Here is a 109,278-nt window from a genome sequence, read left to right as displayed (position 1 = left end):
ACCTGATGCCCAGTGCGGCGCGCGTCGCCGACGAGGCCGGCGTGGGGCTGCGCACCGTCTTTCGCCATTTCGACGACATGGATTCGCTGTATGCCGAGATTTCGGCGACCATCGCCGAGCGGGTCATGCCGATCGTCGCCGCGCCCTATGCAAGCCCCGACTGGCGCGAGAACCTGCGCGACCTGACGCGGCGCCGGGTGCGCGTGTTCGAAACGATGCTGCCCTTTCGGCTCGCCGCAAACATAAAGCGGTATCAATCGGTCTTCCTGACCGCCGAATATGCGCGGGTCGTGCGGCTGGAACGCGAGTTGATCCTGCGCCTGCTGCCCGATGCGGTGCGGACCGACCGAACGCGGGTCGAGGCGCTGATCGTCGCGCTGTCCTTTCAGACGTGGCGGACGTTGCGCCACGACCAGGAGTTGACCGCCGAGGATGCCGGAGCGGTAACCGCGCACATCGTCGCGGCGCTGGTCGCGGCAATGCCCGAGGGGCAGCCCTAGCCCGCCGTGCGGCGCGCCTTGCGGCGACGGCGCCACGTCCAGGCGAGCGCGACGAGCAGCATCAGCACCCCGCCCGCCGCCGCGCCGAGCCGGATTGCGCGCTTCTTGCCCTGATGTTCCCACGCATAGGCGTTGATCTGTTTGTCCGCAGTATAGCCGGGCGGCATGTCGAGCACGCCGTTCGCCTTTGCATAGGCGCGGTAATCGGCCTGCATCGCGGCGAACCGGTCGGGCATGTCGCGTGACAGGTCGCGCGTTTCGCCGGGGTCGGACGCGATGTCGAACAGGCGCCAGCGGCCATCGCCGGTCGGCGGCAGGTTGCGCACCAGCTTGTAACGCCCGCGAAACAGGGCGGCGTTGCCCGAAAGTTCATAGCCGAGCGGCGTGTCGCCGTGGACACTCCCCGGCCGGCCCTCGAGCATCGGGACGAGGCTGCGCCCCGTCACCGGTTCGACGGCCCGACCGTTCCAGCGCCCATCGGGCAGCGGCAGGCCCGCGAGTTCGGCGAGCGTCGGGACGATGTCGGTGACGTGTGCGAAGCCGTTGTTGATCACCCCGGCGCGGATGCGGGCATTGCCCGGCCAGGCGACGATCAGGGGGACGCGCAGGCCCCCTTCGGCCGCACTGAACTTGTAACCGGAGAGCGGCGCCGCCGCCGCGCTCGCCCAGCCAGGCCCGATCGCGCTCAGGCTGTTACGGCGGCCGATATTGGCGGTCGAGGTGTCATATTCCATCCCGAGAAAGATGCGGTTGCGCAGGCTGCTGTACGGATTGGTCGGTTCGGGCCCGTTGTCGGACAGGAAGACGAAGACCGTGTCGTTATATTGCCCCGCCGCCTTGAGGTGCGCGACGAGGCGGCCGATCTCGCGGTCCATCGCGGTCGCCATGCCGGCATAGGCTTGCATGACGCGCACCGCCGCCTTGCGCTCGTCGGCGTCGAGCTTCGCCCAGTCGGGGGTCGTCGCCATCGTCACCATCGGCAGCTTGTCCGGCACGATACCCAGCGCGGCGGCGCGCTTGGCCCGCGCGATGCGCAGCGCGGTCCAGCCGTCGCGATAATCGGCGGCGTAGCGCGCGATATCGCTGTCGGGCGCCTGTACCGGGATGTGGTTGGCGAGGAAATTGACCGAGGCGAGGAACGGCTTGCCGCTCGCCGCGCCGCTGTCGATATAGTCGATCATCTTCTGCACGACGAAGCGCGACGAATAATAGTCCTTGGGCAGGTTCGCGGGCTTGCCGTCCTCGAACCAGTTCGCCTTGTCGTACATGCCCTCGATCGGGCGCTGGTCGAAATTGTCGGCGCCGGCATCGGCGAGGCTGAAGGCGCGATCGTAGCCGCGCGCGCCGGGAAGCCGCGCCCGATCCTTTCCAAGATGCCACTTGCCGGTGAGGTAGGTGCGATAGCCCGCGGCGCGCGCCATGTCGCCGATCGTCACGACGCGGTGGTTGAGGACGGTGTCATACCCCGGCTTGCCGACATGTTCGGGCGGGATCGTCTCGGGCATGTTGCCGAGTCCGTTGCGGTGGTTCATCACCCCGGTCTGGAGCATCGCGCGCGTCGGCGAGCACGATCCCGACACGTGGAAGTTGGAAAAGCGCACGCCGACCTTCGCCAGCGCATCGATGTTCGGCGTCGCATAGCGCGCACCAAAGGCCCCGACGTCGGTAAAGCCCCAGTCGTCGGCGAGTAGGATCACGATGTTCGGATGATGCGCCGCGCCGGGTTTCGCGACGGACGAAAAGGCGGGGGCCGCCGCCGGAGCCGCAAAAAGCGGCGTCACGGCAAGCGAAGCGCATGTTGCGATGACGACCGTTCGCTTCAAAATGCCGCCTGGCGGCATCGACCCCCCAGTCGAAAAGCGTGCGGCCATCGCCCCCTCCCCTGCTATCTAATATATTGGCAGCAATTATGCCAATATATTTCGCAAAGGCAATCGGGCGGACAATTTTCTATCGTTCGCGGTACTCGGGCGGGCGTTTGGCGAGGAAGGCCGCGAGGGCTTCCTTATGATCCTCGGTCGCCGAGAGGATCACCTGCTGGCGGTCCTCGATCGCCATCGCCGCGTCGAGGCTCTGCGCGTCGATGTTGAGGTTGAGCGCCTGTTTCGACAGGCGCAGGCCCCACGGGCTGGTCGACAGCATCTCGTCGGCGAGCGCGAGGCCGCGGTCGAGCAGCGCGTCGGCATCGACGATCTCGCTGACCAGACCCGCCGACAGCGCCCGCTGCGCGTCGATGAAGCGGCCGGTCAGGATCATTTCGGACGCGAGGCTGGCGCCGACGAGGCGCGGCAGGAAATAGCTCGACGCCATGTCGCAGCCGCCGAGCCCGATGCGGATATAAGCGGCGTTGCAGCGGAAATCGGGCGCGGCATAGCGCACGTCGGAGGCGAGCAGCAGCGACAACCCGCCGCCCGCCGCGGCGCCGTGGCCGAGCGCGATGATCGGCTGGGGACAGGCGCGCATCTTGCGATAGATGTTGCCGATGCGCGTCTGGGTCCGGAGCGTCCGCAGTACCGGCGTTTCGTCGGTCGCACGATCCTCCTGAATATCGAGCCCGGCGCAGAAACCGCGCCCGGCGCCGCGCAGGACGACGACGCGCACCGCCTTGCGGTCGGCGAGGCCGCCGAAATAGGCATTGAGTTCGTCGACCAGGCTTTGGCTGAGCGCGTTCAGTCGCTCGGGCCGGTTGAGCGTCGCGATCTCGACCGCGCCGCGCGCCTCGACCAGCAGTTCGCCGCTCACAGCGTCTGCCCGTCGTCGACGGTGATCACGCTGCCGGTGACGCCGAGCGAGGCGTCCGAGCACAGGAAGAGCAACGGCGCGTGGAGGTCGCTCGGCGGGCGAAGGCGCTGGCGCGGGAAGGTCGCGACGAATTTCCTGCCCGCCTCGCTGTTGAACAGGTCGGCGGTCATTTCGGATTCGAAATAGCCCGGCTGGATGACGTTCACATTGATCCCGCGCCGCGCCCATTCGCGCGCGAGCGCCTTGCCCATGTGGCGCACCGCCGCCTTCGTCGCGCCGTAGACCGAGGTCGCGGGAAAAATCTTTTCGGCGGTGATCGATCCGATGATCACGATGCGGCCCTGCTGGCGCTCGCGGCTGCCGGCGGCTTCGAGACGGCGCGCGCCTTCGGTCACGGTCAGGAACACGCCGCGGACATTGGCGGCGAGCAGGCCGTCGACGTCGTCGACGCTGAGCCCCAGCGCGACCTTTTCGGTCGCGACGCCGGCATTCGCGACGATCGTATCGACGATGCCGAAGGCGGCCTCGGCGGCGTCATAGGCGGCCTTGGTCGAGGCTTCGTCAGTGACGTCGAGCGACACCGCGACGGCCTGCCCGCCCGCCGCCTCGATTCCGGCCACCTGCTCGGCGAGCTTGTCGGCGCGGCGCGCGGCGAGCACGACCTTTGCTCCCGCGGCCGCAAGCGCCTTCGCAAAGCCGGCGCCCAACCCCGACGAGGCACCGGTCACCAGCGCGACGCGCCCGGTCAGATCGAAAACAGGGTCGTTGCTCATGTCTCTCTCCCATCGTCACGCCCGTCGACGCCGAACAGGCGCCGGGATAATCGGCTTTCCCTTTACGTCAACCGCGCGCGGCAATAAACTTTTAATACTAAGCATTGCGCAGCTGCGCGGAAATGCGTTGACATGGCGCTTTTGTTCTCTTATTGTTCCTCTTGTGCACAGACAACCTATTCCCCCGTCGCGGCTGCGGAAGCGCGGCGGGCGGGGGATGAGGTTCAAGCGTTGCACCGCCCCCTCCCGACCGATCGCCCGACGTCCTGCGAGCCTTGCCGCACCGCATCCTGTATGCTCGCTGTTGACATAGGCCATCACCCGCACTAGCGGCTGCGAATAATTCGCAATAGCGAATCGCCGTCATGCTTGAAGGGGGTATTTCTTGTCGTTTCTCCATCCCGCTCGTCCAGCCCTGTCCGCGCTTGCTCTTGCAGCCGGTTTCGGTGCGGCGCTCGCGCCCGCCGCCGCCCAGTCGACCCGCGACGACGCCAACGACGATATCGTCGTCACCGGATCGTACACGACCAACGACAAGCTCGATTCGGCGACCGGCCTCGGCCTTTCGATCCAGGAGACCCCGCAGTCGGTCACGGTGATGACCGCACAGCGGCTCGAGGACCAGGGGCTGCGGTCGCTGAGCGACGTCGTCAACAATGCCGCCGGCGTCTCGTCGAAAGCCTTCGACACGACGCGCAACGGCTTTTCGGCGCGCGGGTTCGAAATCGACAGCTATCAGATCGACGGCATCCCGCTGAACTGGGACGCGGGCTATAGCGCGGGCGAGTCCGAGATCGATGTCGCGCTGTACGAGCGCGTCGAAATCGTCCGCGGGGCGACGGGGCTGTTGTCGGGCGCCGGCAATCCGTCGGCGTCGATCAACCTGGTACGCAAGCACGCCGACAGCGACCGGTTCGCCGCAACGGTCACCGCGGCCGGGGCGCGCTGGGATACCATATTCGGCATGATCGACATCCAGTCGCCGCTCAGCGCCAACGGCGCCGTGCGCGCCCGCGCCGTGGCCAAATATGAGGAAGGCGACAGCTTTACCGACCTGCTCCACAACAAGCGACTGGTGCTGTATGGCGTCGTCGATGCCGACCTGAACCCCGATACGCGGCTGAGCGCCGGGATCAGCTACCAGGACAACAGCCCGCGCGGCACGCAATGGGGCGGCCTGCCCGTCTGGTTCACCGACGGGACGCGCACCGACTGGGCGCGATCGAAGACGATCGGCGCCGACTGGACGCGCTGGGCCTCGACCAACCGCACCGTGTTCGCGAACCTCGAACAGGATTTCGGCGCCGACTGGACGCTGCGGCTCTATGGCAATTATTCGCGCAACAAGAGCGACATGCAGCTCCTTTATCTTTCGGGGCAAGTCGACAAGGCCACCGGGTTCGGCCTGGGGACCTTTCCCGCCAACTATCGCGGCGACCTGAGGCAGTTCGACGTCGGCGCGCGATTGAACGGCAAATATCGCCTATTCGGCCGCGAGCATGACCTGATCCTTGGCGCGAGCTATGCGCGCCAGACGCTCGATTTCTTCAGCTATGCCGCCGATTTCGCGACCGTCGCGACGCCGGGCGACTTCTTCGATTGGGACGGCAGCTACCCCGAGCCGGTATGGAGCGGAACCGCGTCGCACGACCTCGATCAGACGACGCGGCAATGGGGCTATTTCGGCGCGACACGCCTGTCGCTGACCGACGGGCTCAAGCTGATCGCCGGCGGGCGCCTCAGCAGTTGGGACCGCAGCGGCGTATCCTATGGCACGGCGGCCGACTTCGGCGACCGCAACCGCTTCCTGCCCTATGCCGGCCTGCTCTTCGACATCGTGCCGGGGCAGACGCTCTATGCGAGCTATACCAAGATTTTCCAGCCGCAGAACAATCAGGACCGCAACGGCGATTTCCTGCCGCCGGTCGACGGCGTCAACTATGAGGCTGGCCTGAAAAGCAGCTTTTTCGGCGGACGGCTGAACACCGCGCTGTCGGTCTTTCGCATCGAGCAGGACAATCTGGCGCAGGCCGACCCCGGCCAGCTCGTCCCCGGCACGATCAACCAGGCCTATTATGCCGCGCCCGGCGCGCGCAGCACCGGGTTCGAAGTCGAAGCCAATGGCGAAGTCATGCCCGGCTGGTCGGTTGCGGCCAATTATACGCAGTTCAAGGCGAAGGACGCCGACGGGAACCGCATCAATACGCTGTTCGCGCAAAAGCTGCTGCGCCTGTTCACCACCTATCGCTTCGCGGGCGGCCTCGACGGGCTGACGATCGGCGGCGGGGTGAACTGGGAAGGATTGAGCTATACCGACACGGTCAACCCGGTCACGGGGCTCGACGAACGGCTCGAGGTGCGCCCCTATGCGCTCGTCAACCTGATGGCGCGCTATCAATTGCCGGGTGGCCTGTCGTTGCAGGTCAACGCCGAGAATCTGTTCGACAAGACCTATTATTCGCAGATCGGCTTTTACAACCAGCTTGCCTATGGCGAACCGCGCAACGTGACGCTGACGCTGCGCTATCAATATTGACGCACCGCGCACGCGGTTTCTGCTTGGGGGATCGGGTGCGATCATGGCACATTGGCGGTCATGGCGGACCCCGAGATCCTGATCTGCCCGACATGCGAAGCGGCCAACCGCGTCCCGCGGTCGCGCCTGGCCGATGCGCCGCGCTGCGGCAAATGCCACGCCGCCTTGTTCGCCGGCGGGCCGCAGGCGGTCGACATGCGCCGGTTCGACCGGCTCACGCGGACCGGCACCCTGCCCGTCTTGGTCGATTTCTGGGCGGAATGGTGCGGGCCATGCAAGGCGATGGCTCCCGTTTTCGCGGGCGCCGCGCGGGACCTGGAGCCGCATATGACGCTCGTCAAGGTCGATACCGAGGCCGAGCCAGCCCTCGCCGCACGGTTCGCGATCCGCTCGATCCCGACGCTCGCCATCGTCGCCGGGGGTCGCGAGGTGGCGCGCCAGTCGGGACTGATGGATCGCGCCGGCCTGCTCCGCTGGGCCAGGGCGGCGATCGGCCAGCAGGCCGGCACATCGCCTCCCGATCGATAGACGGCGGGCGCGACGCGCAGCCGGAGGTGCGCCCTAATCCGCCTTCGCCGTCAAACGCCGGACGGCATCGACGAGCGCATGTTCGCGCAGCGGCTTGTCGAACATCATCGTGAAACCCGCTGTGTCGGCGCGTGTCGACAATCCGGGCGAGGCGAACGCCGATATCAGGATCGCCGGCCCGCCCCACCCGCTGCGGCGCAGCGTATCGAGCAGGTCGATCCCGTCCTCGTCGTTCAGCCGGTAGTCGGTCACGAGGCAGTCGGGCGGATGGAGCGCGGCATCGGCGAGTGCCTGTGCCATCGTCGAATGCGCGGCGACGTCGAAACCGCGCCCCTTCAACAAGAGGAGCAGAGAGCGGCGAGCGCCCGGATCGTCCTCGACGATCAGGATGCGGGGCCGCGCGACCGCGCCCCTGGAACTGTTCGACATCGCCGGACATCCCGATTGGCGACCCATTCGCCGTGCGAAGAAATCTTCGTCTTCGGTCGTGTCGGGGCGGGCCGGGGGCGACGCGGCGAAGGCGCGCGCCATCCTGTCCGGGCGGAGAGCATCCATCGGCGCGAACGATTCCCCGTCAGTGCGCCAGGAGCAGCGGCAGTGCGCTGTCCTGGAGCATGCGCCGGGTGACGCCGCCAAAGGTTTCGCGCAGGCGTCCGCGGCCATAGGCCCCCATCACGACATAATCGGCTCGCCACGATTCGCCTTCGCGTCCGATCAGGACGTCGGGCAGATGGCCGACGCGATCGACGATGCGGACATCGGCATGAATGTCGTGACGCGACAAATAGGTGGCGGCCTGCTCGGGATCGATCGCGTCGTCGCTCTCGCGGACCATGAACAGCTCGACCTCGCTTGCCATCGCGAGCAGCGGGACCGACGCTCGCAGCGCCGCCGCGGCCGAGCGTCCGCCGTCCCAGGCGACGAGCGCGCGATCGAAGGCAAAGCGTTCGAGCGTTTCGGGCACGGCAAGCACCGCCGCGCTGCTGCGCGCGACAATGCGGCTTGCGATACTGCGCATGTCGGGAAGCGGATAGCCGTCGAGGGCGCGATTGAGGATGATGAGGTCGGCAAGATCGGCGGCGTCGAGCACCGATTCGGCCATGTCCCCCATGACGTCGGCCCAGCTCCAGCTGACATCCTCGCGCAGCAGCCGGTCGGTCAACGCCGCCTTGTTCCGCGCCTCGCTCTCGCGCTCGTCGAGCACGACCGCTGCGTCGGCATAGCCGAGGAAGGCGTCGCTGGCGATCACCGGATAAGGCGTGACGTCGATACACGCGAGATGACCGTCGATGGCCCGGACGATATCGAGCGCCGCCTGCAGGCGCGCTTCCTGGCCGCGGTCGCCGTGGACCAGCAAAAGGACATTCTTCATCGCCGCCTCCTCGGATGGGGATTGGAGGAAAGGCCTAGGGAGCGGCGGCGGCGGCCGATATGCGCAATGATACGGATGAGCGCGGGCCGCGGCCCGGCGCGTCGATGTCGACGCCGGCATCCCGCGTCCTACTTGCCCGGCGCGGGCGCGTCCGATTCGAGCAGCGGCTGTTCGGCGGCGCTTCGAGAGAACGAATCGGCGGTGACCACGACCGTTGCACCGGGCTGGAGTACCGACAGGACCGCGGCGCGAAATTCGGGCACGGTCGCGATCCGGCCGCGCAGATCCTGCACCGCGCCACCGATCGCGGCGGGCAGGCGCACCTCGACCCAGGATTCGGGATCGGCCGCGTCGCCGCGAAGCAGAAAGACGGACGTCCCCGTCAGCGGACCCGCGATCGTCACCGGCGCTTCGCCGATCAGCGTTCCGTTGCGCAGCACCGCCATTCGCCGGTCGGCCCCGCTGATGACGACCGAAACCGGTCCTTCCGGTGCGCGTTCGGGATGCCACTCGCCGCGCGCGTCAACGCCGGCTTCGCTCCACGCGATCGGATCCGACGGGGCGAGATGCGGCACCGCCGCGGCGTCGGTCACGATTACCGTCATCCCGAGGTGCGTCACGCCGTAGAGCAGCCGCGCGAACTCGTGCGGCAGGCGAATGCACCCGTGCGAGACGGGATAGCCCGGCAGGTTGCCGCCATGCAGCGCGACCCCGCCCCATGTCAGCCGCTGCATATATGGCATCGGGGCGTCGTCGTAGAGGCTCGAATAATGCTCGACCGCGCGCTGGAGGATGGTGAAAACACCGGTCGGGGTGCGATGGCCCGGGCGCCCCGTCGACACGGTCGAGATGGCGATCGGAATGCCGTTGCGATAGAGCGTCGCGCGCTGGGTGGCGAGGCTGACGATCAGGAGCAGCGGCCCGTGCGGCGCCACCTCCGGCGCCCACAGATAGTCGCCCGGCTTCAGCGATTGCGCCGCGCCAGCAATGGTCGGCGGCGTTGGCGCCGGCTGCGCGGATGCGAGCGCCGGTGCCGGCATGACCGCCAGCACGATTGCCGCCACGCCATGCCGCACGGGTGCGCCTACCCAGCCATGCGTTCCATCGCCCGGCGATCGTGGATCACGACGGTGCGGCGCGACGGCAGATCGAGCAATCCGTCGGACCGCATCCGCGTCAGCTGGCGACAGGTCGTTTCGATGGTAAGGCCCAGAATATCGGCGATCTGCTGGCGGCCGAACGGCAGCTCGAACGCTTCGGCATCCGCCTCTCCGCCCTGGGCCGAGAGACGGTCCGAAATGTCGAGCAGGAACGACGCGACGCGTTCGGACGCGGATTTGCGGCCGAGGAGCATCATCCAGTAGCGGGCGCGGTCGAGCTCGTCGAGCGTCCGGTGGAGCAGCTTTTGCTGCAGGTGCGGATGCGTGCTGGCAAAGGCGTCGAAGCTGTTGCGGTTGTAGATGCACACTTCGGCGTCGGTGATCGCGGTCACGCTGTAGGGACTCTCCTCGCCGAACGGCCGGCCGATGAAGTCGGAGGGAAAGACGACTCCGACGATCTGCTCGCGGCCGGCCGACGATGCGACGACCAGCTTGAGCACGCCGCGCAGGACATTGGCCACGAGCGGAACGTCGTCCCCTTCCCAAAGCAGGGTATGGCCAGCCTTTATCTGTTGGCGACGGCCCATCTGGCCCAGCTCGGCCAACTCGTCGGGGTCGAGTCCCGAACAGATGGCTCGGTTGCGCACGGCGCAGGATGCGCAGTCGCTCATCGCATCCTCCCAAGGGTCGGTACGGGCGCGGCGCAGCGGCCGCCGGAAGGGATCGAGTGGGTCATGCGCCGCCTTCTAGAGAAGCGCGCCGCGGCTGTGAGTAAGGAAGAGTACGTATGAGCCGTTGGGATGCGTGCGGCATAAGGGGAATTGCGTAGCGACGCCGACGCCCATCCGCCGCATCAGCGGCGCAAATCCAGCGGGGATCCGTCCCCCAGACACAGATGGGAACCACGATGAGCGAAGTCGGCCACGACCTTCACGCCCTTTTCCCCGACGACGGGGATATCCTGCACGACATGAAAGTCGACGATGCGCAGTTCCGCGAATTGTCGGAATGCTATCACCGGATCGAGCGCGAGATCGACCGGATCGAAAGCGGACTCGATGCCGCATCGGACGATCGGCTCGAAGCGTTGAAACGGCAGCGGCTCGACCTGCTCGACTCAGTCGCCGCGCGGGTCGCGGCGCGCCGACGCAGCCGCTGACCGCCGCCACTCGCGATACGGCCTGGCGAAAGGGAGGCGGCATGTTCACACCGGCCACCCCGCTGCTGGCACCCATTCTCGACCTCGGCCTGGCGCTCGGGCTGGGTCTGCTGATCGGGGTCCAGCGCGGCTGGACGCTTCGCCACCTGGCCGACGGAAGCCGCTTCGCGGGCATCCGCACCTATGGCCTGATTTCGCTGACAGGCGGGCTGGCCGGCGCGATGGAGCGGGTCGACCGGACCGTCTCGACCCTGCTGCTCGGCGCGGCGCTGACCCTGCTCATTCTCGGCTATCTCCGCGCCACCCGGCGCAATGGCACGGTCAGCGGAACCGCGAGCCTGGCGGCGCTGGTCGCGCTGGCGTGCGGCTTTCTTGCGACCGCCGGCGAACCCCAGCTCGCGGCTATAGTCGCTGTCGCCACAACGCTGTTGCTGACGCTGCGGCCGCAGCTTCACCATTGGGTCGACGGCCTGAGCGAAACCGAGGTCGACGCGATTGCCCGCTTTGCGCTGATCGCGCTCGTCATCCTGCCGCTGCTGCCCGATGCGCGGCTCGGCCCCTATGACGCGTGGAACCCCCGGCAATTGTGGCTGGTGGTCGTCCTCGTTTCCGGCTTTTCCTTTGCCGGCTACATCGCGGCGAGACGGTTCGGCGCGACGCGCGGCACGCTGGTCATGGCGGCGGCCGGCGCAATGGTGTCGTCGACGGCGGTCACCACCGCGCTCGCGACACGGTTGCGCGACGAGCCGGCGGGCACCGCCACCTGGGTGGCCGGGATCGCCGCTGCGTCGGCGGTGATGCTCGTCCGGGTCGTCATCCTCGTCACGCTGCTCGCGCCGGTCGCGCTCGGGACGCTGACCGCCCTGGTCGCGCCTGCGGCTCTCGTCAGCGTGGCCGCCGCCGTCGCGGCGATGATCGTTGCCCGCCGCGCCCCCGCGGGTCCCAGTCCGGCGCCCGTCCTGCGCAACCCGCTCAACTTCGCCGCGGCGCTCGGACTGACCGCGCTGGTGATGGCCATGGCGCTGCTCGTCCGCTGGTTGATGGGCCGGCTTGGCGAGGATGCGATAGCGGTGTTGCTCGCGCTGTCCGGCATCGCCGACGTCGATGCCGCGATCATTACCATCGGCGGCCTGCCGAGCGGCGTGCTGGACCCGCGCACCGCCGGATTCGTCGTCGCGGCGCCGGTCATGGCCAACACGCTGTTCAAGGCCGCAATCCCGATCGCGGTCGCACGGTCACGTGGCGGCTGGCTGGGCGCAATGCCCTTGTTGGGCAGCGTGGCGGCGGGCCTGGCCATGCTGCCCTTCCTGCTTGCATGACGCAGGCCAGACGCGGTGGTCAGTCGCGCAAGGGCAGTTTGGCGCGTTGCGGCAGGACCGTCGTCAAAAGCGCAGCGAGGGTCGGCGTCCCCAATTTGCGCATCGCGCGGCCGCGATGAATTTCGACGGTGCGGTGGCTGATCCCCAGTTCCTGGCCGATCTGTTTGTTCGTCAGGCCGCGAACGAGACCGGCGACGACATCGCGTTCCCGTTCGGTCAGGCAGTCGACCGAAGGGCGCGGGGCGAGCCGGCGGCTCATGCGGGAAAGGGCCGTTGTGACATGCGCCTTTCCTTAACGGCAGGCGTTCGCACGGGTCGCTACGTATTGGTCCCTATATCGTCGCCCCCCAAGCCCGCGGCGAAGGCGAGACGAAGCGCATCCGAAAGGCTGCGCACGTCGAGCTTCGCCATCAGGTTCGCGCGGTGGACCTCAACCGTACGGGGCGAAATGCCAAGGTCATAGGCGATCGTCTTGTTCGGCAGGCCCTGCGCCAGCCCTTCGAGCACTTCGCGCTCGCGCGGGGTGAGGACGCCCAGCACGACATTGGCTTCGGCGGCGCGCGCGGCGGCGCTGTCCGACGCCGCCATCCGGTCGAAGGCCGCTTCGATCGCCCCGATCAGCGCGGTCTTTTCAAAAGGCTTTTCCAGGAAATCGACCGCCCCCGCCTTCATCGCACGCACCGCGATCGACACGTCGGCGTGGCCGGTCAGGATGATCACGGGCATCGTTACCCCACGGTCCAGCAGGGCCTGCTGCACGTCCAGCCCGTCCATTTCGGGCATACGGACATCGAGCAGGATGCAGCCTTCGGGAACGTGCCGCACCTCCTTCAGAAAGGCTGCACCGTGCGGCCAGGTCTGGACCGCATAGCCCGATGTCTTGAGCATGAAGCTCGCCGAGCGGCGAATCGCCTCCTCGTCGTCGACGATATGAACCAGTTTCCTATCCGTCATCGCGTTCCCCCGCTGTGGCGCTGACCAATGTAAAATGAAATTCGGACCCGCCGTGGGCGCCGGGCCGCATCCATATGCGTCCGCCGTTGGCCTCGACGATCGTCCGACAGATCGACAGCCCCAACCCCATGCCATCGGTTTTCGTGCTGACAAAGGCCGTAAAAAGCTGCTCGGCGACCGCGGGCGTTACGCCGGCGCCGGTATCGGCGACGACGACCCGCACGAATCCCGGCTGGTCGGGGCGGCTCGAAACCGTCAGCCGCCGTACCGGACTTTCGGCCATCGCTTCCACCGCGTTGCGGATCAGGTTGATCAGCACCTGCTGGATCTGGACCCTGTCGACGAGCACCGGCGAGGCATAGGGGTCCAGGTCGAAAACCGGTTCGACCCCGCGTTCGCGCGCGCCCATCAATCCGAGCACCGCGGCTTCGTTGATAAGCGCGGGCAGTTTCTCGATCGTCTTCTCGACCTCGCCGCGCGCGACGAAATCGCGCAGTCGCCGGACGATATGCCCCGCGCGCAACGCCTCTTTGGCGGTGTCGTCGAGCGCCTCCCGGATCATCGGCATGTCGTCGGGATCGGGCGCCGCGAGCATATCGCGAATCGCCTCGACATAATTGGCGACCGCGGTCAGCGGCTGATTGAGTTCGTGCGCCAATGTCGACGCCATCGTCCCCATCGCGCTGAGCCGCGACACATGGATGAGTTCGGATTGCAGCGATTCCAGCCGCGCCTCGGTCTTCTGTCGTTCGGTCAGGTCGCGAATGAAGCCGGTGAACAACGGATGCGCCTCGCCCACCGCTTCGCCGATCGACAGCTCCATCGGAAAGGTCGATCCGTCCTTGCGCTGACCGAAAACCACGCGCCCGATCCCGATGATCCGCTTTTCGCCGGTTTCGAGATAGCGCCGGATATAGCCGTCGTGACGTTCGCGGTCGGGCGACGGCATCAGGACGCTGATATTGGCGCCCAGCAGCTGGTCCTCGCTATAACCGAACAGTCGCTCGGCGGCCGCGCTGAACGAAAGGATCTGGCCGCGATCGTCGATGACGACCATCGCATCGGGGACCGTCGACAGGATCGAGCGCAAATGGCTTTCCTGCGAACGCAGCGCATCCTCGGTCGCCCGGCGATCGGTGATGTCCGACACGACCGTCGCGAAGCCGCGCAGATTGCCGTCCTGATGATACAGGGCCGTAATCGAGACGTCGGCCAGAAATTCGGACCCGTCCTTGCGAACCCGCCAGTCCTCGGCCTCGAACTTGCCGTGCAGCGCGGCTTGCGCCAGGTCCCGGGCGGACCGGCCGGCCTGGACCGCGTCGGCGGGATAAAAGACCGACGCGTCGCGTCCCAGGATCTCGCCCTCCTCCCAGCCGACGAGGCGAAGCGCGCCATTGTTCCAGATCGCGACCCGGCCTTCGGCATCGAGCAGATAGATCGCATGCCCCTGTGCGCCGTCGATCAGCAGGTTGAGTTCCTCCGCCAGCCCGCCAGCCCGCGCCGCTTCCCGCGCGCGCCGCTTTTCGCTGTCGGTGACGCGGCGCCGGATCGACTGGCGGCTCCGCGCAAGCAGGATGATCCCCGCCGCGGTCGCCAGAAACAGGACGGCGACCAGGATTTCGAGCGCGTCACGCTCGCGGGGGGCCGCGAAATGGAGACCGAAAGCAAGCGCGGGAAAGGTCGCCACAGCGGCTGCCCGCGATCCCGCGACCACGGCCGCGGCGAGGATCGCCAGCGTGAAGAGGAGAAACGGTGCATGGCCGCCCAGCCAGGGCCCGAGTGCCAGGCGAACGAGCGCCGCCGAACAAACAATCGCTGTCGCGGCCACAACGCGCACGAAAAAGGATTGATCGATTATCGCCATGAAATAACCGCCCCGTTCCGCACCGCCCCACGGCACGAATTCGCCATATCATAGCATGACGACTTGAGGACGGGGACAGAAATACGGAGGGCGGCAGGCACCGTAGCGCGCGGCGACCCGCGTCGAACACCCTAAGGATTTCGGTCCAGGCGGCAAAGGGCCGGAACGATGGAGAGGCGCGATGGACAATCGGCCTTGCGAATAGGCGCGTGGCCGCGCGCCCGGCATCCGTAGATTTTCGGACAGCCGGCACGCCACCGGCCGTCTATCCTCGCCCTCCAGCCGGTTGAAGCAAAGGATGGCCGATGACCCCGCTCGCAGCAAACGACAGCGAACCGCAAGACGGGGATGGCTATCTCGTCTGGGCGCTGGCGGTCAGTCTCGGCGCACTGGTGCTGATCCTCTATCTCCAGTTCGCCGCGCGGCCCTTCATGCTCACGATCGCGGCGGTGCTCTGGATCATTTCGATGATCGGGGTGGCGGGGATAGTCCAGCTTCACGAAGCGGCACGAATGCGGCGTCGGACGGTGCGTGTCGGATGGGCCGCGGGCGGTGCCGGATACCTGGCCGCAGCGGCGATGCTGATTGCGAACCCGCTGCTTGGCAATGCCGCGATCGCGCTTGCGTTGTCGGCGGCCCTGGTCTTTGCGGCTTTCGCCCGCGGGGTCGTCGCCGCAACCACCAGGCGGGGGCGTCCCTGGCTCGCCCTGTCGAGCGCAGCGACGGTCGTCGTCGCGCTGGCCATCGGTTTCGGCTGGCCATTCCCCCTGACGACGAGGGCGGTCCAGCTGCTCGCGCTCGATCTGCTGGTTTTGGGGACCGCGATGATCCTTTCACGCGCGAGGCGGGTCGACCCGGCCTCGTAACATTACGCAATGCGCCGCGGGCCCGACCCCCTAATATCGGCGCGAAAGGAGTTTCGCGATGACCGTCCCCTCCGAATCGTCGCCCCGCCGCCGCCCTCCGTCGCGGGCGCCGAAGGCCGCATCGTCATCGCATCTGCGAATCCGCGGGACATTGTCGCTGCGCCGCCCGCCGCGTTTCCACCAACCCGAGCCAGGACATACGCCATGACCGAACAGCTGCTGGATATCTCGCTCTCCGAAGCCGGCGAGACGCACCTCGTCACGCGCGATGGCGTGGAGTTGTCGTTGCGGCCGGTTTCGGACGGCGATGCCGACCGGATCGCGCGCTTCTACGACGGCCTGTCGCCCGAGGACATGCGATTCCGCTTCCTGAGCGCCCAGTCGCACCTGTCGCCCGCCCAGCTTGCCGCCATGACGAACGTCGACCACCGTCATCGCGAACATCTGCTCGCCTTCGACCGGAGCGACGGAGCCCTCGTCGCGAGCCTGCTGATCGCTGCCGACGACGCCTTTGAACTGGCCGAGGTGGCGATTGCTGTCGCGCCTTCTCACAAGGGCCGCGGGATCGGCTGGAGCCTGCTCCGCCACGCGGTCGACCTGGCCCGCGAACGCGGCGTGTCGCGCCTCTGCGCGATAGAAAGCCGCGCGAACCGAGGGGCGATCGAGGTCGAGCGGACGCTGGGCTTCACCTCGCGCGACTATCCGGGCGACGCGACGCTGGCGATGCTCGAAATCGACCTGCGCTGATCTCCGCCCGCCGCCGGCGCGTCATCGGCACCCCATGTCGCGATCCAAGCGACCGCCGGCTCCGAACCGGCGAGCGCCCGCACGCTATGGCTGGCAGGGTCAGAAGCGGAACCGCACCCCGACGCGATAGACGCTTTCCAGGAAGCGCGTCTGCCACGGATAGCTCTGGCCGTCGGCATTGAACTGGCGCGAATTGCGCAGCGCCGCGCCGAGCAGGTTGGTCGCGTTGAAGGTGAAGGTGATGCCCGGGGTCGGCGAAAGCGTGCCCGCGAAATCGAGCGTCCCGCGTCCCTTGGCCGTAACCGGCAAGGTCGGACCGAGGACGCCCGCACCGAGCGCGGGGTCGACCACGCGGCCATAGCCGTCGACATAGCCCGACCGATAATTGTACGACAGGCGCGCCGATCCCCATTTGGCGTCATAGAAGCCCGACAGGTTCAACAGATGGTCGGACACGCCCGCGATCGGTTGCTGCCCCGGCAGCGTCTCGGCAAGCGAGGGCGCGAGCTGCGTCGAATGGTCGAGATAGGTGTAGTTCACCATCGCGCCGAAATTCGCCATCCAGTCGGGAAGCCACGACGCCCGGAAGAAGGTGCGCGCCGAAAATTCGATCCCGTTGATCTTGCCGTCGCCGCCATTTTCGGGGCGGGTGATGCGCAGACGGTCGAATTCGGCATCTTCGATGTCGGTCGTGAAGCTGTTGATGAAGCCTTTGAGGTCCTTGCGGAATACGCCGAGCGTGATCGACCCGCTGCGGCTGAAATAATATTCCAGCGACGCATCATAGTTCGTCGACTCGATCGGCTTCAGATCGGGGTTGCCGCCCGAGGCCGGACGGATGCAATCGGGATTGTCCGGGCCGGCATCGGGGTTGCTCGGATCGGGCGTACAGATCGTCGGCAGCGCGCCGATCGTGACCGAGGGGTTGAGGTCGCCAAAGCCCGGCCGCGTCCGCGTCTTGGTAAAGGCGAGGCGCAGCTGGAGCTTCGGCGTGAAGCGGATACGCGCACTGACGTTCGGCAGGAAGTCGGTATAGCTGTTGTTGCGGATCACCGCTTCCGATGCACCCGCGCCCTGCGTCGCGCGCACGCCTTCGATCGAATCTTCCGTGCGCGACGCGCGGAACCCGATCAGGCCGTCCACCGGCGTCGAGCCGATATCGAAATCGTACCGCGCCTGGACATAGCCGGTGTAGGTCTTTTCATTGCTGGTATAGACGCGCGTCCATTCCGGGCGTCCCGTCGCCTGCCCGGCCAGCGTGCGCAGCGTGTCGAGATTGTCCTCCAGACTGTCGCGGGTCGGGGTCAGCCAGGTAAGGAGCGAGGTCGCGTCGTCGTTGCGGAAGCCCGCGGGCGCGCTGACGTAATCGAGCGGCAACACCGACAGGAACTGCCCGGCGGGGGCGACATCGGTCTGGGTATAATTATAATTGGCGGCATCGCGGGTCGAATAGCGAACCCCGGCCTGGATGTTCGAAATCCCGAAGCGATCGACCTTGTAATCGAGGTCGAGGCGCGCCTGGATGCCGCTGCCGGTCCCGCGACTGCCGTTCTCGACCATGTTGGTCCAGCGATATTGCGAAGGATCGAAAAGGTCGAAGTTCGACAGCGTCACCGTTCCCCCGCCGACGCCCTGCGCCGTGTCGAACTCGAAGTGACGCGTCGGCTGACGGATCGTCGTGTAGTTCATGTTCGCGGTGGTGTTGGTGAAGGTCGAATCGGTGTAGGCGATATCGCCCGAAACACGCAGCCCGTCCCGTTTCCAGATGAAACCGCCGCCCGCCTGATAGGTGTCGGTCTTTTGGTCGTTCACCTGTTGCTGCGCGGTCGACTGGCCCCCGGCGGAGGCGTCGACGCTGGCGATCTGGTTGGTGTCGGGGATCAGGACGACATTGCTCAGGATCGCCGCGGCCCCCGAATTGACCAGGAAGTTCCGCGCCGAATTTTCGGCACGATAGCCCTGGAACAGGCCATCGAGGTAGAATTCGAGGTCCGAACTCGGACGCCACTGGAACGACGCCGCGACATTGGGGCGCCAGCGCTTGCCGTTGCCATAGGCGGTATTGACGAACGACGGCAGACGGATCGATTCGCCCTCGTAGCCGGGGACATTGGTACGATTGAGGATCGTCTGGCTGACCGCGCGCGTCGAATCCATGAACTTCGTGTCGGCATACGAGCCTTCGATCAGCAGGCCCATGTCGCCGATGCCGGTTTCCCAGCGCGTGCTCGCCAGCAGATTGGCCTCCACACCCAGCCGCTGCGACTGGTACCAGTGCAGGCCGGTGATGGCGCCCGCGACCCGCGTTCCCTTGAAATCGAGCGGGCGGCGCGAGCGGACGTCGATCAGGCCGGCAAGGCCGGGCTCAAGAAGGTTGGCGCTCGCCGCCTTGTAGACGTCGAGGCGGGCGATGCCGTTCGACGGAAAATCCTGAAGCGCGACCGAGCGCCCCTCGGCCGTGAAGACTTCGCGGCCGTTGTAGGTGGTGGTGAGATCGGGCAGGCCCCGGACGCGGACGCCCTGCGCCGCCCCGGCATTGCGATCGACCTGTACGCCGGTGATGCGCGCGAGCGATTCCGCCGCGGTCACGTCGGGCAGCTTGCCGATATCCTCTGCGACGATCGATTCGACGATATCGTCCGAATCGCGCTTGATGGCCTGCGCCGATTCGATGCTCTGGCGAATCGCGGTAACGACGATCGCATCCGCATTATCGTCGCCCGCCACCGTGGCGGTCGCGTCCTGCGCCAGCGCGGCACCCGGAACGACGGCCAGCGCCATCAGCGAGCTACCCACCAGCAGCGCACACCGATTGAAACTCATATCTCTCCCCCCTGTTGCAATTCGGGCCTGTTCTGAAGGCGGATTAGCGACGCGCCTTCGGACTGGCAATATAAATCATACATATGTGATTATGGGCATCGGCGAAGCCTGTCATCCCAAGCGGTTAGGCATCCCTTCGCATCGGACTTCGGGCCGAAATCTCGCCGGCTCAGTCGGCCGCGCCACCGATTCGCGGGACGCCGATCGAGGCCGGATCGCCGATGTCGATCGGCACCAGCCCGAAGTGCATCCGCCACGGCGCCGTCGGGTCGTTCCCGAACATCGTGTACCAGTACCGCCCCTCCCTGTCGCGGAAGGCGGTGCCGTGCCCGCCGTGCGGCGCCCCCATGCGGCGCTGCGAATAGGGTCCGAACAGACTGGTCGAGGTCCCGTACATCATGTCGTAGGTTCCATGTGTGCGCAGCGGTCCGTGCCATTCGGCACCGGTCAGGAAGTAGACCCCGTTCACCATGATCAGGCCATTGCCTTCATAGCCGACATGGTCGCCATCGACATCGACGAGCTGGCGCACCGGCCCCTCGAACCCGTCGCGCGCCGCGTTCAGCTTGCCGATGCTGCCGCCACCCCACAGGAAATAGAGGCCGTCGTCGTCCTCGAAGGGAAATCCGTCGATGCCCTTGACGAAATAGCTGTCGGTCACATTCTCGTAGGGGCCGTCCGCCTTGCCGCTCTTCGATCGATAGAGCCAGGTCTTGCCGCCGACGCCGCGCTCCATCACGGAAAAGGCGAGATAATAGGTCTTGTCGCGCGCAACCCACTTGATCTCGGGCGCCCAGAGTTCGGCGATATTGTCGCCGAAATCATAGCCCATGTCCTCCCAGCGCCAGACGAAGCCGACCTCGTCCCACCGCTTGAGGTCGGCCGAGCGCCACAGCTTCACCCCGCCATCGGGGCGGTGATAGCCGTAGCCATCGAGCGTACCGACAAGATAATAATAGCCGTCGCCGCCGAGCGTGACCGACGGATCGCGCATCGTTTCGCTGGTGATGAGCGGCTGTCGTGCCGCGACTGCGCTGTCCTCGGTAATCACCGACGCCGCCTGTCGCAGCCGGCCGTCGGGCGCGCGCTCGAGCGGGACGAGTCCGACCTGTTCGCAGAACATCGCGAACGCATCTTCGCATTTCGGATTATAGGTCGCGGCGAGGCGGCCATCGTCAAGCCGCACCAGCGATCCGCCGCCCGCATGCGGCACGGCAAGCATCCGCATCGTGAAGGGGCCATAGGGCGTCGGCGCCTCGGCAACGAACAGGTCGTCGGTCGCGGTCCGCATCCGCCCGGTCACTTCGCTTGCCGCGAGCAAATATGTGTCGCCGTCGCGAACCATCGTTGCGCCGGCGCGGCCGACGCGGACGCGGACCGGCCAATCCTTGCCCACCGGCGGATGCTTCGCGAACAGCGCCTGGTCGGGCTTCAGGAATCGCGGCGCTTCGGCGAGCGCCGAAAAGCCGGGACGAAGGCGGGCGATATAACCGCCGCCCCACAACAGATAGCCCGCGCCATCCCGATCGACGAATAGCGACGGATCGGGCGCATCCTCGACGAGGCATGGCGAGGCGGCAAATCCTCCGTCGGGTCTGGCCGCCGATCCGGTGGCGATGCGCGCGCACCCGGTCTCGTCCGCGAAGGCGAGATAGAGCGCGTCGCCCGCGACGGTCACCGACGGCGCGAGATAGCGTTCGGACACGTCGCCCGGAACGACGCCCTCGCCCGAAATCCGGGCCGGGCCCAGGTTTTTCCAGCGCTTGCCATCGGGGGACGTCCACAGCTCGACACCGTGGCGGGCGCCGCTGCGCAATTGCGTTCCGGTCAGGATCCATCCGCCGCCGGGCAGCCGCGCCATCGAGGCGTCGCCGATCGGGCGCTCGGCGAAGACCGGCGCCACCGGCTTCGCATCGGCGGCGGGCAAGACGGTCGCGTTCCGGTCCATCGAGGGATGGTCGGCGAAAATATCGTCGGCAACCGCCTTCTTGGGCGCCGGCTGCGCCGCCGCCGCGCTCGCCATCGCGAGCGACAGGAGCGCGAGTCCCTGGAATCCCTTCCGAATCAACACGGCATCAATCCTTCTGAAGCGCCTTGAAATCGTCGATCCAGGCATAATTGGCCGCCGCACTTCCGTCGGGGTTGGCCTTGACGGTCCGCGGGGCAAAGACACTGTTGAGCAGCCACGGCGACTTGTCGGGACCGAAATGCGCGGACATGGAGCTGCCCTGCTTGAACCCGTAGGTCGCGACCGCCAGGCGGCCCGTATCGCGGAATATCTTCATCTGGTTGCGCAGATAATGTTTCCGGCTTTCGAACCACGGGCTTTTCGCCAGATACTCGTCCCAGATCGGCTTTGCGAAAGGCTCTTCGAGCGCGGCCTTGACCACCTGCCAGTTCTGGGCGGTCTTGGGGAGGCCGTATTTCTCTGCAAAAGCCGGCGCGACCGGCTTCGTCATATTGGTCTTCCACCACCAGACCAGCGAAAATTCGGTCACGAGAAACGTCTGGTCGGGACGCATCCGCGGCAGGATGTAATCGAGGAACGGCTTCGAATCCTCGATCCGGTTGATATGCGGATGGATGTCGACCCCGGCGAGTTCGGGCGTCGCCTTGACGAAAGCGAGCCAGCGATCGGTCGACGGGGTAATCCGCTTCCGAAGGTCGAGACGGTTCAGCGCCCCCATATAGAGACGCGTCTTGCAGCCGGCACCGCAATGCGCCGTGCGATAGGCAATCACGCGCGCCGCCATCGCTTCGTAAAAGGCATTGAGGTCGAGGTCGCGGTCCTCCTCGCGGCTCTCGATATAGGGCTCGTTGCCGATGACGATGATGTCGGCCTTGCCCATGACGAGCGGCAGGACCGCGTCGAGGCGCGCCAGTTCCCTGTCCATCGCGTCGCTGCCCGCCTTGGGAAAGTCGCGGTTCAGATAGGGCCATTTCAGCGACAGGATCGTTCGATACCCATGCTCGTGGAGGTCGAGCGTGGTGCGGACCGCGCCATGTTCGGCCGCGCCCTTGTCGAGCTGGGGCATCGGCAGGAACAGGCGCACCCATGTCGCATCGGCCTTCGCGAAGTCGCGATAGTCCACATCTTCATAATGTTCGTTGAAATTGGCGCCGAGTGCCTGTTGCGCGATGGCGGCACCGGGCAGGCCGGCGATCGCCGCGCCGGCGGCCAGAATTGCTGTCTTCATGTCTCTCCCCTCGATCGATTGTCCGCGCCTGCGGTCAATGGCTGGCTCGCGCGTCGTGCTCAGCCTTCAGATTGACGCTCGCCGGTGCCGGCTGCGCATCGAGATAGGCCTCGAGCCGCGCCTGCACCTCGGGACGCGTCCCGGCGAGGTTGCGCGTCTCGCCCGGATCGCCCTGAAGGTCGTACAATTCATAGACGCGCTGGCCCGTCGCTTCCTGCGTCCAGCGCACCAGCCGGTAGCGATGGGTGCGGATCGCCTGCCCGATACGCCCCGGCCGGTTGAACGAATGATAGGCATAGGGCCGCGTTTCCGCCGTCGCATCGTTCAACGCCGGAACAAGGCTCATCCCGTCGAGCGACTGCATGCCCGCCGGCAGCTTCAGCCCCGCAAGTGCGACGAGGGTCGGATAGATGTCGACCGTCTCGGCGATCTGCTTCGGCGCGCTGTCGCGGGCGCCCGTCCCCGGACCGGCAAAGATGATCGGCTGGCGCACCGCCTGTTCGAAATTGGTGTGCTTGGTCCACAACCCGTGGTCGCCGAGGTGCCAGCCGTGGTCGCCCCACAGGATGACGATCGTATTGTCGGCCAGCCCCTCGCGGTCGAGCGCGTCGAGCACCTTGCCGATCTGGGTGTCGACATAGCTGACGCCGGCATAATAGCCGTGGATCAGCTTGCGCTTCAGCGCCTCGGGATAGTCGGCGCCCAGAGCCTTTGGCGGGACCGGGCGATAGGCCGCGATCTCGCCGCCGACCTTGCCCGCGAAGGTCGGCGCCCCGTCGGGAAGCCGCTCGAAACCGGGCATCGGCAGCTTCGCCGGATCGTAAAGATTCCAATAGCGTTTCGGCACCGAGAAGGGCAGATGCGGCCGCGCGAACCCCACGGCCAGGAAGAAGGGCTGCCCCGCCGCCTTGAGTTCGCCTAGCCGTTTCGAGGCGCGCTCGGCCGTGCGGCCGTCGGCATAGGCGTCGTCGGGAACATCGGGATCTTCCCACGCCTTGCCGCGGGCGAGGGTCGAGGCATATTTGAAGATGTTCACATCGCCCGGCACCGGTATTTCGTTGAACAGCGCCTCTTCGCGGGTCGGCTTGCCCTCGGTGCTGGCAGGTTCGAGATATTCGACAACCTTGTCGCGGCGCGACGGCACCGACCAGCTCGCCGGATCGTCGTGCGAGCCGTGCCCGACGTGAAACACCTTGCCGATGCTTTCGGCTTCATACCCCGCGCGCTTGAAGAGCTGCGGCAACGTGACCGCGTTCGGGATATAGTCGCGCAGGTCCATGCCGAAATTATAGATGCCCGTCGATGTCGAACGCCGGCCGGTCATCAGGTTGATGCGGCTCGGCGCGCAGACCGCCTGGTCGGCATAGGCCTGTTCGAACCGCGCTCCGCGCGCCGCGAGCCGGTCGATGTTCGGGCTGATCGCCACCGGGTCGCCGAACGAACCGAGCGTCGGCTTGAGGTCGTCGACCATGATCAGAAGGATGTTCGGCCGCGCGGCCGACGCTGGAACCGCGGGCGGCGTCGCGGCGGCCTGCGACGCCGACGCCGGGGGCGTATGACTGCAAGCGGCGAGCGCGGTGGCGGCAACGATGCCCGCGATCCTTGCCGCGGCACCCAGAAACTGTTTCATAAATCCTCCCGATGCGATCCCGGTTTGTCCGTGCGATGATTGGCGTGGGTCAGGGCCGACTGCGGCCCGCGCGTTCGACGCGGTCGAGCCAGCCGGCGAGCCTGTGCGCGACCTCCGGCCTTTCGGTCGCCAGATCGTGCCGTTCGCCCGGGTCGTTCGCCACGTTGTAGAGCTGGTCCCGGGGCGACGTGCCGATCGCGTTGCCGTGAAACTGCTGCGGCTCGACGCTCGCCCGGATCAGCTTCCAGTCGCCGGTGCGCAGCGCGAGGATGCGCGCGCCGCTGCTCGCCACCTTGCTGCCCGTGGTGACCATCAGCTTGGTATCCTCGATCACATAGTCGCGGCCCTGTTCGCTGCGCCCGAGCAACGGCGCCAGCATGTCGAGGCTGTCCACCGCCGCATCGTGCGGCAGCCCCTGCTCGACGAGCGCCGCGAGCGAGGCGACGAGGTCGACCTGGTCGACCAGCGCCGTCGAGACCCTTCCCTCGGGAACGTGGCCCGGCCAGCTGACAATCAACGGAACACGGGTGCCGCCTTCGAATATGCTGTATTTGCCGCTGCGGAACGGCCCGGCGGGCCGGTGGTCGCCCGCGCGCTCGACCGCTTGGTCGTCATAGCCATCGAACAGGATCGGGCCGTTATCGCTGCTGAAGACGATCAGCGTATCGTCGGCGATTCCCAGGCTTTCGAGCCGGTCCATCAACGCGCCGACGGTCCAGTCGAGCTGGACGATCGCATCGCCGCGCGGCCCCATTCCCGATTTGCCGACGAAGCGCGGATGCGGTGCGCGCGGCACGTGCGGTTCGTTCATCGCGAAATAAAGGAAGAAGGGCGTATCCTTGTGCTCGGTGACGAAAGCGGTCGCCTTGCCGAGCAATTCGTCGGTCAGATCCTCGTCCTTCCAGCGCGCCGCGTGGCCGCCCGTCATATAGCCGATGCGGCTGATCCCGTTGACGATCGTGTTCGAATGTTCGGGGTCGCCGCGAAACTTGAGCAGCTCTGGATTGTCCTCGCCGGTCGGCTCGTCGCCGATCTTGTGCTTGTAATCGACGCGGATCGGGTCGGCGGGGTCGAGGTTCACGACGCGCCGGTTTTCGATCAGAACCGTCGGGACGCGATCGAGCGTCGCCGGCATGAAAAAGCCATAGTCGAAACCGATGTCGAGGGGCCCCGGGGCGATTTCACCGTTCCAGTCGACATGCCCGCTGCCCAGACCGAGGTGCCATTTGCCGACGACGCCGGTGGCATAGCCCGCCTTGCGCAGCATCGACGGCAGAGTGAAGGTGCCGGGACGAATCAGCGCGGGCGCGTCGCCGGGCAGGATCTGAGTTCCCGACGCGCGCCAGGCATAATTGCCGGTGAGCAGCGCATAGCGCGACGGCGTACAGGTCGCCGACGGCGCGTGGCCGTTGACGAAGCGCGTCCCGCGCGCCGCAATCCGGTCGATGTTGGGGGTATGGATCGTCTTCGACCCATAACAGCCGAGGTCGCCATAGCCGAGGTCGTCGGCATAGATTACGACAATATTGGGCCGGGTTCGGGAGCGCGCGATCGCCGCCGCCGGCAGGACGGCCGCTCCAGCGCCCGCCAGCAACAACGCGCGTCGCGACAATGCGAAAGCCACCAGCCTCTCCTATATCCTCTTCCTCGACCGAATCCGTCCACTATAGTATTTATCATACAATGCAAGCGCGCTGCGACCGGACCCAGCGATCGAACGCAATCAGCCGCCGCGCCCCCCGGCACGGCGGCTGACCCGTGACCAACCTAGGCTGGCTGCGGGGGCTCGCGATCAGAAAGCGACGCTGAGCGACACGCGCGCCGAGTAATCGACGCTGCTGTTCGGGCTCTTTTCGGCGCCTGCCGCGAGTTTCCATGTATAGTCCCAGCCACCGGCAAGCAGCCGCAGTTCGCCGGTCCACGCATCGTCGAGCGGATCGGGCGTGATCGAAAAGGGATCGCCGTCCGCGAAATTCGCCTGCGTAACGCCCAGCTTGCCCGACAGGACCGTGCGCCGGCCCGCCTCGACTTCCAGCGTCAGCGGGCGATAATCGCGATGCCGCGGCGCAAAGGCATAGGAGACGGCGAGCGATGTGGTCCCCGACAGCGACGAACTGTTGCGTGCGTCGACGGTCAGGTCGACCGCATCGCCGCCGCCGCTTTCGGTATAGCCGCCCTCTTTCAGCCGATACCATTCGAGCCGCGCCTTGGGCTGGATCATCAACTGGCGCGACGCCGCAATATCATAGGACACGCCGCCCATCCCCGAAAAGAGCCACCCCTTCCAGTCCCCGGCGCTCGCATAGCTATAGTCGGTGTCGTTCGCGGTAACCGTCAGCGCACGCGTGCTCGAAAAGCTCATTCTTGCCGCGCCGGCGCGGGCAAAGGCATAGAGCGGCCCGTCGCCGCCGGTACGCCAGAATGCCGCCAGATCGTGCTGCGTGGTGTCGATCGAGGCGGTGCCCCCATTGTCGTCGACCGTGCCGCTCAGCCACGCATAGGACCCCCCGACGAACCCGATCCCGGTGCGCCATTCCATGCCGCCCGACAGCCCCCAACCGCTCGTCTTGTACCCGCTGGTGCCCGTGGCGTCGCGGTTGCTGCGCCAGACGACCGGCTCGAGCCAGGCGGCGGTATCGCCTTCTTCGGTCACGTCGAAAATCGAATCGCGATCCATCACATGCTGCGCGACGAGGCGCGAGGCACGCGTCGCGCTGTCGAACAGGCCCCCGGCATGATCGGGCAACATCTGCGCCACCTGCGTCTGCAACGTGTCGCCGTCCATGATGTCGAGAAAGCTCTGTGCGATCACATCGTCCTCGACTGCGGCGGTCAGGATCGCGTCATAGGCGCTGCTGCCGGCGCCGTTCAGCCCGACCTCGTCGGCCGTCTTGCGCCGGATGTCGAGGGTCAGCGCATTATCCTTGACGCTGACCGACCCCGCGGAGCCGGTGGCCCCGCGCGCGCGCCGCTGGCTGCCCTACGCCGCCGCCGCATCGGTCGCCGCCGCCGGCCTGATCTCGGCAGCGCTGCTTGCGGGCCGCACCGTCGTAGAGCGCCGCACGCCGGAGATCGCCGAACAGGCCCCCACCACCCCCGCGCCGCAAGCGCCCGCCGCTGCGACGCCGGTTGCGGCCGAACGGCCTGCGCCGCAAGGCCCGGTGCTGGCGGACGCCCGGCCCGAGCCGGACACCACCCCCGTGGCCGCGCCGAAAACGGCGCCGCCGAAGTCCTCGACCGCGGCGCCCGCCGCCCCTGTCGAACTGGCGAGCGACGATCCCGATCGGGCACCGCCCTCGCCGCCGCAGCCCGACAAGGCTGCGGGGGAAACGAAGATGGCGGAGGCCGGGCCACAGCTTCCCGAAGATACGAACACTGTCACCGGTGCGGTCTATGGACCTCCGGCGCCATCGGGGCTGGGCATTGCCGGATCGGGGGGACGGGGCGTCTTGCCGCCGGGCACGGCATCGCCGGGCGGCCATCCCGGCGGGCCGCCGGGCGGCGGACCGCGCTGAAGCCGCCGGCTTGCGGTCCTGCACGCCGCAAGACCGAGGGGCCGACCGCAAACAAAATGGGGCGGTCCTTGCAAGGATACCGCCCCAGTTGTGGTGTCTGCCGTGGAGAGGGAGAGAGCGGCAGACCGGAGATTTGGTGTCGAGACTTAGCGAGCAGCCATCTTGCTGTCGGTTTCGACTTCGGCGACGCCGGCGATCTTGAGCGCGGCGCGATACTGCTTGGCGGCGGCGCGTTCGTTGCCCGCTTCGCACAGCTTGTTGCCCGTCGAGACGAAGCGCTGCGCGCTCGACTGCTTGCCGCCGGCCATGTCGTCGGCGGCGGTACGCGCCTGGTCGGCGAGCGCGGTGCAGCGGTAATCCTGGCTGTCACGCGCATAAGCCGGCGAGGTCGAGGCGATCAGGCCGGTAAAGGCAAGCGCCGAAGCGGCGACGATCGCGAAGGCGGAAGGGAAGCGGCGGAAAGAGGAGAGCTGATAGGTCATGGGAGAGGTCCTTTCGTTTCGTTGTGCAACCTTTTTAGATGCGATTGCGCACATAGATAATCCTCTATAATCTGCAAGTGCCTTGAAGCAGGATTTAACAATTCCCCACGGGGCGCTCGACGGGATCGAAGCCTTCCTGCGTGTCGCGGAAAGGCGGAGCTTTTCCGCCGCCGCGGCCGATCTGGGCGTCTCCCCTTCGGCGATCAGCCAGACGGTGAAGGCGCTGGAAGCGCGCGTCGGCGCGCCGCTGTTCATGCGCACGACGCGCAGCGTCGGCCTGACCCAGGCGGGCGAGATGTTCCTCGAACGCGCCGCGCCGGCCTATGCCGGGCTTGCCGATGCCTATGAAGCCGCCCGCAATCTCGGCAACCGGCCGGCGGGGCGGCTGCGCATCAACCTGATGCGCGGAGCGGTCCAGCCGCTGTTCGAGCCGATCATCGCGGGCTTTTGCGAAGCCTATCCAGAGATCGAGCTCGAAATCTTCGCCGACGATGCGCTCGCCGACCTCAGCGCCGACGGCTTCGACGCAGGCGTGCGGATGGGCGAATCGCTCGAGGCCGATGCGATCGCGGTTCGGCTGACCGGCCCGTTTCGCTTCGTCGCCGCCGCCTCGCCCGCCTATTTCGAACGCCACGGCCGGCCCGAAACCCCCGAGGACCTGCGCGACCATCGCTGCGTCCGGCTGCGCATGTCGACGGGCGCGATGATGCCGTGGACCTTCGAGCAGGGAAATCGCGAGTTCGAGGTCAATGTGACCGGGCCGGTGATCGTCAACGATTTCAGCGCGATGATGGTCGCCATGCGCGCCGGCGTCGCGATCGGGATGATCGCCGAGCCGACCGCGAAGCTGCAAGTCCAGACCGGCCTTCTGGAACTCGTGCTCACCGACTATGCCGCGTCGACCTCTGGCCTGTTCCTCTATTATCCCAGCCGCAAGCAGGTGATGCCGAAGCTGCGCGCCTTCATCGATTATGTTCGCGAACACCTGCCCGACGACGTGACCGGCTGACCGCACGCCCCGGCGCGCAAACCCCTCCCTTCGGCGACCGCAGAAAAATTGCTCTGGCCGACGGCATGAAACCACGGCATCTATATCTCAACTAAAACAGTTGGAATAATATCATGTTCGATCTATCGGCGCTCGATGTCTCGGCGCTCCTGCCCTTCATCCTGATCGGCTTCGCAGCGCAACTCGTCGACGGAGCGCTCGGCATGGCGTTCGGGGTCATCTGCAACACGCTGCTGGTGGCGGTGATGGGCGTACGGCCCGCCGCCGCATCGGCGCGCATCCATATCGTGGAGGTCTTCACGACGGGCGTGTCGGGAATCAGCCATCTGCTCCACCGCAATATCGAATGGCCGCTCTTCTTTCGCCTGCTCGTGCCCGGACTGGTCGGCGGGGTGGCGGGCGCCTATCTGCTCAGTTCGATCAGCGGCGATCTGGTGAAGCCCTTCGTCCTCGCCTATCTGGTCTGCGTCGGCGCGTGGCTGCTCGTCCGCGGGCTGCTCTATCCGCCGAAAATCAGGACGCCGACGGTGATCGCGCCGCTCGGGCTGGTCGGCGGCTTCCTCGACGCGGCGGGCGGGGGCGGCTGGGGGCCCGTCGTGACCTCGAACCTGCTCGTCCAGGGCGCCGAGCCGCGCAAGGTCGTCGGCACGGTGAACAGCGTCGAATTCTTTCTGACCCTTGCCGTTTCGGCGACCTTCGTCTGGCACCTCGGCTTCGCGGATATCGCCGGGGCGACGCTCGGCCTGCTAATCGGCGGAGTGATCGCGGCGCCGATGGGCGCATTCATGGCGAAACGCTTTCCGCCGAAACTGATGTTGATCCTCGTCGGAACCGTGCTGACCGCGACCAGCGCGTTCAGCCTGTGGCGGGTCTTCGCGGGCTGACCCGTTGCGGGCCCGTCCCACAGGAAAAGGGCGGCCCGTCGCCGGACCGCCCTTCCTCTTTCCACCCGTCGGCGGAAAAAGCGATTAGCGCTTCGAGAACTGGAAGCTGCGGCGGGCTTTCGCCTTGCCGTACTTCTTACGCTCGACGGCGCGGCTGTCGCGGGTCAGGAAGCCCGCGGCCTTGACCGTGCTGCGCAGCGCGGGCTCGTAACGGGTCAGCGCCTGCGAGATGCCGTGCAGCACCGCACCCGCCTGGCCCGACAGGCCGCCGCCCTTGACGGTCGCGACGACGTCATATTGGCCAACGCGATCGGTCAGACCGAAGGGCTGATTGATGACGAGGCGCAGCGTCGGACGCGCGAAATAGACTTCCTGGTCGCGGCCGTTGACGGTGATCTTGCCCGAACCGGGCTTGACCCACACGCGGGCGACGGCGTCCTTGCGGCGGCCGGTCGCATAGGCGCGGCCCTGCTTGTCGAGCTGCTGCTCGCGCAGCGGCGCCGACGGCGTTTCCGGGGTCTCGACGCCTTCGACGGCGCCGGCGAGATCCTTGAGATCGGTCATGGTCTGTTCGTCAGCCATTATGCACCCACCTTGTTCTTGCGGTTCATCGACGCGACGTCGATCACTTCGGGGTTCTGCGCGGCGTGCGGATGATCGGTGCCCGCGAAGATGCGCAGGTTGCGCATCTGCTGGCGGCCGAGCGGACCGCGCGGGATCATGCGCTCGACAGCCTTTTCGAGCACGCGCTCGGGGAAGCGGCCTTCGAGAATCTTCTCGGGGCTGGTTTCCTTGATGCCGCCGGCATAGCCGGTGTGCTTGTAATAGCGCTTGTCGGCCATCTTCTTGCCGGTGAACTGCACCTTCTCGGCATTGATGACGATGACGTTGTCGCCGCAGTCGACGTGCGGGGTAAAGCTCGGCTTGTGCTTGCCGCGCAGGATGTTGGCGATGATCGTCGCGACGCGGCCCACGACCAGGCCGTCGGCGTCGATCAGCACCCATTTCTTTTCGACCGTGGCGGCATTGGCCGAAGCGGTCGTCTTGGTCAGCGCCTTCATGGCACGCTCCTTGACAGAGATGGAGTGGGCATGGGGTCGTTACGGCCCGCCGCCCGGAAACAAACCGCGCCGCCTGATCCGAAAGGACGCGGCGGCGCTTCGATGCGGCCCAATGACGATTGGGGCACCGAAAGTCAAGCATGGCGCGCGATTGCTGACGGGTAATATGATACCCTTAACGAGAAGTCAGCGCCCGCACCCGCTCCTCGACCAGCGTTTGCGGGCGCTTGTCCGGCCCGATCGTCCAGCTTTGGCGCTGTTCGCGCAGCACAAGGCCGGAGGCGGCGTCGATTTGCCAGCGCGTCCGGGTTTCGACGGGCGTTCCCCCGATGTCGGCCGTCTCAACCGTGGTCACCGTGCCGACGGGATCGTTCGGCCCCGCGGGCGCGGCCAGCGCGCCATTCGCCGGCGCGACCAGCGCACGGATATCGGCGCTGGCAAGGACGGCACGCTCATCCGGCGACATCGCGCCCAGCATGGCGGCGATCGCCTTTGCCTCGGGCCGGCCGGATTCGGCGGCGAAGGCCTCGGTGCGGTCGATGACCCGGTCCGACAGCGCCTTTGGATCGGCGAGGTCGACCGTGCGCCCGTCGGGCGAAACCAGATAGGCGACGCGTTCCCCGACCAGCGGCTGAAGCACGGCGGTCAGGGCGCGCACGAGTTCGGGCGGAGCATCGGATTCGATCCGTTGCAACGTGGCGTCGAGCCGGTAGCCGCGGCCGAGACGAGTCCATTCGAGCGCATAGACCGACGAAAAGGCGATCATCGCACCCTTGCGCCCCAGCCGCCGCGTCGTCACGCTCCAGGTCAGCGGGGCGCCGAGCGGCGGGGCGAAGCGAACCGACTCTGCCGCTGGGTCCGACGTCGTCGTTGACTCGGCGGCGACGGGAAACGGCAGCCCGAGCAACAGCGCCGCAGCCGCCGGGCGCCACCCCGGCTTCATCCGATGCGCCCGAGCCGGTGCAACGCCGCCGCCGTGGTCGCGACGAGCAGCGCCCCCGTCACCTGATGCAACACCGCAATCCACATCGACACGCCGGTCACCACCGTCGCGATGCCGAGCGTCATTTGCGCCGCGACGACGAGCAGCAGCAGGCGCGCCTCTGTGCGCCCGCCGCGTCGCCACAGCGCGCGCGCGACGAGCAGCATCGCCAGGGCCGCGACCCACGACCACCAGCGATGAAGGAAATGGATGAGGAACGGATCGTTGGTGATCGCTATCCATGCGCCCGACGACCAGTCGATGCCTTCGGGGAAGAGATGGTCGTTCATCAGCGGCCACGTGCTCGCCACATAGCCCGCGTTAAGCCCGGCGGTCCACGCGCCGAGCAACAGCTGGACGACGAGCACCGCGATCACCGCGACCGCGCCGACGGTCAGCCGGGCCGGACGCGCGGCGGGGTCGCGTACGAGCTGCGCCAGGTCGCGCGCGGTCCACACCAGCCCCGCCAGCAGGAACAGCGCGGTGAGCAAATGGGTCGCCAGCCGAAAATGGCTGACGTCGGTCCGCTGGACGAGCCCGGAGGCGACCATCCACCAGCCGATCGCGCCCTGCAGCCCGACGAGCGCGGCGAGCGCGAACAGCCGCCAGCCATAGCCGGCGGGGACGGCGCGGCGAAACGCATACCAGGCCAGCGGCACGAGCAGCGCCAACCCGACCAGCCGACCGAGGATGCGGTGCAGCCACTCCCAAAAGAAGATGCCCTTGAACGCTGCCAGCGACATGCCGACGTTGATTTCCTTATATTCGGGGATCTGCTTGTATTTCTCGAATTCTTCCTGCCACGCCGCGTCGCTCAGCGGGGGCAGGATACCCGACACCGGCTTCCATTCGGTAATCGAAAGTCCCGATTCGGTCAGGCGGGTAATCCCTCCCACCGCGACGATCGCGATCACGAGCAGGGCGACGGCCCACAGCCAGCGCGACAGCGCGGCGGGGCGGGGTTTGGCGGGCGGAGCCTGGGTCATTGCCGCCCTATCGTCGCTTGCCCCGCGATAGGCAAGAGGGCGGTGCGTCCGCCGCGGGTCGACGGACCTGATCCGGGGTTGCGATGGCGTTGGTCGGGCGGCGTGACCGGCGACGGCTGGCTCTGGACGTCACCCCCAAGGAACAGGCCGCGTCCCGCCGCAACCTGGTCGCCTTTCGTGCCCGAAATTCATGGCCGCGACAGGCGGGGCTTGATAAGCCGGCGCCGATGTCGCCGCTCGCCCGCTCCCTGCTCGCCTTCCTGCCGCTCGCCTTCGCCGCGCCCGCCGCCGCCGAGCCGGCCGAAGCCGCGCGGATCGACGCCACCCCGCCGGTCTCGCCCTATCGGACGCTTGCGACCCTCGAAGCCCGTGTGGCCCGGGTCGGCTTTCGCCTGACGACTGCCAACGCCGGCTGGTGCGCGGTACACCAGGCCCAGTTCGGCTGGATCTGGGGCGATCCGCGCCTCTACGACGAAAGGAACCGCGACGCCGCGCGTGCAGCTTATGGCGCGGGGGCCGCCGACCTGCCTTTCCTTGCCGCGGTCGCACCGGGATCGCCCGCCGCGACGGCCGGTCTCCATGTCGGAGATACGATTGCGGCGATCGACGACATGCCCGTCGTCGTGCCCGAACAGGACGAGGATCCTTTCGCCCGCATCGCCGCACTCGAAACGCGCATGGCCGCGGCGCCCATCGGCGGCGCGGTATCGGTGTCGGGTCCTGGGCGCCGGTTCGACCTTCATCCCGTCGCGGGGTGCGTCAGCGATTTTCGTGTCGAGGCCGACGATTCCGAAAGCGGCGGCGCCGACGGCCGGCTCGTGCTGATCAGCGCCGGGCTGGCGGGGTTCGCCGCCGATGACGACGAGCTTGCTGCCGCGGTCGCGCACGAGCTGGCTCACAATATCCTGCGCCACCGCGCGCGGCTCGATGCCGCCGACGTCGATCGCGGCTTGTTCAAAAATTTCGGGCGCAGCGCGCGACTGTTTCGCCAGACCGAGGTCGAGGCCGATCGGCTGTCGGTCTGGCTCATGCAGGGGGCGGGCTATGATCCACAGGCCGCGATCCGCTTCTGGCAAAGGTTCGGCACGCGCAACGGCCCCGTCCTGATCCAGCCGGGCACCCACCCGCGCTGGCGCGACCGGGTGAGCTCCTTCGAGCGGGAGATTGCCGCCATCCAGGCCGCACAGGCCGCCGGAGCCGCGCTCCACCCTCCCCTGATCGACGCCCCCCCACCCTTGGAATAACGACCCCGCGCCCTATTTTGGACACCGGACGATCATTTCGCTGAAGGATGACAGGATGACCCGTGAAACCGCGATCTTCGCCGGTGGCTGCTTTTGGTGCACCGAGGCCGTGTTCCAGTCGCTCGCCGGGGTCGAAAGCGTCGAAAGCGGCTACATCGGCGGGACCGTCGCCGACCCGACCTACCGACAGGTGTGCGGCGGCGATACCGGCCATGCAGAGGCGATTCGCATCACCTATGACCCCGCGGTCATTTCCTATGACGACCTGCTCGACGTCTTTTTCGCGACGCACGATCCGACCCAGCTCAACCGGCAGGGCAACGACATCGGGACGCAGTATCGCAGCGCGATATTTCCGCTCGACGCTGCGCAGTCATCGGCGGCTCGAGCCGGAATCGACCGGGCCCAGCCCGATTGGCCGGCGCCGATCGTGACGAGCATCGAATCCGCGTCGGATTGGTACCCGGCCGAGGATTATCACCAGGCCTATTGGGACGGCGAGGGCCAGCGCAATCCCTATTGCATGGCGGTGATCCCGCCGAAGCTCGCCAAGTTGCGCAAAGGATTTTCGGACCGCCTTCGACAGGGGTGATGCCCGGCCCGCCCGTGTGCAGCGAGTGTGGCAAATTGGCCGCATGACGTCACTTATCCTTGACTTTCCCACGCTTTTCTCTAGCGGACGCCGCCGCGTTGGGGCAGCTTGATCCCCGGAGCAACGTGGGGGTCTTTTATAGCCGTGTTGGCATCCTTGTTCCTGATCGGGGCGACGTTCGCGACGCCGCAGATGTCGGTGCAGGCCGCCAGCCAGATGATCGTGGAGGACGGCGCCGGGGGCATGACCGGCGCGGTCAACCGCATGATCGGTGGCATCATCAGCTATGTCACATGGCCCGACCGCGCGCAGGCGACGCCGCTGACGCTTTGCCGCATCGGGACGCCCCGCCTCGCCGAAAACATCGCCCCGGCCGTCCCCGGCATTCCGTCGATCACCGTTCGGCGGACGACGGCGAGCGACGCGATCGCGAAGGGGGACTGCGACATCCTGTTTCTTGGGCGAATGCCCGTCGCCGACCGGTCGCGCCTGATCGAATGGGTGCACCGCCGCGCCGTCCTGACGCTGACCGACGACGATCCCTCCTGCCTGTACGGCGCCATGTTCTGTCTCGCCGGCGGCCCTGCGGGGCTCAGCTTCGCGGTCAATCTGGACGCCATCGCCCGTGGCCCGCTGCGGGTGGATCCCCGCGTGCTCAAGATCGGCGCGGCGCCATGACCGATCGCAAGCCCCCCCATACCACGCTGCAAAAGCTGCTCTCGCGCTTCCATTTCGGGATCACGCTCTTCGCGGTCGCGCTGTCGGGCCTCACCATCCTGCTCGCCGGGGTCACCGCGCTGCGGGGCTATGCCGACCGCAATCTCGAGCTCGCGGCCCAGCTTGGCGCCTATGGGGTCGAACCCGCGCTGGTGTTCAAGGACCCCCAGGCCGCGCGCGAAGGGCTCGCCGCGCTGACGCGCATGCCGGGCATCGCCCATCTGCGCGTGCTCGACGACCGCGATCGGCTGTTGACCGAATGGCGATCGCCCGAAAGCGATCCCGCGCCGCTGCTGACCCGCATTTTCTTTCCCGAACCCTTCGTTTTGCCCGTCCGGCGCAATGGGTCGCGTATCGGAACCGTCGAGATATGGGGCGATTCCTCGACGTTGATCGACTATGTCCGCATCGGACTGCTCGCCGGCCTGACCTGCCTTATGATCACCGCGCTCGGGACGATCATGCTGGCGCGCCGGTTCGAATATGAGCTCGTAAAGCCGCTGAACGAGATTGCCACCGTGGCGCACGACGTGCGCCTGCACCGCCGGTTCGACAAGCGCGTTCAGGGGTTGGGCATTGCCGAACTCGACCGGCTCGGCAGCGATATCAACGCCCTGCTCGACGAACTGGAAGGCTGGCGGGGCCATATGGAAGACGAGCGCGCAATGCTGGCGCACCAGGCGTCGCACGATACGCTGACGGCCCTGCCGAACCGCGCCGCGTTCGACGAACAACTCGCCGCCCGGATGAAGAGGGCTGCGCACGGAGGCACAGGCTTCGCGCTGCTCTTTATCGACGCCGACAATTTCAAGGCTGCGAACGACGGTTTCGGCCATGCGGCCGGCGACGCGGTTCTGGTCGCGCTTTCGGATCGCATCAAATCGGCGCTGCGCAAGGATGATTTCGCGGCGCGGATCGGCGGCGACGAATTTGTCGTGATTGTCGAACCGGTCGAGGCGCGAAGCGATGCCGACGACCTCGCGGACCGGATCCGGACCGCAGTCGCCGACCCGATCGACCTCCCCGGCGGGGAAAGCTATCGCGCGGCCATCAGCATCGGCGTCGCCGTTTATCCCGACGACGGTGGCGACGGCCAGGCGCTGCTGACAGCCGCCGACGCAGCCATGTACGCCAACAAGCTGTCCCATCGAACCTGACCAGATACGGAGCCCCCCACCGTGACCCGACATACCCCCTTCCCCATCCGGACCGCCCTGATCCTGGCATTCGCCGCGCTGCTGGCCGCGTGCCAGAGCATGCCGCGGCCATCGGGCTTTACGGCGGAACAGGTCGCCGCGCTGAAATCGGAAGGCTTCGTCGAAGGCGCCCCCGACTGGTCGCTGACGCTCAACGAGCGCCTGCTCTTCGGATTCGACCAGAGCACCCTCGCCCCGGCGCAAGAGGAGCGTATCCGCGAGATGGCCAGCCACCTGCTGTCGGTGGGGATCACCACGGCGCGGGTCGAAGGCCATACCGACTCGGTGGGAACCGAAGACTATAATCTGAAATTGTCGCAAGAGCGGGCCGAAACGGTTGCGCGGCCGATGGAGGCGGGCGGCATGCACTTCAGCCCCGACCAGATCGTCGGCCGCGGCGAAGCGGTTCCGATCTCGAGCAACGCGACCGCCGAGGGCCGTCAGGACAACCGCCGGGTGGTCGTCATCGTCACGCCATAATTATCCCCAAGACAATATTCCGGGTCGCATGTTCGCTTGAACGCAAGAGGAAGGAATTTCGTCGCGCAGCGCCGGTCTTTCCATTGATTTCCAAACCATGACCAATAGGACCCCAGTATGAAACCGATCCGCAAAGCCGTGTTCCCCGTCGCCGGGCTCGGCACCCGCTTCCTGCCTGCCACCAAGGCCATTCCCAAGGAAATGTTGCCAATCGTCGACCGCCCGTTGATCCAATATGCGATCGACGAGGCGCGCGAGGCGGGCATCGAACAGATGATTTTCGTCACCGGCCGCGGCAAGAACGCGATCGAGGATCATTTCGATATCGCCTTCGAGCTCGAAAAGACGATGGCCGAACGCGGCAAGGATCTGTCGGTTCTGGAGCCGACCCGCCTTGGCCCCGGTAATTGCGCCTATGTCCGCCAGCAGGAGCCGCTCGGGCTCGGCCATGCGATCTGGTGCGCGCGCGACATCGTGGGCGACGAACCCTTTGCGATCTTCCTGCCCGACGAGTTCATGCACGGCGCGCCCGGTTGCATGAAGCAAATGGTGGATGCCTATGACAAGCTGGGCGGCAACCTGATTTCGGTGCTCGAGATTCCGCAGGACCAGGTTTCGAGCTACGGCGTGATCGCGCCCGGTCGCCGCGACGGCGCCATCACCGAGGTAACCGGTCTGGTCGAAAAGCCGCCCGTCGCCCAAGCGCCGTCGAACCTGATCATCTCGGGCCGCTACATCCTCCAGCCCGAAGTCATGCGGGTGCTCGAAGGACAGGAAAAGGGCGCCGGCGGCGAGATCCAGTTGACCGATGCCATGGCGGCGATGATCGGACAGCAGGCGTTCCATGCTGTCACCTTCGACGGCAAACGCTATGATTGCGGATCGAAGGCCGGATATGTCCAGGCCAATCTGGCACTCGCGCTCGATCGACCGGACCTGGCCGACGCCGTACGCGCTTTCGCGGTCGATCTGCTCAAATAGGCTTGATGCGCGCCGGTCGGAGTCCGGCCGGCGCGCATCCGTTCACTCGCCTTCGATATTGGGCTTCGGATAGGCATCGGCGCCCACGCTGCGGTACAGCCAGCCGCCAAGCGCGCCGCCGATCAGCGGCGCAAGCCAGAACAGCCACAACTGCTTGAACGCGAGCCCTCCGACGACGAGCGCGGGGCCGGTGCTGCGCGCCGGATTGACCGACGTGTTGGTCACCGGGATCGAAATCAGGTGGATCAGCGTCAGCGCGAGCCCGATCGCGATCGGCGCGAATCCCGCCGGCGCGCGGCCATCGGTTGACCCCATGATTACCCACAGGAAGCCGGCGGTCAGCACGATTTCGATGAGCAGTCCCGACCAGATGTCGTAGCCGCCGGGCGATCCTTCGCCGAAACCGTTGGCCGCAAGGCCGTTGGCAATGTCGAAGGCGGGGCTGCCCCTGGCGATGTAATAGAGAAGGAAGGCCGCGACGATCGCGCCGAGCACCTGTGCCACGACGTAGAGCGGGATGTCGCGGGCATCGAAGCGCCCGCCCGCCCACAGCCCGACGGTCACCGCCGGATTGAGGTGGCATCCCGATATATGGCCGATCGCATAGGCCATCGTCAGCACGGTCAGCCCGAACGCCAGCGACACGCCGAGGAGTCCGATCCCGACATCGGGAAAACCCGCCGCGATGACCGCGCTGCCACAGCCCCCGAACACGAGCCAGAACGTGCCGATAAACTCGGCCAATCCCTTTTGCATATTGTTCATATGACCCTCTCCTACCACCGACGGTCACGGGCGCCGCCGGCGCACCGGCCATCCTAGCGCCGGCTTCGCGGGCGGCAAGCGAATTGGGGCGCGACCCCGCGCTCAGGCAGCGGCCACGGTATCGACGAACAACCGCGCGCAGCGATGCAGAGAATCGGCCGTGTCGGCCAGTCCGGACGAAAGCCGCCCCAGTTCCTGCGCGCCGCCGTCGACCGCCGCGGCGCCCGTGCTGATGTCGAGCACCCGCCTGTCGACCTCGCGCCCCGCGGCGACCGCCTGTTCGACATAGCTCGCGATCGTCAGCGTCGTCGTGCGCTGCCCGTCGATCGACCGGTCGACCGTGGCCGAGAATCGGTTGTTGGCGTCGACCGCGCGCTCGATCTCGCGATATCCGTCGGAGACCTCTTCGACCGTTTCGCAGATCTGCCCCACTTCGCGCGCAATATCGTCCGCAGCCGAGCGCGTGCGCGCCGCGAGCGCCTTGACCTCCGACGCGACGACGGCAAACCCGCGCCCCGCCTCTCCGGCATGCGCCGCCTCGATCCCGGCATTGAGCGCCAGCATGTTCGTCCGGCGCGCCATATCGACGATCAGCCCCAGCATCTTTTCGATCGACTGGCTTGCCGCGCGAAGCGCGTGCGCTCGATCGCTGGCGTGGCGGACCTTATCGACCGCTTCAGCCCGAACGGCGCGTGCGCGGGTCCCGTCCTCAACCATACGCGCCATGGCGTCCGCCAAAGCGTGACCGCGCTCGCCCAGTTCGTGCAGCCCGGCCACTGTCTGGGCCGTCGCGCCCGCGACGGACATCGCATCCTCCCCCGTCCGCTGCGCGCGGTCGGACAGCCGGGCGGCGACCGCTTCGACCTCGCGCGCCATATCTGAGAGCGCGGAGGTCAGCGCCGTCATGTCGTCGCGGAATCCCCGGCTCGCCGCGTCGATCCGGGCGGCGCGCGCCACGCCGTCCTGCGCGAGTTCGACCTCGCGGAGCATCGCGAGCCTGGCGAGATGGGCGCTGTCGAGCGCTTCGACGAAACGCCCGTCTTCGACGAGCAGGAGCGCTTCGTGGTCCGCGGCTTCCGCAACGATCTGGAGCAGCCGCGCGGTGGGCTCCGCAACGTCGGCCGTCAGGCACGGCTCGGTCAGCGTCGCGATCGAACCGCCGATCGTCGGGTTCTGCATCAGCGAGAACCAATAGGGACAGAACAGTAAGTCGCGTACGCGCTGTTCGCGAACGATGCCGACCGGGCGATCATCGGCATCGACCACCGCCAGGACCCGCAGCGCCGAATGGGTACGAAAAATGTCGATCACGTCCGCCAAACGGGCGTCGGCGCCGACCCAAGCGGCGGAACCGGATGTCGGGGCGAAGGGAGTGTCTGAAGGTGTCATGCGAGCTCGGGATAAAAGTCGGAGGGGACAAAAATCGCCTAGCCAGTCGGAGTAAACGAGGCTTTAACCAATTATTTCAAAGCGATGACAAAGGCCTCTTTTCCGGACGGATCGTCGCAATCGGCTGTTCATGGGGGGCCGCCTGTGCGAAGACAGGCCGAGGGAGAATGACGATGCGTGCGACGATCCTGATGACGCTGGCGATGCCGATCGTGCTCGGCGGCTGTGTGAGCACGGTGAAAAGCGTGGTCACTGCGCCCGTCAAGGCGGTGGGACAGGTTGCCGACTGGTCGACGACCAGCCAGGACGAAGCCGACCGCAACCGGGGCCGCGAACTGCGCAAGCGCGAGGAACGCGTCGGCAAGCTCCAGCGCCAGCGCGACAAGGCGGCGGAAAAATGCCGCTCGGGCGACCAGGATCAATGCCGCCGCGCCGAAGTGCTCGACCATGAGATCGAAGCGGTGATGGCCGAACCTTACTGACGCCGGCGCATCGGGTGTCGCGGGTCAACGCACCCGCCGTCCCGTCCAGACCACCCGCCCGACGAGTTGCACCGACGCCATCGGCAAGTCGGGATAGCTTGGATATTGGGCATTGTCGCTGAGCACCGAGATCCGCCCCGCCCCCGGCGCCCGCGCGATTCGCTTCACCATCAGCCCATCGTCCATCCGCAGCACATAGATGCCGTCGCGCAGCCGCGCGCCCGAATCGCCGCCGTCGACCAAAATGTCGTCGCCGTCGTTCAGCGTCGGCGCCATCGAATCGCCCTCGACGCGGATGATGCTGAGCGCGCGCGGGTCGGCACCCAGATCGCGCAGCCATTTGGGATCGAACGCGACAGCCCCCTCGACCGGCTCGCCGTCGATGCTGGCGCCCGGACCCGCCGAGGCGCCGACCGCCAATTTCGGCACCAGGATCATGTCGCGGCCGCGCGGACGCGGCGGCGCCGCGACGCGCCGCTCGGGGCCGCCCAACATCGCCTCGGTCACGCCCAGATAGGCGGCGATCCGCGCCCGGTCCTGCTCGGCAAGAGTTCGCGGTGATCCGCGCTTGATATATTGCTGAATATAGGCGGCGTTGCGCCCGATCACGCTCGACAGCCGCGCATAATCGATCCCCTTGTCCTGCAAGAGGCGATCGAGCGTCGCCCGCGGATCGTCAGAAAAGTCGGTCACGGTCGGTCCTTCCTGCTCCCGCATTACCAACAGGATTTTTCCTAGACAAGTAGGAAATCGACATTCAGATAGGAAATATCCTATCGGGCGACTCGCCCACCACTCGCCAACGGGAGAGACTGCCATGGAACGCAGACTGTTGCAGAAGATCGAGAGCTTCCTGAAGGAAACGCGCATGGCGCCGACCGCGTTCGGCCGCGCCGCGGTGCGCGATCCCCGGCTCGTCGCCGATCTGCGCGCCGGACGCGAGCCGGGATCGCGCATAATCTGCCGCGCAGAACATTTCATGAACATCTGGAGCGCCGATCTTCGAGAGGGCCGATTGTGCCGTCAAACGGCTTCGCGGGATGACCGGCGATGACCGCCCAGCCATCCGCGTCGCGGGCCCGGCCGGCCTGCCCGCATCGGCGCCTGCGCCGCCTGCTCGCCCGCGAACTTCCGTCCGGCGTCTCGCTTGGCGCCTCGACCTTGCGCCCGTGGGCGAGCGCCAGCTTCATCGGCGCGCGTCACAGTTTCCTGTGCGGCGTCGGGGCCGGCGATCCGGCGGAACTGCGACGATCGCTCGCGGCGCATCTGGAACGCGTCGAGTGGTGCCTGGCCGGGCATATCGTCGCCGATTTCGCGGTGGAGATCGCCGAGAGCGGCCGATCACTCTGCGTTGAAATGCTGAGCGTCGAGGACTGACGGTCAGCGCGCGGCGTCAGCCCGCGGGCAGGCGATTCATCCGCTGCAACGTGCCGAGAGCGGCTTCGAGCGCGAAATCGACCGGGCCGATACCCGCGTCCGGATCGCTTTCGCGATCGCTGAATTCGGGCATGTCCGAGCTTTGGCGGCGGCGGGCAAGGCCGGCCTCGAGCCGTGCGACCATCGCGCCCAGCGACCGGTCGGCCGGGTCGAGCGGCGGCGGCGATGTCAATTCGGCAGGTTGCAGCCAGGGTTCTTCACCTTCCGCAGGTTCGGCGGGCGCAAGGTCGGCAAGGACCAGCGTATCGTCGTCCTCCGCTTCCGCGTTGTCGAGCGAATCGTCGACCGTCGCCGGGGCTCCAAGCGGTCCCAGCCCCTCGGCGGGAAGGTCGCGGCCGGCGCGGATCGGTGGACGCGGCGGGTCGTCGGGGTGGAAATCCGCCCGGCGACGCGGCAGCGGATCTTCGGTCGCCCCATCGTCATCGGTCGAGGCACGGCGGCGCAGGCGCGGCAGAACCGCGTCGGGCCGCGCCAGCGCGAGCGCGACAAGCCCCGCGATCAGGGCGGCGAAGGCGGCCATGCCGAGCGCCAGCGCGAGCCGCGCACCATTGCCGATGGGCGGCTCGAACAGCGCCGAAAGGCGGTCGAGATAGAGATTCCAGCTGATGCCCGCGATCCAGGCGAGCGGCATTACCGCCGCGAACAGAAAGGTCAGCGCCGCGGCGCCGATAACCGCCGGCAGGGCCGGGCGCAGAGCACGCACCATCGCGATCGCCAAAGCCTTTCCTCCGCTTTTGTTGCCGCGTCTCATATCGTCCCGGTTTCCGTGCATCGCAAGGGTGCTGATGATCGTGCCGTCAGGCCGCGAGCGACGCGGTGCCGCGTCCCAACAGCCGCTGGTAAACGGGTTCGTAACGCAAAATGTTTGACGACCAGTTACGATCGGCCTCGACGAAATCGCGTGCGACCCGGCGGCGCTCGTCCCACATGGCGCGGGCGCCGAGCAGCGATTTCAGCGCCTCGGCAATCGCAACCGGGTCGTCGGGCGCGAACAATGTGCCGGTGACGCCATCCTCGATCAGTTCGCGATGCCCGCCGACGTCCGACGCCGCGACGAGCTTGCCCTGCGCCATCGCCTCGAGCGGCTTGAGCGGGGTGACGAGATCGGTCAACCGCATTTTCTTGCGCGGATAGGCAAGGATATCGACAAGCGAGTAATAGCGTCCGACCGCTTCGTGCGGCACGCGACCGACGAAGTGGATATGCGCCGCCACCGGCGAAGCTGCCGCCTGCGCCTTCAGCGCCGCCTCGCGCGGCCCGCCGCCGACCAGCAGCAATTGCGCATCGCCCTGCGCGGCGACCAGCGCGGGCATCGCCGCGATCAGGTCGTCGATCCCTTCGTAGTCATAGAAGCTGCCGATAAAGCCGATCACCGCCGCGTCATCGGGCAGACCCAGTTCGTGCGCCAACGCCGCGTCGCGCGGCGGCGGGCTTCCGAACAGGTCGAGGTCGACGCCGTTGGGAGAGACGATGATCTTGGCCGGATCGACCCCTCGCGCGATCAGGTCGCCGCGCAGCCCGTCACAGATCACCGCGACGGCATCGGCCGACTTGACCGCGTGGGTTTCGAGTTGCCGGGTGACGAGGTAGCGCGCGCTCTTCTCCCGTCCCGTCCCGTTGCCGACCGCCGCATCCTCCCAGAACGCCCGGATCTCGTAGAGTAAGGGTAGGCCGCGGCGGCGCGCGACGCGCAGCGCCGCGAGCGCGTCGAGCACCGGCGAATGCGCGTGGAGCAGGTCGGGCTTCCATTCCTCGACCAACGCGTCGATGCGCGCAGCGAGTGCCCCGATCTCGCGCCATTCGCGGATCGGCGACGGGGCGGGTGCGATCGGCTCCGTGCGATAGAAAGTCAGGCCGTCGACCGTCTCGACCGCCGGTCCGGGAACCGGATGCCGGATGCCGGTCACGCCCGCCACCTGCCATCCCCTGGCCGCCTGCGCCTTCATCAGCGCACGGGTCCGAAAGGTGTAGCCGCTGTGCGCAGGCAGGCTGTGATCGAGGACGTGCAAGATGCGGGTCATGGGGCGGGTTCCTGCCACACAAGCCTTAACGCGGCGTCAACCCCGAGAGCGTAGAGCCACCGCGACAGACCCTTGTGGTCGCAGGTAAAGCTAGGCATTCCGTCCTTCATGGTCGACAATTTTTCCATTGGCCTGACTCATGCGCTGATGGCGGTCGCGCTCTGGCGCCTGCTCTACCGCGACGACCTCGATCATGAAGTAAGCCCGCGCAAGCTCTGGCAGCAGCGGCGCGACGCCGAAGCGGCGAAGGAGCGCGGCGACGATGCGTGACCTTGCGTTCGTAGCGTTTCTGTTCGCTTTCATCGGGGTCGGCTTTCGCAAGCCGTTCCTGTTCATCCTCTGCTATTGCTATATCGACATCGTCGCGCCGCAGCGCCTCAGCTATTTCCTGATCAATTCGATTCCGATCTCGCTGATCGTGTTCGGCCTGGCGATCCTCGGCTGGTTCGTCGCCGACGACAAGAGCGATACGCGCTGGTCGGGGCGTCAGACGCTGATGGTGTTGCTTCTCATCTATTGCGGCATCACGACGATGCAGGCCGATTTCCCGGTCCAGGCGCTCGTCAAATGGGATTGGGTGTGGAAGGCGCTCGTCTGGGCGATCTTCCTGCCGCTCACCCTGCGCACCAAATTGCGGATCGAATCGTTGATCCTGATCATGCTCCTGTCGGCGGCAGCAATCGCGATCGCGGGCGGGATCAAGACCGCGGCGGGCGGCAGCGGCTACGGCTCGCTCCAATTGCTGCTGGCGGAAAATTTCGGGCTCTACGAAGGATCGATCATGTCGACCGTGGGGATTGCGATCATTCCGCTCATCCTCTGGTATCGCAACCACGGCACCATATTCCCGCCCGACTGGCGCGTTTCGCTCTTTTGCTTCGCGCTGTGCTTCGCCTGCATGTTGCTGCCGGTCGGGACCGAGGCGCGCACCGGTCTCGTATGCCTCGCGGTGCTGGCGGTGCTTTCGCTCCGCGCGGTCCAGCACCGTTTTCTCTACATGATCGGCGCGGGGCTGCTTGCGGTCGCCTCGATCCCCTTCCTGCCGCAGAGCTTCACCGAGCGGATGGAGACGATCGAGGGGTATAAGGCCGACCAGTCGGCGTCGACCCGGGTCGCGGTCTGGAAGTGGACGTGGGACTATGCGAAAGAGCATCCGTTCGGTGGCGGCTTCGAGGCCTATATCCAGAACCATGTCGTCGTCGAAAAGGCGGCGTCGGCCTATGATCCCGACAAGCCGCAAGAATCCGAACCGACCATATATGAGGAACATTCGCGCGCCTATCATTCGAGCTATTTCGAAATGCTCGGCGAACAGGGCTATCCCGGCCTCGCCCTCTGGCTGTTGCTTCAGGCGGTCGGGCTCGTCCAGATGGAGCGGGTGCGCCGCCGTTATCTGAAGACGCGGCGCGGCGAGGAGCAATGGATTGCGCCGCTCGCCACGGCGCTTCAGCATGGTCACATCGTCTATCTGATCGGATCGCTGTTCGTGGGCATCGCCTTCCAGCCCTTCATCTACATGATGCTGGCGCTCGAAATCGGCCTGACCACCTATTGCCGCAGGCGCGAACGCCAGGCCGGCTGGCGGCCGCTGACCGCACGGCCGGCGCAGGTTCCCCCGCGGCATCCCTCGATCCCGGCCGCTCGCTGAGCTTCGCCGCGCCATCAGGCTCTAAGGAACCATCGGCGGGTCCGGACGCTATTGGGGCATGCCCGCCCGCCTGATCCATGTCGACGACAGCCTGCCGGGCATCGGCCGCGAACGGGTCGGGGATCGCTGGCGCTACCGCGATGCGAAGGGCCGGGTGATCCGCGACAAGGAGGAAATCGCGCGCCTTGATGCGATCGCCCTGCCCCCCGCCTATGAAGACGCCTGGTTCTGTCCCGCCCCCAACGGCCACATACTCGCCACCGGCCATGATGCGCGCGGGCGCAAGCAATATCGCTATCATCCCGATTTCCGGGCCGCGCAGGACGCCGACAAATACGACCGCTGCGCCGCGTTCGGCCACGCGTTACCGCTGCTGCGAGCTCGCCTTGCCGACGATCTGAAGCGCCGGACGCTGTGCGCGGAGCGCGTCGTTGCCGCCGTCGTCAGGCTGCTCGACCTCGCCGCGCTGCGTGTCGGGAACGAACAATATGTCGCCGCGAACAAGAGCTTCGGCGCGACGACGCTGCGCCGGCGTCACGCGAAGCTGACGGGTCAGCGCCTGCGCCTCGCCTATCGTTCAAAGGGCGGCGCACGGCGCGAAGTGACGATCAACGATCGCAGTCTCGCGACGCTCGTCCGCCGGCTCCAGGACCTGCCGGGCCAGCATCTGTTCCAGTATGAGGACGACGATGGCGTGTGCGCGGTCGCGTCCGACGACGTCAACGCCTACATCCGCGAAGCGATGGGCGGGGACTTCAGCGCCAAGCATTTCCGGACTTGGTCGGCCAGCGTCGAGGCCTATGGCTTCCTGTACGACGCCGGAGAGCCGCCGACGCTGAAGCGCCTGCTCGCGCATGTCGCGGACCGGCTCGGCAATACACCCGCCGTGGCGCGCCGCGCCTATGTCCATCCGGCCATGATCGCCGCAGCGCAGGCGCGCGCCGATTTCGCCGCCGCGGTGGGATCTCTGCCGCGCGCGACGAAATATCTTTCGCGTTACGAACGCGGCTTTTTGACCTATCTGGAGCAGGCGCCCGACGCTGCGGCGCTGCTCCGTTCCGCCTGATCCAGCAACCAGACAAGAGGATAGACGTGATTTTTTCCATCCTGGCCTCCGCAACGACCGCCGCGCCGAAGACCGAACGGGCGAGCGACCCGCTTGCCGATCTGCGATACTGGTGGGAGAGCAGCGTCGCCTGGGTGAACAGCCATTGGCTCCAGATCGGCATCGCGATCGCCGCCGGCCTGATCATCTATTTCCTGCTGTCGCTCGTGCGGACCTTCGCGCTCAAACGCGCGCAGGCGGCGCCGGGTCATTTCACCCTGACCGACATCGTCGGCCGGGTGATCTACAAGACCAAATCGATCGTCCTCGCCCTGATTTCGATCCGCCTCGTCGCGGGCTATGCCCAGCCGCCGGCGATGGTGATGCAGACGATCCAGTTCCTCTTCACCGTCGCGGTGGTGCTCCAGGTCGCCATATGGGCGCGCGAGATCGTCGTCGGACTGATCCAGCGCCGCGCCGCCGACGGGCACAACGAGACGCTGACCAATGCGATGGGGATCATCCGCCTGCTCATCAGCATCGCGTTGTTCGCGGTCGCGGCCGTGGTCATCCTGGACAATATGGGGGTCAATGTCACCGGCCTGATCGCCGGGCTCGGGATCGGCGGTATCGCCATAGGCCTGGCGGCGCAGGGCATTTTTTCGGACCTTTTCGCTTCACTCTCGATCATCTTCGATCGTCCGTTCCGTGTCGGCGAGGCGATCAAGTACGACAACAGTGTCGCCACGGTCGAGCGTATCGGCCTGAAGAGCACGCATCTGCGCTCGGTCAACGGCGAGTTGCTGATCATTTCCAACACCAACCTGCTGTCGAAGGAGATCACCAACTACGCGCATCTCGACCGCCGCCGCGTCCAGTTCGCGATCGGGGTTATCTATCAGACGACGCCCGCGATGCTGCGCGCGCTTCCCGACCTGCTGAAGACGCAGGTCGAGGCCGAGGGGCACAGCTTCATCCGGTCCAGCTTCATCGGCTTTGGCGGGTCGAGCCTCGATTTCGAGCTCGTCGCCGACATATTGAGTGCCGATTACAGCGAAGTCATTGCCGCGCGCACCGCGATCGGCATCCGCGTCTTCGACGAAATGACGAAGGCGGGCTACGACTTCGCCTATCCGACCCAGACGACCTTCACCGCAGCGCCCGACGGAACGATGATTCTGCCCTATGCCGAAAGCGTGACGATGAAGACGCCGAAGCCCGCGGCGGGGTGACGCTACGGCGGCGGGGTCGCACGGCTTGGGCCTTGTGCAACCCCGCGCAACCGGCCTAGAACGCGCCCCGCAAACCAGTTGAGGGGATGAAAAATGGCCGCGATTCCGCCGCAGGAAATGAAAGACCTCGTCGGCAAGCCGCTCGGCACGTCCGAATGGGTGCTCGTCGATCAGGACATGATCAACAAATTCGCCGACGCGACCGGCGACCATCAATTCATCCACATCGACGAGGAAAAGGCGAAGTTGACCCCGTTCGGCGGCACGATCGCGCACGGCTTCCTGACGCTGTCGCTCTTTCCGCTGCTGATGGCCAAATCGGACTGCCCGCGCCCCGCGGGTGTCAAGATGGGCGTCAACTACGGCGGCAACAAGGTCCGCTTCCTCGCCCCCGTCCGCTCGGGCAAGCGCGTGCGCGGCCATTTCAAATTGCTCGAGCTCGACGAGAAGCGTCCGGGCCAATGGCAGCAGACGCTCGAATTCACCGTCGAGATCGAAGGCGAGGAAAAGCCTGCGCTGATGGCCGAATGGATCAGCCAGTTCTTCGTCTGACGACATTATCAAGGGTAGCCGGCTGACCTCCCCCGAAAAGACACCGGAACCAAAGAGAAGGACCTACATCATGCGTGACGCCGTCATCGTTTCCACCGCCCGCACCCCGCTGACCAAGGCGGGGCGCGGTTCGTTCAACAACACCCCCTCGCCGACGCTTGGCGCCTGGTCGGTGAAGGCCGCGGTCGAGCGCGCCGGCCTCGAAGGCGGAGAGATCGACGATGTCGTCTTCGGCGCCGCGATGCAGCAGGGATCGCAGTCGCCGAACGTCGCGCGCCTGATCGGCCTGCGCGCCGGCCTGCCCGTCACCGTCCCCGGCATGTCGATCGACCGCCAATGCTCGTCGGGCCTGATGACGATAGCGACGGCGGCGAAGCAGATCATCGTCGACCGCCAGGATATCTGCGTGGCGGGCGGCGTCGAGTCGATCTCGAAGGTCAGCGGCAGCGGCAAGGTGTTCATCGAGCCCGACGCCGAACTGCTCGCGATGCACAAGGACACCTATATGCCGATGATCGGCACCGCAGAGGTCGTCGCGAAGCGTTACAATATTGCCCGCGAATATCAGGACGAATATTCGCTCCAGTCGCAGCAGCGCACCGCCGCGGCGCAGGCGGCCGGAAAATATGACGACGAGATCGTCGCGTGCCAGGCGACGATGGCGATCGTCGACAAGGAGACCAAGGAGGTCAGCTTCAAGGACGTCGTCGCCGACAAGGACGAGTGCAACCGTCCCGACACGACGCTCGAAGGGCTCGCGAGCCTGAAGCCGGTGATGGGCGAAGGCCACACCATCACCGCGGGCAACGCCAGCCAGCTGTCGGACGGTTCGTCCGCATGCGTCGTGATGGAGGCGAAAGTCGCGGAGAAACGGGGCTTGCAGCCCCTGGGACGCTATGTCGGCATGGCGGTAGCGGGCACCGAGCCCGACGAAATGGGCATCGGCCCGGTGTTCGCGATCCCCAAGCTGCTCGAACGCTTCGACCTCAAGATGGACGACATCGGCCTGTGGGAACTCAACGAAGCGTTCGCGGTGCAGGTTCTCTACTGCCGCGACAAGCTGGGCATCCCGAACGAACTGCTCAACGTCAACGGCGGCTCGATCTCGATCGGCCATCCGTTCGGCATGACCGGCGCGCGCTGCACCGGCCACGCGCTGATCGAGGGCAAGCGCCGTGGCGCCAAATATGTCGTCGTCACCATGTGCATCGGCGGCGGCCAGGGCGCGGCGGGCCTGTTCGAGGTCTTCTGATTTGCGCCTGAACGCCCCGCGTATCGAGCCGGTCGCCCTCGACCGGCTCGATGCCGACCAGCGTGCCGCGCTGGCGCCGTTCCTCGACACCGACGGCGGCAGGGTCGGCGGCGGGCGGGTGCTCAACATCTTTCGCACGCTCGCCCACGCGCCAAGGGCGCTCACCGCCTTCCTCGGCTGGGGCAGCTATATCCTGTCGAAGCGCAACACGTTGAGCGCGCGCGATCGCGAACTGGTGATCCTGCGGACCGGCTACATGTGCCGGTCCGGGTATGAGTGGACACAGCACAAGCGTATCGGACTCGAATGCGAGCTGACCGAAACCGAGATCGAACGGATCAAGGCGGGACCCGACTCCGACGGCTGGAGCGCGATCGACCGCGCGATGCTGCGCGCGGTCGACGAACTTGTCGCCGATCATTTCGTCACCGATGCGACCTGGGCCGCGCTTGCGCCGCTGGGTGACAAGGGCCGCATGGACCTGGTGTTCACCGTCGGTCAGTACACGCAGGTTTCGATGATATTGAACAGCTTCGGCGTCCAGGTCGAAGCGGGGTGGGAGGTCGATCGCGACCTGAAAGCCTGAATCGAAAAGGGAGAGCCAGAGATGAGTGCCATCGGTATAATCGCGACATTGCGCGTCCAGCCCGGCAAGGAGGCCGAATTCGAGGGTGTTTTCGCCCAGCTCGCCCCGGCCGTGCACGCCAACGAGCCCGGCAACAGCTATTACCGGCTGTTCAAGACAGCCGAGGCCAGGGTCTACAAGGTTCTCGAATGCTATGACGACGAAGCGGCGACCGAAGCGCATCGCGCGTCGGACCATTTCCGCACGCTCGGCGCCCAGCTCGGCCCCTGCCTCGCCGGCGCGCCGGAGATCGAGCGATTGACCGCGGCCTGAACCGGTGGTCGGACGGCTAGCCGGCAAGACCGCGATCGTCGTCGGGGCGGGGCAGCAGCCCGGCGACACGATCGGCAACGGCCGCGCGATCGCACTGACCTTCGCGCGCGAAGGCGCGGACGTGCTGTGCGTCGACCGGCTCGCCGACCGCGCCGAAGAGACCGCGTCGATGATCGCTGCAGAGGGTGGCCGCGCCGCCGCCCACGCTGCCGACATCACGCGGCTTCCCGACATCGAGGCGCTCGTCGCGGCGGCACTCTTGCGCTGGGACCGGATCGACATTCTGGTCAACAATGTCGGGATCGGGTCGCCCGGCGACGGCCCCGCGCACAAGGCGACCGACGAAGCGTTCGACCGCGTCTTCGATATCAACTTCACCGGCGCACGGCGGTTGACGCGCGCCGTGCTGGCCCCGATGCGCGCGGCGGAGAGCGGGGTCATCGTCAACATCTCGTCGCTCGCAGCGATCGCCGGCGCCAACATGATCGCCTATGAAATTTCCAAGGCGGCGCTCAACCGGCTGACCACCGCCACCGCGCAGGGATCGGCTTCGAAAGGCGTACGCTGCAACGCCATCCTGCCCGGGCTGATGGATACGCCGATGGCGATCGGCGGCACGGCCGCGCGCGATGGCCGCAGCCTGGAAGATCAGCGCGCCGCGCGCGCCGCGATGGTTCCGCTGAAGGGCGGCATGGGCAGCGCGTGGGACACCGCCAAGGCCGCGCTCTTCCTCGCGTCCGACGAGGCGCGCTTCATCACGGGCGTGTTGTTGCCCGTCGACGGCGGCGCCAGCGTGCGCGTCGGTTAGGGTTCGCGCGCCTCAGGGTCATCCGACTTCGGCAATCTCTCCCGACCGGTCGCCGAGCAGATAGCGTGGCCCCGCCCCCCGTTGCGCCGCCTTGTCCTCGCGGTTGTAAAGACCGCATTTCTTCAGCGACAGGCAGCCGCAGCCGATGCACTGATCGAGGAGCTCGCGCGTGCGTTGCAGCGACGCGATCCGCGCATCGATCCGCGCGCGCAGGTCGGTGCTGATCCGCGTCCAGTCGGCGGCGTTCGGCGTCCGTCCGGCGGGCAGCCGCCCGAGTTCGGCGACAATTTCCTCCAGACTGAGGCCCAGTTGCTGTGCGATCAGGATAAACGACACGCGGCGAATGTCGGCGCGCAGGAAGCGCCGCTGGCCGCCGCGCGTGCGCAGCGCCTCGACGAGCCCTTTCGCCTCGTAAAAGCGGATCGCCGACACCGCGACCCCGGTGCGCGCCGCCAGCTCGCCGATCGCGATCAGGTCGGTTCGGTGCATGGTATGATCTCCCGTCCTTGCGCGGAGCGAAGCGGCGCGGCGACCGGCTCTCGACGAGCATCGGTTCGGCCGCCGGGGTGGGTTCGCTCCGCCCCCAGGACTGGCCCTTCCGAAATCGCCGCGTCATTCCTCCTTGATCTAAACCTTACTTCAGCTTTCATAAAGGGCGGCGTCAACCCGAATCAGGAGCGAACCCGCGTGACGTCCCCCTTTATCGAGCATGTGAACCTGACCGTCAGCGATCCCGACCGGACCGCCGGCATATTGTCGGCGATCTTCGGCTGGCACGAGCGCTGGCGCGGCCCGGCCCGCGACGGCGGCCGGGTGATCCACCTCGGCAGCGACACCGCCTATGTCGCGCTTTACGCCGGACCCGACAGCGGGCGCGACGGCACGCCCTGGCCCAAGGGCGAACCACTCAACCATGTCGGCGTACAGGTCGACGACCTCGACACGATCGAAATGCGCGTCAAGGCGGTGGGGCTGGCTCCGTTCAACCACGCCGATTACGAACCCGGCCGCCGCTTCTATTTCTTCGATCCCGACGGCATCGAATATGAGGTGGTGAGCTATTCCGAACCGCGGCGGCGCTGAGGCCGTGCAACATTGGTAGCCCTCCCGCGTTGGTCAGGCAGACCCGATCACACAGGAGATTGTCCGATGAGCGACGACATCAAGACCCGTTTCTGGAAAGAATTGGCCGACCATGCGACCCTGATGGTCGCAATCGAGGGCGCACACCAGCATGCGATCCCGATGATGGCGCAGCTCGACAAGGACAATCGGGGCTATTTCTATTTCTTCCACAGCACGCGCGGCCGGCTTGCCCGTGGCGGACGTGCAATGGCGCAATATGTTGCGAAGGGTCACGACCTCTTTGCCTGTATTTCGGGGACGCTGACCCCGGTGACCGACCGCGCGCTGGTCGATCGCTATTGGTCGAATCCGGTCGAGGCGTGGTACGAAGGCGGCAAGGACGATCCCGATCTGCTGATGCTGCGCTTCGACCTCGACGATGCCGAAATCTGGACCGCCGACGTCGGCGTAAAAGGTCTGTTCAAGCTGATGACCGGAACGACGATGAAGGAAGGCGATGCCGGCCGCCACGCGGAAGTGGCGCTCTGACGTCCACACTGGACAGCCTTCACCATAGCACCGATAAGGCGTGTATGGGGGCGCTGGCGCGACATTTTTCCTGGCATGGCAGGACCAGCAGAGCCGAATACCGGCGCTGGCTATGGGCGATAATTCCCATCGAAACGGTCATTTTGGTTATGACGTCCCTATATGGGGAAAATGGAACAATCCATTTTCCGACATCGCCAGTTGGCCTTGTCCTTTTCGTCCTGTGCTTTGCGTTCGTCATGGGTGTATTACTTATTACCGCTCGCCGATTTCGTTCGGCGGGATTGTCTCGCGGTTGGCTGGTGCCGACCCTTTTTTCGATCAATATCCCCGTCGGTGCCTATTATTGGAATGTATCGGCGACGGTAATGCTGTTGGCGATTTTTGCAGGCGCAGCGGTTCCTGACGTCCCCGAAAGCCAGCGCACCTACTGAATCGGTGGCGGTCCCACCATGCCGTCGCGAAACTCGAACCCGTCCTCGCGGTCGCGCGCCAGCAGCGCGGGGCCGTCGAGGTCGACCCAGCGTGCGCGCTGCGCCAGCACGAAGGCGGGCGCGATCGCGAGGCTGGTCGACAGCATGCAACCGACCATGATCGCGAGCCCCGCGGCATCGGCCGCGTCGGCGAGCCGCAGCGCCTCGGTCAGCCCGCCCGCCTTGTCGAGCTTGATATTCACCCCGTCGTAAAAGGCGCCGATCCGCGCGACATCGGCGGCGGTATGACAGCTTTCGTCGGCAACGAACGGGATCGGGGCATAGACCCCGTCGAGCAGCGCGTCAGTGCCCACCGGCACCGGCTGCTCGATCATTTCGACGCCCAGCTCGGCGAACGCCTCGGCCTCGGTTAGCAGGTCGACCTGTCCCCAGCTTTCGTTGGCATCGACGATCAGCCGGGCGTCGGGCGCGCCCTTGCGCACCGCAGTGATGCGCAACCGGTCGTCGATCCCGGTCAGCTTGACTTTGAGCAGGCGATAGCCGTCGGCGGCGGCGGTCGCCGCCTGTTCGGCCATCGCGCCCGGTGTGCCGAGCGAGATGGTATAGGCGGTCAGGCGCGCAGTGGGTGCGCCGTCGCAGCCGACGAGCTGCCACAAGCGCAGCCCGCGCTGCTTCGCCTCGAGATCCCACAGCGCGCAGTCGAGCGCGTTTCGCGCCGCGCCGGGACCGAGCAATTCCTGCACCGCCGCCCGCGCGTCGGCGGCATCCATCGCCGCAATATAGGGGACCGTCGTCAACAGCGCGTCGCGGCACGCCGCGGCATCCTCGCCCAGATAATAGACGGGCGTGCCTTCGCCGCGTCCCACGGTGCCTTCGCCCTCGATTTCGGCGACGACGACGTCGACATGATCGGCCGCGCCGCGGCTGATGACGAATTGCCCCGCGACCGGCCAGCGTTCGACGCGTGCGCTTTTCAGTTGGATAGCCATGCAACCGGAGTAATGCTGTCGGCCATGCCGGGCAAATCCCTTTCCGAACGCATCGCGGACCTTGGCCATCGCCTTGCCGTCGAGGCGCATGCGGCGTGGCTCGCCGCGCGCGACCCGCGCGTTCCGGGCCTCGCGCGCGTGCTGGCGGTCGCGGTCGCCGCCTATGCGCTATCGCCGATCGACCTGATCCCCGACTTCATCCCCGTGCTCGGCTGGATCGACGACCTGATCCTCGTCCCGCTCGGCCTGTGGGCGGTCCGGCGCCTGATTCCCGACCCGCTCTGGACCGACCTTCACGCCGCCGCCGAAGCTGCCAGCGAACGCCCGTCGAGCCGCGCGGGCATGATCGCCATCCTGCTGATCTGGGCGGCGCTGCTCACCATCGTCTATTGGAGCGTCCGCACATCGCCCTGGCATTGAACCGACCGGGGTTCGCAAGGCTGGCGGCGACCTTGGGGCGGGGAGCATGCTGTCCCTATCCGAGGTAGAGCTCGTTAGCCGCCCTCTCTATCCCGTGCGCGTCGAGCCCATCGACTGCCTTGGCAGGCGCTCAGGATAAACTTCGGCTTTCGGCCGAAGTCGAGATGCCCGTCGCTCCGCGCCATCACGATCGGCATCTCGACCAGGCGGATCGCCTGCGCGCCTACCGCGCCGGCATTACCCGCCGTTGCCGCGGATCCACGCTTCGACCACGGGCGCGATCTCCTCGCGCCATTTGCGGCCGTTGAAGATGCCGTAATGACCGACGCCCTCGGCCATCAGATATTTCTTCTTTTTCGCAGGCAGCGTCTTCGCGAGCGTCAGCGCCGCCTTGGTCTGGCCGATTCCCGAAATATCGTCGCGCTCGCCTTCGATCGCGAGCAGCCCGATATCGGCGATCGCGTTCGGATCGACCTTTTTGCCGCGATGCTCGAATTCGCCCCTCGGCAACAGGTGGCGCTGGAACACCGCATCGACCGTCTGAAGGTAGAATTCGGCGGTCATGTCGCACACCGACCGATATTCGTCATAGAATTCCTTGGTCTTGTCGGCGCTCTCGCCGTCGCCCTCGACCAGATGTTTGAACATCTCCCAATGGCTCATCATGTGGTTGCCGAGATTCATCGACATAAAGCCCGCAAGCTGGAGGAAGCCGGGATAAACGCGGCGCCCCGCGCCCGGATACCAGGCCGGAACCGTCGCGATGACATTTTCCTGGAACCACGCATAGGGCCGCGTCGTCGCGTGCTGGTTGACCGCGGTCGGGGCCTTGCGCGTATCGATCGGCCCGCCCATCATCGTCAGAGTCCGCGGGCGGCACCGATTCTTTTCGGCCGCCATCACCGCCGCGGCGGCATAGCAGGGCACCGACGGCTGGCAGACCGCGAGCACATGCGCGCCCGGCCCGATATGCTCAAGCCAGCCGACCAGATAGTCGATATAGTCGTCGAGATCGAACTTGCCGGCTTCCAGCGGCACGTTGCGCGCATCGCGCCAGTCGGTGATCCATACGTCGTGGCCCGGCAACATCCGCTCGACCGTGCCGCGCAACAGGGTCGCATAATGGCCCGACATCGGCGCGACGATCAGCAGCTTCGGCGCATCCTTGCTGGCTTTGTGCTTGAAATGCTTCAATTGCCCGAACGGTTTGCGCGCCTCGATCGCTTCGGTCACGCGGACCGTCTCACCGTCGACCTCGGTCTCGTACAACTCGAAACCGGGCTTGCCGCGCGGCGCCGCAGCGTGGGCGAAGACCTCCAGCGCCGAAGCGAACATCGGGCTGCCGCTGAAATAGCCGAGCGGGTTGGCGGGGTGCTGCATGACCTGTGCACCGGCGGTCGCGAGCGCGCTTGCCCCGGCGAGCCAGCTCTTCTGCATGTCGAAAGCGTGATAAAGCATGTATCGAAAATCCTTGCGTCCGGCATGGACGCTCTGACGGCACCCTTGCTCGTGGGCATGTTAAGCCATCGGTGTCATTGTGCAACGCATCATTTTGTCCCGCTTCAAGGCGCTTGAAGGCCCGCGACATTTTGCGGCGTTGAGCGCCGCCCCCGCGACTGCTAGGGCCGTGCGCGATGGCGACCTCATCCGACCAACCCGCCCCGACCGATCCCCAGGAACCGCGCCGACGCAAGCTCGGCAGCCTCCGCATGATCTGGCGCTACGCCAGCCGCTACCCGCTGCAACTGCTCGTCGCGGCGATCGCGCTGGGCGTAGCGGCGCTCGCGACCCTCGCGATACCGTGGCAGTTCAAGGCGATGATCGACAGCGGGTTCGTCGCCGGCGGCGGCGATGTCGCGCCGCACTTCCGACTCTTCTACGTCATCGTTGTCCTGCTCGCGCTGGCGACCGCGCTCCGCTTCTATTTCGTCAGCTGGCTCGGCGAACGCACCGTCGCCGACATCCGCCAGGCGGTCCAGCGCAACCTGCTACGGCTCGCTCCGGGCTTCTTCGAGGAAAACCGGCCATCGGAGATCGCCTCGCGCATGACCTCGGATACCGCGATCATCGAGCAGATCGTCGGCTCGACGGTATCGGTCGCGCTGCGCAACCTGGTGATGGGATTTGGCGGCATCATCTATCTCTTTACCCTGTCGCCCGCGCTGACCGGCGGCATTCTCGTCGGCATTCCGCTGATCATCCTGCCGATCGTTCTGCTCGGCCGACGGTTGCAGACCGTGTCGCGTACCAGCCAGGACCGCGTCGCCGACATCGGCGCGACTACCGCCGAACAATTGGGCGCGATGAAGATCGTCCAGGCCTTTGGACAGGAAGCGCGCGAGGCCGAACGCTTCACCACCGCGGTCGAGAATAATTTTGCCACCGCAAAGCGCCGCATCCGGCTGCGCGCGATCATCACTGCAACGGTCATCGGCCTGCTGTTCGGCGCGATCACCACCCTGCTCTGGTACGGCGCGGCCGGGGTTGCCGCAGGGACAATCACCGGGGGCACGATCGCCGCCTTCGTCCTGACAGGCGGCCTCGTCGCCGGGGCGTTCGGGGCGCTTACCGAGGTCTATGGCGACCTGCTTCGCGCAGCGGGCGCCGCCGAGCGGCTGAGCGAACTGCTCCATGCCGAACCCGACATCGCGCCGCCCGCGCACCCGCGGCCGCTGCCCGATCCGGCGACCGGCACGCTCGAATTCGCGGACGTCGAATTTCGCTATCCCACGCGTCCCGACACCGCGGCGCTGCACGATTTCTCGCTGACCATCCACCCCCGCGAGACGGTCGCGATCGTCGGTCCGTCCGGCGCCGGCAAATCAACGCTCTTCCAGCTCGCCGAGCGCTTCTACGACCCGCAGGCAGGCGAGATCCGCATCGACGGCGTCGCGCTGACCCAGGCCGATCCCGCCGACATTCGCGCACGCATCGCAATGGTGCCACAGGAAACGGTGATCTTCGCCGCGTCGGCGCGCGACAATCTGCGCTATGGCAATTGGTCGGCTAATGACGAGGAGCTATGGGCGGCAGCCCGCGCCGCCAATGCCGAGGAATTTCTGCGCAAGCTTCCGAACGGGCTCGACACCTTCATGGGCGAGGGCGGCGCGCGTCTTTCGGGCGGCCAGCGCCAACGCGTCGCGATTGCGCGCGCGCTCCTTCGCCGCGCTCCCCTGTTGCTGCTCGACGAAGCGACCTCGGCGCTCGACGCCGAATCCGAGCGGCTGGTCCAGGATGCGCTCGAAGCGCTTATGCACGACCGCACGACAATCGTGATCGCGCACCGCCTTGCGACCGTTCGTGCCGCCGACCGGATTGTCGTCATGGATGAAGGCCGCATCGTCGAAGAGGGCCGCCACGACGATCTCGTTGCCGCCGACGGCCTTTACGCGCGGCTCGCGCGACTTCAGTTTCAGGACAATCCGACCGCCGCCTGACGGCCAACAATCGAAAAGGGATCGACGGATGCTCTACGACATGACGGTACCCGCCTATATCAACGGCCTGAAGTCCCTGTCGGGACAGCTGGAGCGCGCGCTTGCCTGGGGCGCCGAAAACAATGTCGGCGAGCTCCAGCTCGTCGCTGCGCGGCTTGCGTCCGACATGTTTCCGCTCGCATCGCAAGTGCGCTTCACATGCGCACAGGCAAGCCAGGGCCTCGTTCGGCTCGGTGCGTCGGGCGCCCCCGAATTCGCCGAGGACGCCGCCGATTTTTCCGGTTTGCAGACGCAGATCGCGCAAACGATCGCCTGGCTGGAGACAATCGATCGCGACCCGGTCGATGGCGATCCCGAACGGCCGGTATCCTTCACCCTTCCCAACGGGATGGCGTTCGACATGACCGCCGCCGCCTATGTGCGCGACTGGGCGCAGCCGCAATTCTATTTTCATGGCGTGGCTGCTTACGCGATCATGCGCCACATGGGCGTGCCGCTCGGCAAGGTCGACTATGTCAGCTATATGATGGCGTGGCTGCGCCCCGGAACCGCGCCCGCGAGTTGACCCCGCGGGCGCGCTGCGCAGAGGCTCAGATCAGCCCGCCATAGTGCGCGATCCCGGGAAAGGCGATGCGGGTCCCGCCATTGCGGCGGATCGCGCCGATCGCCGCGTCGACGCGCAGGTAGCGTGCCCGCGCGTCGGGTTCGAGCATCAAGGTCGCGGGCGTCTCGCCTTCGGACGCGCGCTTCACGAGCAGGCCCAGTTCCGCCAGATCGACTGCTTCACCGTTCCAGCGAATGACGTCGGCGGTATCGATGGTGATCCGGTTTTGATCGAGGACGGGACCCGGCAGCACGCTATCGGTCGGCAAGGTCACGTCGACGCTGTGCGTCGGCGGCGGAACGGTGATGATGAACATCACCAGCATGACGAGCATCACGTCGATCAGCGGCGTCGTGTTGATCATCGGGTCGGCGTTGGGGTCGGTGCGAAAAATGCTGCGGCGTCGGCGCATGGCCTCTCTCCCTTTCGGGCGGCCGACGCCGTTCCATCGCGAGCCCCGGCCGCGTCCTGAACCGGCGCAGCCAGGCGCAGGCTCATTTGTCATGGTATAACATTATTTCGAAATCGCAAAGAAAAAGGCACGAGGCGGAAAGCCCGGCGCCGTACATAAGGAAAGGGCGGCACCTTGCGGTACCGCCCTTCCTTTTCGTCCCATCCCTGTCGGGAATGGAAACCGGTCTTACATGCCCGAACCCGGACCGTAAGTGATTTCCACGCGACGGTTCTGGTCGTTGCGGACGCCATCGGCAGTCGCAACGGCCGGACGGGTTTCGCCGAACGCTTCGGTCGAGATCGAGCCGTCGGCAACACCGCGAGCGGTCATGTAAGCCTTCACCGCATCGGCGCGACGCTGCGACAGACCGACGTTGTACTTGGCCGAACCCGAACGGTCGGCGTGACCGGCGAGCATGACCTGCTGACCGCTGCAGCCCTGGTTGTAGGCGCTGATCGCGTTGTCCAGCGTCGAAGCCGCTTCGGGCGTGATCGCCGACTGATCCCAGTCGAAGTACACGATGTACGGCCCAGGCGAGCACACCGGCGGAGGCGGCGGCGGCGGCGGCGGCGGGGGAGGCGGCGGCGGCGGCGGCGGAGCCGGCGGCTCCGGCGGCGGCGGCGCTTCGGCTCCACCGAAGTTGTACGTCAGCGTACCGAGCAGCGAGTGCGAACGGAAGCGCGTCGAAACGTCGCGACCAGCCTGGTCGACGAGGTCGAGGCCGCTGGCATTGAAGAAACGATACTTGATGCCCGCGTCCCAGTTCTTGCTGATCGGCGCGCGGATGCCCGCAATCGCCTGCCATGCAAAACCGGTGTCCGAGTCGTCCAGGAACGGACCGGCATAGACCGGCTCGACCGAAACGCGCGCCACGCCGGCACCGCCGCCGACGAAGCCCTGAAGGCCGTCATCGTCGCCGAAGTCGAACATGCCGTTGACCATGAAGCTGAGGGCGTTCGAGTCGCCGTTCATCGGGGCGGTCCCGGTGAACGTGCCCGTGCCGTCGGCCTGCGACGGGATGCCGGGAGCGGCGAAGCGGCCCGACTTGATATCGGCTTCGCGATAGCCGACTTCGACTTCCGCGCGGAATCCGCCGAAGTCGTACCCGACGGTACCTTCGGCGTCATAGCCTGCGCGGTGATCGAGCGTACCGGCATTGTTGATGGTAGCGATGTCGAGATCCATATCTTCGACAAGCATCACACCAGCGCCCACTCCTACGTACCAGGAGTTGTCGCGCGCCATGGCTGGCGACGACGCAAGGGCAGTGGAGGCCAACGCCACAGCGACGGCAAGCTTCCTCATAGTAGATTCCCCTTTCAATTGAGATTTACGTCTCGTCAGACGTCCTACTCGTCGCTTTGGTTCCACGCAAGCGAACAAATCGCCAATCTGTTGCCAAAAAGCCGCACTTTGCTCGTCGATACCCCAAAAATCAGCCTGTAATCAGAAGGCCATGGCTTGCAAGACAGGATATCAGCGCCCCTATCGCGACGCGGGCCTCTTCGTCGATCGTCGCGCCGCCGGCCGGACTTTCGACCGCTGCGGGGACGAGCCAGCCGCTGCCGTCGAACCGCAGGCAAAGATTGTCGGACAGGCGCGCGATCGCCATTCCCGCCCGCGGTACGACGAATCGCCAGCCTCCAGCCGTCCAGAACGCGATCGTTCCGGCGGCGTCGGCCCATACGCCGGTCGGGCTGTCGTTGACCAGCCAGGCCTGGCCCACCGTCGGCAAGGCGGGCGGATCGGATTGCGGCCCGGCTTCGACACTGGGCGCAACCAGCGCATCGAGCAGCGTCAGGGCCTCATTGTGCGTGACCTCCTTCTGCGCCTGGGCGACCGCGAGCAGCGGGAGGGAAAAGCGAGCGGTTGCAAGGATATCGGTCATCTTGGGCCTTTCCGGATTGTCAGGTCAGAGCGATGGTCAGCGGGTCGGACGGCGCAAAGGTGCCGACTTGCCGTATGTGCACCTGCGTCCCGGGCGGAAGCGACGCGAGCAATGCTGCATCGGCATGCCAAGACGGCGCGGCAACCTCCCACGGACCCGCGGCCGCAGCGGAGGAATCGAGCGCGACACGGTATGATTCCCTGTCTTCGCCGAGCGGCAGGTCGACGCCGTCGCGCCACCCGGGATCGAAGCGGCTCCGGCGAATCCATGACAGGGTCAGGCCGCCCTCCGCGTCGAACGACCGCCGCGGATGGGTGGGTGTCAGCGGGCGGAGTGCGCGGGCCTCGGGCGGAACCGCGAGTTCGCCGACCTCGCTGGCGTTGCGATCGGCCCATTGTACCGCGGCGGTGCCGCTGCTGGCCCAACCCGCCAGCTCCGACGGCACCGCCAACACCCCGCCGTCGTCCAGCAACACGAAGGGGGTGCCCGCATCCCGCGGATCGGACGCGATCGTCCCGGCGCGCCCTCGCAGCAGGCGCGACAAGCGCCAGAGGCCCGGGGCGAGCGGGCTCGCGGACCCGAACTGGATCAATTCATCGCCCACCATCGCGCGGTTGGCGCCGCCCAGCAGCATCGCGTCGCTCACCGATTCCAGCGCCATCGACGGATTGTCCAACGCCACGATCGCGACATTCGCCTCGTCGAACAGAGCGCTGCTTCCCGCGCCGAGCGGCGCCGACAACAGACCCATCGCGCGGGCGCCACCCAGCGAGCCGAGCGCGACCGGTTCGGCGTCCGGCGCCGGCACGAACCAGCAATCTGCGCCGCGCCAGCCGTCGTTGCTTCCGGCCCCCGCGACCACGATCCGCGGCGCCCCGGCCGGAGTTTCGACCGAAGGCAGGTCGAACAGGCGTACCACCCCGGTCGCATCGGGCCAGTCGGGTGCCCTCACCGGCACGCCGGCCTCCGCGGCCACCGCTGCGACACTGGCCGCCCGATGTCGCAGCAGGTGGAGCGCGACCCCGTCGCTCTTCACCGTCCGCCGCGCGAGGCGCCACGCACTGCCGTCCGCAAGCGCGATCCGGCGTCCCACGGGCAGCGCCATAGCCGCCAGACCAGCCTGCCACACATGGGTTTCGCGGCCATCGCCTGCGCCGGCCGCCAAGTGCCGAGCCAGCCCGCGCGCGGCACCGGCGGACAGCACCGCGGGCAGGTCGATGCGCTCCTCGCGGACCCCGCCCCCGGCAACCGCCATCGCCTGCTGTCCCAGCTGATAGTCGCGCTCCGGCTCATAGTGGCGCAGCCGGATCACGCCGGGAAGGTCCGAAAGCGGCAAACGGCGGCGCTCGATACAGTCCCGCGGGGATTCGGCGCGATCGACGGGACGAAAATCGGCCAGCCGGACCGTATCGCCGCTCTCGGTCGGTGCCAGTCTCCACCCCGCGCTCGAACTGACCAGCCGCGTTGCATCGACCTCGAACAGCGGGGACAGCGCCTCGCGGGCGCGGTCGCCCGACGCCGCATAGCCCGAAATCGGCCAACGCCCCGTGCAACGTCCCGTTTCTCCCAACAGCACTTCGCCGATCAGCCCCGCATCCACATCGCCCGCATCGGCCTCGACCTCGAAGGTCAGCGACGGGATGCGATTGCCGAAGCTTGCAAGTTCCAGTTCCTCGAACACCGCATAGGCCAGCCCGCGAAACGCGCTTGCCGACCCGCCGCCGACCGCCGACCCGATCAACGGATCGACCGCCTGATCCTCGCTGCCGTCGTACCAGCGAAAACTGCACCGCTCCCGGAACGTCCCGCTCGCGCCGCGCAGCAGATTGCCGTCGGCCCAAATGCGCCGGATCGCCCGCACCCGCCGCGACGACAGCGCGACCGCCAGCGACACCGCATAGCTATATTCGGTCACCGACGGCCGCCCCTTGCCGCCGCCGCTCTTCGCTCGCCGCTCGATCAGGTCGGTCGCCCAGATCACGCTGCCGGCGACGCGCATCGTCCCGAACAACTGCGGAATCTGCTGGCCATAGGTCGATGCCTGCACCTTCAGGTCGGCCAGGCGCGGTCCCTCGCGGCCCTTCGGCGCAAAGATCGCCGCGTCGGCCTGCCGCCCGATCGCCGCGCCCAGCGCCGCCCCGACCGGCCCGCCCACGATCCCGCCGACCACCGTCAGCACCAAAGTCGCCATGACACCGCTCCTGAATATACCCCCGTCCCTTCCGCTTGCGGGAGGGTCGGAGAGACGTGGACGCCCGCGCCCGAATCGCAGCGGGACGAGCCAATCCTCAGCCGCCACCGTGGCCTTGCGCCCGCCCCTCCGCCGAGCGGCGTCTCCACCACCCGCCGCAACCCCGCATGGGCGTGCACGAAACTCCGCTCGCCGATCAGTCCCAGATGGAACTGCCCCGCCGGCAGCTCGAACAAGGCCACATCGCCCCGCCGGGACCCTTCGCCTTCGGAAAAGCCGGCCCCGCGCAACGCCGCTTCGACCTTTTCGCGTCCCCAGCCGCGCAGCGGATAGTCCGTCGGCCGTACCAGCCGGCACCCGGCGGCGGCATAGGCCGCCCACACAAGGCCGACGCAATCGAGCCCCGTCGCCGCCTCGTGTCCCTGGCGCCGGAAACGCACCCCGACCATCGTTCGCGCGGCGGCAAAAGCGCGCGCGCCGGCATCATCCACCGGGATAGCGCGTCAGCAAATCATTCCCCGGCAGATGCGCCTCGCCGCGAAAATTCGCTGCATTGCCAAAGCGGTCGCGGCACGTCGCGAGTTGCTTGTCGCATCCTTCGATCAAGCGCACCCGCACCGGGGGGCCGACGTCGAAGGGTGGCATCTCGGCGAGCGTCAGCACCGCCCCAGCCTCGTCGATCACCGGGCTTGCGAGCCCGCACGCCGCGCCTTCCATCCACAGCAGCTCGCCGAACGCCATCGCGCCCGCCGGCGCCGCGCTGTCGAGCGTCACTGCGCGCCCATCGACCGCGACGACGCGCCGCTGTTGCGTGCGCGGCGCCAGGTCGACGCGGCACGCCCGGTCGCCGAGCATCGCCCGGCAAGAGGGCGCGGTCGCCGGGCACACCGGCCGGTCGAGCGCGCGCGTCACCCCCTGCAACTCGGCGGTAAAGGCCGCGCCGCGCCGCTCCACCGCCCCCAGCACCCCGCGCGCCACCGTCACCGGCGCCGCCTCGGGCGCGCTCCAGTCCGTCACGAACAGCGTCAGTTCGGCGCCGTCCCAGCGCCCCGCATCCAGGTCGCGCGCGGCAATCGCCTCGCTCGCGATCGCGCCTTCGAGGTCGAGCGTTTCGACGTCGAGCACATCGCTCGTCTCCAGCGCCGAGGGCTTCATTCCCGGCGCGGCGCGATAAACCATCCCTTCGACGACCATATCGCGATCGTGCGATGTCAGCCCGATCACCACGCCGTCGCGCCGTGACAGCCGCCAGCACCAGGCCAGCGTCACCAGTTCGGCGCGCAGCCAGTCGGGTGCCGCCGCCGTCATGCCGACGTCCCTCGCGGCGCCCGCACCTCGATCAGCGGCACGCTCGCAAGCTCTCCCGCGAGGAAGGTCGCGCGGCTGATTTCAAGCCTGTCCTCGGCAAAGCGCACCGGCACGTCGAACCGGAACCCCGCGCGCACCAGCGCCCCCGCCGCGGGTGCCGTATCGAACAGCACCCCGCCGTCACTCGTTATCTCGAACGCGGCGGTTTCCACCCCGTCGACCGATAGCCGAACGCTGTCTTCGACCGGCAGGCGGATGATCCGCTCCTGCGCCGCGTCGCCCTCGCCATAATGTTTGACGAGCGCAAACTGCCGCCGGCTGCCGTCGCCATAGCCAAGCGGCTGGTCGGTCGCCGTTGGCGGTCCGTCATCGGCGGCCGAACTCTGGTCGAACGGATCGCGAAAGCGGAATGCCCGCGCCGCCCCGCGCCGGGCGCGGAAGAAGTCGGCGAGCGCCCGCACATCGGCCTCCGACCGTATCCCCGGCCCCGCGTCATAGCGCATCCGTGCCTCGGCCCATTCGCTCGCGCGCTGCTCGTGACCCGACGGCGAGCTGACGATCTGGGTCGAAAATTCGGTGATCGCCAACGCCTCGCGCCCGATCGCCAGCGGGAAATCCACCGCATCGAAAGCCTGCACCTCGCCCTCCTCTTCCTCGCCGTCGAACGCCACGAAGCCATCGCGCGCGACCTGCGGCAGGGCCCAGACGAACGCCCGCGCCACCCCCGCGCGCCGCGCTGCGCCGGCCGCATCCGCGATCGGCGCCCACAAGGCGCGGTCGGCGCCGTCGAGCACGAAGCCCGCAAAATAATGCTGGTCGCCGGCCGGATAGCCGAGCCGCACGGCCATCGCCTCGCGCGCGCCTGCCGTTTCCGCCCCGCGCCCGCCGGTGACCCAGTCGTAATCCTCGAGCTGCAGCACGTCGAACGCCGGCGCCGCCCAGCCGGCCGGCACATTGGCACGCCGCAGCTCGGGCGCGTCGGGATCGAGCACCGTCGGCAGGAAAAGCAGCAAATGACTCGTAAACGCCGCCGCCCCCGCCGCGCCGCGCGCTGCGTCGACCAGCGCCGCGGTCGATGCAGCGAGCAGCACCCCCAGCGCGTCAAGCATCGCCGCCTGCGCCGCGTCGATCGGCCCGCGCACGTCGGGAATCGCGACGCTTGCCGCACCCAGCACCGCTGTGGCCGCCGCATCATAGGCGCAGATCCGGCCCGCCGGATCGACCCACCACCACGGCTCGCCGACTTGGAACTTGACGTCGTGCCCCGCTGCCACCGCAAGGCCCACGAAATCGCGCGCCGCGCCCTGCAACCACGCCATCGCCTCGACGCTGGCGGGCGAGAGCAGGGTCGACGGCGGCTCCCATCCGGTCAGCGCCGGCGCCCCGTCCGCATCGCGCTGCTTCCAGGCGTCGGGGCAATAGGCGTCGAACAATTCGTAGGACAGCGACCAGATCAGTCCCAGCCCCGCCGCCTTGCACAGCGCCGCGAACGCCGCGTGCCATGCCGCCGCGGGCGCATTGATCGCTCCCCCCGCGGCGTCGACCTCGAACGCCTCGCCCGCCGCCGCAAGCCGCATGAAATGGCTCATCCCGACATAATGGACGACATCGCCCCGATAGCCGAGCCCGACGACCTGCCGCACCACCCGTGCCGGCGTCAGGTGATAGCCGTCGTCATAGCCGTTCGCGATGCCCAGCCCATGTTCGGGCAGCATCGCGTCGCCGATCGCGAGCACCGACCCCGACCCGGTGCAGACGATGTCGCTCATTTCCACCCAGTCCTCGGCGGGCGCCGCCAGCGTCCCTTCGCCCAGGCCGTAATCGGGCGGCACCAGCGACACGAACATCCGGTCGACATCGCCCGCCCACACCGGATCGGCCTCGGCGGGCAACAGGAAGCCCCCGTCCAGCGCATCGAAATCGAGGCTGACGACGGCATCCTCAGCCGTCCCCACCGCATGGTTCCACAGCCGCACATACCAGGCGCGCGCATTGCCTGCCGCATCGCGTCCCTCAATCGTCAGGGTCGGCCCGTGCAGCGCATCGAGCGGCTTCACCCCGCCCGAGCGCCAGCGAAAGCTCAGTTGCGTGTTCCGGAAATCGCGCCGCGTCTCATAGGCGAGCAGCGGATGGTCCCAGCGGTCCTCGGCCTCCCAGATCAGGCCGGCGAGGTCCTGCCTGTTGTAGAACACCGCCTCGACGCGCAGCGCGTCGGGCGCCGTCGTCACCACGCTCGCCATCATCGGCCGCGCGAAGTCGACGGTCCAGAATCGCGGATCGAACCGCTTGATCCAGCCCTTGCGGTGATGCGGCTCGGCCGCGACGAGCGCCCAGCCCATCAATCTTCTCCCCGCGCCACCGCGCGCCGCACCGCGCGCGCCAGTTGCCGCCCGGTCTGCGCGAGCCGCTGCGGTTCGCCGGCACCGCCGCCCTGTACATTCACCGTGATCGCGATGCTGCGCGCGCCGCCGCCGCCCGCGGCCTCGACGCGCCCGCTCGCGGCCGGCACGAACAGTTCGGGTCCATTCTCGCCGACGCGATAGGCGCGCCCGGCACTGACCGGCCCGCCCGTCGCGCGCCCCGGAACCCCGAGCAGCGAGAGCAGCGCCCCCTGCCCCACCGACACCAGCCCGCCGCCGCCCAGCAGCGTCCCGAGCCCTCCCGAAATCGCCGAGCGCGCGATGTCGTTCATCACCGACAGCGCAACCCGCTTCAGATCCTCGAACCCCAGCTTGCCGGTCAGCACCGCGCGCGTCAGCGCCCGCTCGATCCCGCGCCCCGCATCGTCCGCCGCGGACACCAAGGGTCCGGCGAGTTCGCTCCGCATCATGGCGACGTCGCGCCGGAACTCCTCGGTGTCGGCGCGCACGGCGACGACCATTTCATCGACCTCATCCATCGGGATATTGCTCCATCATCGCCGTCAGGCCGCCGCGGTCGACCCCCGCCGCTTCGGCCTCGGACCGCCACCCCGCGAGCACCGCCGCGACATCGGTGGGCGTCGCCGCCCAGAATTCATCGGGTCGCCAACCCGCAACTCGCGCCATCACCCCGACCAGTCGCAACGCGGCCGTCCCAATAAACCCTTCGCCTCCAGGGGAGGGGTTGCGAGCCTTGCAAGCTTGCTCGCTAGTCGCAGCGGGGTGGGCCGCTCGCCCGTCGCCCGCCACCTCATCGTCCTTGCAAAATCTGTCCGAGCAGCACGCGCAGCGCCGGCGTCGCCGCCGCCAGCCCCTGCGCCACCACTGCCTCGCCGACCGCCTCGCGCGTCAGCCCGACCGGCCGCTCGCGCAGGCAATGCCAGAACAGCGCCGCAAGCTCGGCAAGCCGCAGCCCGCCGTCGGCGGCGCGTTCGACCAGCGCGACCAGCGGCCCCAATTCCTCTTCGGCGGCGACCAGCGCGGCAAAGCTCGGCCGCAACGCATGGACCTCACCGCCCAAGCGCAGCTCGGCCTCGCCACGCAGCGGATTTGCCGCACTCACAGGCTCACCACCGGACCGCTGGATTCCAGGTTCAGCGTATATTGGCGCTCGCCATTGTAATCGCCGGCATAATCGAGCCGCGTCACCAGAAAGCGCCCTTCCATCCGCTCGCCGCTCTCGAAGCTCAGCTGGAAATCGTCGATCGCCCCGCTCAGCGCCTTGCCGCGCAGCCGTATCTCGGCGTCGGACCCGGTAAAGAGGCCCGCCGCGCTCACCGACACCGACCGCACCCCCGCGCCCGACAGCAGTTCGCGCCACCCGCCCGACTCCTTGGTCGTGACGTTCACCGCCTCTCCGTTCACCGACAATTGCGTCGTGCGCAAACCGGCGACGGTCCGGTATGTCGGCGGCACCGACCCGTCACCGATCTTGAGCAGAAAAGCGCTCCCATTTTCGATTGCCATCGTTTATTCTCCTCACCACAAATCATCCGCAAAAACGGGGAGAAAGAGGATGCTCATCACCAGCCTGCTACTGGTCGCCATGGCGCCGTCGCCGACCGCGGCGGTCGACACCACGCGCGTCGCCTTCACCAAATGCCTGCACGCCGACTTGAAGAAGTCGCTCGAGGACAAGAAGGCGCCGGCCGATTACGAAGCCGCGCTCAAGACCGTCTGCCAGATCGAACGCGACGCCTTCCGCAAGGCGGTGATCGCGCTCGACAAGGCGAGCGGCGATTCCGACGAGGACGCGACCGACGACGCCGACATGCAGGTCGACGATTATCACGAGAACTTCCTCGAAAAGTTCAAGGATTACAGCGAAACGAACACGCTGCCCGCGGCCTGAGTCATCCGGCCAGGCAACGGCAGCGGACAATCATGTCCTGCTGCCAGCCGCCCGCGCGGCGAAGGCTGAACCGGCTGCGCAGCGTCCGCACCGCCGCGATCGTCCAGCCTTCGCCCGCACCGCGCAGCATCGGCGCCAGCGCGCCGATCCGCGCCCCGGCATCGCCCGGTCCACCGGGATCGACCCCGACCAGCGTCACGGTCAGGCGCACCTCACGCCCCGGCTGGTCCTTGGTTCCCCAGTCGCCCGACTCGGCTGCGCCCACCACGACATAGGGCGCCGATGCGCGCCGCGCCGCGCCGTCGAAGATTCCGTGAACCCGCCCCGCCAGATCGCTGTCGCCTGCCAGCACCGCCAGCGCCCGGGCGCGCACCGCCTGCTCGGCGGTCATTGCGCACCGCCCAGCCCGACGCGCCGCCACGGCTGCCACAGCGCCGCGACGACCGCGGGCGGAGCCCGGTCGGCATCGTCGCGCGCCTCATGCAGATGCTGGACCAGCCGGACGATGCCCTGCCGGATCGCTTCGGGGATGTCGTTCGGACCGGACGCAAGTCCGGCGCGATAGCCCACGCGCAGGCGCGTCGCGGCGCCGGACTCGACCGGCGCGACCCATCCGGTACCGTCGTCCCTGGTCGCCAGACGCCAGCCGTCCGCCGCCAACGCGGTTTCCTCGCCGTCGTCGTCGATCGTCGCCACTGCGTCGACCGCGACGACCGGCCGGATGCGGAGCCGCGCGCGGCCCGCCTCCAGCCCCACCTCCTCTTCGGCCTCGCGAATGACCAGCCAGCGTCCGATGAACGCCTCGCAGATATTCGTCGCGGCGCGGATCAACTGCGCCACGACGGCGTCGTCCAGCGTCGTCCCCATCCGCAGCCAGCCGCGCGCTTCGTTTAGCGTCACCGCCGCGGCGCCTGGTGCCATGCTCTCGCCCATTATCGCTCCTCCACCCTCACGCTCATCGATCGCTCGTCGACCTGCCCGTCGCTCAGCGTCACCCGGTTGGTCACGCGATAGACGCGACCGGCGACCCCGCCGGTCAGCGTCGCGGTTGTCTGCAACAGGCCGTGGGCGGCCGCGACGATCGCGACGCCCTCCGCTTCGTCGGGCACCACGTCCCAGTCGCTGCCGGTCACCGCCTGCCCGGCGGGATAGGCCGCGCTCCAGTCGAAGGCGTAGTCGATCCGCGTCGCTGGATCCTTGACCGTCATGGTCATCGCCGATTCTCCCCTCTGCTTTCCATCCTCACGGCTTGCGCAGCGTCACGCGGCGCGCCGGTCCGCGCGCGACGTGAAGCCTGCGGGTGGGCAGCACCGGTCCCGGCCCGCCCCATTCGCTCGCCAGCGCGCGCGGACCCGCATCGCCGATCGCCCGCGCCGACAGCGCATCGCCGGTCATGCCGCCGCCTCCAGTGCCGCGATCCGGGCCTCCTGTCCCGCGATCAGGAACAGCGCGAGCTGGTCGGGGCGAATGCCGAACCGGTCGCCCGCCTCGGCACCCTCCGCGCTTTCGTCCCAGCGGTCGTGGCACAGAAAGGCATAGCGGCTGTCGGGCTCGACGCCCGGCGCGATCGCTTCGACCAGCCCTTCGTCGGCCATGATCGCCCACACCGCCTGCGCCTCGACGCCGAAATGCAGACGCGCCGCCGCTTCGCCTTTCGCCGCGATTGCATCGTTCCACCGGAAAAAACCGAGTTCGCAGGCGATGCGCCGCGCGGCCCGCAATTCGGCCGCGTTCGGCGCGTCACGCCAGCTCTTGTCGCGCGCGTCGGATGTGTTGATCGCCCCGGTGCCCGCATAGACGGTGGCCCATCGCCACGCCGCCTGCCCCAGCGGAACGCTGTTGTCCGCGCCGGCGCGGACATGGCTCGCGCCGACGCACAGCGTCGGGGTGCCGCCGATCCCGATCCGCGTTTCGGCATTCAGCCAGTCGAATTTCAGATAGTCGCGATAGGTGCTGCCGTCGGACCCGAAGAACAGCAGGTCCATATTGTTCGACCGGTGGCTCATCGTCCACTGGATCGACGCCGGCGATGGCCCTCCGGGCTTCTGCATCCGCAAACCGCCATTCCAGCTGGCCGGCGTGGTCATCGTGGCAAGGTCGACCGACAGCCGCCACACCTCTTGCCCGCCGACCGCAAAGCCCAGCATATTCGTCCCGGCGCGATAGGCGCCGGTGTCGGCGTCGCCCGCAAAGCACAGCGACGGGGCCGCCGCGCTGCCCGTCGGTGCGCAGAGCGGGCCGCTCAGCACATGTCCGCCGTCGGCGCCGCGATAGGCCAGCGCCGACAGCGGCAGGTTCACCCACCCGTCGCCGCGCCGCAGTGTTACCAGGTCGCCGGAGACGCCGCTTGCGGCGACGTCGTGCAGCGTCGACACCGGTTGCTTGGCGTCCAGGGCCGTCGCGGCCGCCACGGCCGCCGCATCGCTCGCACCGAACCAGTCCGCCCCGACGGTCAGCGCCAGCGTCTTCAGCCCCGGTGCGAAATCGACCGGCTCGCCGTCCGCCGAAGAGGCGGCAACACTGTCACGCTGCAGCCGGCCCTCGCCGTCGATCCGGCCCTGCCCTACCTCCCACTGACCGGGCAGCGCGACCCCGGCGATCGCATAGTGAAAGGGCGTATCCGCCGGCACCGCGTCGGCGAAGCGGCGATGACCGGGCACGGCGCCCGCGGGCGTCAGCGCTCCCGCTCCGCCTTCGTCGCACATCTCGCGCACCAGGTCGGCAAAAAACAGATTCGGCATGGCAGGGCCATCCTTTCCGGAATAGCTGTCGGAAAACCAAGCCACGCCCGATTTCGTTCGCAGCGCGCGGCCGCACATAAGCGGCGGTCGCGCCGGACATGGCTCTTTGCGGGCCGGAACGGGCGGAATTGGACGTCGATTCGTGGGCGCCCGACCCTCCCCCGAAAGGGTAGGGAGCGCGGGCCGGACGCCCCGCACACCAGCCGCTTAGCTGGCGGCGAACTTCATCAGCTTGATCGCGTTCGTATCGATGATCGCACCACCGACCCTTTTGGTTGCATAGAAATGCACGAAGGGCTTGTTGCTGAACGGATCGCGCAGGATGCGCGTCTCGCCGCGGTCGGCGATCAGGTATCCGGCGCGGAAATTGCCAAAGGCAACCGACAGGCTATCGGCGGCGACCGCCGGCATGTCCTCGGCCTCGACCACCGGATAGCCGAGCAGGCTCGCCGCCTGCCCCTCGACCAGACCCGGCTGCCACAGGAACGCACCGTCGGAGGTCTTGAACTTGCGGATGCGCGCCAGCGTGTCGCTGTTCATCACCCAACAGGCCCCCTGCCGATACGGCGCGCGCAAGCTGTGCACCAGCTCGATCAGCCCGTCCTGCGGGCTCGCCGCCGCGAAACCGCCCGCGGTGCCCGACGCGACATATTGCAACGTCCCGAACGCACGGCTCGCATCGTCCTCGTCGCTCGCGGCATAGGACAGGAACCCCTTGGGGCGGTTCGTCCCGTCGCCGGTCACGAACGCCGCACCTTCGGCGACCGCGAATTCGCGCGCGATCTCGTCGGCCAGCCAGTCCTCGACGTTGAACATCGCATCGTCCAGCATCGCCTGGCTGGCCGCCGGATTGGCATAAAGCTCGCCCGACGGCGGCGCGATCTCGGCAAAGCTCCGCGTGCCCGTTTCGGGGCGCGCGGCGGTCTCGCCGACCCAGCCCGCCTCGGTCGCGCCGGTCGCGACCAGCTTGCGATAGCCGCTCGTTCCCGTCTGCACGACCGTCGCGATGCGCCGGATCGGCGACAGCGACGTCAGCGTGGCCGCAATCGCTCCGTCGATCTCGCGCGGCACCGCATAGCCGCCTTCGGCTCCGCTCGCGCCCGACAGGCTCTTCATCTCGACCCCCGCGTCGATCCCGCGCCTCAGGTATCGCTCGACAAAGGCGTCACGCGCCGGATCGGCCGCCTTCGCCCCGTCGAGCGGCAGCCGCGACGCCGCCACCGTCTGCGCATCGACCTGGGCCTTCAGCGCCGCGACCGACGCCTTCAGCTCGTCGACCGCCTCCGCCGCCAGCACCGTATCGAACGCGCCTTCGAGCGCATCGGCCTTCACTTCCATATCGTCCATGCTCGTCACTCCTTCCATGATTCCACCGCAATCACCCGCGCCGCCGGTTGCATCGGCATCGCGACCAGGCTCACTTCGGCCAGGTCGAGCGCCAGCAACTCGCGCGGATTGCTCCCGCGCGCGCCGCGCACCCGATATCCGAACGACAATCCCGTCAGCGCCCCGCGCGAGACCAGCCCCGCCGCGGTCGGGTGCGTTACCCGCGCGACGACGCGCAGTCCGCGCGCATCCTCCGCCAGAGTCTCGATCACGCCGACGACCGCGCCCGGCCGATGCTGCCACAGGAGGGGCACCGCACGGCGCTCGCGCAAACTCGCGGCAAACGCCCCGCTGCGCACCACATCGCCCCCGCGATCGACCCGATCGAACACCGAGACATAGCCCGCAAAGCGGACCCCAAGGGGTTCACGCGGAGACGCGGAGGCGCGGAGATTGAAAGAGGGCGGCAGGGCCGCCCCTTCGCTTTCCGCTATCACGGCCTTGAATGATTGCAGGTTGGGAGCCGAACCTGGGCGCACCGGGCCGTCTCTCCGCGTCTCCGCGTCTCGGCGTGAACCCTTTTCAAGCCGAGCCGCCGTTCTCACTTCAGCAACCCCGGCAGCCCCAGCTTCACAGCCAGTCCGACGACGAGCAGCGCCAGCACCCCGCGCACCGCCCAGTCGACGACCGCCGCCCACACGCTTTTCTTCGCGTCGCGCCACGCGCCGAGCAGCTGGCGCAAATCGCCGATGTCGTCGCGCGCCGCCGCGTCGGCGAGGCCGAGCCGCGCGAGCGCCCGCCGCGCGCCCAGCTCGCTCGCTTCCTCGACCACCGCGCGCAGCAGCGCTGCATCGGGCGCACCCGTCCCCGCCAGCGCGATCAACCGCGCCAGCGCCTCGTCCTCGTCCATTTTGATATTCCCCTTCGTCATCCCGGACGCGATCCGGGATCCACAGCGGCGCCCAGGCCCTGACCCCCGGATCGAGTTCGGGGTGAACGGGGGGTAGCTAAGAGCCCACCCCCAGCAGCGCCTTCTTCTCCTCGGCCGTCAGCCAGTCGGCCCCCGACACCTCGCGCCACAGCGCCATCCGGTCCTCGGCCAGCGCCGGCACCCGGTCCATGTCGACGCGCAGCGCGGCATCCGCGAACCAGCCCGCCAGCCCCTGCGAAATCGCCCCCAATATCTTCGCGCACAACGGCAGCACGGTCAGCCGCCACAGCGCGCGATTGGCCTCGCGATAATTGGCATAGGTCGCATCGCCGGGCAGCCCGAGCAGCATCGGTGGCACCCCGAACGCCATGGCGATCTCGCGCGCCGCACTATGCTTCAGTTCCAGGAAATCCATCTCGGCGGGCGACAGCGACAGCGCCTGCCACTTCAATCCGCCTTCGAGCAGCAACGGCCGCCCCGCATTCGCCCCGCCGGCAAAGCTCTCGGCGAGTTCGTCGCGCAGCCGGTCGACCTGCTCGGCCGACAGCGGCATCCCTTTGTCGCCCGGATCGTGCACCAGCGCCCCCGACGGCCGCGCCGCATTGTCGAGCAGCGCCGCGTTCCACGCCGCCGCCGCATTATGCGCCGCGATCGCTCCCGAGGCCGAGCCCAAACACCCCGCGCCATAATGATCGTCGAGCGGGTGTAGCGCCTTCACATGCACCACCGCCACGCGCCCCGCACCATCCTCGGCCGGCAGCACCGCCGTGCTCCCGCCCGCCTTGTAGCGATAGGCGACCGGCCACCCGCGCGCATCGGCCTCGACCGTCACCCGCTCGGGCCGAAGCGCGAAAAGCTCGGCCGGCGCCCCCGCGCCGTCGGCCAATATCTGCACATAGCCATTGCCGTGCAGCAACAACTGCGACGCCAGCGTCTCGACCAGACCCTGCCCGCCCGAGGTCGCCCCGACGAGCCGCAGCAAAGCCGGATCGCTCGCCGCCAGCGGCGCCGACCCCGCCGCCTCGGCGACGAGCCGAACCGCGCGCTGCACGATCGCATTGCCCAGATAACCGGCGCGCACCTGCGCCTCCCACGACAGCGGCGCGGGCGCACTCCAGCCCCCATACACACGCGACAAAGCCGGCCGCGCAGAAGACTGCGCAGCCTTGCGGCCAAACCAGTTCATGATGTTCTCCCATTGGACAGCGCCGCGACGCTGCAATCCCAACCTCCGTCACCCCGGGCTCGACCCGGAGTCCCGCTTCTTCCTCACGTCAGCAGATCGAACAAATCCAGCCAGTCCGGATTCCCACGCTCGATCAGGTCGAATTTCCACTGCCTATGCCAGCGCTTGACCCGCTTTTCATGCGCGATGCAAAGCGCAATGTCGTCGCTACGTTCCGCCCACACCAGCCGAACCAGCCCATAACGCGCGCAAAAATCCGAACCGCCTCCGCTGCGATGTTGGTGGATGCGCGCCGCGAGATGCGCCGTGACCCCGACATACATCGTACCACGATAGCGATCGGCCATGATATAAACCCAACCGCCCTTGCGCTCGCGTTCCATTCGCTTGCATTCTGAAAGCGGGACCCCGGGTCAAGCTCGGGGTGACAGCGCTGGCCCCCGAAGCATCCAAAACGGTTCCGACAGTATAGGATGAGAGGCGAAACCCCGCTCGTCACCCCGGACTTGATCCGGGGTCCCGCTAGCCAGGATCAAGCCAGGCCGGAAGATTTTCGCGCCCATCAAACCACCCGCACCCCCGGCTCCCGTCCCTTCCTTATCCCCTCCAGCAACTCCGCCAGCGCCCACACGCACGCGTCGCCTCGATCCGGCGAGCGCCCCGGCCCGGCATAGCCGCCGCCTGTCTGGAACCCGCAAAGCTGGTCCTCCAACGCCGCGAACACCCCCGCATGCACCACCTGCCCGCGCTCATAGGCCAGCGCCGCCGGCTCCGCCCGCCGCGCCTTGCCGACGCTCGCATGGACCGCGCGCACCGGCAGCGTCACGTCGGCCTGCGCCAGCGTGCCCGCGACCATCTCGCCGCCCATATTGCTTTCGGCGATCACCCGGTCGGCGCCCCAGCGCGCCGCGGCGGCCGCGACCGCCTGTGCCCAGACGGACGGCGGCGCCTTTTCGACGCTCGCATCCTCGACCACCGCGATCCGGCGATCGCGCAGCAGCGCCGCGACGACGATCCCGCACGCATCGCCGGTCGCCGTCGCTGGCGGGTCGACCCCGATCACGACGCGCACCGGTTTGCCGACCGCATCGGCCCCGACCCGGCATCGCTCGACCAGCGCGCGCGTCCACAGCGCCCCCTCGACATCCTCGAGCATTTCGCCTTCGAGTTCCTGCCGCCCGAGCCGCGTTCCACCGTAAATCCGCCGCATCGCCGCGAGCCACGCTCCCGACAGGTTGAACCGGTTCGCCCCCGTCGCGCCGCCGGTCGGCGTCACGCCCGCCTCCTTCATCAGCCGCCGCACCAGCGGCACCGCGCGCGGCGTCGTCGTCGCGACGACGCGCGGCGCGTGGCCGATCCGCATCGTCAGCATCAGATTGTCCCACGCGACCTCGCCGTGCGGCCATTTGGCGATTTCGTCGCACCATGCCGCGCCATGTTCGGGGCCACGCAGGCTCTCGGGCTCGGCCGCCGAAAACAGCGTCGCCACCGCACCGTTCGCCCAGGTCAGCCGCCGGAGGCTGCTTTCATAGACCGGGCGCGCCCAGCCCGGCGCGATCGCCAGCAGCCCACTCTCGCCCTCGACCATCACCTGCCGCGCCTCGTGGAGCGACGCCGCGACCAGCGCGATCCGCGCGCCCGGCGTCGCCTCGGCGAGCGCGCGCACCCATTCGGCCCCCGTCCGCGTCTTGCCAAAGCCGCGCCCCGCGAGGAGCAGCCACACGCGCCAGTCGCCCGCGGGCGGACGCTGATCGTCGCGCCGCCAGAAATCCCAGTCGGCGAGCCATCGCTCGGCCTTCGCATCGTCCAGCCGCCGCAACCACGCATCGAGATCGCTGGACGACCCCTCCGCCCATTCGATCGCGCGCTTCAAAATCCGTCGTCCCCATCCTCGTCGGCGCCCGACGCGCGCTCCTCCTGCACCCGCGCCTGCATCGCGCGCAGCTTTGCCGCGAGCCGCGCCTTCGCATCGCCCGCCCCGACCGTCGCCGTCCCGCCGGTCGGCGCCGCGCTTCCGCGCACCGCCGCACGATGCGCGGCGAGCAGCGACAGGCCGAGCCTGTATTTCTGCGCGCGCGACTTCAGCGTCGCCTCCTTCACATTGCCGTTCGGCGCCACCAGCGCCTCGGACAAAAGCTCGGCTTCCAGCCGCGCATAGCCCTCGCACAATGCCTCGTGCCAACGCTTGGCAAAGGCGACGTTGCGCCGGCGCTCGCGATACATGGCGTTGGCCGAAACCCCCGCCGCGCGGGCCGAGGCCGCGACGTTCGAGCTTGCCGCGAGTTCGTCGAGAAAGACGTCCATTTGCGCGCGGTCGGGACGCCCCGCCCGCTTTGCTTCATCCGGCTTCGTGCGCCCCATCCCGCATTCCTCCAAAAGCCGTCGGGCCGCACGCCCCGAAAGGCGCCGGCCCGACTCGCAATTCCGCATGATGTAGCCCTTGTGCCATATCAGCGTTACGATGTCAAGGTAAAATAACCCATATGGTTATGCGTGTCCGAACGGCGGTGCTTGGGCTCTTTGCGCCTCGGCCGTTCGGCCCCCGCTTGCGATGAACCAGGATCAGACCCGACGATCCACTTCCGAAACGCCCGGCAAGATTGCCCCCTTGAAACCTTCCCGCCCGGAGCCGATGTAGGGCGGCAGCATGGCTCGCCCGCCGGTTCTCGGCGGCGCATTTCAAGATAAGGACGAAATTCAGATGATGGACCCGCTCGCCGCCCTGGTTCCCGTGGTCGTCGAACAGACGAGCCGCGGCGAACGCAGCTTCGATATCTTCTCGCGCCTGCTGCGCGAGCGGATCGTCTTCGTGACCGGCGAGGTCGAGGACAATATGGCGTCGCTGATCGTGGCCCAGCTGCTCTTCCTCGAATCGGAAAATCCGAAGAAGGACATCTATATGTACATCAACTCGCCGGGCGGCGTCGTCACGGCGGGCATGGCGATCCACGACACGATGCAATATATCCGCCCGCGCGTCGGTACGGTGTGCATCGGGCAGGCGGCGTCGATGGGCAGCTTCCTGCTCGCGGCCGGCGAACCCGGCATGCGCGTCGCGCTGACCAATGCGCGCGTCATGGTCCACCAGCCGTCGGGCGGTGCGCGCGGCATGGCGTCGGACATCGAAATCCAGGCGAAGGAAATCCTGCGCATCAAGAAGCGCATGAACGACCTGTACGTCAAATATACCGGCCGCAGCCTGAAAGAGATCGAGAAGGCGATGGACCGCGACACCTTCCTCGAGGCCGATGAGGCCAAGGAATTCGGGCTCGTCGACCATGTCTACGATCGCCGCCCGGGCATGCCCGACACGGCCGAGGCGACCGGCGAACAGAGCGAGGGCCCGACGCCCTGATCGCGGTCCGCCGCCCGCTCGGCAATATCACGCTAACCGCGTTTCTTGACGGTCGATTGGCCGCGAGTCCCTAGTCGGGGCATTGCGCCGATGTCACCCAATTGCCATATTGTAATTGGAGGCACCGGGGCTAGGATATGACGAGACGCGATCAGCGGGGGTCGCGTCAGGACCGGCCGCACGACGATTCCGTGCGGTCCGAAAAGGAATTTTATGACCAAGCTCTCTGGCTCAGACAGCAAGAGCACCCTTTACTGCTCATTCTGCGGAAAATCGCAGCACGAAGTCCGCAAGCTGATTGCCGGACCGACGGTGTTCATCTGCGACGAATGCGTCGAACTGTGCAACGACATCATCCGCGAAGAGATCAAGGGCGGCGTCGCCGCGCGCAAGGACGGCGCGGTACCGACCCCGCTCGAAATCTGCCAGCATCTCGACAATTATGTGATCGGCCAGAATACCGCCAAGCGCGTACTGTCGGTCGCGGTGCACAACCACTACAAGCGCCTTGCCAATTCGGGGCGCGGCGACGACGTCGAACTGGCGAAGTCGAACATCCTGCTCGTAGGCCCGACCGGCAGCGGCAAGACGCTGCTCGCGCAGACGCTCGCCCGCTTCCTCGACGTCCCCTTCACCATGGCCGACGCGACGACGCTGACCGAGGCGGGCTATGTCGGCGAAGATGTCGAGAATATCATCCTGAAGCTGCTGCAATCGTCCGACTATAATGTCGAAAAGGCGCAGCGCGGCATCGTCTATATCGACGAGATCGACAAGATCAGCCGCAAGGCCGAGAATCCGTCGATCACCCGCGACGTGTCGGGCGAGGGCGTGCAACAGGCGCTGCTCAAGCTGATGGAAGGCACGACCGCGAGCGTCCCGCCGCAGGGCGGACGCAAGCATCCGCAACAGGAATTCCTGCAGGTCGACACGACCAACATCCTGTTCATCGCGGGCGGCGCCTTCGCCGGCCTCGAAAAGATCATCGGCGACCGCCTGCAGGGCAAGTCGATCGGTTTCGGCGCGCATGTCGCCGGCCCCGACGAGCGCCGCGCGGGCGAAGTGCTGAAGCAGATCGAGCCCGAGGACCTGCTCAAGTTCGGCCTCATCCCCGAATTCGTCGGCCGCCTGCCGGTCATCGCGACGCTCGAGGATCTCGACGTCGACGCGCTGGTCAAGATCCTGGGCGAGCCGAAGAATGCGCTGGTCAAGCAGTATAAGAAGCTGTTCGACCTGGAGGAGGTCGCGCTGACCTTTACCGACGACGCACTCGTCGCGGTCGCCAAGAAGGCGATCGAACGCAAGACCGGCGCGCGCGGGCTGCGGTCGATCGTCGAGGCGATCCTGCTCGACACGATGTTCGACCTGCCCGACCTGACCGACGTGGTCGAGATCGTCGTGGACAAGGACGTTGTCGAGGGCCGCAAGCAGCCGGTCCGCGTCTATGCCGACAAGGCGAAAGAGGCCGGCGACGCCGCCTGACCCGAGTCGCGGCGCGTTCCGGCGCGCCGCCCTCGCCTCCATGTTGCATTGCAGCAACAGTTGCGGGAAAAAATGACCCGCGGCGCGGCGCCGTTTTTTCGCGATCAACGGAAATCAGCCGATTTCAGGTCCGCGCGCGATCCGCACCCGGCGGTCCCCTTGCATTGTCACATTTGCTGTCACAATCGTGCCACACGCGAGCTTCAGGGGCGCTCGCAGGTGACGCGTGCCCTGAGTTGCACGCCGCCGATTGTCACACAAAGGGGACACCCAAGATGAAATTTCGCTATACTCTGGCAGCCAGCGCCGCGCTCGTTCCGGTCGCGCTGCTTTCCACGCCGGCCTTCGCCCAGTCGACCGGTTCGCAGGACTTCGAAGACGCCATCGTCGTCACCGGTTCGGTGTCGCGCGACGTCGGTGGCGTGGTCGTTCCGGAAACGCCGAAGGCAAAGGTCACGCTCGACCGTGAAATCATCATGCGTCAGCGCCCGGGCCAGACCATCAACGACACGCTGAACCTTGTTCCCGGCGTCAGCTTCACCAACAACGACCCCTGGGGCTCGCTGGGCGGCAGCTTCACGATCCGCGGCTTCTCGTCGGACCGTATTTCGCAGACGATCGACGGCATCCCGCTGAACGATTCGGGCAACTACGCGCTCTACACCAACCAGATGCTCGATCCCGAAATCATCGAATCGGCGACCGTCAGCCTGGGCTCGACCGACGTCGACAGCCCGACCGCATCGGCGGCCGGCGGCACGATCAACATCCGTTCGCTCACCCCGAGCGACGACGTCGGCGGCATGCTGAGCGCCACCTATGGCAACATCGTCGCGCGCGGCAATCCGGGCGATCGCCCCTTCTATCGCGTGTTCGGCATGATCCAGACGGGCGTGTTCACCCCCTGGGGCACGAAAGCCTGGTTCTCGGCGTCGAAGGCGACCAACGATTCGACCTATTCGAACTACGGCGGCGTCGACAAGCAGCAGTATAATGGCAAGATCTATCAGCCGATCGGCGACAATGGCGACTTCATCTCGATCGCCGGCCACTACAATGAAAATCGCAACAACTTCAACGGTTCGCCGGTTTCCAACGTCGCCTATCCGCTCGATCCCGAAGCGCGCTTCTACGACATCAACTATCCCTGCTCGATCGCTCCGGGCGTCGAGGGTGCGGTCGATTTCGCGTCGAGCTGCGGCACCGAATTCGAACGCCGCTACAACCCGTCGAACACCGGCAACATCCGCATCAACTCGCGCTTCACGCTGGCCGACAGCCTGGTCCTGACCGTCGATCCGAGCTTTCAGTATGTGAAGGCGAACGGCGGCGGCACGTCGTACGGCTATGAAGGCTTTTCGGAAGACGGTTTCACTGGCGGCATCTTCACCGGTGACGATCGCAACACGCCGCGCGGCGGCCGTTCGTCGCAATATTACTACTTCGGCGGCGTCGACCTGAATGGCGACGGCGACACCGAAGACTTCGTCAATGTCCTCTCGCCCAGCCATACGCAGACGCGTCGCTATGGTGTGATCGCCAACCTGTCGTACGACATCGACGAATCGAACCGCATTCGTATCGCTTATACCTTCGACCGGGCGCGTCACCGCCAGACCGGCACCGCGGGCTTCCTCTATCCCAACGGCGAGCCGTACGACGTCTTCCCGATCAACGATCCGATCCTCGACAGCAGCGGAATTGCTCCGCAGAAGCGCAACCGCCTGTCCTATGCGACGCTGCATCAGGTTTCGGGTGAGTATCGCGGCTCGTTCATGGACGATTCGCTGATCGTGCTGCTCGGTGCCCGCGCGCCGTTCTTCAAGCGTGACCTCAACCAATATTGCGTCACCACCGATTCGGGCGGCAACGTGAACTGCATCAACGGCGATGCCGATATCGCCGCCTATGTTGCAGCGAATCCCGACTATGCCGCGCCGCAGTCGCGCACGCTGAAGTACGACAAGCTGCTGCCGAACGTCGGCCTGACCTACAAGTTCACGCCGAACGCCAGCGTCTTCGCCAGCTATGCCAAGAACCTTTCGGTCCCGGGCACCGACGCCCTCTATGGGGCGATCTACTTCCCCGAAGGCGACCCGTCGGGTTCGCCGACGCCGGAAACCTCGGACGCGTTCGACGCCGGCTTCCGCTATCAGTCGGGCCGTGTGCAGGCGCAGCTTTCGGGCTGGTACAACAAATATACCAACCGTCTTGCGTCGGCTTATGATCCCGATTGCGATTGCACCGTCACGCGCAACCTGGGTCAGGTCGAGAAATACGGCATCGACGGCAGCATCGCCTATCGTCCTGCCGATCCCATCCTGGTTTATGTCTTCGGGTCGTATCTGAAGTCGAAGATCAAGGACGACGTCCAGACCGGCACCGCGAGCTTTGCCGCCACCGCTGGCAAGCGCGAAGCGGGCGCCCCGAAGTACACCTATGGCGCGCGCATTCAGGGCACGCTGGGCCCGGTCGAACTCGGCGCGCAGGTCAAGCGCACCGGCAGCCGTTTCCTGAACGACATCAACACGGTGACCCTCCCGGGCTATACGGTGGTCGATCTCGACGCGCGCTTCTCGCTTGAACAGTGGGGCCTGAAGGAAACCTTCTTCCAGTTCAACGTCAGCAACCTGTTCGACAAGGTTTACATCGGTTCGGCCTCGACGGGCCTCACCACCAGCTCGACCTTCGTCAACATCGGTTCGCCGCGCGCGATCAGCGGCTCGATCGTCATTGGCTTCTAAGCCGCGACGACCGACGCGAAACAGGGGCGCGGGAGGAAACTCCCGCGCCCTTTTTCGTGCGCGTTGCAAAAATCGCGGGGCCGGCGCGTCCGCGCCGAGCCGATTACCCTCAGCCGGCGGTGATGCGTCGGGCCGTGTCCTGGACCAGCGCGATCATGTTGGGGACGCCTTGGGTACGGTTCGACGAGAGCTGGCGTGTCAGGTCGAACGGCGCGAGCGCGGCGGCGACGTCCATCGCCGCGACCTCGGCCGCGGGCCTGTCCTGCACCGCCGCGAGAACCAGCGCGACGATGCCCTTGGTGATCGCGGCATTGCTGTCGGCAAGGAAGTGGAGCCGGTCGTCGTCGGCCTGCGGCACCGGATAGACCCAGACGCTCGCCGAGCAGCCGCGTACCCGCGTCGCGTCGGTCTTGAGCGCGTCGGGCATCGGTTCGAGCGTGCGGCCGAGTTCTATCAGCAGACGATAGCGATCGTCGCCGTCGAGGAAGTCATATTCTTCATAGATGTCGTCGAGGCTGCGCATCGCCGGGCAGTGGCATAGTTGGACGAAGGTTGAAAGGGGGGCCTCCTTCCCTTTTCCGTCGCCGCGGCAGACGCCGGACGAAGACAGAAAGGCGCCCACCCCCCGAAGGGCTAGGGTCCTGACCCTAGGCCGGAACCGTGCTTTCGTCGAAGAACAGGACCTGCGAAATCGCCGCGCGCAGCGTTGCCGGCTGATAGGGCTTGGTGAGCAGGAAGGCCGGTTCGGGGCGGTCGCCGGTGAGCAGCCTTTCGGGGAAGGCGGTGATGAAGATGACCGGCACGCTCGTTTCGCCAAGGATCTCCTGCACCGCCTCGATCCCCGAACTATTGTCGGCGAGCTGGATATCGGCGAGGACGAGGCCCGGATGGTGGGTTTGCGCCTCGGCCACCGCCTCGCGGTGCGTTGTCGCGACCGCGACGACATCGTGCCCCAGATCGCGCACGATCATCTCGATATCCATCGCGATGATCGGCTCGTCCTCGATGATCAGGATGCGGGCACGCGTCTGGCGGTCGATCTCGTCCATCGCGTCGTCGATCAACCGGTGCACCTCTGCGGTGTCGCGACCGATGATACGACCGGTTTCGTCCTCGCTGAACCCTTCCACCGCGGTAAGGAGCAAGGCCTGGCGCGCGAGCGACGGAATCCGGCTGAGACGCGCATCGGCGATCTTCACGTCGGCGGCGGCCGCTTCGTCGGCGCGCGCCTCTTCGGCAATTACGCCGAAATTGTCGTGAACCATCCGGTAAAGCTGGATGCGCAGATCCCCCGTCGTATCGATCGCATCGGGATGCGCGACCAGCGTTTCGAGCAATTTGGCGACGAGCGCATCGCCGCTCGTCTGACTGCCCGAGATCGCCCGGCCGTAGCGCCGCAAATAGGGAAGATGCGGCGCGATTGCCTGACCCAGTGACATATGACCAATCTCCTGATGCGAGCGCCTTGCCCGCCTTGTGACCCGCAGATTCTGTGCCGAAGCGCGCAGCGTTCGCCTGCCCCCGACATAATTTTACTCAAGCGGAACGATTTAGCGATAAAATGGTTTCATATAAAAGTTTCAATCGCCATTGCGATTTGGTGAAGGCGCGGTTAGCAGAAGGCCCCATGTCCAACGGATATCTCGATAATGTCGTCTGAATCCGGTTCGTCACAGCAAAAGACGTCCGGCAAGATCGGCGACAAGAAAGCGGCCAGGAAAGGGCAGGACGTGAACATCGCCCTGCGCCGCGCCTATGAGTCCGCGCTCGACGAAACGATTCCCAAGTCGATGCTCGACCTGCTTTCCAAGCTCGATTGATCGTCAGCGCCCGTAGCGCGCCGAAAAATCCTTGCGGAACCCGTCGAAATGCCCCGCAGCGATCGCGGTCCGCATCGCCTGCATCAGCGCCTGATAGAAATGGAGGTTATGCTGGGTCATCAGCATGGCCCCGAGCATCTCGCCCGCGCGAACCAGATGGTGCAGATAGGCCCGCGACCAAGTGGCGCACACGGGACAGTCGCACGAGGGATCGAGCGATCCCATGTCCTCGCCGAACTTCGCGTTGCGGATGTTGAGCGGCCCGTCCCAGGTAAAGGCCTGGCCATTGCGCCCCGATCGGGTCGGCAGCACGCAATCGAACATGTCCACCCCGCGCGCGACGGCTCCGACCAGATCGTCCGGCTTGCCGACGCCCATCAGATAGCGCGGCCTGTCGGCGGGAAGCTGCGCCGGCGCATAGTCGAGCACGCCGAACATCGCCTCCTGCCCCTCCCCGACCGCGAGTCCGCCGATGGCATAGCCGTCGAAGCCGATGTCGATCAGCGCCTCCGCCGACCGCGCGCGCAACCCTTCGTCGAGCGACCCCTGCTGGATGCCGAACAACGCGGCGCGCGCGGCGTGGTCTTCGCCCGCATCGAAGCCCGAGCGGCTGCGCGCGGCCCAGCGCATCGAGCGTTCCATACTCGCCTCCGCGCGCGCCGCGTCGACGCCGTTGGGCGGGCATTCGTCGAACGCCATCACGATGTCGCTGCCCAGCAGGCGCTGGATTTCCATCGATCGTTCCGGGGTCAGCATGTGCCGCGATCCGTCGAGGTGGCTCTTGAACGCGACCCCCTCTTCGCTCTGGCTGGTCAGCGCCGACAGGCTCATGACCTGATAACCGCCACTGTCGGTCAGGATCGGCCGGTCCCACCCCATGAACCGGTGCAGGCCGCTCAGCCGCGCCATGCGCTCGGCGCCGGGCCGCAGCATCAGATGATAGGTATTGCCGAGAATGATGTCGGCGCCGGTGGCCCGCACTTCGGCGGGCCGCATCGCCTTTACCGTCGCGGCGGTGCCGACGGGCATGAAGGCCGGCGTGCGGATCTCGCCGCGCCGCATGCGAATCGTTCCGGTCCGCGCCGCGCCGTCGGTCGCGGCGATATGAAAGGCAAATCTGTCGGTCATCGCGCGCGCCTATGACGGCAGCGAGGGAAAAAGTCGAGGAAAGTCGAGCGCGGCCTCTATTCGCGCTCGTCTTCGCTCGACGGCTCCTCTTCGGCGGCCTTCGCCTTTTCCTTCGGCTTTTCCTTTTCGAAGATCGCCGCGAGTTCCTTTTTCTTGGCGTTGGACAGGCCATCCTCGGCGGCGGGGAACATATCCTCCTCCTCCTCGTCGATATGGTGGAGATAACGGTCCTTCATCGTGCGAAAGCGCGTGAGCCAGCCGGTCGAGGCAAAGTCCATTTCGAACAATTCGGTCAGCATATCCTCTATTTCCTTGTGCTCGGACACGCTGTGCTGCGCGTCGTCGCGCAGGTCGGGCTTTGCGAGCATCGTGGCATAGAGCGACATTTCTTCGGAGGCCGCATGCGCGGTCACTTCGACGCGGAAGGCTTCGAACAGGCGCTCACGCTCGGGACTGTCGCCGTGCGTTTCGTCGATTTGCGCGAGCAAGTCGCGGTGACGGTCGTGATCGGCTTTCAGTCGCGCGAAGATTTTGGTTTCGGCCATGTCCTGCTCCATCGTTCGAGGGTCGCAGGTCCAAACGGTCGATCGCGGGAGCGGTTCCCGTCAGGCCGCCTTCCAATCGCTGGTCGTCGTAAAGGCGGGCAAGCTCATTGCCGGGGATTGCTGCGCGGCCGCCGCGATGAGATAGGGCGAGACGCGGTGGCGCGTGCATAGCCCGCCATTGCCGTCGCTGACGAGCGATTGTTCGAACTCGACACCCTGCTGGTGGTTGATCGACCGACGCACCGTGGCGGTGGCGAGCTGGCCCTCGCCGAAATCGATGACGAACTGGGTTCCGATCGGCACGTCGAGCAGCCCTTCGATGAAGGCGCCGGTCGCCGACAGGTTGCGGATCACCACATTATAGCGGTGGTTGTCGTGGATCGCTCCAACCTGGCGGAACAGCGACACGCGGTCGTTGCGCTGTTTGGCCGGTCCGACCGGCTTGATCGTCCACGATCCGGCGTCGGCCTGTTCAACGAGGTCCGACTGGGGAACGGGTTTCGAATAGATATAGCCCTGAACATGGCTGACGTTCAGCTTGCGGATCAGGTCGAGCTGGTCGAGCGATTCGATCCCCTCGGCGGTCGTTTCCATTTCGAGCGCCTCGGCGAGCGCGACGATCGCCGCGATGATCGCGGCGTTGCGCGATCCCTTGGCCGTCGCACCCCGCACGAAACTCTGGTCGATCTTGATCTTGTCGAACGGGGCCGACTGCAAATAGCCGAGCGACGAATAGCCGGTACCGAAATCGTCGAGCGCCAGCCGCACGCCGAGTCCCTTCAGCGCCTTGAACATCCGCGCCGTTTCGTTCGAATCGCCCAGGAAAACGCTTTCGGTAATTTCGAGTTCGAGCCGGTCGGGCGCAAGCCCGCTCGCCGACAAGGCCTGCGCGACGACCTTCGGCAACGCGGCGTTCGCGAACTGGATCGGCGAGACATTGACCGCGACCCGCAGTTCGCCGGGCCAGCCCGCGGCATCGGCGCACGCCTGACGCAGGACCCATTCGCCGAGCGGCCAGATCAGATTCGCCTCTTCGGCGATGGGAACGAACAGCGCCGGCGAGATCGGCCCGCGTTCGGGATGGTTCCAGCGGATCAGGGCCTCGACCCCGGTGACCATGTTCGATTTCGCGTTGACGACGGGCTGATAGTGAAGCGCCATCTCGCCGCGGGTCAAGGCGTCGCGCAAATCCTCTTCGAGAGCGCGGCGGTCCTCGGCCGCCTGGTGGAGATCGCTCGAATAGAAGCGGAACCGCCCGCGACCGCCGCCTTTCGCGGCATAGAGGGCCAAATCGGCGTTGCGCACCAGGTCATCGCTGCTCATCCCGTCGAAGGGGCTGATCGCAACCCCGACCGACGCACCGATGATGCAGCGGCTGCCTTCGACCGAATAGGGTTGCGACAGGCTGGCGATGATCTCGCTCGCCATGTCGCCGAGCGCCCCGCGATCCTCCTGGTCGGGGAGGAGGATCTGGAACTCGTCGCCGCCGAGGCGGCTGACCATTTCCTTGTCGCCGACGATCTTTAGCAACCGTTCGGCGACCTGCTTCAGCAGCGCGTCGCCGGCCGGGTGGCCCAGCGTGTCGTTGACCTGCTTGAAGCGATCGAGATCGAGCAGCATGATCGCACAGCTGCGCTGCTGCTGCGCGAAGGCGGCGAGCGTCGAATCGAGCTTCTTGGAGATATGAAAGCGATTCGCGAGGCCGGTCAGCGAATCGTAGAGCGCAAGGCGCGAGGCGTCCTCGGCGGACTGGCGCTGCGCCGTGATATCGGTGCCGCTGCCCCGATAGCCGGCAAATTTGCCACTATCGTCGAAATGCGGGCGCCCGGAAACCGCCCACCAGCGCTCTTCGCCGTCGGTCGCCGCCCGTAGCGGCAATTTGTCGAACTTCGATTGGCGCGTCAGCAGGAACGGCAGGGTGCGCTGCCGTTCGCCATTGCTGTCGGCAGGGAGGAACAGGTCGGTAAAGGCACTACCGAGAATCGCCGTCTCGGACCGGCCGATCACGCTCGCGATCGGCGATGAGATATAGGTCAACCGCCCCTTGGTATCGGTCGACCAGAACCAGCCTTCGCGGCTTTCCTCGTAATTCTTCAGGAGGAGCAGGGCTTCGCGGGTATCGAGAGCGGGGACCGAATCGACGCGCCCGCGCGCCATGCGCGATCCGAGCTTGCCGAAAAAGCCCCGCTGCCCACCTTCTTCGGCGACCTCCACTGGGTCGCTGGCGTCGATCCTCGACGGCATTTCCATCCCGATAACTCTTGCTGGTCCCAACCCTTAAAAGGCTATGCACTCCAAGCCCTTGCGATATTGTAAACGACCAAAGCAGGCCCGACCGGGCTGGTCAGGGGAGCAGCAGGCTCGAATCGCCATAGCTGTAGAAGCGATAGCCGCCGGCGATCGCATGCGCATAGGCGGCGTGCATCACGTCGAGCCCCATCAGCGCACTAACCAACATGAACAAGGTCGAACGCGGCAGGTGAAAATTGGTCATCAAACCGTCGATCGCGCGAAAGCGATAACCGGGGGTGATGAAAATCGAGGTGTCGCCTGCGAACGGGGCGATCGTGCCGTCGTCCCGCGCCGCACTTTCGAGCAGGCGCAGGCTGGTCGTGCCCACCGCGACGATCCGCCCACCCCGGGCCCGCACAGCGTTGAGGCGCGCCGCGGTTTCCGGATCGATGCGGCCCCATTCGGCGTGCATGACATGATCCTCGGTGTCGTCGGCCTTTACAGGCAGGAATGTGCCCGCCCCGACGTGCAGCGTCAGCGTTTCGGTCGCGATTCCGGCGGCGGCCAGCGCATCGAGCAGCGGAGGCGTGAAATGCAGGGCCGCGGTCGGCGCCGCAACCGCGCCGTCCTCGCGCGCGAACATCGTCTGATAATCGGCGCGGTCGGCGTCGTCGGTCGCGCGCTTGCCCGCGATATACGGTGGCAGCGGCATCGTGCCCGCGCGTTCGAGCAGCACTTCGACCGGCTCTTCGCCCGCGAAGGCCAGGATGAAGCTGCCGTCGGCCAGCCGATCCTCGGCGACCGCCGACACCCCGGCGCCGAACTCGACCGTTTCGCCCACCCGCAGCCGCTTTGCGTTGCGGACGAAGGCCTGCCAGCGCCGCAGGTCGACGCGCTTGTGTAGCGTCGCGCCGATTTTTGCCCCCGGTGCGCTCTGCGCGCCGTCATCCCGAACGCCTCGTCGCCCTTCGAGCTGCGCCGGGATGACCCGCGTATCGTTGAAGACGAGGCAGTCGCCCGCGCGCAGGCGGGCCGGAAGGTCGCGCACCCCCGCATCCTCGATCGCGCCGGCCGCGACGACCAGCATGCGCGCGGCATCGCGCGGCCGCGCGGGGCGCAGCGCGATCCGCTCGGGCGGCAGGTCGAAATCGAAGTCGTCGACGCGCATCGCGCTGCGTCCCGAGCGGCTTACTGGATCGGTGCGTTCAGGTCGCCGGCGGTGATATCCGACGCCGCGGCGGGCTTGTCCTCGGTCAACATCGACGCAGGCGGCATCGGCTTCTTGTCGGCGGCGACCGAAACCTGGACCATCCGCGACATCACCGCCGGCGGCTCGCCCTTATGGATCGCATCGACATATTGCATTCCCGACACGACGCGTCCGAACACCGTATAATTGTGATCGAGCGAGAATCGCGGCTGGAGCATGATGAAGAACTGGCTGTTCGCACTGTTCGGGTCGTTGGCGCGCGCCATCGCGACCGTCCCGCGCAGGTGCGGGCGGTCGTTGAATTCGGCCGCCAGGTCGGGAAGGTCCGACCCGCCCTGCCCCGTTGCGGTGGGGTCGCCGGTCTGCGCCATGAAACCGTCGATAACGCGGTGGAATTTCACCCCGTCGTAAAAGCCCGAACGCGTGAGTTGCTTGACGCGTTCGACATGATTCGGCGCGACATCGGGATAGAGCTGAATCACCACCCGGCCGCCGGTCGAAAGGTCGAGGTCGAGCATATATTCGGGATTGCCCATATACTGGTCGGGCGTCATCGCCGGAGCGACCGGCGCCACCTCGGTCGTCGCCGGATCGGCGGCGGGCGCATCGCTGGGCGGCGATGGCGGGGCGGGGGCCGCCTCGCCGTCGTCGGCAGGTGCCTCGGCGGGCGGCTGCCCCGTGGCATCCTCGGGGTTGGGGGGCGGCGCCGACGGCACCTCCTGCGCTACGGCGGCAGCCGTCAACCCGAACGCCATCACCGTCGTCAGCAGGGGGCGGAAGATGAATCTCATATCGTGTCGACCTTTGTCACTAAAACCGTCTGGCGCCCCGTCCGGCGCGCCCTAGCGGGAAAATGCTGAACGCTCAATGATCGGCTCAGTCGTCGCCTTGCCGCAGCCCACGCTCGGCGATGCGATCGACCACCGCCTCGCGCACCGCGGGGGTCACGAACTTGTGGATATCGCCGCCGAATATGGCGATTTCCTTGACCAGCCGCGAGGCGATCGGCTGCAAGCCGACGTCGGCCATCAGGAAGACCGTTTCGATCCGGTCGTTCAATTGCTGGTTCATCCCCGCCATCTGATATTCATATTCGAAGTCGGCGACGGCGCGCAGGCCGCGTACGATCACCGTCGCTCCCTGGCGCTCGGCAAAATCCATCAGCAGCGCGTTGAACCCGACGACATGGATGTCGCCTTCGATCGTCGCCACCTCGCGGCGCACCATCGCGATTCGTTCGTCGTCGTCGAACAGCGGCGATTTGGTGATGTTCGTCGTCACCCCGATGACCAGCCGGTCGACCAGCTTCGCCCCGCGCCGGATGATATCCATGTGGCCGAGCGTGATCGGATCGAACGTCCCGGGATAAACCCCAATGCGCATCAACGGTCCCTTTCCACGACATAGCGCGCGATCGCACGCAACAGCGTCGCCTCTTCGCCAAAATTCGCGAGATGGTCGATCGCCTGCTCGACGAGCAACTGCGCCTGCTCGCGTGCGCGCGCCAGTCCCATCAAGGTCACGAAGGTCGCTTTGCCCGCCGCCTCGTCCTTGTGCAGCGCCTTGCCCGCCAGGGCCTCGTCGCCCTCGACGTCCATGATGTCGTCGGCGATCTGGAACGCGAGCCCGATGTCGCGGGCATAGCCGCGCAGCGGCCGCCGTCCTTCGTCGGGGATACGCGCCAGAATCGCACCCGCCTCGACCGAAAAGCCGATCAGCGCGCCGGTCTTGAGCTGCTGGAGCCGGGTGACGGTGGGCAGGTCGAAATCGGGGGTTTCGGCGGCAAGGTCCATCATCTGCCCCCCCGCCATGCCCGCCGGCCCCGCCGCGCGGGCGAGTTCGCGGATCAGCTCGCCGCGGACGAAGGGGTCGCCGTGCGTCGCGGGGTCGATCAGCCATTCGAAGGCGAGTGCATGGAGCGAATCGCCCGCCAGCACCGCGGTCGCTTCGCCAAATGCCTTGTGTACCGTCGGCTTCCCGCGGCGAAGATCATCGTCGTCCATGCACGGCAGGTCGTCGTGGATCAGCGAATAGACGTGCATCGCCTCGACCGCCGCGCCGACCCGCAGCGACAGGGCGCGGTCGACATGATACAGGTCGCCCGCCGCGCGAACGAGCAGCGGACGCAGCCGCTTTCCGCCGCCGATCGCGGCGTGGCGCATCGCGTCATAGAGGGGGCCGCGCGGATCCGCGGGAATGGTAAGCAACTGGTCGAACAGCCGGTCGATCGCCACCGCGACCTCTTCCTGCGCCGCGCGCAGCACCGCGCCGTCCTGCGCCGGATCGCCGTCGACGAGCGCCGCCACGCGTCAGCTTTCGCCGAAGGGCGTGGTTCCCGCCGGCTGGCCGTCGGGGCCCAGGCCGACCTGTTCGATTCGCGCCTGCGCCGCCGCGAGCCGGGCTTCGCAATGCGCGCGCAGCGCATGTCCGCGCTCATAGAGCGCCACCGATTCCTCGAGGCTGACGTCGCCGCTTTCGAGCCGCCGGACGATCGTTTCAAGCTCGCCCATCGCCGCTTCGAACGACAGCGAGGCGATCGCGGCGGCGGTATCGGTATCGGGAGTTTCCGTCATCGCCCTGCTTTGGCCCTTTCGCCCCCATGCGGTCAAGCTTGACGTCGCGAACCGCTCGGATAGCATCCGGCCATGTTCATCGGCCATTTCGCGCCGGCGCTGGTCGCCGCCACACGCCCCCGTGCCGCGGGTCTCGGCACGCTGTTCGTGGCCGCGCAGCTCGTCGATATCGGGTTCGCAGCACTACTGATTTCGGGAGGCGAAGCGATGCGCGTCGTTCCCGGCATCACCGCGATGAACCCGATGGACCTTTATCGCATGCCCTATACCCACAGCTTGCTCGGTGCCGCACTGTGGGGCCTGATATTCGGCGCCATCGTCTGGGCCGCGACGCGGCGGCGCGGCGCCGCGATCGGCGCGGGTGTCGTCGTCCTGTCGCACTGGCTGCTCGACATGCTCGTCCACATCCCCGACCTCACTCTGTTCGGTGCGCCGCCAAAGCTCGGTTTCGGGTTGTGGAACCACCCGGCCATCGAAATGCCGCTCGAAATCGGGATCGCGGGCGCCGCGCTCCTCTATTATGCCCGCCGGACGCATGGCGAGCGCGGCAATGGCCGGCTGTGGGTCCTCGCCGGGCTGCTCGCCCTGTTCCAGGCGATCGACTGGTTCGGCCCGAAACAGGCTGCCTATTCGATCGCCATCCCCGCCACGATGCTGTTCGCCTATGCGTTTCTCGCGCTCGCAGCCTGGTGGGCGGGCCGCGGGCGAAACCCGCGCACGCCGGAGGTCGCGGCATGACGCTCCAGTTCGGCGCCGCCTATATCGCCACCGCCATCCTGTTCGGCCTGCTCGACGCGATCTGGCTCGGCAAAATGGTGCCGGCCGTCTATCGCCCCGCGATCGGCCTGCTCTTGATGGAGGGCTGGCGCCCTGTTCCCGCGCTGGTATTCTACGCGCTCTACATGCTGGGAATCCAGATATTCGCGATCGCCCCCGCACTCGCAGCGGGCAAGTGGCAGGTTGCTGCACAATGGGGGGCGCTGTTCGGCTTCTTCTGCTACATGACCTACGACCTGACCAACCATGCGACGATGAAGATCTGGTCGACCAAGGTCACCCTGCTCGACATCGCATGGGGCACGGTCGCCACCGGTCTGGCGGCGGGTGCGGCCGCCTGGCTGGTGCTGACCTTCATGCCCCGCGGCTGACGCCACCCACGAAATCCCGGTTCGATTTTTTGCAATTGCCCCGCCGCGGCGCGGTCGTCATGCTGCACCGCACAATACAAGAGGGGCTTAAAGGCAAGTTTTGTTCAATTAAACAAGGACTTGCACCATGAAATCCATTATCCTCCCCGCCACGCTCGGCCTCGCCGTGCTGGCGCCTGTCGCCCACGCCAAAGACGCCGCGCCGCAGCGGTTCGAGCATGACGGCCACGTCTACAGCTATGTCGTCGAAGAGGCCGACGGCTATCGCGTGATCCGCGGCGTCGAAGAACGTTCGGGCAAGCCGTTCAAGCTCCGCGTCGGCGAGCATCGGGTGCGCGGCACTGTCGGATCGCAGCAGGTGAGCTTTTCGCTGCGCGACGTCGAACCGCTCGACCAGCCCGCGACCACCCTCGCGTCGCGCTGAGCCGGACAGGTTCCGGACCCCATGTGGCCCTTTTCGGCCACATGGGGTCTGTTCCTATCGCCCGCGCAACGCTAAAGGCGCGCCATGACTCAGACTGCTGCCGCGCCCGCCTCCGTCATCACGCCCGAGATCGTCGCCGATCACGGCCTGTCTCCGGAAGAATATGACCGCGTCCTGCACGCTCTCGGGCGCGAGCCGAATCTGGTCGAACTCGGCATCTTCTCGGTCATGTGGTCCGAGCATTGCAGCTACAAAAGCTCGCGCATCCACCTGAAGAAACTGCCGACCGAAGCGCCCTGGGTGATCTGCGGCCCCGGCGAAAATGCGGGGGTCATCGACATCGGCGAAGGCGAAGGCGGGAAGAAACTCGCCGCCATCTTCAAGATGGAGAGCCACAACCATCCGTCGTACATCGAACCTTATCAGGGCGCGGCGACCGGGGTCGGCGGCATTTTGCGCGACGTCTTCACGATGGGCGCGCGGCCGGTCGCGAACCTCAATGCGCTGCGCTTCGGGCGCCCCGACCATCCGAAGATGAAGCACCTCATTTCGGGCGTCGTGCATGGCATCGGCGGCTATGGCAATTGCGTGGGCGTTCCCACCGTCGGCGGCGAGGTCAATTTTCACAAGGCCTATGACGGCAATATCCTGGTCAATGCGATGACCGTCGGCGTCGCCGAGCAGGACAAGATCTTCTATTCGGCGGCATCGGGCATCGGCAATCCGATCGTCTATGTCGGCTCGAAGACCGGCCGCGACGGCATCCACGGGGCGACGATGGCGAGCGCCGACTTCGGCGAGGATGCCGAGGAAAAGCGCCCGACGGTGCAGGTCGGCGACCCCTTCACCGAAAAATTGCTGATCGAGGCCTGCCTCGAACTGATGGCGTCGGATGCGATCGTCGCGATCCAGGACATGGGCGCGGCCGGACTGACGTCGTCGTCGGTCGAGATGGCGTCGAAGGGCGGGGTCGGCCTCCACCTCAAGATGGACGACGTGCCCCAGCGCGAAACGGGCATGACCGCCTATGAGATGATGCTGTCGGAAAGCCAGGAGCGCATGCTGATGGTGCTGCGCCCCGGCAAGGAAGAGTTTGCGAAGGCGATCTTCGAGAAATGGGAGCTCGACTTCGCGGTCATCGGCACCGTCACCGACACCGGCCGCATGGTGCTGGAACATCATGGCGAGGTCGTCTGCGACATCCCGCTTGCGCCGCTCGCCGACGACGCGCCGCTCTATGACCGGCCGCACGTCCCGACACCGCAGCAGCCCGAACTGACCGATGTCCCCGAAACCACCGACGTGGCGGCGGACCTCAAGGCGCTGATGGGATCGCCCGACATCGCCAGCCGCCGCTGGATCTGGGAGCAATATGACAGCCAGGTCGGCGCCGACACGGTGCAGACCGGTGGCGACGCCGCGCTCGTCCGCATCCACGGCACCCAGCGCGCGCTTGCCATGTCGACCGACTGCACGCCGCGCTATTGCTACGCCGACCCGGTCGAGGGCGGGAAGCAGGCGGTGGCCGAAACCTGGCGGAACATCACCGCGGTCGGGGCGACCCCGCGCGCGATCACCAATTGCCTGAATTTCGCCAACCCGCAGCGCCCCGAGATCATGGGCCAGATCGTCGGCTGTCTCGACGGGATGGGGCAGGCGTGCCGCGCGCTCGACTATCCGATCGTGTCGGGCAACGTCAGCCTCTACAATGAATCGAAGGCGACCGGCGGCGGCAGCGCGATCCTGCCGACCCCTGCGATCGGCGGCGTCGGCGTGATCGAGGATCTGAATCGCGCCGTCGGCATCGGCTTCAAGCGCACCGGCGACATCGTTTTGGCCGTCGGCGAACGCGCAGGCCATCTCGGCCAGTCGGTGTGGCTGCGCGAAATCCACGGCCGCGAGGAAGGTCCGCCGCCGCCGGTCAATCTGCGCTGCGAAAAGCGCACCGGCGATTTCATCCGCCAGGCGATCAACGCGGGGTGGATCACTGCCTGCCACGACGTATCGGACGGCGGCGTCGCGGTTGCCCTTGCCGAAATGGCCCTGAAGTCCGACATCGGGGTGATGGTCAGCGAGGAACAGCCCTTCGGGATTGCCGAAAGCTTCTTTGGCGAGGATCAGGGTCTCTATCTCGTCACGGTGTGCGACACCTGCCTCGCCGACTTTCTCGACGCCGCGAACCGCGCCGACGTGCCGGTCGACCCGCTGGGCCGCACGATCCGGGACCGCATCGTGTTCGAACTGCCCGACAGCGACCATCAGGTCACGCTGGCCGACTTGCGCGAGGCCCATGAAGGCTTTTTTCCGAAGCTGATGGGGGCCGACGCCGCGCTGGCATAACATGCTCTCACCGTCATTCCGGCGGAGGCCGGAATCTCGCCGGCGCGTGGGCATGCAAGGATGAGATCCCGGCCTCCGCCGGGATGACGGAGGTGTCTGAATCATGAGCATCCACATCGGCGTCGGCGGCTGGACCTTCGAACCGTGGCGGGGCACCTTCTACCCGCCGAAACATCCGCAGAAACGCGAGCTCGATTATGCCGGCCAGCATCTGACCGGTATCGAAATCAACGGCACCTACTATGGCAGCCAGAAACCCGAGACCTTCGCCAATTGGGCGGCCGCGGTCCCCGACGGCTTCAAATTCAGCGTCAAGGCGTCGCGTTTCGCGACGAACCGCAAAGTGCTGGCCGACGGTGCGGCCTCGATCGAAAAGTTTCTGACCCAGGGTCTGACCCGGCTCGGTGATCGGCTCGGGCCGATCCTGTGGCAATTCATGGCGACCAAGAGGTTCGAGCGCGACGATTTTGCCGCCTTCCTCGACCTCTTGCCCGCAGCGCAGGACGGCCTGCCGCTACGCCACGCGCTCGAGGTACGGCACGAAAGCTTCCGCGATCCGGCGTTCGTCGACCTCGCGCGCGACCGCAACATGGCGATCGTCTTCGCCGACAGCGATGAATTTCCGTGCATCGACGAGTCGACAGCCGATTTCACCTATGCCCGCCTCCAGCGGTCGCGCGACGAGGTCGAGACGGGCTATGACGACGCCGCGCTCGACCAGTGGGCGGATCGGGCGCGCGGCTGGGCCGAGGGCGGCCGCGACGTCTATCTCTTCTTCATCGCCGGAGCGAAAGTGCGCAATCCGGCGGCGGCTCAGGCACTGATCGCGAGATTGAAGCCCGCTCCGTAGAGCGTGCGTCGCGTCGGTATCGACATGGAATCCGCTCGTGTCGAATTTCCGGGCCGGATGACGTCGCGATCAAGCAGCCTGCGCGAGTTCCGGCACCGCATTCGCATCGGCGGCCTTGGTGCCCAGCAAGTCATAGGGATCGACGCCGTCGGCGCGCATCATCGCATGGACCTGCCGGTAGACCGACGGTTCGGCGATTCCGAGCCGCGCCCGCGCCGCATCGAGCGGTTCGGCGAGCAGTGCTTCGATGTCCTGATGCGCGATCTGCTGCGCGGCGCGGCCGATGCGCTGGCCCTCGCGGACCGCGGCATAAATGGGATAGCGGCTGCCAAAGCCCTTGCGGATTTCGCGAGCCCCGGCCCACGCGATGAACAGCGTGCCCCAGCTCGGCGTCTGGCTGTAGGAAAAGGCGAGCACGCATTGTTCGCCGAGCGCATCGCGACCATAGCCGGTCAGGATGTGGAACAGGTCGTGCGTGTCGCGCAGCCGCTCGCCATAGAGCTCGATCTGGTCCTCATGACGCGCCGCGCCGTGGCGGAACTTCAGCGATTCATCGACGAGCCCCTGCGCGGTCAGCCCCTCGCGCTCCATGAAGTCGACATAGACGCGCCCGACGCTGCCTTCCGGCAGTTGGCGCAGCCGGTCGTGGTCGTCGAGCATCGCGGGCAGATAGCGCCGCTCGGCCAGCAGCTTGCGCCCCTCGGAGGTGGCGAAAAAGGCCTGGGCCGATTTCGAAAAGCGATTGTCGCGCAGCGCCTCGATGATGTGGAACACCTGTTCGGTGTCTTCCTTGTCGGCGATCAGCTTGCGGAAATGGCGCAGTGCCTTCAGCGGACGGAATCCGCCATCGGTGCGATCGGGGTGGGAAAGCGGAAGCGTGGTCATGGCGGGTCTCGCTGAGAATCGGTGTCTTCCCTAAGTAGCACTACTGACACAAATGTCAATACTGTTCCGGACCCATTGCGTCTGGACCGCGATGCGGCGGGTGCGTAGCGTCGTCGCGATGAGCGGAGATCTTATGGGCGCGACGGCAATGCCGTCACGATATCGTGGGCTGGATGCGATCCGCGGCGTGGCGGTCATGGGCATATTGGCGATGAACATCGTCGCCTTTGCCCTTCCCTTCGCGGCCTATGCCAACCCTGCGGCGGGCGGTCCGCCCTCGTCCGCCGACCTTGCCGCCTGGGCGTTCAATTTCCTGTTCGTCGATTCGAAGATGCGCGGGCTCTTCTCGATGCTCTTCGGCGCCAGCACGTTGCTCGTCATCGAACGCGCCGAGGCGGCGGGGCGCAGCGCCGCGCGCACCCATTACGCCCGCATGGCATGGCTGGCACTGTTCGGCCTCGCTCATTTCTATCTTATCTGGTTCGGCGACATCTTGTTCCTCTATGCCGCTTGCGGGCTGCTGCTGTTCTGGTTCCGGGCGCTTTCGATACGCGCCCTCCTCCTCTGGGCCGCGGGTTTCTTCCTGGTCGGGCTGTTGCTGTTCGGGGCGATGTGGAGCAGCCTGCTCGCCGCTTCGGCCGGAACGCTGCCGGGCGACGGCGGCGCCGAAATGCAGCGCGCGCTTGTCCGGATGAACGCCGCGATGGGCGCGAATTCGTCCAGCTATGCAGCCGACATCGCACGGCACCTCGGCAGTTGGCGCGACCTCGTCGCCTATCGCACCGGAGCCAGGTTGGGGGAACCGCTTCAGGGCCTGGCGCTGATGCTCTGGGAAAGCATGGGCCTGATGCTCGTCGGGATGGCGCTATACCGGGCGCATATGCTGACCGGCGAATGGGGCCCGCACCGCTATCGCAAATGGGCGCTGATCTGCTTCCTGGCCGCGACCCCGCCGCTTGCCGCGATCGCGCTCTACCAGGTGCGGGAAGGCTTCGAGGGGGTGGCGGTTTTCGGCGCCACCGCGCTTTTGTCGATGCCCTTCGATATCGTGATGACGATAGGTTGGGCCGCGCTGATCCTGTGGGCGATCGGGGTGTTTGCGACCGATGCGGTGCAGGCTCGCCTCGCCGCGGCTGGACGCATGGCTTTCACCAATTATCTGACGACCTCGATCGTGATGACGACGCTGTTCTACGGCTATGGATTCGGCCTGTTCGGACGGGTCGACCGTGCGGCGCTCAATCTGGTCTGCGCGGGCATGTGGGCGGCGATGCTGCTGTGGTCGAAACCGTGGCTGGACCGGTTTCATTACGGTCCGTTCGAATGGCTGTGGCGCAGCCTGGCCCGCGCCGAGCTGCAACCGATGCGTCGCCGTGCGGCGATCGTTCAGTAATTCGCGGCGCGTCCGAAACTGGCAGGCCGGCGCTGGACAAGCGGATTGGCTTCGCGTTCGAGCGCGGTGAGCGTTTCCTCGAACAACGGCCGCAGTTCGACCACGCGCGGCAGATATTCCTCGGGACTGACCTGGCTTTCGACGCATCGCCGGGCGAACATCTCGATATCCTCGGACAAAGCGCCCAGCTTTTCGGCACCGAATTGCCGCGCTTCGCTCTTCAGCGTGTGCGCGGGCATCACGAGGCCGCGCGCATCGCGGGCCCGCATCGCCTCTTCGATCGCCGATACCGACTTGGTGCCATCCTCGCGGAAATATCCGAGAATCCGGATGAACGCCGCACCCAGCTGAGCGCGCGTCGCACGGAATTCCTCCCAATCGACCAGGATCTCGTCCACGTTGCGTCCCTTGGTGTTCAGTTGGTCCTTGGTCCCTGCCACCCTTCATGCCCGACGTCGGTAAAAAAGGGGTTACGAACCGCACCCGGCGGCAGTTGTGCCCCGAATCGGGTCAGCGGCGGACGTGCCAGCAGCCGCCGTCAGCGTGCTCGATCGTCCACCCCCGCTCGGCCGCCAGCGCCGCGATCTCGCGCCCTGCTTGCGGGTCGTCGGCGACCAGCCGCACCCGCCCGGCTTCGCGCATCGCGCGGGCCAGTCGCAGCGCGGGCCAAGGACACCGCATGCCGCGCGCGTCGACCATCACCTCGGCGGAGGCGTCAATTGTCATAAGGGTTCCGCGTGTTACGAAAATTGATCCGGATCGGCACGCCCTGGAACCCCAGTTCCTTGCGCATGCCATTGACCAGATAGCGATGATAGCTCGCAGGCAGCGCATCGGTGCGGCTGCCGAAGATGACGAAAGTCGGCGGGCGTGTACGCGCCTGCGTCATATAGCGCAGCTTGATGCGCTTGCCCCCGGGCGCCGGTGGCGGATTGGCCGCGACGGCGGCCTCGAACCAGCGGTTGAGCTTCGCAGTCGACACGCGGCGCGTCCAGATATCGCGCTGTTCGAAGGCGACGCGCACCAGCGTGTCGATCCCCTTCCCGGTCGCGCCCGAAAGGCTGAGCAGCGGGACGCCCTTGATCTGCGACAGCCCGTCGTCGAGCGCCGCGCGCACGCCATTGTAGAGCGCCGAAGTATCCTCGGCCACGTCCCATTTGTTGAGCGCGACGATCAGCGCGCGCCCTTCTTCCAGCACGCGGTCGGCGATCCGCAGATCCTGCGCCTCCAGCCCCTTGGTCGCGTCGAGCAGCAGGACGACGACCTCCGCGAAATCGACCGCGTGCAGCGCATCGGCGACCGACAGCTTTTCCAACTTGTCCTGAACCTTGGCGCGCTTGCGCATCCCGGCGGTGTCGAACAGCTGGATCGGATGGACCTCGCCATCCTTTTCCCATTGCCATTCGACCCGGATCGAATCGCGCGTGATCCCTGCTTCCGGGCCGGTAATCAGCCGATCCTCGCCGATCATCCGGTTGATAAGCGTCGATTTTCCGGCGTTGGGCCGGCCAACGATCGCGAGCTTGAGCGGACCGAGCGGCTCCTCGCCCTCTTCGTCGAGGATCGCGGCTTCGGTCGCTTCGGCATCCATGAAAGGTTCGACAACCGGGCGCAGGGCATCGAACAGGTCGACGAGCCCTTCGCCATGCTCGGCGCTGAGCGCGAGCGGATTTTCGAAACCGAGCGCATAGGCTTCCATCAGCCCCGCCTCGCCTTGCTTGCCCTCTGCCTTGTTCGCGACAAGGATGATCGGCGTGTCCTCGCTGCGCAGCCAGCGCGCGATTTCTTCGTCGAGCGGCGTCACCCCGGCCCGCGCGTCGATCATGAACACCGCGGCATCGGCCTCGCGCACCGCCTTTTCGGTCTGCACCCGCATCCGCCCCGGCAGGGTGGCGGCGTCATGGTCCTCGAACCCCGCCGTGTCGACGATGCGAAAGGTCAGGCCCAGCAATTGACCGTCGCCCTCGCGCCGGTCGCGCGTCACCCCCGGCTGGTCGTCGACGAGCGCGAGCCGCTTGCCGACGAGCCGGTTGAACAGGGTCGACTTGCCGACATTGGGGCGGCCGACAATGGCGATCGTCGCGGATCGCGCCATGCTTCTATCCTATCGTCTGGAGCCGCAACATGCGGCCCCGTCCCTGTTACCGCCAGGCGGTGATCCGCCCGTCGTCCGCAAGGATGTAGAGCGTTTGGTTGGCAACCACCGGCATCTGCGACAGCGGCGACTTGAATTCGGTCGTCGCGATGGTCGAACCGTCGGTCGGCGAAATTTCGGCCATTTCTCCAAGGCTGTTCACCGCGATAAGGCGCCCGCCCGCAAGAATCGGGCCCGTCCAGCGGACAGGATCCTCTTTCTTCTTTTCCTTGTCGACCCGGTAGCGGCGAAGCTGCTGGATCCAGCGGATCTTGCCCGACGACCGCGCGACGCAAAGCAGCTTTGCATCGTCGGTCATCGCATAGACCCACTCGCCGACCACATAGGGCGTCGAAATACCGGCGATCGAAATTTCCCAGCTGCGCAGCCCGGTGTTGAGCTCATAACTCGCCATGCGTCCGCCCTGGCCAAGCGCGAAGACACGCCCGCGGTCGATCACCGGGTCGGCATCGACGTCGGTGAGCGTGGACACCGACAGCGCGATCGAGGTGCGGGCAAGCGCATCCTCCCAAAGATCGCGGCCGTTTTCGTACCGATAGGCCTGAACCTCGCCCGACGAGAAGCCCGCGACGATCGTCGCCTCGCCCGCCGCCGGCGACGCCGCACCGAAGACGCTGCCGGCCTCGAGCGAGGCGGTCGCCTGCCACAAGACCGCGCCGTTGGCCGCGTTGAGCGCCAGGATCTGATTGTCCTGCGTGATCACATAGACCCCGCCGAAGGCGACCGTCGGCGCGCCGCGCAGCGGACCCGACGGCTTCACCTTCCAGATCACCGACCCGTCGGATGCGTTGAGCGCGGCGACGTCGCCGACGCCGCTTGTCGCATACACGACATCGCCGTCGACCGCGGCACCGCCGCCGAACAGCGAATCCTGGAAATCCTTGCCCGTGCTGCCGATCGCCTGCGACCATAGTTTCGCGCCCGTATCGGCGGCGAATGCCGTGACCACCGCATCGGTGTCGACGACGAACAGCCGATTGTCGGCAATCACCGGCGACGCGGCGAGGCGCTGCTTCTTCGTACTGCCGGCGATCTGGGCGCTCCAGACCTGGCTGCGCGTTGCGGCGAGCGCAAGGTGGCCCATCGATTTGGAGGCATTGCCGCCCGACTGCGACCAGGCGGCATTGACGACCGGTTCGGGCAGGACGACGGCGGTCTCGGCGAGCGCCGGGTCGACCTTCACGCTATTGTCGTTCGACAGGATCGACACGCGATTGCCGACGGTCGGCGTCTTTTTCGGGCCATCGCCCTTGAACACGCTGCACCCCGCCAGCGGCAGCGCGAACAGCGCCGCAGTCAGGACAAATTGCCTTTTCAGCATATTATTTGGCTTCCTCGCTTTTCGCGGCGGCCGCGGCCTTGGGAGCGGCTTCGCCTTTCTGGTCCTTGGCGGCACTATCGGCCGCACGGTCTGCGACGGCGTCGACGCCCAACATCCCCGCCATCTGAACGCTACGCGACTGCAGCGACTTGGGGATATCGGGCAATTTGGCGATGCGGCCGTAAAGCGCACCCGCCTGATCATAATGTCCGAGCTGGTACTGCGCGATCGCCGTCAGTTCGGCGGCACTCGCGAACCAGGGCGATTCGGGATCCTTGGCATCGACGATCGGCTTCATCCGCGCGATCACCGTTTCGGGCTTCAGCGTATCGAGTTCGAACGCGGTCTGGCGCACCAGCGCCATGTCGCGCAGCGCCGGATCGAGCGAACTGTCGCCCGCGACCTTTGCCACCAGCGCGGCCGCGCCCTTCATATCGTCGGTCTGCGCCTTCAAATTCGCCTGTGCGATCAAGGCCATCGCACGATAGGCCGCATCGTCGCCGGCGACGATCTTTTCGAGTTCGGCCGTCGCGGTGCGCGGTTGGTTGTCGTCGATCTTTTCGAGCGCCGCGACGAAGGCTTCGGCCTGTTCGCCGCGCGCCGCCGCTTCGCGGTGCTGCCAGAAGAGATAGCCGCCGAACGCGAGCAGCGCCACGATCACCGCCGCGACGATCAGGCGCCCATACGACTTCCAGATCGAATCGAGCCGGTCCTTGCGGACGGCCTCGTCGACTTCCTGCAACAGCGCGGCATTGTTCGTCGGGCTCAGGGCCAATCAATCCTCCATCATCTCGTCCGGCCCGGGGCCGGTCGCTTCCTTAGCGACGGCACGGCAAAAGGCCAAGCGATTCACTCGGGAGCCGGGCCCGCCGGACGAGGCGGCGGTCAGCCGGCGTAGATCTGATCGGCGGTCGGAAATGAACGCGACCTGACCTGGTCGGCATATTCCCGCACCGCGCCGCTGATCACGCCCGCCATGTCCTGATATCGCTTCACGAATTTCGGGACGCGTTCGAACATCCCTAGCATGTCGTCGGTCACCAGAACCTGTCCGTCGCATTGCGCCGACGCCCCGATACCGATCGTCGGGCAGGCGACCTTGTTCGTGATCTCGATCGCGATCGATTCGAGCACGCCTTCGATGACGATCGAAAAGGCGCCCGCCTGCGCCACCGCCACCGCGTCGTCGACGATCGCCCGGGCTTCCTCGTCGCTCTTGCCGCGCACGCCATAGCCGCCGAGGATGTTGACCGCCTGCGGCGTCAGCCCGACATGCCCCATCACCGGAATGCCGCGCTGGGTCAGGAATTCGATCGTCGGCGCGAGCACCCGGCCGCCCTCGACCTTTACCGCTGCGGCGCCGGTCTCCTTGAGCAGGCGCGATGCGTTGGCAAACGCCTGTTCGGGGCCGGCCTCATAGCTGCCGAACGGCATGTCGACGATCACCGCGGCGTGATAGCTGCCGCGCACGACCGCGGCGCCGTGCAGCGCCATCATCTCCATCGTCACCGCGACCGTGTGCGGCAGCCCATAGATGACCTGCGCAAGCGAATCGCCGACCAGCAGCATGTCGCAATGCGGGTCCAGAAGCTGGGCCTGTCGCACCGTATAGGCGGTGAGCATAACGATCGGGTCGCCGCCTTTTTGCTGGCGAATCCGCGGCACGGTAAGCCGCTTCATCGGCTGCGGCGTCGGATTCGCGCGGCTGGTCGAGGTGTCGAGGGTGAGCGTTTTGGGAAGAGTAGACATGACGCGGGCTTATACGCGGACCGGGACACTCCAAAGCGGTTCCGTCGACAATGTAGATCAAACTTGACCCTATGTTAATTTTATATAACATTGAGTTCGAATTTATCGACATGGAGTATCGCGTTATGGCTTTCCGGGAAAAAATCGCCTGGCTGACCCTCGTGAGTATGGCAGCCGGCTATACGCTCTATTTCGGACTGGTTCTGGCGGGACATCCGGCCGGTCGCGCGATGGCCCCGATGCTATGGCTGTTCGGATCGATCGCGCTGGCGCAGGTGATCGTCGTGGTCGCCGGGACGACCTTGTTCGCCATCCGGACCCCGAAGGAGGCGCGCGCGCGCGCCGACGAGCGCGACCGGAGCATCGACGGACGCAGTACGCGGATCGCTTATTATATCCTGATGACCGGCATGATCGTGGTCGGCGTCGTCATGCCCTTCGCCGACTCCGGCGTCCGGCTGGTCAACGCCGCCCTGTTCGCGCTGGTGCTCGCCGAAACGGTGCGCCACCTGGTCATCCTGCTGAGCTATCGGCGCGGCTGGCATGGCTAAGCCCCCCTTCACCAACGACATACGGACCTTGCGCTTTCTGGCGGACGAAATGACGCAAGGCGAGCTGGGCGACCTCGTCGGAGTCACGCGCCAGACGATCGCCGCGATCGAGCAAGGCAAATACTCCCCCTCGCTGGAGGTCGCGTTCCGTATCGCGCGCATATTCGGCAAACCGCTCGAAGCGGTGTTTCGGTGGCACGACGAATAGGGGGCGACGGAGCGCCCGTGGTTTGCCCTATGCCCGGCCCGCCTTGTCGAGCGCCGCGACCTGTTCGGCCGTCAGCGTGACGTCGAGGCTGCCCACGATCTCGTCGAGCTGCACCACCGACGTCGCGCTGGCGATCGGCGCGGTGACGCCGGGCTGCGCCGCCGTCCAGGCAAGCGCGATCTGCGACAGGGTGGCCCCGGTTTCGGCGGCGACGCGATCCATCGCCGCCAGCACCGCGGGTCCGCTGCCCTCCATATAGGTTTTCGCCTTGCCGCCGCGCGGGCTCTTCGCCAGGTCGCCGGGCTCGCGATACTTGCCCGTCAGATAGCCCGAAGCGAGGCTGAAATAGGTAACGACGCCCAGACCTTCGGCGATACAAAGCTCCTGAAGAGGCCCTTCATATTGCGCGCGATCGATCAGGTTGAGCTCGGGCTGCATCACGGTGAAGCGCGGCAGACCCCGTTCGGCCGACACGCGCAGCGCCTCGGCGAGCCGATCGGCCGAATAGTTCGATGCGCCGATTGCGCGCACCGTTCCCGCGTCGACGAGTTCCGCAAACGCCCCGAGCACTTCGTCCAGCGGCACCTCGGGATCGTCCTTGTGGGCAAAATACAGATCGATCGTGTCGACGCCGAGCCTGTCGAGCGAACCTTGCAGCGCGCCGCGAATGCGATCGGGCTTCAGCCCACCCTCCATCATTCCGACCTTGGTGGCGATCTGGACCTTGTCGCGCGCGCCGCCTGCCTTCAGCCAAGCGCCCATCATGCTCTCGGACTCGCCGCCCTTGTGCCCCGGTACCCATGCCGAATAGACGTCGGCCGTGTCGATCATCCCGCCGCCCAGCTCGACGAACCGGTCGAGCACCGCAAAACTCGCGGCCTTGTCGGCGGTCATGCCGAACACATTGCCGCCGAGCACGAACGGACGGATCGAGAGGCCGCTTTGGCCAAGGGGGCGTTCGGTCATGACTTTGCTCCTTGTTTCACCGCGCGCACCGCTTCGTGGGGGTTGTCGCTGAACAGCCCGTCGACGCCCGCCTTCAGATAGGCGCCGATCTCGGCCGCCAGGTCGCCGTGGCCGGCGGGGTTCAGGCCGCCCTGGTCGGCAAGCGGCAGGAAATAATTTTCGCGGCGAAAGGTCCAGGGGTGAACCTTCAGCCCCGCCGCATGGGCCTCCTCGACCAGACGCGTCGGCTGCCCCAGGGTTCCCAGCGCACCGCGCGGGATGATCATCTGCTTGTTCGGCCCGATGCCGTCGGCATAGGCTGCGACCGCCTGAAGCCCCGCTGGGGTCGCCATCGCACTGTAGCTCATGTCGGGGTTGTCCGCCGGCCCGCCCTCGTCGTCCATCAACTGGATCAGCGGCAGGTCGCTTTTCGCACGCAGCGCCCTCAGGTTGCCGACCTCGAAGCTCTGGATGAAAACGGGGGCGCCGCGGCCGCGATAGCCATATTGGTCCAGCAGCGCGAGCAGCGGCGCCTCGTGCGGCAGGCCGATAGACGCGAAATAGCTCGGGTGCTTGGTCTCGGGATAAACCCCCACCGGACGCTCGCGCCCCTTGTTCACGCGGGCGAGCATATCGAGGATTTCCTCGAAGGTCGGGATTGCGAACCGGCCATCATATGCGGTGCCGCGCAGCCGCGGGATACGCTCCTTCGCGCGCAAGGTCTTGAGTTCGGCCAGCGTGAAGTCTTCGGTAAACCAGCCCGTTACCGCCTTGCCATCGATCGTCTTCGTGGCTTTGCGGCGCGCAAATTCGGGATGGTCCGCAATATCGGTCGTTTCGGAAATCTCGTTCTCGTGGCGTGCGACAAGCACCCCGTCCTTGCTGAGCACGAGATCGGGCTCGATGAAATCGGCTCCCTGCTCGATCGCGAGTTCATAGCTTGCGAGCGTATGTTCGGGCCGCTCGCCCGATGCGCCGCGATGGGCGATAACGATCGGCGGCTGCCCGTCGAGGGTCGGCTGTGCGGTCATCGGTTCAGCGCTGCACGCCGCGGGCAGCAGCAGCGCGAGGACCGCGGCGCGCCAAGCCGTCATGCCGCAAAACGCGCGCGCCAGTCATCGGCCGAAAATCCTGCACTCACGCCGTCGGGCGCCTCGACCACCGGACGGCGGATCATGGCCGGATGCTCCAGCATCCGTGCCTTTGCCTTCGCCGCGTCGAGCCCGGCCTTGTCGGCATCGGGCAGCTTGCGAAAGGTCGTTCCGTTCCTGTTGAGCAGCTTGTCCCACCCGAGCGCGTCGATCCAGCCTTGCAGCCGGTCGGGGTCGAGCCCGTCCTTGCGGACATCGTGGAAGCGATAGGCGATGCCGGCCTCGTCGAGCCAGCGGCGTGCCTTTTTCACCGTGTCGCAGTTCGGAATGCCATAAAGTGTCAGTGCCATGCAGGCGGTTTAGGATAGCGGCGGCATGTCGGCAATGCGCGTGTTGGCGCTGGCCAGCTTTCCGCGCAGCGCGCGCGCGAATCCCTGATGCAGGGTCGCGGCGATCTCCGGATTCGCGGCAAGATAGGCGCGCAACGCGGCCGCCGGCACGAACCAGAGCCGCGCGTTGCTGGTCAGCGTCACCGTCCCCGTCGCATTGGTGCCGTCGAGCACGGTCGCCTCGCCGATCAGGGCGCCGTCGGCCAGTGTCCCGACATCGCTCCCGTCGCGCTGAATCAGTGCGCGCCCTTCGGCAAGGTAGAAGAGGCTCGGCGCCGCCTGATTCTCGCGGATCAATATTTCGCCGCGCTTCGCCGAGATCCAGTGCCCCTGATCGATCAGCCGCCGCGCCTCGCCCGCACTGAGGCGGTCGAAATGCAGACCGCGAAGCGCCAGTTCCTCGGGCGAGAAGCGCGTCCCCGAATCGCGGAGCCACGCACGGCCGGCGAGCGCGAGATTGAGCAGCAGGATCGCCGTGAGCACGACCGCCGCCCCGATACTGTGCCAGCCGAGCAGCACGGCCGGCAGCGCGATCAGGGCCGCTACAGCCAGGCCCAGCCGCACGAATTCGATGCGCACGGCCAAAACCGTCGCCAAAAGCGACACAAGCGCGGCATAGCCGAACCAAGCCGGGTCGATAGTCCCCATAGCCCAATCGTTTCGCGTTGCGGTCCCTACTTAGGACCCTAGGTAAAACAGGTTACCGATTACAGAACGCCGGACGCGGCGCCCCGGATGCGCGCCCGCAAAATCCATAGCAAACTATCAGTTTTCGCGGCTCAAGAAAAGCATAGGTGCGCAAAGCGGCGGAGAATGCTAATTTCCTTGCCCTTGCTTCCGTGGCCCAATCACGCCAAGGCAGCGCCCGATTCGATTTTTGAACAGTGAAGACCCCAACCATGACGCAGAATTGGCAACCGCACAGCTGGCGCTCGCACGAAGCGAAGCAGCTGCCGACATACAAGGACGAAGCCGCGCTGGCCGCCGCCGAGCGCGAGCTCGCCGACTATCCGCCGCTCGTCTTTGCCGGCGAGGCGCGCGAGCTGACGAGCGAACTCGCGCGCGTCGCCGAGGGCAAGGCGTTCCTGCTCCAGGGCGGCGACTGCGCCGAAAGCTTCGCCGAATTTCACCCGAACAACATCCGCGACACCTTTCGCGTGCTGCTCCAGATGGCGGT

The 109,278-nt window shown here is 66.7% G+C and carries 121 protein-coding genes (2 of these 121 only partly in view); 48 read left to right on the top strand and 73 right to left on the bottom strand.

Annotated features, from left to right (window positions below; translation table 11 throughout):
* Positions 1 to 500, top strand: partial view of a TetR/AcrR family transcriptional regulator gene (locus tag AC58D2_RS02270; protein ID WP_497386941.1) — the 3' portion only. It extends 112 nt beyond the left edge of the window; only the last 500 of its 612 coding nucleotides appear in the window; its start codon lies off the left edge, out of view; it ends in the stop codon at positions 498 to 500.
* Here the strand turns inward: AC58D2_RS02270 and AC58D2_RS02265 are convergent.
* The 3 genes from AC58D2_RS02265 to AC58D2_RS02255 form a co-directional block, all read right to left on the bottom strand.
* Entirely contained in the window at positions 497 to 2,281 is a 1,785-nt protein-coding gene (locus AC58D2_RS02265; protein ID WP_497386939.1) for an arylsulfatase, read from the bottom strand. The two genes, AC58D2_RS02270 and AC58D2_RS02265, sit on opposite strands and share 4 nt — an antisense overlap.
* Before the next feature lie 169 nt (positions 2,282 to 2,450).
* Positions 2,451 to 3,242: an enoyl-CoA hydratase/isomerase family protein gene (locus AC58D2_RS02260; RefSeq protein ID WP_497386937.1), complete on the bottom strand. Its 792-nt coding sequence runs from the start codon at positions 3,240 to 3,242 to the stop codon at positions 2,451 to 2,453.
* Positions 3,239 to 4,015: an SDR family NAD(P)-dependent oxidoreductase gene (locus tag AC58D2_RS02255; protein ID WP_497386935.1), complete on the bottom strand. Its 777-nt coding sequence runs from the start codon at positions 4,013 to 4,015 to the stop codon at positions 3,239 to 3,241. Before AC58D2_RS02255 ends, AC58D2_RS02260 begins: the two co-directional genes overlap by 4 nt.
* A 385-nt stretch (positions 4,016 to 4,400) precedes the next feature.
* On the opposite strand from AC58D2_RS02255, the gene AC58D2_RS02250 reads away from it, so the two are divergent.
* Together AC58D2_RS02250 and trxC are read left to right on the top strand one after the other, a co-directional pair.
* Positions 4,401 to 6,551 carry a TonB-dependent siderophore receptor gene (locus tag AC58D2_RS02250; RefSeq protein WP_497386933.1) on the top strand — a complete coding sequence of 717 codons (2,151 nt, stop codon included), beginning with the start codon at positions 4,401 to 4,403 and terminating at the stop codon, positions 6,549 to 6,551.
* A 60-nt stretch (positions 6,552 to 6,611) separates the two neighbouring features.
* On the top strand, positions 6,612 to 7,079 hold the full coding sequence (gene trxC, locus AC58D2_RS02245; protein WP_497386931.1) for a thioredoxin TrxC: 468 nt from the start codon (positions 6,612 to 6,614) through the stop codon (positions 7,077 to 7,079).
* Between the two features lie 33 nt (positions 7,080 to 7,112).
* Here trxC and AC58D2_RS02240 read toward each other — a convergent pair whose 3' ends face one another.
* The 4 genes from AC58D2_RS02240 to AC58D2_RS02225 all read right to left on the bottom strand — a co-directional run bounded on the left by AC58D2_RS02240 (position 7,113) and on the right by AC58D2_RS02225 (position 10,222).
* Positions 7,113 to 7,610 (bottom strand): response regulator, encoded by a 498-nt coding sequence (locus AC58D2_RS02240; protein WP_497386929.1) that lies wholly within the window; start codon positions 7,608 to 7,610, stop codon positions 7,113 to 7,115.
* Positions 7,611 to 7,653: 43 nt separating this feature from the next.
* The gene (locus AC58D2_RS02235; protein WP_497386927.1) at positions 7,654 to 8,451 is read right to left on the bottom strand and encodes a universal stress protein; all 798 of its coding nucleotides are present in this window, start codon (positions 8,449 to 8,451) and stop codon (positions 7,654 to 7,656) included.
* 128 nt (positions 8,452 to 8,579) lie between these two features.
* On the bottom strand, positions 8,580 to 9,515 hold the full coding sequence (locus AC58D2_RS02230) for a L,D-transpeptidase (RefSeq protein WP_497386925.1): 936 nt from the start codon (positions 9,513 to 9,515) through the stop codon (positions 8,580 to 8,582).
* Between the two features lie 20 nt (positions 9,516 to 9,535).
* A complete protein-coding gene (locus AC58D2_RS02225) occupies positions 9,536 to 10,222 on the bottom strand; it encodes a Crp/Fnr family transcriptional regulator (protein ID WP_497386923.1) in 687 nt (228 codons plus the stop codon).
* A gap of 236 nt (positions 10,223 to 10,458) precedes the next feature.
* Between AC58D2_RS02225 and AC58D2_RS02220 the strand changes: the two genes are divergently transcribed.
* Positions 10,459 to 10,710 carry an HP1242/YdcH family protein gene (locus AC58D2_RS02220; protein WP_497386921.1) on the top strand — a complete coding sequence of 84 codons (252 nt, stop codon included), beginning with the start codon at positions 10,459 to 10,461 and terminating at the stop codon, positions 10,708 to 10,710.
* 41 nt (positions 10,711 to 10,751) lie between these two features.
* On the top strand, positions 10,752 to 12,029 hold the full coding sequence (locus AC58D2_RS02215) for an MgtC/SapB family protein (RefSeq protein WP_497386919.1): 1,278 nt from the start codon (positions 10,752 to 10,754) through the stop codon (positions 12,027 to 12,029).
* Between the two features lie 19 nt (positions 12,030 to 12,048).
* On the opposite strand, the gene AC58D2_RS02210 is transcribed toward AC58D2_RS02215, so the two are convergent.
* The 3 genes from AC58D2_RS02210 to AC58D2_RS02200 are packed head-to-tail and all read right to left on the bottom strand — an operon-like array spanning position 12,049 to position 14,847.
* Entirely contained in the window at positions 12,049 to 12,288 is a 240-nt protein-coding gene (locus AC58D2_RS02210; RefSeq protein WP_497386917.1) for a response regulator transcription factor, read from the bottom strand.
* Between the two features lie 59 nt (positions 12,289 to 12,347).
* Complete coding sequence (locus AC58D2_RS02205) at positions 12,348 to 12,983, bottom strand: response regulator transcription factor (protein WP_497386915.1); 636 nt, start codon at positions 12,981 to 12,983, stop codon at positions 12,348 to 12,350.
* Positions 12,973 to 14,847, bottom strand: coding sequence for a PAS domain-containing sensor histidine kinase (locus AC58D2_RS02200; protein ID WP_497386913.1), 1,875 nt, complete (start codon positions 14,845 to 14,847; stop codon positions 12,973 to 12,975). Before AC58D2_RS02200 ends, AC58D2_RS02205 begins: the two co-directional genes overlap by 11 nt.
* Before the next feature lie 305 nt (positions 14,848 to 15,152).
* On the opposite strand from AC58D2_RS02200, the gene AC58D2_RS02195 reads away from it, so the two are divergent.
* Both AC58D2_RS02195 and AC58D2_RS02190 read left to right on the top strand, forming a co-directional pair.
* Positions 15,153 to 15,713, top strand: a complete 561-nt coding sequence (locus AC58D2_RS02195) for a hypothetical protein (protein WP_497386911.1) — start codon at positions 15,153 to 15,155, stop codon at positions 15,711 to 15,713.
* Between the two features lie 204 nt (positions 15,714 to 15,917).
* Complete coding sequence (locus AC58D2_RS02190) at positions 15,918 to 16,460, top strand: GNAT family N-acetyltransferase (RefSeq protein WP_497386909.1); 543 nt, start codon at positions 15,918 to 15,920, stop codon at positions 16,458 to 16,460.
* Positions 16,461 to 16,559: 99 nt separating this feature from the next.
* Here AC58D2_RS02190 and AC58D2_RS02185 read toward each other — a convergent pair whose 3' ends face one another.
* The 6 genes from AC58D2_RS02185 to AC58D2_RS02160 all read right to left on the bottom strand — a co-directional run bounded on the left by AC58D2_RS02185 (position 16,560) and on the right by AC58D2_RS02160 (position 26,922).
* Entirely contained in the window at positions 16,560 to 19,283 is a 2,724-nt protein-coding gene (locus AC58D2_RS02185) for a TonB-dependent receptor (RefSeq protein WP_497386907.1), read from the bottom strand.
* A 169-nt stretch (positions 19,284 to 19,452) separates the two neighbouring features.
* Entirely contained in the window at positions 19,453 to 21,354 is a 1,902-nt protein-coding gene (locus tag AC58D2_RS02180; RefSeq protein WP_497386905.1) for a family 43 glycosylhydrolase, read from the bottom strand.
* 4 nt (positions 21,355 to 21,358) lie between these two features.
* Positions 21,359 to 22,480: a hypothetical protein gene (locus tag AC58D2_RS02175; protein WP_497386903.1), complete on the bottom strand. Its 1,122-nt coding sequence runs from the start codon at positions 22,478 to 22,480 to the stop codon at positions 21,359 to 21,361.
* Between the two features lie 34 nt (positions 22,481 to 22,514).
* On the bottom strand, positions 22,515 to 24,110 hold the full coding sequence (locus AC58D2_RS02170) for a sulfatase (RefSeq protein ID WP_497386901.1): 1,596 nt from the start codon (positions 24,108 to 24,110) through the stop codon (positions 22,515 to 22,517).
* 49 nt (positions 24,111 to 24,159) lie between these two features.
* Entirely contained in the window at positions 24,160 to 25,734 is a 1,575-nt protein-coding gene (locus AC58D2_RS02165; protein ID WP_497386899.1) for a sulfatase family protein, read from the bottom strand.
* Between the two features lie 168 nt (positions 25,735 to 25,902).
* The gene (locus tag AC58D2_RS02160) at positions 25,903 to 26,922 is read right to left on the bottom strand and encodes an autotransporter outer membrane beta-barrel domain-containing protein (protein WP_497386897.1); all 1,020 of its coding nucleotides are present in this window, start codon (positions 26,920 to 26,922) and stop codon (positions 25,903 to 25,905) included.
* A 112-nt stretch (positions 26,923 to 27,034) separates the two neighbouring features.
* On the opposite strand from AC58D2_RS02160, the gene AC58D2_RS02155 reads away from it, so the two are divergent.
* Positions 27,035 to 27,625 (top strand): hypothetical protein, encoded by a 591-nt coding sequence (locus AC58D2_RS02155; RefSeq protein ID WP_497386895.1) that lies wholly within the window; start codon positions 27,035 to 27,037, stop codon positions 27,623 to 27,625.
* A 146-nt stretch (positions 27,626 to 27,771) separates the two neighbouring features.
* Here AC58D2_RS02155 and AC58D2_RS02150 read toward each other — a convergent pair whose 3' ends face one another.
* On the bottom strand, positions 27,772 to 28,107 hold the full coding sequence (locus AC58D2_RS02150) for a hypothetical protein (protein WP_497386893.1): 336 nt from the start codon (positions 28,105 to 28,107) through the stop codon (positions 27,772 to 27,774).
* An 82-nt stretch (positions 28,108 to 28,189) separates the two neighbouring features.
* Here AC58D2_RS02150 and AC58D2_RS02145 point away from each other — a divergent pair, with 82 nt between their 5' ends.
* Together AC58D2_RS02145 and AC58D2_RS02140 are read left to right on the top strand one after the other, a co-directional pair.
* Entirely contained in the window at positions 28,190 to 29,116 is a 927-nt protein-coding gene (locus tag AC58D2_RS02145) for a LysR family transcriptional regulator (protein ID WP_497386891.1), read from the top strand.
* Positions 29,117 to 29,229: 113 nt separating this feature from the next.
* Positions 29,230 to 30,000, top strand: a complete 771-nt coding sequence (locus AC58D2_RS02140) for a sulfite exporter TauE/SafE family protein (RefSeq protein ID WP_497386889.1) — start codon at positions 29,230 to 29,232, stop codon at positions 29,998 to 30,000.
* Positions 30,001 to 30,084: 84 nt separating this feature from the next.
* On the opposite strand, the gene rpsI is transcribed toward AC58D2_RS02140, so the two are convergent.
* From rpsI to AC58D2_RS02120, 4 genes are all read right to left on the bottom strand, one after another.
* Positions 30,085 to 30,582 (bottom strand): 30S ribosomal protein S9, encoded by a 498-nt coding sequence (gene rpsI / locus AC58D2_RS02135; RefSeq protein ID WP_497386887.1) that lies wholly within the window; start codon positions 30,580 to 30,582, stop codon positions 30,085 to 30,087.
* Positions 30,582 to 31,061: a 50S ribosomal protein L13 gene (rplM, locus tag AC58D2_RS02130; RefSeq protein WP_497386885.1), complete on the bottom strand. Its 480-nt coding sequence runs from the start codon at positions 31,059 to 31,061 to the stop codon at positions 30,582 to 30,584. The genes rpsI and rplM overlap by 1 nt, the downstream gene beginning before the upstream one ends.
* 175 nt (positions 31,062 to 31,236) lie before the next feature.
* The gene (locus AC58D2_RS02125; protein ID WP_497386883.1) at positions 31,237 to 32,004 is read right to left on the bottom strand and encodes a hypothetical protein; all 768 of its coding nucleotides are present in this window, start codon (positions 32,002 to 32,004) and stop codon (positions 31,237 to 31,239) included.
* Positions 32,001 to 33,029, bottom strand: coding sequence for a COX15/CtaA family protein (locus AC58D2_RS02120; RefSeq protein ID WP_497386881.1), 1,029 nt, complete (start codon positions 33,027 to 33,029; stop codon positions 32,001 to 32,003). Before AC58D2_RS02120 ends, AC58D2_RS02125 begins: the two co-directional genes overlap by 4 nt.
* A 227-nt stretch (positions 33,030 to 33,256) precedes the next feature.
* Here AC58D2_RS02120 and AC58D2_RS02115 point away from each other — a divergent pair, with 227 nt between their 5' ends.
* The 6 genes from AC58D2_RS02115 to galU all read left to right on the top strand — a co-directional run bounded on the left by AC58D2_RS02115 (position 33,257) and on the right by galU (position 38,239).
* On the top strand, positions 33,257 to 34,273 hold the full coding sequence (locus tag AC58D2_RS02115) for a M48 family metallopeptidase (protein WP_497386879.1): 1,017 nt from the start codon (positions 33,257 to 33,259) through the stop codon (positions 34,271 to 34,273).
* 55 nt (positions 34,274 to 34,328) lie between these two features.
* A complete protein-coding gene (gene msrA, locus AC58D2_RS02110; RefSeq protein ID WP_497386877.1) occupies positions 34,329 to 34,865 on the top strand; it encodes a peptide-methionine (S)-S-oxide reductase MsrA in 537 nt (178 codons plus the stop codon).
* 144 nt (positions 34,866 to 35,009) lie between these two features.
* A complete protein-coding gene (gene yfiR / locus AC58D2_RS02105; RefSeq protein WP_497386875.1) occupies positions 35,010 to 35,543 on the top strand; it encodes a regulatory sequestration protein YfiR in 534 nt (177 codons plus the stop codon).
* Positions 35,540 to 36,739: a diguanylate cyclase DgcN/YfiN gene (gene dgcN, locus AC58D2_RS02100; RefSeq protein ID WP_497386873.1), complete on the top strand. Its 1,200-nt coding sequence runs from the start codon at positions 35,540 to 35,542 to the stop codon at positions 36,737 to 36,739. The genes yfiR and dgcN overlap by 4 nt, the downstream gene beginning before the upstream one ends.
* 21 nt (positions 36,740 to 36,760) lie before the next feature.
* Positions 36,761 to 37,258, top strand: a complete 498-nt coding sequence (yfiB, locus tag AC58D2_RS02095) for an outer membrane lipoprotein YfiB (RefSeq protein WP_497386871.1) — start codon at positions 36,761 to 36,763, stop codon at positions 37,256 to 37,258.
* A 117-nt stretch (positions 37,259 to 37,375) separates the two neighbouring features.
* The gene (galU, locus tag AC58D2_RS02090) at positions 37,376 to 38,239 is read left to right on the top strand and encodes a UTP--glucose-1-phosphate uridylyltransferase GalU (RefSeq protein WP_497386869.1); all 864 of its coding nucleotides are present in this window, start codon (positions 37,376 to 37,378) and stop codon (positions 38,237 to 38,239) included.
* A 42-nt stretch (positions 38,240 to 38,281) separates the two neighbouring features.
* Here the strand turns inward: galU and aqpZ are convergent, their stop codons facing one another.
* Together aqpZ and AC58D2_RS02080 are read right to left on the bottom strand one after the other, a co-directional pair.
* Positions 38,282 to 39,004, bottom strand: coding sequence for an aquaporin Z (gene aqpZ, locus AC58D2_RS02085; RefSeq protein ID WP_497386867.1), 723 nt, complete (start codon positions 39,002 to 39,004; stop codon positions 38,282 to 38,284).
* A 102-nt stretch (positions 39,005 to 39,106) separates the two neighbouring features.
* Positions 39,107 to 40,393 carry a methyl-accepting chemotaxis protein gene (locus tag AC58D2_RS02080; protein WP_497386865.1) on the bottom strand — a complete coding sequence of 429 codons (1,287 nt, stop codon included), beginning with the start codon at positions 40,391 to 40,393 and terminating at the stop codon, positions 39,107 to 39,109.
* Positions 40,394 to 40,566: 173 nt separating this feature from the next.
* Here AC58D2_RS02080 and AC58D2_RS02075 point away from each other — a divergent pair, with 173 nt between their 5' ends.
* Complete coding sequence (locus AC58D2_RS02075; RefSeq protein WP_497386863.1) at positions 40,567 to 40,875, top strand: hypothetical protein; 309 nt, start codon at positions 40,567 to 40,569, stop codon at positions 40,873 to 40,875.
* A gap of 24 nt (positions 40,876 to 40,899) precedes the next feature.
* Here the strand turns inward: AC58D2_RS02075 and AC58D2_RS02070 are convergent, their stop codons facing one another.
* Positions 40,900 to 41,592, bottom strand: a complete 693-nt coding sequence (locus AC58D2_RS02070; protein WP_497386861.1) for a S24 family peptidase — start codon at positions 41,590 to 41,592, stop codon at positions 40,900 to 40,902.
* A gap of 100 nt (positions 41,593 to 41,692) precedes the next feature.
* Here AC58D2_RS02070 and AC58D2_RS02065 point away from each other — a divergent pair, with 100 nt between their 5' ends.
* Together AC58D2_RS02065 and AC58D2_RS02060 are read left to right on the top strand one after the other, a co-directional pair.
* A complete protein-coding gene (locus AC58D2_RS02065; protein WP_497386859.1) occupies positions 41,693 to 41,929 on the top strand; it encodes a hypothetical protein in 237 nt (78 codons plus the stop codon).
* Positions 41,926 to 42,252 carry a hypothetical protein gene (locus tag AC58D2_RS02060; protein ID WP_497386857.1) on the top strand — a complete coding sequence of 109 codons (327 nt, stop codon included), beginning with the start codon at positions 41,926 to 41,928 and terminating at the stop codon, positions 42,250 to 42,252. Before AC58D2_RS02065 ends, AC58D2_RS02060 begins: the two co-directional genes overlap by 4 nt.
* Positions 42,253 to 42,268: 16 nt before the next feature.
* Here AC58D2_RS02060 and AC58D2_RS02055 read toward each other — a convergent pair whose 3' ends face one another.
* Positions 42,269 to 43,063 carry a hypothetical protein gene (locus tag AC58D2_RS02055; protein WP_497386855.1) on the bottom strand — a complete coding sequence of 265 codons (795 nt, stop codon included), beginning with the start codon at positions 43,061 to 43,063 and terminating at the stop codon, positions 42,269 to 42,271.
* Positions 43,064 to 43,109: 46 nt separating this feature from the next.
* Complete coding sequence (locus tag AC58D2_RS02050; protein ID WP_497386853.1) at positions 43,110 to 44,333, bottom strand: TIGR04063 family PEP-CTERM/XrtA system glycosyltransferase; 1,224 nt, start codon at positions 44,331 to 44,333, stop codon at positions 43,110 to 43,112.
* 108 nt (positions 44,334 to 44,441) lie between these two features.
* Between AC58D2_RS02050 and AC58D2_RS02045 the strand changes: the two genes are divergently transcribed.
* The 9 genes from AC58D2_RS02045 (at position 44,442) to AC58D2_RS02005 (ending at position 51,768) form a co-directional block, all read left to right on the top strand.
* Positions 44,442 to 44,603 (top strand): hypothetical protein, encoded by a 162-nt coding sequence (locus AC58D2_RS02045; RefSeq protein ID WP_497386851.1) that lies wholly within the window; start codon positions 44,442 to 44,444, stop codon positions 44,601 to 44,603.
* Positions 44,596 to 45,981: a putative O-glycosylation ligase, exosortase A system-associated gene (locus AC58D2_RS02040; protein ID WP_497386849.1), complete on the top strand. Its 1,386-nt coding sequence runs from the start codon at positions 44,596 to 44,598 to the stop codon at positions 45,979 to 45,981. Before AC58D2_RS02045 ends, AC58D2_RS02040 begins: the two co-directional genes overlap by 8 nt.
* 58 nt (positions 45,982 to 46,039) lie before the next feature.
* Positions 46,040 to 47,047 carry a DNA topoisomerase IB gene (locus AC58D2_RS02035; RefSeq protein WP_497386847.1) on the top strand — a complete coding sequence of 336 codons (1,008 nt, stop codon included), beginning with the start codon at positions 46,040 to 46,042 and terminating at the stop codon, positions 47,045 to 47,047.
* 26 nt (positions 47,048 to 47,073) lie between these two features.
* On the top strand, positions 47,074 to 48,258 hold the full coding sequence (locus AC58D2_RS02030; protein WP_497386845.1) for a mechanosensitive ion channel family protein: 1,185 nt from the start codon (positions 47,074 to 47,076) through the stop codon (positions 48,256 to 48,258).
* Between the two features lie 93 nt (positions 48,259 to 48,351).
* Positions 48,352 to 48,810 carry a MaoC family dehydratase gene (locus tag AC58D2_RS02025; RefSeq protein ID WP_497386843.1) on the top strand — a complete coding sequence of 153 codons (459 nt, stop codon included), beginning with the start codon at positions 48,352 to 48,354 and terminating at the stop codon, positions 48,808 to 48,810.
* 70 nt (positions 48,811 to 48,880) lie between these two features.
* The gene (locus AC58D2_RS02020; RefSeq protein ID WP_497386841.1) at positions 48,881 to 50,062 is read left to right on the top strand and encodes an acetyl-CoA C-acyltransferase; all 1,182 of its coding nucleotides are present in this window, start codon (positions 48,881 to 48,883) and stop codon (positions 50,060 to 50,062) included.
* A gap of 1 nt (position 50,063) precedes the next feature.
* Complete coding sequence (locus AC58D2_RS02015; protein WP_497386839.1) at positions 50,064 to 50,648, top strand: carboxymuconolactone decarboxylase family protein; 585 nt, start codon at positions 50,064 to 50,066, stop codon at positions 50,646 to 50,648.
* A gap of 21 nt (positions 50,649 to 50,669) precedes the next feature.
* Complete coding sequence (locus AC58D2_RS02010; protein ID WP_497386837.1) at positions 50,670 to 50,960, top strand: putative quinol monooxygenase; 291 nt, start codon at positions 50,670 to 50,672, stop codon at positions 50,958 to 50,960.
* Between the two features lie 4 nt (positions 50,961 to 50,964).
* On the top strand, positions 50,965 to 51,768 hold the full coding sequence (locus AC58D2_RS02005; protein ID WP_497386835.1) for an SDR family NAD(P)-dependent oxidoreductase: 804 nt from the start codon (positions 50,965 to 50,967) through the stop codon (positions 51,766 to 51,768).
* A gap of 18 nt (positions 51,769 to 51,786) precedes the next feature.
* Here the strand turns inward: AC58D2_RS02005 and soxR are convergent, their stop codons facing one another.
* Complete coding sequence (gene soxR, locus AC58D2_RS02000) at positions 51,787 to 52,257, bottom strand: redox-sensitive transcriptional activator SoxR (RefSeq protein WP_497386833.1); 471 nt, start codon at positions 52,255 to 52,257, stop codon at positions 51,787 to 51,789.
* A gap of 198 nt (positions 52,258 to 52,455) precedes the next feature.
* On the opposite strand from soxR, the gene AC58D2_RS01995 reads away from it, so the two are divergent.
* The 3 genes from AC58D2_RS01995 (at position 52,456) to AC58D2_RS01985 (ending at position 53,816) form a co-directional block, all read left to right on the top strand.
* A complete protein-coding gene (locus tag AC58D2_RS01995) occupies positions 52,456 to 52,851 on the top strand; it encodes a VOC family protein (RefSeq protein WP_497386831.1) in 396 nt (131 codons plus the stop codon).
* A gap of 66 nt (positions 52,852 to 52,917) precedes the next feature.
* A complete protein-coding gene (locus tag AC58D2_RS01990) occupies positions 52,918 to 53,382 on the top strand; it encodes a pyridoxamine 5'-phosphate oxidase family protein (RefSeq protein WP_497386829.1) in 465 nt (154 codons plus the stop codon).
* Between the two features lie 44 nt (positions 53,383 to 53,426).
* Positions 53,427 to 53,816, top strand: coding sequence for a DUF805 domain-containing protein (locus AC58D2_RS01985; protein WP_497386827.1), 390 nt, complete (start codon positions 53,427 to 53,429; stop codon positions 53,814 to 53,816).
* Here the strand turns inward: AC58D2_RS01985 and AC58D2_RS01980 are convergent.
* Positions 53,810 to 54,805 (bottom strand): dipeptide epimerase, encoded by a 996-nt coding sequence (locus AC58D2_RS01980; protein ID WP_497386825.1) that lies wholly within the window; start codon positions 54,803 to 54,805, stop codon positions 53,810 to 53,812. The two genes, AC58D2_RS01985 and AC58D2_RS01980, sit on opposite strands and share 7 nt — an antisense overlap.
* A 24-nt stretch (positions 54,806 to 54,829) precedes the next feature.
* Here AC58D2_RS01980 and AC58D2_RS01975 point away from each other — a divergent pair, with 24 nt between their 5' ends.
* Positions 54,830 to 55,225: a YkvA family protein gene (locus tag AC58D2_RS01975; protein WP_497386823.1), complete on the top strand. Its 396-nt coding sequence runs from the start codon at positions 54,830 to 54,832 to the stop codon at positions 55,223 to 55,225.
* Between the two features lie 237 nt (positions 55,226 to 55,462).
* Here the strand turns inward: AC58D2_RS01975 and AC58D2_RS01970 are convergent, their stop codons facing one another.
* Positions 55,463 to 56,683 carry a polyhydroxyalkanoate depolymerase gene (locus AC58D2_RS01970; RefSeq protein ID WP_497386821.1) on the bottom strand — a complete coding sequence of 407 codons (1,221 nt, stop codon included), beginning with the start codon at positions 56,681 to 56,683 and terminating at the stop codon, positions 55,463 to 55,465.
* Between the two features lie 176 nt (positions 56,684 to 56,859).
* On the opposite strand from AC58D2_RS01970, the gene AC58D2_RS01965 reads away from it, so the two are divergent.
* Both AC58D2_RS01965 and AC58D2_RS01960 read left to right on the top strand, forming a co-directional pair.
* Positions 56,860 to 58,662, top strand: a complete 1,803-nt coding sequence (locus AC58D2_RS01965) for an ABC transporter transmembrane domain-containing protein (protein WP_497386819.1) — start codon at positions 56,860 to 56,862, stop codon at positions 58,660 to 58,662.
* Between the two features lie 28 nt (positions 58,663 to 58,690).
* Positions 58,691 to 59,227: a DUF1993 domain-containing protein gene (locus AC58D2_RS01960; RefSeq protein ID WP_497386817.1), complete on the top strand. Its 537-nt coding sequence runs from the start codon at positions 58,691 to 58,693 to the stop codon at positions 59,225 to 59,227.
* A 25-nt stretch (positions 59,228 to 59,252) separates the two neighbouring features.
* Here AC58D2_RS01960 and AC58D2_RS01955 read toward each other — a convergent pair whose 3' ends face one another.
* The 11 genes from AC58D2_RS01955 to AC58D2_RS01905 all read right to left on the bottom strand — a co-directional run bounded on the left by AC58D2_RS01955 (position 59,253) and on the right by AC58D2_RS01905 (position 68,994).
* Positions 59,253 to 59,678 (bottom strand): ExbD/TolR family protein, encoded by a 426-nt coding sequence (locus tag AC58D2_RS01955; RefSeq protein WP_497386815.1) that lies wholly within the window; start codon positions 59,676 to 59,678, stop codon positions 59,253 to 59,255.
* A 228-nt stretch (positions 59,679 to 59,906) separates the two neighbouring features.
* Positions 59,907 to 61,025 (bottom strand): OmpA family protein, encoded by a 1,119-nt coding sequence (locus tag AC58D2_RS01950; protein WP_497386813.1) that lies wholly within the window; start codon positions 61,023 to 61,025, stop codon positions 59,907 to 59,909.
* A 130-nt stretch (positions 61,026 to 61,155) separates the two neighbouring features.
* Positions 61,156 to 61,608 carry a DUF2793 domain-containing protein gene (locus AC58D2_RS01945; RefSeq protein ID WP_497386811.1) on the bottom strand — a complete coding sequence of 151 codons (453 nt, stop codon included), beginning with the start codon at positions 61,606 to 61,608 and terminating at the stop codon, positions 61,156 to 61,158.
* Positions 61,609 to 61,627: 19 nt separating this feature from the next.
* Positions 61,628 to 63,799 carry a phage tail protein gene (locus AC58D2_RS01940; RefSeq protein WP_497386809.1) on the bottom strand — a complete coding sequence of 724 codons (2,172 nt, stop codon included), beginning with the start codon at positions 63,797 to 63,799 and terminating at the stop codon, positions 61,628 to 61,630.
* Complete coding sequence (locus tag AC58D2_RS01935; protein WP_497386807.1) at positions 63,781 to 64,290, bottom strand: NlpC/P60 family protein; 510 nt, start codon at positions 64,288 to 64,290, stop codon at positions 63,781 to 63,783. Before AC58D2_RS01935 ends, AC58D2_RS01940 begins: the two co-directional genes overlap by 19 nt.
* The gene (locus AC58D2_RS01930; protein ID WP_497386805.1) at positions 64,283 to 65,107 is read right to left on the bottom strand and encodes a phage/gene transfer agent baseplate hub protein; all 825 of its coding nucleotides are present in this window, start codon (positions 65,105 to 65,107) and stop codon (positions 64,283 to 64,285) included. Before AC58D2_RS01930 ends, AC58D2_RS01935 begins: the two co-directional genes overlap by 8 nt.
* Complete coding sequence (locus tag AC58D2_RS01925; protein ID WP_497386804.1) at positions 65,104 to 67,446, bottom strand: DUF2460 domain-containing protein; 2,343 nt, start codon at positions 67,444 to 67,446, stop codon at positions 65,104 to 65,106. The genes AC58D2_RS01930 and AC58D2_RS01925 overlap by 4 nt, the downstream gene beginning before the upstream one ends.
* A complete protein-coding gene (locus AC58D2_RS01920) occupies positions 67,446 to 68,006 on the bottom strand; it encodes a tail tape measure protein (RefSeq protein WP_497386802.1) in 561 nt (186 codons plus the stop codon). Before AC58D2_RS01920 ends, AC58D2_RS01925 begins: the two co-directional genes overlap by 1 nt.
* Complete coding sequence (locus AC58D2_RS01915; protein WP_497386800.1) at positions 67,999 to 68,172, bottom strand: phage tail assembly chaperone; 174 nt, start codon at positions 68,170 to 68,172, stop codon at positions 67,999 to 68,001. Before AC58D2_RS01915 ends, AC58D2_RS01920 begins: the two co-directional genes overlap by 8 nt.
* A gap of 106 nt (positions 68,173 to 68,278) precedes the next feature.
* Positions 68,279 to 68,590, bottom strand: a complete 312-nt coding sequence (locus AC58D2_RS01910; protein ID WP_497386798.1) for a gene transfer agent family protein — start codon at positions 68,588 to 68,590, stop codon at positions 68,279 to 68,281.
* Entirely contained in the window at positions 68,587 to 68,994 is a 408-nt protein-coding gene (locus AC58D2_RS01905) for a phage major tail protein, TP901-1 family (protein WP_497386796.1), read from the bottom strand. Before AC58D2_RS01905 ends, AC58D2_RS01910 begins: the two co-directional genes overlap by 4 nt.
* A gap of 49 nt (positions 68,995 to 69,043) precedes the next feature.
* Here AC58D2_RS01905 and AC58D2_RS01900 point away from each other — a divergent pair, with 49 nt between their 5' ends.
* Positions 69,044 to 69,379, top strand: coding sequence for a hypothetical protein (locus AC58D2_RS01900; protein ID WP_497386794.1), 336 nt, complete (start codon positions 69,044 to 69,046; stop codon positions 69,377 to 69,379).
* A 1-nt stretch (position 69,380) separates the two neighbouring features.
* Here AC58D2_RS01900 and gp17 read toward each other — a convergent pair whose 3' ends face one another.
* The 12 genes from gp17 to AC58D2_RS01840 all read right to left on the bottom strand — a co-directional run bounded on the left by gp17 (position 69,381) and on the right by AC58D2_RS01840 (position 77,924).
* The gene (gene gp17, locus AC58D2_RS01895; RefSeq protein ID WP_497386792.1) at positions 69,381 to 69,770 is read right to left on the bottom strand and encodes a tail completion protein gp17; all 390 of its coding nucleotides are present in this window, start codon (positions 69,768 to 69,770) and stop codon (positions 69,381 to 69,383) included.
* Positions 69,767 to 70,312: a head-tail connector protein gene (locus tag AC58D2_RS01890; RefSeq protein ID WP_497386790.1), complete on the bottom strand. Its 546-nt coding sequence runs from the start codon at positions 70,310 to 70,312 to the stop codon at positions 69,767 to 69,769. The genes gp17 and AC58D2_RS01890 overlap by 4 nt, the downstream gene beginning before the upstream one ends.
* Positions 70,312 to 70,593 (bottom strand): phage fiber-tail adaptor protein, encoded by a 282-nt coding sequence (locus tag AC58D2_RS01885; RefSeq protein WP_497386788.1) that lies wholly within the window; start codon positions 70,591 to 70,593, stop codon positions 70,312 to 70,314. Before AC58D2_RS01885 ends, AC58D2_RS01890 begins: the two co-directional genes overlap by 1 nt.
* A 28-nt stretch (positions 70,594 to 70,621) precedes the next feature.
* The gene (locus AC58D2_RS01880; protein ID WP_497386786.1) at positions 70,622 to 70,774 is read right to left on the bottom strand and encodes a hypothetical protein; all 153 of its coding nucleotides are present in this window, start codon (positions 70,772 to 70,774) and stop codon (positions 70,622 to 70,624) included.
* On the bottom strand, positions 70,771 to 72,120 hold the full coding sequence (locus AC58D2_RS01875; protein WP_497386784.1) for a tail fiber domain-containing protein: 1,350 nt from the start codon (positions 72,118 to 72,120) through the stop codon (positions 70,771 to 70,773). The genes AC58D2_RS01880 and AC58D2_RS01875 overlap by 4 nt, the downstream gene beginning before the upstream one ends.
* A gap of 207 nt (positions 72,121 to 72,327) precedes the next feature.
* Positions 72,328 to 73,467, bottom strand: coding sequence for a phage major capsid protein (locus AC58D2_RS01870; protein ID WP_497386782.1), 1,140 nt, complete (start codon positions 73,465 to 73,467; stop codon positions 72,328 to 72,330).
* Between the two features lie 5 nt (positions 73,468 to 73,472).
* Positions 73,473 to 73,916 (bottom strand): HK97 family phage prohead protease, encoded by a 444-nt coding sequence (locus AC58D2_RS01865; RefSeq protein WP_497387163.1) that lies wholly within the window; start codon positions 73,914 to 73,916, stop codon positions 73,473 to 73,475.
* Positions 73,917 to 74,047: 131 nt separating this feature from the next.
* On the bottom strand, positions 74,048 to 74,356 hold the full coding sequence (locus AC58D2_RS01860; protein WP_497387161.1) for a DUF6127 family protein: 309 nt from the start codon (positions 74,354 to 74,356) through the stop codon (positions 74,048 to 74,050).
* Between the two features lie 97 nt (positions 74,357 to 74,453).
* Positions 74,454 to 75,563, bottom strand: coding sequence for a phage portal protein (locus tag AC58D2_RS01855; protein WP_497386780.1), 1,110 nt, complete (start codon positions 75,561 to 75,563; stop codon positions 74,454 to 74,456).
* Positions 75,564 to 75,646: 83 nt separating this feature from the next.
* Positions 75,647 to 75,946 carry a GIY-YIG nuclease family protein gene (locus tag AC58D2_RS01850; protein WP_497386778.1) on the bottom strand — a complete coding sequence of 100 codons (300 nt, stop codon included), beginning with the start codon at positions 75,944 to 75,946 and terminating at the stop codon, positions 75,647 to 75,649.
* 179 nt (positions 75,947 to 76,125) lie between these two features.
* A complete protein-coding gene (locus AC58D2_RS01845; protein ID WP_497386776.1) occupies positions 76,126 to 77,436 on the bottom strand; it encodes a DNA-packaging protein in 1,311 nt (436 codons plus the stop codon).
* Positions 77,433 to 77,924, bottom strand: a complete 492-nt coding sequence (locus AC58D2_RS01840) for a hypothetical protein (protein ID WP_497386774.1) — start codon at positions 77,922 to 77,924, stop codon at positions 77,433 to 77,435. Before AC58D2_RS01840 ends, AC58D2_RS01845 begins: the two co-directional genes overlap by 4 nt.
* A gap of 340 nt (positions 77,925 to 78,264) precedes the next feature.
* On the opposite strand from AC58D2_RS01840, the gene clpP reads away from it, so the two are divergent.
* From clpP to AC58D2_RS01825, 3 genes are all read left to right on the top strand, one after another.
* Positions 78,265 to 78,918 (top strand): ATP-dependent Clp endopeptidase proteolytic subunit ClpP, encoded by a 654-nt coding sequence (clpP, locus tag AC58D2_RS01835; RefSeq protein ID WP_497386772.1) that lies wholly within the window; start codon positions 78,265 to 78,267, stop codon positions 78,916 to 78,918.
* Positions 78,919 to 79,131: 213 nt separating this feature from the next.
* A complete protein-coding gene (gene clpX, locus AC58D2_RS01830; RefSeq protein ID WP_497386770.1) occupies positions 79,132 to 80,400 on the top strand; it encodes an ATP-dependent Clp protease ATP-binding subunit ClpX in 1,269 nt (422 codons plus the stop codon).
* Between the two features lie 275 nt (positions 80,401 to 80,675).
* Positions 80,676 to 83,144, top strand: coding sequence for a TonB-dependent receptor (locus tag AC58D2_RS01825; RefSeq protein WP_497386768.1), 2,469 nt, complete (start codon positions 80,676 to 80,678; stop codon positions 83,142 to 83,144).
* A 109-nt stretch (positions 83,145 to 83,253) separates the two neighbouring features.
* Here the strand turns inward: AC58D2_RS01825 and AC58D2_RS01820 are convergent, their stop codons facing one another.
* Both AC58D2_RS01820 and AC58D2_RS01815 read right to left on the bottom strand, forming a co-directional pair.
* The gene (locus AC58D2_RS01820; protein WP_497386766.1) at positions 83,254 to 83,667 is read right to left on the bottom strand and encodes a SufE family protein; all 414 of its coding nucleotides are present in this window, start codon (positions 83,665 to 83,667) and stop codon (positions 83,254 to 83,256) included.
* Between the two features lie 124 nt (positions 83,668 to 83,791).
* Positions 83,792 to 84,583, bottom strand: coding sequence for a response regulator (locus AC58D2_RS01815; protein WP_497386764.1), 792 nt, complete (start codon positions 84,581 to 84,583; stop codon positions 83,792 to 83,794).
* A gap of 210 nt (positions 84,584 to 84,793) precedes the next feature.
* Here AC58D2_RS01815 and AC58D2_RS01810 point away from each other — a divergent pair, with 210 nt between their 5' ends.
* Entirely contained in the window at positions 84,794 to 84,964 is a 171-nt protein-coding gene (locus AC58D2_RS01810) for a NepR family anti-sigma factor (protein ID WP_497386762.1), read from the top strand.
* Positions 84,965 to 84,967: 3 nt separating this feature from the next.
* Here AC58D2_RS01810 and tgt read toward each other — a convergent pair whose 3' ends face one another.
* The 8 genes from tgt to AC58D2_RS01770 all read right to left on the bottom strand — a co-directional run bounded on the left by tgt (position 84,968) and on the right by AC58D2_RS01770 (position 92,652).
* Positions 84,968 to 86,092, bottom strand: coding sequence for a tRNA guanosine(34) transglycosylase Tgt (gene tgt / locus AC58D2_RS01805; protein WP_497386760.1), 1,125 nt, complete (start codon positions 86,090 to 86,092; stop codon positions 84,968 to 84,970).
* A 56-nt stretch (positions 86,093 to 86,148) separates the two neighbouring features.
* Positions 86,149 to 86,637: a hemerythrin domain-containing protein gene (locus AC58D2_RS01800; RefSeq protein WP_497386758.1), complete on the bottom strand. Its 489-nt coding sequence runs from the start codon at positions 86,635 to 86,637 to the stop codon at positions 86,149 to 86,151.
* Positions 86,638 to 86,697: 60 nt separating this feature from the next.
* A complete protein-coding gene (locus tag AC58D2_RS01795) occupies positions 86,698 to 88,887 on the bottom strand; it encodes an EAL domain-containing protein (protein WP_497386756.1) in 2,190 nt (729 codons plus the stop codon).
* A 94-nt stretch (positions 88,888 to 88,981) separates the two neighbouring features.
* Positions 88,982 to 90,037, bottom strand: a complete 1,056-nt coding sequence (queA, locus tag AC58D2_RS01790; RefSeq protein ID WP_497386754.1) for a tRNA preQ1(34) S-adenosylmethionine ribosyltransferase-isomerase QueA — start codon at positions 90,035 to 90,037, stop codon at positions 88,982 to 88,984.
* A gap of 20 nt (positions 90,038 to 90,057) precedes the next feature.
* The gene (locus tag AC58D2_RS01785) at positions 90,058 to 90,870 is read right to left on the bottom strand and encodes a peptidylprolyl isomerase (RefSeq protein ID WP_497386752.1); all 813 of its coding nucleotides are present in this window, start codon (positions 90,868 to 90,870) and stop codon (positions 90,058 to 90,060) included.
* An 85-nt stretch (positions 90,871 to 90,955) separates the two neighbouring features.
* The gene (coaD, locus tag AC58D2_RS01780) at positions 90,956 to 91,462 is read right to left on the bottom strand and encodes a pantetheine-phosphate adenylyltransferase (protein WP_497386750.1); all 507 of its coding nucleotides are present in this window, start codon (positions 91,460 to 91,462) and stop codon (positions 90,956 to 90,958) included.
* Positions 91,462 to 92,343, bottom strand: coding sequence for a polyprenyl synthetase family protein (locus AC58D2_RS01775; protein WP_497387159.1), 882 nt, complete (start codon positions 92,341 to 92,343; stop codon positions 91,462 to 91,464). Before AC58D2_RS01775 ends, coaD begins: the two co-directional genes overlap by 1 nt.
* 45 nt (positions 92,344 to 92,388) lie before the next feature.
* On the bottom strand, positions 92,389 to 92,652 hold the full coding sequence (locus AC58D2_RS01770) for an exodeoxyribonuclease VII small subunit (RefSeq protein ID WP_497386748.1): 264 nt from the start codon (positions 92,650 to 92,652) through the stop codon (positions 92,389 to 92,391).
* Positions 92,653 to 92,724: 72 nt separating this feature from the next.
* Between AC58D2_RS01770 and AC58D2_RS01765 the strand changes: the two genes are divergently transcribed.
* The 5 genes from AC58D2_RS01765 (at position 92,725) to AC58D2_RS01745 (ending at position 97,414) form a co-directional block, all read left to right on the top strand.
* Positions 92,725 to 93,390, top strand: a complete 666-nt coding sequence (locus AC58D2_RS01765) for a hypothetical protein (protein ID WP_497386746.1) — start codon at positions 92,725 to 92,727, stop codon at positions 93,388 to 93,390.
* Positions 93,387 to 93,800 carry a DUF2177 family protein gene (locus tag AC58D2_RS01760; RefSeq protein WP_497386744.1) on the top strand — a complete coding sequence of 138 codons (414 nt, stop codon included), beginning with the start codon at positions 93,387 to 93,389 and terminating at the stop codon, positions 93,798 to 93,800. The genes AC58D2_RS01765 and AC58D2_RS01760 overlap by 4 nt, the downstream gene beginning before the upstream one ends.
* 127 nt (positions 93,801 to 93,927) lie before the next feature.
* Positions 93,928 to 94,224 (top strand): hypothetical protein, encoded by a 297-nt coding sequence (locus AC58D2_RS01755; RefSeq protein ID WP_497386742.1) that lies wholly within the window; start codon positions 93,928 to 93,930, stop codon positions 94,222 to 94,224.
* A gap of 84 nt (positions 94,225 to 94,308) precedes the next feature.
* Positions 94,309 to 96,564, top strand: coding sequence for a phosphoribosylformylglycinamidine synthase subunit PurL (gene purL / locus AC58D2_RS01750; protein WP_497386740.1), 2,256 nt, complete (start codon positions 94,309 to 94,311; stop codon positions 96,562 to 96,564).
* Positions 96,565 to 96,667: 103 nt separating this feature from the next.
* Positions 96,668 to 97,414 carry a DUF72 domain-containing protein gene (locus AC58D2_RS01745; RefSeq protein WP_497386738.1) on the top strand — a complete coding sequence of 249 codons (747 nt, stop codon included), beginning with the start codon at positions 96,668 to 96,670 and terminating at the stop codon, positions 97,412 to 97,414.
* 69 nt (positions 97,415 to 97,483) lie between these two features.
* Here the strand turns inward: AC58D2_RS01745 and AC58D2_RS01740 are convergent, their stop codons facing one another.
* Complete coding sequence (locus AC58D2_RS01740) at positions 97,484 to 98,299, bottom strand: Coq4 family protein (protein WP_497386736.1); 816 nt, start codon at positions 98,297 to 98,299, stop codon at positions 97,484 to 97,486.
* A gap of 52 nt (positions 98,300 to 98,351) precedes the next feature.
* Between AC58D2_RS01740 and AC58D2_RS01735 the strand changes: the two genes are divergently transcribed.
* Complete coding sequence (locus AC58D2_RS01735) at positions 98,352 to 99,692, top strand: DUF418 domain-containing protein (protein WP_497386734.1); 1,341 nt, start codon at positions 98,352 to 98,354, stop codon at positions 99,690 to 99,692.
* Here the strand turns inward: AC58D2_RS01735 and AC58D2_RS01730 are convergent.
* From AC58D2_RS01730 to panB, 6 genes are all read right to left on the bottom strand, one after another.
* Entirely contained in the window at positions 99,686 to 100,090 is a 405-nt protein-coding gene (locus tag AC58D2_RS01730) for an Hpt domain-containing protein (RefSeq protein ID WP_497387157.1), read from the bottom strand. The genes AC58D2_RS01735 and AC58D2_RS01730 overlap by 7 nt on opposite strands.
* Before the next feature lie 112 nt (positions 100,091 to 100,202).
* Positions 100,203 to 100,418 carry a sulfurtransferase TusA family protein gene (locus AC58D2_RS01725; RefSeq protein WP_497386732.1) on the bottom strand — a complete coding sequence of 72 codons (216 nt, stop codon included), beginning with the start codon at positions 100,416 to 100,418 and terminating at the stop codon, positions 100,203 to 100,205.
* Positions 100,408 to 101,787, bottom strand: a complete 1,380-nt coding sequence (der, locus tag AC58D2_RS01720; RefSeq protein ID WP_497386730.1) for a ribosome biogenesis GTPase Der — start codon at positions 101,785 to 101,787, stop codon at positions 100,408 to 100,410. The genes AC58D2_RS01725 and der overlap by 11 nt, the downstream gene beginning before the upstream one ends.
* Before the next feature lie 46 nt (positions 101,788 to 101,833).
* Positions 101,834 to 103,168, bottom strand: a complete 1,335-nt coding sequence (locus AC58D2_RS01715) for an outer membrane protein assembly factor BamB family protein (protein WP_497386728.1) — start codon at positions 103,166 to 103,168, stop codon at positions 101,834 to 101,836.
* Position 103,169: 1 nt separating this feature from the next.
* Positions 103,170 to 103,943: a tetratricopeptide repeat protein gene (locus AC58D2_RS01710; RefSeq protein WP_497386726.1), complete on the bottom strand. Its 774-nt coding sequence runs from the start codon at positions 103,941 to 103,943 to the stop codon at positions 103,170 to 103,172.
* A 110-nt stretch (positions 103,944 to 104,053) separates the two neighbouring features.
* Positions 104,054 to 104,917, bottom strand: coding sequence for a 3-methyl-2-oxobutanoate hydroxymethyltransferase (gene panB, locus AC58D2_RS01705; protein WP_497386724.1), 864 nt, complete (start codon positions 104,915 to 104,917; stop codon positions 104,054 to 104,056).
* A gap of 125 nt (positions 104,918 to 105,042) precedes the next feature.
* On the opposite strand from panB, the gene AC58D2_RS01700 reads away from it, so the two are divergent.
* Entirely contained in the window at positions 105,043 to 105,468 is a 426-nt protein-coding gene (locus AC58D2_RS01700) for a hypothetical protein (RefSeq protein ID WP_497386722.1), read from the top strand.
* Entirely contained in the window at positions 105,461 to 105,676 is a 216-nt protein-coding gene (locus AC58D2_RS01695; protein ID WP_497386720.1) for a helix-turn-helix transcriptional regulator, read from the top strand. The genes AC58D2_RS01700 and AC58D2_RS01695 overlap by 8 nt, the downstream gene beginning before the upstream one ends.
* A 27-nt stretch (positions 105,677 to 105,703) precedes the next feature.
* Here the strand turns inward: AC58D2_RS01695 and AC58D2_RS01690 are convergent, their stop codons facing one another.
* The 4 genes from AC58D2_RS01690 to AC58D2_RS01675 are packed head-to-tail and all read right to left on the bottom strand — an operon-like array spanning position 105,704 to position 108,749.
* Positions 105,704 to 106,642 carry an aldo/keto reductase gene (locus tag AC58D2_RS01690; protein WP_497386718.1) on the bottom strand — a complete coding sequence of 313 codons (939 nt, stop codon included), beginning with the start codon at positions 106,640 to 106,642 and terminating at the stop codon, positions 105,704 to 105,706.
* Entirely contained in the window at positions 106,639 to 107,715 is a 1,077-nt protein-coding gene (locus AC58D2_RS01685) for a glycerophosphodiester phosphodiesterase (protein ID WP_497386716.1), read from the bottom strand. The genes AC58D2_RS01690 and AC58D2_RS01685 overlap by 4 nt, the downstream gene beginning before the upstream one ends.
* Positions 107,712 to 108,062 (bottom strand): ArsC family reductase, encoded by a 351-nt coding sequence (locus AC58D2_RS01680; RefSeq protein WP_497386714.1) that lies wholly within the window; start codon positions 108,060 to 108,062, stop codon positions 107,712 to 107,714. Before AC58D2_RS01680 ends, AC58D2_RS01685 begins: the two co-directional genes overlap by 4 nt.
* 9 nt (positions 108,063 to 108,071) lie before the next feature.
* A complete protein-coding gene (locus AC58D2_RS01675; RefSeq protein WP_497386712.1) occupies positions 108,072 to 108,749 on the bottom strand; it encodes a Crp/Fnr family transcriptional regulator in 678 nt (225 codons plus the stop codon).
* 251 nt (positions 108,750 to 109,000) lie between these two features.
* Here AC58D2_RS01675 and AC58D2_RS01670 point away from each other — a divergent pair, with 251 nt between their 5' ends.
* On the top strand, positions 109,001 to 109,278 hold the 5' portion of the coding sequence (locus AC58D2_RS01670) for a class II 3-deoxy-7-phosphoheptulonate synthase (RefSeq protein WP_497387155.1). 1,096 nt of this gene lie beyond the right edge of the window; only the first 278 of its 1,374 coding nucleotides appear in the window; it begins with the start codon at positions 109,001 to 109,003; its stop codon lies beyond the right edge, outside the window.

The sequence above is a fragment of the Sphingopyxis sp. CR5 genome (assembly GCF_059693785.1).
Note: the sequence above shows the minus strand (reverse complement) of the source record. Positions and strands in the feature narration are given on the sequence as shown.

Bases quoted from the DNA above. Each gene is read 5' to 3' on its own strand.
- AC58D2_RS02255 (WP_497386935.1), bottom strand. From the start codon at position 4,015: ATGAGCAACGACCCTGTTTTCGATCTGACCGGGCGCGTCGCGCTGGTG.
- trxC (WP_497386931.1), top strand. From the start codon at position 6,612: ATGGCGGACCCCGAGATCCTGATCTGCCCGACATGCGAAGCGGCCAAC.
- AC58D2_RS02240 (WP_497386929.1), bottom strand. From the start codon at position 7,610: ATGGCGCGCGCCTTCGCCGCGTCGCCCCCGGCCCGCCCCGACACGACC.
- AC58D2_RS02235 (WP_497386927.1), bottom strand. From the start codon at position 8,451: ATGAAGAATGTCCTTTTGCTGGTCCACGGCGACCGCGGCCAGGAAGCG.
- AC58D2_RS02225 (WP_497386923.1), bottom strand. From the start codon at position 10,222: ATGAGCGACTGCGCATCCTGCGCCGTGCGCAACCGAGCCATCTGTTCG.
- AC58D2_RS02220 (WP_497386921.1), top strand. From the start codon at position 10,459: ATGAGCGAAGTCGGCCACGACCTTCACGCCCTTTTCCCCGACGACGGG.
- AC58D2_RS02215 (WP_497386919.1), top strand. From the start codon at position 10,752: ATGTTCACACCGGCCACCCCGCTGCTGGCACCCATTCTCGACCTCGGC.
- AC58D2_RS02210 (WP_497386917.1), bottom strand. From the start codon at position 12,288: ATGAGCCGCCGGCTCGCCCCGCGCCCTTCGGTCGACTGCCTGACCGAA.
- AC58D2_RS02205 (WP_497386915.1), bottom strand. From the start codon at position 12,983: ATGACGGATAGGAAACTGGTTCATATCGTCGACGACGAGGAGGCGATT.
- AC58D2_RS02200 (WP_497386913.1), bottom strand. From the start codon at position 14,847: ATGGCGATAATCGATCAATCCTTTTTCGTGCGCGTTGTGGCCGCGACA.
- AC58D2_RS02195 (WP_497386911.1), top strand. From the start codon at position 15,153: ATGACCCCGCTCGCAGCAAACGACAGCGAACCGCAAGACGGGGATGGC.
- AC58D2_RS02190 (WP_497386909.1), top strand. From the start codon at position 15,918: ATGACCGAACAGCTGCTGGATATCTCGCTCTCCGAAGCCGGCGAGACG.
- AC58D2_RS02185 (WP_497386907.1), bottom strand. From the start codon at position 19,283: ATGAGTTTCAATCGGTGTGCGCTGCTGGTGGGTAGCTCGCTGATGGCG.
- AC58D2_RS02175 (WP_497386903.1), bottom strand. From the start codon at position 22,480: ATGAAGACAGCAATTCTGGCCGCCGGCGCGGCGATCGCCGGCCTGCCC.
- AC58D2_RS02170 (WP_497386901.1), bottom strand. From the start codon at position 24,110: ATGAAACAGTTTCTGGGTGCCGCGGCAAGGATCGCGGGCATCGTTGCC.
- AC58D2_RS02150 (WP_497386893.1), bottom strand. From the start codon at position 28,107: ATGACCTATCAGCTCTCCTCTTTCCGCCGCTTCCCTTCCGCCTTCGCG.
- AC58D2_RS02140 (WP_497386889.1), top strand. From the start codon at position 29,230: ATGTTCGATCTATCGGCGCTCGATGTCTCGGCGCTCCTGCCCTTCATC.
- rpsI (WP_497386887.1), bottom strand. From the start codon at position 30,582: ATGGCTGACGAACAGACCATGACCGATCTCAAGGATCTCGCCGGCGCC.
- rplM (WP_497386885.1), bottom strand. From the start codon at position 31,061: ATGAAGGCGCTGACCAAGACGACCGCTTCGGCCAATGCCGCCACGGTC.
- AC58D2_RS02125 (WP_497386883.1), bottom strand. From the start codon at position 32,004: ATGAAGCCGGGGTGGCGCCCGGCGGCTGCGGCGCTGTTGCTCGGGCTG.
- AC58D2_RS02120 (WP_497386881.1), bottom strand. From the start codon at position 33,029: ATGACCCAGGCTCCGCCCGCCAAACCCCGCCCCGCCGCGCTGTCGCGC.
- AC58D2_RS02115 (WP_497386879.1), top strand. From the start codon at position 33,257: ATGTCGCCGCTCGCCCGCTCCCTGCTCGCCTTCCTGCCGCTCGCCTTC.
- msrA (WP_497386877.1), top strand. From the start codon at position 34,329: ATGACCCGTGAAACCGCGATCTTCGCCGGTGGCTGCTTTTGGTGCACC.
- dgcN (WP_497386873.1), top strand. From the start codon at position 35,540: ATGACCGATCGCAAGCCCCCCCATACCACGCTGCAAAAGCTGCTCTCG.
- galU (WP_497386869.1), top strand. From the start codon at position 37,376: ATGAAACCGATCCGCAAAGCCGTGTTCCCCGTCGCCGGGCTCGGCACC.
- aqpZ (WP_497386867.1), bottom strand. From the start codon at position 39,004: ATGAACAATATGCAAAAGGGATTGGCCGAGTTTATCGGCACGTTCTGG.
- AC58D2_RS02080 (WP_497386865.1), bottom strand. From the start codon at position 40,393: ATGACACCTTCAGACACTCCCTTCGCCCCGACATCCGGTTCCGCCGCT.
- AC58D2_RS02075 (WP_497386863.1), top strand. From the start codon at position 40,567: ATGCGTGCGACGATCCTGATGACGCTGGCGATGCCGATCGTGCTCGGC.
- AC58D2_RS02070 (WP_497386861.1), bottom strand. From the start codon at position 41,592: ATGCGGGAGCAGGAAGGACCGACCGTGACCGACTTTTCTGACGATCCG.
- AC58D2_RS02065 (WP_497386859.1), top strand. From the start codon at position 41,693: ATGGAACGCAGACTGTTGCAGAAGATCGAGAGCTTCCTGAAGGAAACG.
- AC58D2_RS02060 (WP_497386857.1), top strand. From the start codon at position 41,926: ATGACCGCCCAGCCATCCGCGTCGCGGGCCCGGCCGGCCTGCCCGCAT.
- AC58D2_RS02055 (WP_497386855.1), bottom strand. From the start codon at position 43,063: ATGAGACGCGGCAACAAAAGCGGAGGAAAGGCTTTGGCGATCGCGATG.
- AC58D2_RS02050 (WP_497386853.1), bottom strand. From the start codon at position 44,333: ATGACCCGCATCTTGCACGTCCTCGATCACAGCCTGCCTGCGCACAGC.
- AC58D2_RS02045 (WP_497386851.1), top strand. From the start codon at position 44,442: ATGGTCGACAATTTTTCCATTGGCCTGACTCATGCGCTGATGGCGGTC.
- AC58D2_RS02040 (WP_497386849.1), top strand. From the start codon at position 44,596: ATGCGTGACCTTGCGTTCGTAGCGTTTCTGTTCGCTTTCATCGGGGTC.
- AC58D2_RS02035 (WP_497386847.1), top strand. From the start codon at position 46,040: ATGCCCGCCCGCCTGATCCATGTCGACGACAGCCTGCCGGGCATCGGC.
- AC58D2_RS02025 (WP_497386843.1), top strand. From the start codon at position 48,352: ATGGCCGCGATTCCGCCGCAGGAAATGAAAGACCTCGTCGGCAAGCCG.
- AC58D2_RS02020 (WP_497386841.1), top strand. From the start codon at position 48,881: ATGCGTGACGCCGTCATCGTTTCCACCGCCCGCACCCCGCTGACCAAG.
- AC58D2_RS02010 (WP_497386837.1), top strand. From the start codon at position 50,670: ATGAGTGCCATCGGTATAATCGCGACATTGCGCGTCCAGCCCGGCAAG.
- soxR (WP_497386833.1), bottom strand. From the start codon at position 52,257: ATGCACCGAACCGACCTGATCGCGATCGGCGAGCTGGCGGCGCGCACC.
- AC58D2_RS01990 (WP_497386829.1), top strand. From the start codon at position 52,918: ATGAGCGACGACATCAAGACCCGTTTCTGGAAAGAATTGGCCGACCAT.
- AC58D2_RS01985 (WP_497386827.1), top strand. From the start codon at position 53,427: ATGGGGGCGCTGGCGCGACATTTTTCCTGGCATGGCAGGACCAGCAGA.
- AC58D2_RS01980 (WP_497386825.1), bottom strand. From the start codon at position 54,805: ATGGCTATCCAACTGAAAAGCGCACGCGTCGAACGCTGGCCGGTCGCG.
- AC58D2_RS01975 (WP_497386823.1), top strand. From the start codon at position 54,830: ATGCCGGGCAAATCCCTTTCCGAACGCATCGCGGACCTTGGCCATCGC.
- AC58D2_RS01970 (WP_497386821.1), bottom strand. From the start codon at position 56,683: ATGCTTTATCACGCTTTCGACATGCAGAAGAGCTGGCTCGCCGGGGCA.
- AC58D2_RS01965 (WP_497386819.1), top strand. From the start codon at position 56,860: ATGGCGACCTCATCCGACCAACCCGCCCCGACCGATCCCCAGGAACCG.
- AC58D2_RS01960 (WP_497386817.1), top strand. From the start codon at position 58,691: ATGCTCTACGACATGACGGTACCCGCCTATATCAACGGCCTGAAGTCC.
- AC58D2_RS01955 (WP_497386815.1), bottom strand. From the start codon at position 59,678: ATGCGCCGACGCCGCAGCATTTTTCGCACCGACCCCAACGCCGACCCG.
- AC58D2_RS01950 (WP_497386813.1), bottom strand. From the start codon at position 61,025: ATGAGGAAGCTTGCCGTCGCTGTGGCGTTGGCCTCCACTGCCCTTGCG.
- AC58D2_RS01945 (WP_497386811.1), bottom strand. From the start codon at position 61,608: ATGACCGATATCCTTGCAACCGCTCGCTTTTCCCTCCCGCTGCTCGCG.
- AC58D2_RS01940 (WP_497386809.1), bottom strand. From the start codon at position 63,799: ATGGCGACTTTGGTGCTGACGGTGGTCGGCGGGATCGTGGGCGGGCCG.
- AC58D2_RS01930 (WP_497386805.1), bottom strand. From the start codon at position 65,107: ATGACGGCGGCGGCACCCGACTGGCTGCGCGCCGAACTGGTGACGCTG.
- AC58D2_RS01925 (WP_497386804.1), bottom strand. From the start codon at position 67,446: ATGGGCTGGGCGCTCGTCGCGGCCGAGCCGCATCACCGCAAGGGCTGG.
- AC58D2_RS01920 (WP_497386802.1), bottom strand. From the start codon at position 68,006: ATGGATGAGGTCGATGAAATGGTCGTCGCCGTGCGCGCCGACACCGAG.
- AC58D2_RS01905 (WP_497386796.1), bottom strand. From the start codon at position 68,994: ATGGCAATCGAAAATGGGAGCGCTTTTCTGCTCAAGATCGGTGACGGG.
- AC58D2_RS01900 (WP_497386794.1), top strand. From the start codon at position 69,044: ATGCTCATCACCAGCCTGCTACTGGTCGCCATGGCGCCGTCGCCGACC.
- gp17 (WP_497386792.1), bottom strand. From the start codon at position 69,770: ATGACCGCCGAGCAGGCGGTGCGCGCCCGGGCGCTGGCGGTGCTGGCA.
- AC58D2_RS01890 (WP_497386790.1), bottom strand. From the start codon at position 70,312: ATGGGCGAGAGCATGGCACCAGGCGCCGCGGCGGTGACGCTAAACGAA.
- AC58D2_RS01885 (WP_497386788.1), bottom strand. From the start codon at position 70,593: ATGACCATGACGGTCAAGGATCCAGCGACGCGGATCGACTACGCCTTC.
- AC58D2_RS01880 (WP_497386786.1), bottom strand. From the start codon at position 70,774: ATGACCGGCGATGCGCTGTCGGCGCGGGCGATCGGCGATGCGGGTCCG.
- AC58D2_RS01875 (WP_497386784.1), bottom strand. From the start codon at position 72,120: ATGCCGAATCTGTTTTTTGCCGACCTGGTGCGCGAGATGTGCGACGAA.
- AC58D2_RS01870 (WP_497386782.1), bottom strand. From the start codon at position 73,467: ATGGACGATATGGAAGTGAAGGCCGATGCGCTCGAAGGCGCGTTCGAT.
- AC58D2_RS01860 (WP_497387161.1), bottom strand. From the start codon at position 74,356: ATGGACGAGGACGAGGCGCTGGCGCGGTTGATCGCGCTGGCGGGGACG.
- AC58D2_RS01855 (WP_497386780.1), bottom strand. From the start codon at position 75,563: ATGAACTGGTTTGGCCGCAAGGCTGCGCAGTCTTCTGCGCGGCCGGCT.
- AC58D2_RS01850 (WP_497386778.1), bottom strand. From the start codon at position 75,946: ATGGAACGCGAGCGCAAGGGCGGTTGGGTTTATATCATGGCCGATCGC.
- AC58D2_RS01840 (WP_497386774.1), bottom strand. From the start codon at position 77,924: ATGGGGCGCACGAAGCCGGATGAAGCAAAGCGGGCGGGGCGTCCCGAC.
- clpP (WP_497386772.1), top strand. From the start codon at position 78,265: ATGATGGACCCGCTCGCCGCCCTGGTTCCCGTGGTCGTCGAACAGACG.
- clpX (WP_497386770.1), top strand. From the start codon at position 79,132: ATGACCAAGCTCTCTGGCTCAGACAGCAAGAGCACCCTTTACTGCTCA.
- AC58D2_RS01825 (WP_497386768.1), top strand. From the start codon at position 80,676: ATGAAATTTCGCTATACTCTGGCAGCCAGCGCCGCGCTCGTTCCGGTC.
- AC58D2_RS01820 (WP_497386766.1), bottom strand. From the start codon at position 83,667: ATGCGCAGCCTCGACGACATCTATGAAGAATATGACTTCCTCGACGGC.
- AC58D2_RS01815 (WP_497386764.1), bottom strand. From the start codon at position 84,583: ATGTCACTGGGTCAGGCAATCGCGCCGCATCTTCCCTATTTGCGGCGC.
- AC58D2_RS01810 (WP_497386762.1), top strand. From the start codon at position 84,794: ATGTCGTCTGAATCCGGTTCGTCACAGCAAAAGACGTCCGGCAAGATC.
- tgt (WP_497386760.1), bottom strand. From the start codon at position 86,092: ATGACCGACAGATTTGCCTTTCATATCGCCGCGACCGACGGCGCGGCG.
- AC58D2_RS01800 (WP_497386758.1), bottom strand. From the start codon at position 86,637: ATGGCCGAAACCAAAATCTTCGCGCGACTGAAAGCCGATCACGACCGT.
- AC58D2_RS01795 (WP_497386756.1), bottom strand. From the start codon at position 88,887: ATGGAAATGCCGTCGAGGATCGACGCCAGCGACCCAGTGGAGGTCGCC.
- queA (WP_497386754.1), bottom strand. From the start codon at position 90,037: ATGCGCGTCGACGACTTCGATTTCGACCTGCCGCCCGAGCGGATCGCG.
- AC58D2_RS01785 (WP_497386752.1), bottom strand. From the start codon at position 90,870: ATGAGATTCATCTTCCGCCCCCTGCTGACGACGGTGATGGCGTTCGGG.
- coaD (WP_497386750.1), bottom strand. From the start codon at position 91,462: ATGCGCATTGGGGTTTATCCCGGGACGTTCGATCCGATCACGCTCGGC.
- AC58D2_RS01770 (WP_497386748.1), bottom strand. From the start codon at position 92,652: ATGACGGAAACTCCCGATACCGATACCGCCGCCGCGATCGCCTCGCTG.
- AC58D2_RS01765 (WP_497386746.1), top strand. From the start codon at position 92,725: ATGTTCATCGGCCATTTCGCGCCGGCGCTGGTCGCCGCCACACGCCCC.
- AC58D2_RS01760 (WP_497386744.1), top strand. From the start codon at position 93,387: ATGACGCTCCAGTTCGGCGCCGCCTATATCGCCACCGCCATCCTGTTC.
- AC58D2_RS01755 (WP_497386742.1), top strand. From the start codon at position 93,928: ATGAAATCCATTATCCTCCCCGCCACGCTCGGCCTCGCCGTGCTGGCG.
- purL (WP_497386740.1), top strand. From the start codon at position 94,309: ATGACTCAGACTGCTGCCGCGCCCGCCTCCGTCATCACGCCCGAGATC.
- AC58D2_RS01745 (WP_497386738.1), top strand. From the start codon at position 96,668: ATGAGCATCCACATCGGCGTCGGCGGCTGGACCTTCGAACCGTGGCGG.
- AC58D2_RS01740 (WP_497386736.1), bottom strand. From the start codon at position 98,299: ATGACCACGCTTCCGCTTTCCCACCCCGATCGCACCGATGGCGGATTC.
- AC58D2_RS01735 (WP_497386734.1), top strand. From the start codon at position 98,352: ATGTCAATACTGTTCCGGACCCATTGCGTCTGGACCGCGATGCGGCGG.
- AC58D2_RS01725 (WP_497386732.1), bottom strand. From the start codon at position 100,418: ATGACAATTGACGCCTCCGCCGAGGTGATGGTCGACGCGCGCGGCATG.
- der (WP_497386730.1), bottom strand. From the start codon at position 101,787: ATGGCGCGATCCGCGACGATCGCCATTGTCGGCCGCCCCAATGTCGGC.
- AC58D2_RS01715 (WP_497386728.1), bottom strand. From the start codon at position 103,168: ATGCTGAAAAGGCAATTTGTCCTGACTGCGGCGCTGTTCGCGCTGCCG.
- panB (WP_497386724.1), bottom strand. From the start codon at position 104,917: ATGTCTACTCTTCCCAAAACGCTCACCCTCGACACCTCGACCAGCCGC.
- AC58D2_RS01700 (WP_497386722.1), top strand. From the start codon at position 105,043: ATGGCTTTCCGGGAAAAAATCGCCTGGCTGACCCTCGTGAGTATGGCA.
- AC58D2_RS01695 (WP_497386720.1), top strand. From the start codon at position 105,461: ATGGCTAAGCCCCCCTTCACCAACGACATACGGACCTTGCGCTTTCTG.
- AC58D2_RS01690 (WP_497386718.1), bottom strand. From the start codon at position 106,642: ATGACCGAACGCCCCCTTGGCCAAAGCGGCCTCTCGATCCGTCCGTTC.
- AC58D2_RS01685 (WP_497386716.1), bottom strand. From the start codon at position 107,715: ATGACGGCTTGGCGCGCCGCGGTCCTCGCGCTGCTGCTGCCCGCGGCG.
- AC58D2_RS01680 (WP_497386714.1), bottom strand. From the start codon at position 108,062: ATGGCACTGACACTTTATGGCATTCCGAACTGCGACACGGTGAAAAAG.
- AC58D2_RS01675 (WP_497386712.1), bottom strand. From the start codon at position 108,749: ATGGGGACTATCGACCCGGCTTGGTTCGGCTATGCCGCGCTTGTGTCG.